The sequence below is a fragment of the Solibacillus sp. iso_87 genome (assembly GCF_056173085.1).
The window spans coordinates 3,552,501-3,667,843 of record NZ_CM149656.1; the positions used below are offsets into that span (position 1 = coordinate 3,552,501).

The 115,343-nt window shown below is 38.3% G+C and carries 109 protein-coding genes, 8 tRNA genes, 3 rRNA genes and 3 riboswitches (2 of these 123 cut by a window edge); of the genes, 29 read left to right on the plus strand and 91 right to left on the minus strand.

Features of this window, described 5'->3' with window-relative positions; translation table 11 throughout:
• Both AC0VXV_RS18145 and AC0VXV_RS18150 read right to left on the minus strand, forming a co-directional pair.
• On the minus strand, positions 1-26 hold the beginning of the coding sequence (locus AC0VXV_RS18145; protein ID WP_475529563.1) for an N-acetyltransferase family protein. 451 nt of this gene lie to the left of the window's left edge; the window shows 26 of its 477 coding nt (coding positions 1-26); the start codon lies at positions 24-26; its stop codon lies off the left edge, out of view.
• A gap of 98 nt (positions 27-124) precedes the next feature.
• Complete coding sequence (locus tag AC0VXV_RS18150; protein ID WP_475529564.1) at positions 125-1,459, minus strand: NCS2 family permease; 1,335 nt, start codon at positions 1,457-1,459, stop codon at positions 125-127.
• 140 nt (positions 1,460-1,599) lie between these two features.
• A riboswitch (purine riboswitch) is annotated at positions 1,600-1,701 on the minus strand.
• Positions 1,702-1,900: 199 nt separating this feature from the next.
• On the opposite strand from AC0VXV_RS18150, the gene AC0VXV_RS18155 reads away from it, so the two are divergent.
• Together AC0VXV_RS18155 and AC0VXV_RS18160 are read left to right on the plus strand one after the other, a co-directional pair.
• Complete coding sequence (locus tag AC0VXV_RS18155) at positions 1,901-2,308, plus strand: NUDIX hydrolase (protein WP_475529565.1); 408 nt, start codon at positions 1,901-1,903, stop codon at positions 2,306-2,308.
• An 80-nt stretch (positions 2,309-2,388) separates the two neighbouring features.
• On the plus strand, positions 2,389-2,790 hold the full coding sequence (locus AC0VXV_RS18160) for a hypothetical protein (RefSeq protein ID WP_475529566.1): 402 nt from the start codon (positions 2,389-2,391) through the stop codon (positions 2,788-2,790).
• 291 nt (positions 2,791-3,081) lie between these two features.
• Here AC0VXV_RS18160 and AC0VXV_RS18165 read toward each other — a convergent pair whose 3' ends face one another.
• From AC0VXV_RS18165 to AC0VXV_RS18175, 3 genes are all read right to left on the minus strand, one after another.
• The gene (locus AC0VXV_RS18165) at positions 3,082-3,969 is read right to left on the minus strand and encodes a DUF2382 domain-containing protein (RefSeq protein ID WP_475529567.1); all 888 of its coding nucleotides are present in this window, start codon (positions 3,967-3,969) and stop codon (positions 3,082-3,084) included.
• A gap of 249 nt (positions 3,970-4,218) precedes the next feature.
• Positions 4,219-4,368: a hypothetical protein gene (locus AC0VXV_RS18170; RefSeq protein ID WP_475529568.1), complete on the minus strand. Its 150-nt coding sequence runs from the start codon at positions 4,366-4,368 to the stop codon at positions 4,219-4,221.
• A gap of 316 nt (positions 4,369-4,684) precedes the next feature.
• Positions 4,685-5,482 (minus strand): helix-turn-helix domain-containing protein, encoded by a 798-nt coding sequence (locus AC0VXV_RS18175; RefSeq protein WP_475529569.1) that lies wholly within the window; start codon positions 5,480-5,482, stop codon positions 4,685-4,687.
• 206 nt (positions 5,483-5,688) lie between these two features.
• Here AC0VXV_RS18175 and AC0VXV_RS18180 point away from each other — a divergent pair, with 206 nt between their 5' ends.
• From AC0VXV_RS18180 to AC0VXV_RS18220, 9 genes are all read left to right on the plus strand, one after another.
• Positions 5,689-6,246, plus strand: coding sequence for a hypothetical protein (locus AC0VXV_RS18180; protein WP_475529570.1), 558 nt, complete (start codon positions 5,689-5,691; stop codon positions 6,244-6,246).
• 5 nt (positions 6,247-6,251) lie between these two features.
• Complete coding sequence (locus AC0VXV_RS18185; protein WP_475529571.1) at positions 6,252-7,037, plus strand: FtsK/SpoIIIE domain-containing protein; 786 nt, start codon at positions 6,252-6,254, stop codon at positions 7,035-7,037.
• 277 nt (positions 7,038-7,314) lie between these two features.
• Complete coding sequence (locus tag AC0VXV_RS18190) at positions 7,315-7,791, plus strand: hypothetical protein (RefSeq protein WP_475529572.1); 477 nt, start codon at positions 7,315-7,317, stop codon at positions 7,789-7,791.
• A gap of 2 nt (positions 7,792-7,793) precedes the next feature.
• Positions 7,794-8,930, plus strand: a complete 1,137-nt coding sequence (locus AC0VXV_RS18195) for a replication initiation factor domain-containing protein (RefSeq protein ID WP_475529573.1) — start codon at positions 7,794-7,796, stop codon at positions 8,928-8,930.
• A gap of 6 nt (positions 8,931-8,936) precedes the next feature.
• On the plus strand, positions 8,937-9,128 hold the full coding sequence (locus AC0VXV_RS18200; protein ID WP_475529574.1) for a DUF3173 domain-containing protein: 192 nt from the start codon (positions 8,937-8,939) through the stop codon (positions 9,126-9,128).
• Positions 9,129-9,153: 25 nt separating this feature from the next.
• Positions 9,154-10,332: a site-specific integrase gene (locus tag AC0VXV_RS18205; protein WP_475529575.1), complete on the plus strand. Its 1,179-nt coding sequence runs from the start codon at positions 9,154-9,156 to the stop codon at positions 10,330-10,332.
• 101 nt (positions 10,333-10,433) lie between these two features.
• Positions 10,434-11,375 carry a ribonuclease H1 domain-containing protein gene (locus tag AC0VXV_RS18210; protein WP_475529576.1) on the plus strand — a complete coding sequence of 314 codons (942 nt, stop codon included), beginning with the start codon at positions 10,434-10,436 and terminating at the stop codon, positions 11,373-11,375.
• Positions 11,362-12,471, plus strand: a complete 1,110-nt coding sequence (locus tag AC0VXV_RS18215) for an RNase LS family HEPN domain-containing protein (RefSeq protein WP_475529577.1) — start codon at positions 11,362-11,364, stop codon at positions 12,469-12,471. Before AC0VXV_RS18210 ends, AC0VXV_RS18215 begins: the two co-directional genes overlap by 14 nt.
• A gap of 68 nt (positions 12,472-12,539) precedes the next feature.
• Complete coding sequence (locus AC0VXV_RS18220; RefSeq protein ID WP_475529578.1) at positions 12,540-12,911, plus strand: type II toxin-antitoxin system RnlB family antitoxin; 372 nt, start codon at positions 12,540-12,542, stop codon at positions 12,909-12,911.
• A 241-nt stretch (positions 12,912-13,152) separates the two neighbouring features.
• Here AC0VXV_RS18220 and guaA read toward each other — a convergent pair whose 3' ends face one another.
• The 6 genes from guaA to AC0VXV_RS18250 form a co-directional block, all read right to left on the minus strand.
• Positions 13,153-14,691 (minus strand): glutamine-hydrolyzing GMP synthase, encoded by a 1,539-nt coding sequence (gene guaA / locus AC0VXV_RS18225; protein ID WP_176141986.1) that lies wholly within the window; start codon positions 14,689-14,691, stop codon positions 13,153-13,155.
• 132 nt (positions 14,692-14,823) lie between these two features.
• A riboswitch (purine riboswitch) is annotated at positions 14,824-14,925 on the minus strand.
• A gap of 31 nt (positions 14,926-14,956) precedes the next feature.
• A complete protein-coding gene (locus tag AC0VXV_RS18230) occupies positions 14,957-17,107 on the minus strand; it encodes a DUF4129 domain-containing transglutaminase family protein (protein WP_475529579.1) in 2,151 nt (716 codons plus the stop codon).
• On the minus strand, positions 17,104-18,291 hold the full coding sequence (locus AC0VXV_RS18235) for a DUF58 domain-containing protein (protein WP_475529580.1): 1,188 nt from the start codon (positions 18,289-18,291) through the stop codon (positions 17,104-17,106). The genes AC0VXV_RS18230 and AC0VXV_RS18235 overlap by 4 nt, the downstream gene beginning before the upstream one ends.
• Entirely contained in the window at positions 18,291-19,232 is a 942-nt protein-coding gene (locus AC0VXV_RS18240; protein WP_251691709.1) for an AAA family ATPase, read from the minus strand. The genes AC0VXV_RS18235 and AC0VXV_RS18240 overlap by 1 nt, the downstream gene beginning before the upstream one ends.
• Positions 19,233-19,384: 152 nt before the next feature.
• Positions 19,385-20,206 carry an ammonia-dependent NAD(+) synthetase gene (gene nadE / locus AC0VXV_RS18245; protein ID WP_475531494.1) on the minus strand — a complete coding sequence of 274 codons (822 nt, stop codon included), beginning with the start codon at positions 20,204-20,206 and terminating at the stop codon, positions 19,385-19,387.
• An 18-nt stretch (positions 20,207-20,224) separates the two neighbouring features.
• The gene (locus tag AC0VXV_RS18250) at positions 20,225-21,694 is read right to left on the minus strand and encodes a nicotinate phosphoribosyltransferase (protein ID WP_475529581.1); all 1,470 of its coding nucleotides are present in this window, start codon (positions 21,692-21,694) and stop codon (positions 20,225-20,227) included.
• Between the two features lie 362 nt (positions 21,695-22,056).
• Between AC0VXV_RS18250 and AC0VXV_RS18255 the strand changes: the two genes are divergently transcribed.
• The 5 genes from AC0VXV_RS18255 (at position 22,057) to AC0VXV_RS18275 (ending at position 26,484) form a co-directional block, all read left to right on the plus strand.
• Positions 22,057-22,398, plus strand: coding sequence for a P-II family nitrogen regulator (locus AC0VXV_RS18255; protein ID WP_079523171.1), 342 nt, complete (start codon positions 22,057-22,059; stop codon positions 22,396-22,398).
• 30 nt (positions 22,399-22,428) lie between these two features.
• Positions 22,429-23,781, plus strand: a complete 1,353-nt coding sequence (locus AC0VXV_RS18260; RefSeq protein ID WP_475529582.1) for an ammonium transporter — start codon at positions 22,429-22,431, stop codon at positions 23,779-23,781.
• 173 nt (positions 23,782-23,954) lie between these two features.
• On the plus strand, positions 23,955-24,680 hold the full coding sequence (locus tag AC0VXV_RS18265) for an ABC transporter ATP-binding protein (protein WP_475529583.1): 726 nt from the start codon (positions 23,955-23,957) through the stop codon (positions 24,678-24,680).
• The gene (locus AC0VXV_RS18270) at positions 24,677-25,435 is read left to right on the plus strand and encodes an ABC transporter permease (protein WP_475529584.1); all 759 of its coding nucleotides are present in this window, start codon (positions 24,677-24,679) and stop codon (positions 25,433-25,435) included. Before AC0VXV_RS18265 ends, AC0VXV_RS18270 begins: the two co-directional genes overlap by 4 nt.
• 77 nt (positions 25,436-25,512) lie before the next feature.
• The gene (locus tag AC0VXV_RS18275) at positions 25,513-26,484 is read left to right on the plus strand and encodes a proline dehydrogenase family protein (RefSeq protein WP_475529585.1); all 972 of its coding nucleotides are present in this window, start codon (positions 25,513-25,515) and stop codon (positions 26,482-26,484) included.
• A gap of 92 nt (positions 26,485-26,576) precedes the next feature.
• Here the strand turns inward: AC0VXV_RS18275 and AC0VXV_RS18280 are convergent, their stop codons facing one another.
• From AC0VXV_RS18280 to AC0VXV_RS18325, 10 genes are all read right to left on the minus strand, one after another.
• Positions 26,577-27,191 carry a response regulator gene (locus tag AC0VXV_RS18280; protein ID WP_475529586.1) on the minus strand — a complete coding sequence of 205 codons (615 nt, stop codon included), beginning with the start codon at positions 27,189-27,191 and terminating at the stop codon, positions 26,577-26,579.
• Positions 27,188-28,324: a sensor histidine kinase gene (locus tag AC0VXV_RS18285; protein ID WP_475529587.1), complete on the minus strand. Its 1,137-nt coding sequence runs from the start codon at positions 28,322-28,324 to the stop codon at positions 27,188-27,190. The genes AC0VXV_RS18280 and AC0VXV_RS18285 overlap by 4 nt, the downstream gene beginning before the upstream one ends.
• 88 nt (positions 28,325-28,412) lie before the next feature.
• The gene (gene desA / locus AC0VXV_RS18290; protein WP_475529588.1) at positions 28,413-29,444 is read right to left on the minus strand and encodes a Delta(5) desaturase DesA; all 1,032 of its coding nucleotides are present in this window, start codon (positions 29,442-29,444) and stop codon (positions 28,413-28,415) included.
• Between the two features lie 128 nt (positions 29,445-29,572).
• Positions 29,573-30,085 (minus strand): N-acetyltransferase family protein, encoded by a 513-nt coding sequence (locus tag AC0VXV_RS18295; protein ID WP_475529589.1) that lies wholly within the window; start codon positions 30,083-30,085, stop codon positions 29,573-29,575.
• 68 nt (positions 30,086-30,153) lie between these two features.
• Positions 30,154-33,585 (minus strand): methionine synthase, encoded by a 3,432-nt coding sequence (gene metH, locus AC0VXV_RS18300; protein WP_475529590.1) that lies wholly within the window; start codon positions 33,583-33,585, stop codon positions 30,154-30,156.
• Positions 33,578-35,422, minus strand: a complete 1,845-nt coding sequence (locus tag AC0VXV_RS18305; RefSeq protein ID WP_079523179.1) for a bifunctional homocysteine S-methyltransferase/methylenetetrahydrofolate reductase — start codon at positions 35,420-35,422, stop codon at positions 33,578-33,580. The genes metH and AC0VXV_RS18305 overlap by 8 nt, the downstream gene beginning before the upstream one ends.
• Before the next feature lie 102 nt (positions 35,423-35,524).
• Positions 35,525-35,622: riboswitch (SAM riboswitch) on the minus strand.
• An 87-nt stretch (positions 35,623-35,709) separates the two neighbouring features.
• Positions 35,710-37,095 carry a protoporphyrinogen oxidase gene (gene hemG / locus AC0VXV_RS18310; RefSeq protein WP_475529591.1) on the minus strand — a complete coding sequence of 462 codons (1,386 nt, stop codon included), beginning with the start codon at positions 37,093-37,095 and terminating at the stop codon, positions 35,710-35,712.
• 143 nt (positions 37,096-37,238) lie between these two features.
• On the minus strand, positions 37,239-37,730 hold the full coding sequence (locus AC0VXV_RS18315) for a chemotaxis protein (protein WP_475529592.1): 492 nt from the start codon (positions 37,728-37,730) through the stop codon (positions 37,239-37,241).
• A gap of 143 nt (positions 37,731-37,873) precedes the next feature.
• Positions 37,874-38,716 (minus strand): tetratricopeptide repeat protein, encoded by an 843-nt coding sequence (locus AC0VXV_RS18320; RefSeq protein WP_475529593.1) that lies wholly within the window; start codon positions 38,714-38,716, stop codon positions 37,874-37,876.
• Positions 38,717-38,721: 5 nt separating this feature from the next.
• Positions 38,722-39,609 carry a LysR family transcriptional regulator gene (locus tag AC0VXV_RS18325; RefSeq protein WP_475529594.1) on the minus strand — a complete coding sequence of 296 codons (888 nt, stop codon included), beginning with the start codon at positions 39,607-39,609 and terminating at the stop codon, positions 38,722-38,724.
• Between the two features lie 186 nt (positions 39,610-39,795).
• On the opposite strand from AC0VXV_RS18325, the gene AC0VXV_RS18330 reads away from it, so the two are divergent.
• The gene (locus tag AC0VXV_RS18330; protein ID WP_079523184.1) at positions 39,796-40,542 is read left to right on the plus strand and encodes an alpha/beta hydrolase; all 747 of its coding nucleotides are present in this window, start codon (positions 39,796-39,798) and stop codon (positions 40,540-40,542) included.
• Positions 40,543-40,689: 147 nt separating this feature from the next.
• Here the strand turns inward: AC0VXV_RS18330 and AC0VXV_RS18335 are convergent, their stop codons facing one another.
• The 3 genes from AC0VXV_RS18335 to groES all read right to left on the minus strand — a co-directional run bounded on the left by AC0VXV_RS18335 (position 40,690) and on the right by groES (position 44,239).
• Positions 40,690-42,060, minus strand: a complete 1,371-nt coding sequence (locus tag AC0VXV_RS18335) for an S-layer homology domain-containing protein (RefSeq protein ID WP_475529595.1) — start codon at positions 42,058-42,060, stop codon at positions 40,690-40,692.
• A 146-nt stretch (positions 42,061-42,206) separates the two neighbouring features.
• Positions 42,207-43,838: a chaperonin GroEL gene (groL, locus tag AC0VXV_RS18340; protein ID WP_079523186.1), complete on the minus strand. Its 1,632-nt coding sequence runs from the start codon at positions 43,836-43,838 to the stop codon at positions 42,207-42,209.
• A 116-nt stretch (positions 43,839-43,954) separates the two neighbouring features.
• Positions 43,955-44,239 carry a co-chaperone GroES gene (gene groES, locus AC0VXV_RS18345; protein WP_008408486.1) on the minus strand — a complete coding sequence of 95 codons (285 nt, stop codon included), beginning with the start codon at positions 44,237-44,239 and terminating at the stop codon, positions 43,955-43,957.
• Positions 44,240-44,732: 493 nt separating this feature from the next.
• On the opposite strand from groES, the gene AC0VXV_RS18350 reads away from it, so the two are divergent.
• Positions 44,733-45,245, plus strand: a complete 513-nt coding sequence (locus tag AC0VXV_RS18350) for a CPBP family intramembrane glutamic endopeptidase (RefSeq protein WP_254865206.1) — start codon at positions 44,733-44,735, stop codon at positions 45,243-45,245.
• Positions 45,246-45,328: 83 nt separating this feature from the next.
• Here AC0VXV_RS18350 and tatC read toward each other — a convergent pair whose 3' ends face one another.
• From tatC to AC0VXV_RS18365, 3 genes are all read right to left on the minus strand, one after another.
• Entirely contained in the window at positions 45,329-46,153 is an 825-nt protein-coding gene (gene tatC, locus AC0VXV_RS18355) for a twin-arginine translocase subunit TatC (protein ID WP_475529596.1), read from the minus strand.
• A 17-nt stretch (positions 46,154-46,170) separates the two neighbouring features.
• Positions 46,171-46,398: a twin-arginine translocase TatA/TatE family subunit gene (gene tatA, locus AC0VXV_RS18360; protein ID WP_008408483.1), complete on the minus strand. Its 228-nt coding sequence runs from the start codon at positions 46,396-46,398 to the stop codon at positions 46,171-46,173.
• Between the two features lie 78 nt (positions 46,399-46,476).
• Positions 46,477-47,112 (minus strand): redox-sensing transcriptional repressor Rex, encoded by a 636-nt coding sequence (locus tag AC0VXV_RS18365; RefSeq protein WP_079523189.1) that lies wholly within the window; start codon positions 47,110-47,112, stop codon positions 46,477-46,479.
• Positions 47,113-47,345: 233 nt separating this feature from the next.
• Here AC0VXV_RS18365 and AC0VXV_RS18370 point away from each other — a divergent pair, with 233 nt between their 5' ends.
• Positions 47,346-49,286: an ABC-F family ATP-binding cassette domain-containing protein gene (locus AC0VXV_RS18370; protein WP_475529597.1), complete on the plus strand. Its 1,941-nt coding sequence runs from the start codon at positions 47,346-47,348 to the stop codon at positions 49,284-49,286.
• A 575-nt stretch (positions 49,287-49,861) separates the two neighbouring features.
• On the opposite strand, the gene tsaD is transcribed toward AC0VXV_RS18370, so the two are convergent.
• The 30 genes from tsaD to acpS form a co-directional block, all read right to left on the minus strand.
• Complete coding sequence (gene tsaD / locus AC0VXV_RS18375) at positions 49,862-50,875, minus strand: tRNA (adenosine(37)-N6)-threonylcarbamoyltransferase complex transferase subunit TsaD (RefSeq protein WP_475529598.1); 1,014 nt, start codon at positions 50,873-50,875, stop codon at positions 49,862-49,864.
• Complete coding sequence (gene rimI, locus AC0VXV_RS18380; protein WP_475529599.1) at positions 50,875-51,318, minus strand: ribosomal protein S18-alanine N-acetyltransferase; 444 nt, start codon at positions 51,316-51,318, stop codon at positions 50,875-50,877. The genes tsaD and rimI overlap by 1 nt, the downstream gene beginning before the upstream one ends.
• Positions 51,318-52,022, minus strand: a complete 705-nt coding sequence (tsaB, locus tag AC0VXV_RS18385; protein WP_475529600.1) for a tRNA (adenosine(37)-N6)-threonylcarbamoyltransferase complex dimerization subunit type 1 TsaB — start codon at positions 52,020-52,022, stop codon at positions 51,318-51,320. The genes rimI and tsaB overlap by 1 nt, the downstream gene beginning before the upstream one ends.
• Positions 52,019-52,471 (minus strand): tRNA (adenosine(37)-N6)-threonylcarbamoyltransferase complex ATPase subunit type 1 TsaE, encoded by a 453-nt coding sequence (tsaE, locus tag AC0VXV_RS18390; protein ID WP_475529601.1) that lies wholly within the window; start codon positions 52,469-52,471, stop codon positions 52,019-52,021. The genes tsaB and tsaE overlap by 4 nt, the downstream gene beginning before the upstream one ends.
• A 267-nt stretch (positions 52,472-52,738) precedes the next feature.
• Positions 52,739-53,077, minus strand: a complete 339-nt coding sequence (locus AC0VXV_RS18395; RefSeq protein WP_475529602.1) for a hypothetical protein — start codon at positions 53,075-53,077, stop codon at positions 52,739-52,741.
• Between the two features lie 151 nt (positions 53,078-53,228).
• On the minus strand, positions 53,229-54,320 hold the full coding sequence (locus tag AC0VXV_RS18400; RefSeq protein ID WP_475529603.1) for an NADH-dependent flavin oxidoreductase: 1,092 nt from the start codon (positions 54,318-54,320) through the stop codon (positions 53,229-53,231).
• Positions 54,321-54,442: 122 nt separating this feature from the next.
• Positions 54,443-54,558, minus strand: a 5S ribosomal RNA gene (gene rrf / locus AC0VXV_RS18405).
• 62 nt (positions 54,559-54,620) lie between these two features.
• Positions 54,621-57,549: ribosomal RNA gene (locus AC0VXV_RS18410) — 23S ribosomal RNA — on the minus strand.
• 231 nt (positions 57,550-57,780) lie between these two features.
• Positions 57,781-59,335: ribosomal RNA gene (locus AC0VXV_RS18415) — 16S ribosomal RNA — on the minus strand.
• The 16S, 23S and 5S rRNA genes sit together here with 8 tRNA genes alongside, the layout of an rRNA operon.
• A 196-nt stretch (positions 59,336-59,531) precedes the next feature.
• Positions 59,532-59,605, minus strand: a tRNA-Gly gene (locus tag AC0VXV_RS18420).
• Positions 59,606-59,624: 19 nt separating this feature from the next.
• A tRNA-Arg gene (locus AC0VXV_RS18425) sits at positions 59,625-59,701 on the minus strand.
• A gap of 10 nt (positions 59,702-59,711) precedes the next feature.
• Positions 59,712-59,797: transfer RNA gene (locus AC0VXV_RS18430), tRNA-Leu, on the minus strand.
• A 54-nt stretch (positions 59,798-59,851) separates the two neighbouring features.
• A tRNA-Lys gene (locus tag AC0VXV_RS18435) sits at positions 59,852-59,927 on the minus strand.
• A 4-nt stretch (positions 59,928-59,931) separates the two neighbouring features.
• Positions 59,932-60,006: transfer RNA gene (locus tag AC0VXV_RS18440), tRNA-Gln, on the minus strand.
• A gap of 4 nt (positions 60,007-60,010) precedes the next feature.
• Positions 60,011-60,086 (minus strand) — tRNA-Asp (locus AC0VXV_RS18445).
• A gap of 30 nt (positions 60,087-60,116) precedes the next feature.
• Positions 60,117-60,191: transfer RNA gene (locus AC0VXV_RS18450), tRNA-Glu, on the minus strand.
• Between the two features lie 5 nt (positions 60,192-60,196).
• A tRNA-Asn gene (locus tag AC0VXV_RS18455) sits at positions 60,197-60,272 on the minus strand.
• Between the two features lie 195 nt (positions 60,273-60,467).
• Complete coding sequence (locus AC0VXV_RS18460) at positions 60,468-60,935, minus strand: SprT family protein (RefSeq protein WP_475529604.1); 468 nt, start codon at positions 60,933-60,935, stop codon at positions 60,468-60,470.
• 76 nt (positions 60,936-61,011) lie between these two features.
• Positions 61,012-63,183: a Tex family protein gene (locus AC0VXV_RS18465; protein WP_475531495.1), complete on the minus strand. Its 2,172-nt coding sequence runs from the start codon at positions 63,181-63,183 to the stop codon at positions 61,012-61,014.
• Between the two features lie 127 nt (positions 63,184-63,310).
• The gene (gene sigB / locus AC0VXV_RS18470; RefSeq protein WP_413079771.1) at positions 63,311-64,096 is read right to left on the minus strand and encodes an RNA polymerase sigma factor SigB; all 786 of its coding nucleotides are present in this window, start codon (positions 64,094-64,096) and stop codon (positions 63,311-63,313) included.
• Positions 64,074-64,544, minus strand: a complete 471-nt coding sequence (gene rsbW, locus AC0VXV_RS18475) for an anti-sigma B factor RsbW (RefSeq protein ID WP_014822539.1) — start codon at positions 64,542-64,544, stop codon at positions 64,074-64,076. Before rsbW ends, sigB begins: the two co-directional genes overlap by 23 nt.
• A complete protein-coding gene (locus AC0VXV_RS18480) occupies positions 64,544-64,876 on the minus strand; it encodes an STAS domain-containing protein (protein ID WP_079523293.1) in 333 nt (110 codons plus the stop codon). The genes rsbW and AC0VXV_RS18480 overlap by 1 nt, the downstream gene beginning before the upstream one ends.
• A gap of 67 nt (positions 64,877-64,943) precedes the next feature.
• Complete coding sequence (locus AC0VXV_RS18485) at positions 64,944-65,939, minus strand: SpoIIE family protein phosphatase (protein WP_475529605.1); 996 nt, start codon at positions 65,937-65,939, stop codon at positions 64,944-64,946.
• Positions 65,940-65,952: 13 nt separating this feature from the next.
• Positions 65,953-66,354 carry an anti-sigma regulatory factor gene (locus AC0VXV_RS18490; RefSeq protein ID WP_475531496.1) on the minus strand — a complete coding sequence of 134 codons (402 nt, stop codon included), beginning with the start codon at positions 66,352-66,354 and terminating at the stop codon, positions 65,953-65,955.
• A 357-nt stretch (positions 66,355-66,711) separates the two neighbouring features.
• Positions 66,712-67,185, minus strand: coding sequence for an IS200/IS605 family transposase (tnpA, locus tag AC0VXV_RS18495; protein ID WP_475529517.1), 474 nt, complete (start codon positions 67,183-67,185; stop codon positions 66,712-66,714).
• A 174-nt stretch (positions 67,186-67,359) separates the two neighbouring features.
• On the minus strand, positions 67,360-67,710 hold the full coding sequence (locus AC0VXV_RS18500) for a type II toxin-antitoxin system PemK/MazF family toxin (protein WP_008405778.1): 351 nt from the start codon (positions 67,708-67,710) through the stop codon (positions 67,360-67,362).
• 4 nt (positions 67,711-67,714) lie between these two features.
• The gene (locus AC0VXV_RS18505; RefSeq protein WP_008405780.1) at positions 67,715-68,002 is read right to left on the minus strand and encodes a hypothetical protein; all 288 of its coding nucleotides are present in this window, start codon (positions 68,000-68,002) and stop codon (positions 67,715-67,717) included.
• Positions 68,003-68,168: 166 nt separating this feature from the next.
• Positions 68,169-69,287 (minus strand): alanine racemase, encoded by a 1,119-nt coding sequence (alr, locus tag AC0VXV_RS18510; protein WP_475529606.1) that lies wholly within the window; start codon positions 69,285-69,287, stop codon positions 68,169-68,171.
• A 178-nt stretch (positions 69,288-69,465) separates the two neighbouring features.
• On the minus strand, positions 69,466-70,458 hold the full coding sequence (locus AC0VXV_RS18515; protein WP_475529607.1) for a LolA family protein: 993 nt from the start codon (positions 70,456-70,458) through the stop codon (positions 69,466-69,468).
• A 65-nt stretch (positions 70,459-70,523) separates the two neighbouring features.
• Positions 70,524-70,877 (minus strand): holo-ACP synthase, encoded by a 354-nt coding sequence (gene acpS, locus AC0VXV_RS18520; RefSeq protein ID WP_475529608.1) that lies wholly within the window; start codon positions 70,875-70,877, stop codon positions 70,524-70,526.
• A gap of 91 nt (positions 70,878-70,968) precedes the next feature.
• Here acpS and AC0VXV_RS18525 point away from each other — a divergent pair, with 91 nt between their 5' ends.
• Positions 70,969-71,592, plus strand: coding sequence for a rhomboid family intramembrane serine protease (locus tag AC0VXV_RS18525; RefSeq protein WP_475529609.1), 624 nt, complete (start codon positions 70,969-70,971; stop codon positions 71,590-71,592).
• A gap of 46 nt (positions 71,593-71,638) precedes the next feature.
• Here the strand turns inward: AC0VXV_RS18525 and AC0VXV_RS18530 are convergent, their stop codons facing one another.
• The 7 genes from AC0VXV_RS18530 to AC0VXV_RS18560 all read right to left on the minus strand — a co-directional run bounded on the left by AC0VXV_RS18530 (position 71,639) and on the right by AC0VXV_RS18560 (position 79,819).
• On the minus strand, positions 71,639-73,117 hold the full coding sequence (locus AC0VXV_RS18530; RefSeq protein WP_475531497.1) for a PH domain-containing protein: 1,479 nt from the start codon (positions 73,115-73,117) through the stop codon (positions 71,639-71,641).
• Positions 73,110-73,589 carry a PH domain-containing protein gene (locus tag AC0VXV_RS18535; RefSeq protein WP_475529610.1) on the minus strand — a complete coding sequence of 160 codons (480 nt, stop codon included), beginning with the start codon at positions 73,587-73,589 and terminating at the stop codon, positions 73,110-73,112. The genes AC0VXV_RS18530 and AC0VXV_RS18535 overlap by 8 nt, the downstream gene beginning before the upstream one ends.
• 228 nt (positions 73,590-73,817) lie before the next feature.
• Positions 73,818-75,362: a degradosome RNA helicase CshA gene (cshA, locus tag AC0VXV_RS18540; protein ID WP_475529611.1), complete on the minus strand. Its 1,545-nt coding sequence runs from the start codon at positions 75,360-75,362 to the stop codon at positions 73,818-73,820.
• A gap of 364 nt (positions 75,363-75,726) precedes the next feature.
• Positions 75,727-76,422, minus strand: a complete 696-nt coding sequence (locus AC0VXV_RS18545) for an alpha/beta hydrolase (RefSeq protein WP_475529612.1) — start codon at positions 76,420-76,422, stop codon at positions 75,727-75,729.
• Positions 76,423-76,515: 93 nt separating this feature from the next.
• Complete coding sequence (locus AC0VXV_RS18550) at positions 76,516-77,886, minus strand: UDP-N-acetylmuramoyl-tripeptide--D-alanyl-D-alanine ligase (RefSeq protein WP_475529613.1); 1,371 nt, start codon at positions 77,884-77,886, stop codon at positions 76,516-76,518.
• 12 nt (positions 77,887-77,898) lie between these two features.
• Entirely contained in the window at positions 77,899-78,972 is a 1,074-nt protein-coding gene (locus tag AC0VXV_RS18555; protein WP_475529614.1) for a D-alanine--D-alanine ligase, read from the minus strand.
• Between the two features lie 97 nt (positions 78,973-79,069).
• Entirely contained in the window at positions 79,070-79,819 is a 750-nt protein-coding gene (locus tag AC0VXV_RS18560; RefSeq protein WP_475529615.1) for a hypothetical protein, read from the minus strand.
• A 300-nt stretch (positions 79,820-80,119) separates the two neighbouring features.
• On the opposite strand from AC0VXV_RS18560, the gene AC0VXV_RS18565 reads away from it, so the two are divergent.
• Positions 80,120-81,310 carry an FtsW/RodA/SpoVE family cell cycle protein gene (locus tag AC0VXV_RS18565; protein WP_475529616.1) on the plus strand — a complete coding sequence of 397 codons (1,191 nt, stop codon included), beginning with the start codon at positions 80,120-80,122 and terminating at the stop codon, positions 81,308-81,310.
• 95 nt (positions 81,311-81,405) lie between these two features.
• Here AC0VXV_RS18565 and AC0VXV_RS18570 read toward each other — a convergent pair whose 3' ends face one another.
• Positions 81,406-81,543: an Lmo0850 family protein gene (locus AC0VXV_RS18570; RefSeq protein ID WP_176141992.1), complete on the minus strand. Its 138-nt coding sequence runs from the start codon at positions 81,541-81,543 to the stop codon at positions 81,406-81,408.
• A gap of 481 nt (positions 81,544-82,024) precedes the next feature.
• Here AC0VXV_RS18570 and AC0VXV_RS18575 point away from each other — a divergent pair, with 481 nt between their 5' ends.
• Positions 82,025-82,825 (plus strand): YwqG family protein, encoded by an 801-nt coding sequence (locus AC0VXV_RS18575; protein ID WP_475529617.1) that lies wholly within the window; start codon positions 82,025-82,027, stop codon positions 82,823-82,825.
• A gap of 81 nt (positions 82,826-82,906) precedes the next feature.
• Positions 82,907-84,373, plus strand: coding sequence for a cardiolipin synthase (gene cls / locus AC0VXV_RS18580; protein ID WP_475529618.1), 1,467 nt, complete (start codon positions 82,907-82,909; stop codon positions 84,371-84,373).
• Positions 84,374-84,469: 96 nt separating this feature from the next.
• On the opposite strand, the gene AC0VXV_RS18585 is transcribed toward cls, so the two are convergent.
• The 3 genes from AC0VXV_RS18585 to AC0VXV_RS18595 form a co-directional block, all read right to left on the minus strand.
• The gene (locus AC0VXV_RS18585; RefSeq protein ID WP_475529619.1) at positions 84,470-85,360 is read right to left on the minus strand and encodes a M15 family metallopeptidase; all 891 of its coding nucleotides are present in this window, start codon (positions 85,358-85,360) and stop codon (positions 84,470-84,472) included.
• A 25-nt stretch (positions 85,361-85,385) separates the two neighbouring features.
• Positions 85,386-85,640, minus strand: a complete 255-nt coding sequence (locus AC0VXV_RS18590) for a hypothetical protein (RefSeq protein WP_079523311.1) — start codon at positions 85,638-85,640, stop codon at positions 85,386-85,388.
• A gap of 288 nt (positions 85,641-85,928) precedes the next feature.
• Positions 85,929-86,723, minus strand: a complete 795-nt coding sequence (locus AC0VXV_RS18595; protein ID WP_475529620.1) for a helix-turn-helix transcriptional regulator — start codon at positions 86,721-86,723, stop codon at positions 85,929-85,931.
• A gap of 587 nt (positions 86,724-87,310) precedes the next feature.
• On the opposite strand from AC0VXV_RS18595, the gene AC0VXV_RS18600 reads away from it, so the two are divergent.
• Positions 87,311-87,961, plus strand: a complete 651-nt coding sequence (locus AC0VXV_RS18600; RefSeq protein WP_350479282.1) for a LytTR family DNA-binding domain-containing protein — start codon at positions 87,311-87,313, stop codon at positions 87,959-87,961.
• 333 nt (positions 87,962-88,294) lie between these two features.
• Positions 88,295-89,815, plus strand: coding sequence for a succinate CoA transferase (locus tag AC0VXV_RS18605; protein WP_475529621.1), 1,521 nt, complete (start codon positions 88,295-88,297; stop codon positions 89,813-89,815).
• A 171-nt stretch (positions 89,816-89,986) separates the two neighbouring features.
• Here the strand turns inward: AC0VXV_RS18605 and AC0VXV_RS18610 are convergent, their stop codons facing one another.
• The 12 genes from AC0VXV_RS18610 to AC0VXV_RS18665 form a co-directional block, all read right to left on the minus strand.
• Positions 89,987-90,394 carry a 3-oxoacyl-ACP reductase gene (locus tag AC0VXV_RS18610; RefSeq protein WP_475529622.1) on the minus strand — a complete coding sequence of 136 codons (408 nt, stop codon included), beginning with the start codon at positions 90,392-90,394 and terminating at the stop codon, positions 89,987-89,989.
• Between the two features lie 342 nt (positions 90,395-90,736).
• Entirely contained in the window at positions 90,737-91,018 is a 282-nt protein-coding gene (locus tag AC0VXV_RS18615; protein WP_079523315.1) for a GNAT family N-acetyltransferase, read from the minus strand.
• Between the two features lie 98 nt (positions 91,019-91,116).
• Positions 91,117-92,031 (minus strand): DUF1002 domain-containing protein, encoded by a 915-nt coding sequence (locus AC0VXV_RS18620; RefSeq protein ID WP_475529623.1) that lies wholly within the window; start codon positions 92,029-92,031, stop codon positions 91,117-91,119.
• Between the two features lie 120 nt (positions 92,032-92,151).
• The gene (locus AC0VXV_RS18625; RefSeq protein WP_475531498.1) at positions 92,152-93,009 is read right to left on the minus strand and encodes a CvfB family protein; all 858 of its coding nucleotides are present in this window, start codon (positions 93,007-93,009) and stop codon (positions 92,152-92,154) included.
• 26 nt (positions 93,010-93,035) lie between these two features.
• A complete protein-coding gene (mntR, locus tag AC0VXV_RS18630; protein ID WP_008405810.1) occupies positions 93,036-93,455 on the minus strand; it encodes a transcriptional regulator MntR in 420 nt (139 codons plus the stop codon).
• A gap of 314 nt (positions 93,456-93,769) precedes the next feature.
• Positions 93,770-94,057 carry a late competence development ComFB family protein gene (locus AC0VXV_RS18635; protein ID WP_475529624.1) on the minus strand — a complete coding sequence of 96 codons (288 nt, stop codon included), beginning with the start codon at positions 94,055-94,057 and terminating at the stop codon, positions 93,770-93,772.
• A 318-nt stretch (positions 94,058-94,375) separates the two neighbouring features.
• Positions 94,376-96,787, minus strand: coding sequence for a penicillin acylase family protein (locus AC0VXV_RS18640; protein ID WP_475529625.1), 2,412 nt, complete (start codon positions 96,785-96,787; stop codon positions 94,376-94,378).
• A 78-nt stretch (positions 96,788-96,865) separates the two neighbouring features.
• Positions 96,866-97,624, minus strand: a complete 759-nt coding sequence (locus AC0VXV_RS18645; RefSeq protein ID WP_475529626.1) for an exodeoxyribonuclease III — start codon at positions 97,622-97,624, stop codon at positions 96,866-96,868.
• A 99-nt stretch (positions 97,625-97,723) separates the two neighbouring features.
• Positions 97,724-98,635: a UDP-N-acetylmuramate dehydrogenase gene (gene murB, locus AC0VXV_RS18650; protein WP_475529627.1), complete on the minus strand. Its 912-nt coding sequence runs from the start codon at positions 98,633-98,635 to the stop codon at positions 97,724-97,726.
• An 85-nt stretch (positions 98,636-98,720) separates the two neighbouring features.
• Complete coding sequence (locus tag AC0VXV_RS18655) at positions 98,721-99,026, minus strand: winged helix-turn-helix transcriptional regulator (protein ID WP_079523324.1); 306 nt, start codon at positions 99,024-99,026, stop codon at positions 98,721-98,723.
• Between the two features lie 200 nt (positions 99,027-99,226).
• Positions 99,227-99,865, minus strand: coding sequence for an FMN-dependent NADH-azoreductase (locus AC0VXV_RS18660; RefSeq protein WP_350479292.1), 639 nt, complete (start codon positions 99,863-99,865; stop codon positions 99,227-99,229).
• A 195-nt stretch (positions 99,866-100,060) separates the two neighbouring features.
• Complete coding sequence (locus AC0VXV_RS18665; protein WP_475529628.1) at positions 100,061-100,765, minus strand: DsbA family oxidoreductase; 705 nt, start codon at positions 100,763-100,765, stop codon at positions 100,061-100,063.
• A gap of 164 nt (positions 100,766-100,929) precedes the next feature.
• On the opposite strand from AC0VXV_RS18665, the gene AC0VXV_RS18670 reads away from it, so the two are divergent.
• Positions 100,930-102,306, plus strand: a complete 1,377-nt coding sequence (locus AC0VXV_RS18670; RefSeq protein ID WP_475529629.1) for an FAD-dependent oxidoreductase — start codon at positions 100,930-100,932, stop codon at positions 102,304-102,306.
• Between the two features lie 21 nt (positions 102,307-102,327).
• Here AC0VXV_RS18670 and AC0VXV_RS18675 read toward each other — a convergent pair whose 3' ends face one another.
• From AC0VXV_RS18675 to AC0VXV_RS18685, 3 genes are all read right to left on the minus strand, one after another.
• Positions 102,328-103,254 (minus strand): manganese-dependent inorganic pyrophosphatase, encoded by a 927-nt coding sequence (locus AC0VXV_RS18675; RefSeq protein ID WP_475529630.1) that lies wholly within the window; start codon positions 103,252-103,254, stop codon positions 102,328-102,330.
• Positions 103,255-103,385: 131 nt separating this feature from the next.
• A complete protein-coding gene (locus tag AC0VXV_RS18680) occupies positions 103,386-104,234 on the minus strand; it encodes a MurR/RpiR family transcriptional regulator (protein WP_475529631.1) in 849 nt (282 codons plus the stop codon).
• A gap of 356 nt (positions 104,235-104,590) precedes the next feature.
• Positions 104,591-105,823 (minus strand): MFS transporter, encoded by a 1,233-nt coding sequence (locus tag AC0VXV_RS18685; RefSeq protein ID WP_475529632.1) that lies wholly within the window; start codon positions 105,821-105,823, stop codon positions 104,591-104,593.
• Positions 105,824-106,032: 209 nt separating this feature from the next.
• Here AC0VXV_RS18685 and thrC point away from each other — a divergent pair, with 209 nt between their 5' ends.
• The 3 genes from thrC (at position 106,033) to AC0VXV_RS18700 (ending at position 108,791) form a co-directional block, all read left to right on the plus strand.
• Positions 106,033-107,091, plus strand: coding sequence for a threonine synthase (thrC, locus tag AC0VXV_RS18690; RefSeq protein ID WP_475529633.1), 1,059 nt, complete (start codon positions 106,033-106,035; stop codon positions 107,089-107,091).
• Positions 107,088-107,987, plus strand: coding sequence for a homoserine kinase (thrB, locus tag AC0VXV_RS18695; RefSeq protein ID WP_475529634.1), 900 nt, complete (start codon positions 107,088-107,090; stop codon positions 107,985-107,987). The genes thrC and thrB overlap by 4 nt, the downstream gene beginning before the upstream one ends.
• Positions 107,988-108,143: 156 nt before the next feature.
• Positions 108,144-108,791: an NAD(P)-dependent oxidoreductase gene (locus tag AC0VXV_RS18700; protein ID WP_079523333.1), complete on the plus strand. Its 648-nt coding sequence runs from the start codon at positions 108,144-108,146 to the stop codon at positions 108,789-108,791.
• A 115-nt stretch (positions 108,792-108,906) separates the two neighbouring features.
• Here the strand turns inward: AC0VXV_RS18700 and zupT are convergent, their stop codons facing one another.
• The 8 genes from zupT to menC all read right to left on the minus strand — a co-directional run.
• Positions 108,907-109,728 carry a zinc transporter ZupT gene (zupT, locus tag AC0VXV_RS18705; RefSeq protein WP_475529635.1) on the minus strand — a complete coding sequence of 274 codons (822 nt, stop codon included), beginning with the start codon at positions 109,726-109,728 and terminating at the stop codon, positions 108,907-108,909.
• A 144-nt stretch (positions 109,729-109,872) separates the two neighbouring features.
• Entirely contained in the window at positions 109,873-110,466 is a 594-nt protein-coding gene (locus AC0VXV_RS18710) for a phosphatase PAP2 family protein (protein ID WP_475529636.1), read from the minus strand.
• A 125-nt stretch (positions 110,467-110,591) separates the two neighbouring features.
• Positions 110,592-110,924, minus strand: coding sequence for an antibiotic biosynthesis monooxygenase family protein (locus AC0VXV_RS18715; protein ID WP_475529637.1), 333 nt, complete (start codon positions 110,922-110,924; stop codon positions 110,592-110,594).
• A gap of 64 nt (positions 110,925-110,988) precedes the next feature.
• Complete coding sequence (locus tag AC0VXV_RS18720) at positions 110,989-112,026, minus strand: siderophore ABC transporter substrate-binding protein (protein WP_475529638.1); 1,038 nt, start codon at positions 112,024-112,026, stop codon at positions 110,989-110,991.
• A 183-nt stretch (positions 112,027-112,209) separates the two neighbouring features.
• Positions 112,210-112,977 carry an iron ABC transporter ATP-binding protein gene (locus tag AC0VXV_RS18725; RefSeq protein WP_008405841.1) on the minus strand — a complete coding sequence of 256 codons (768 nt, stop codon included), beginning with the start codon at positions 112,975-112,977 and terminating at the stop codon, positions 112,210-112,212.
• Positions 112,974-113,930 carry an iron chelate uptake ABC transporter family permease subunit gene (locus AC0VXV_RS18730; RefSeq protein ID WP_079523339.1) on the minus strand — a complete coding sequence of 319 codons (957 nt, stop codon included), beginning with the start codon at positions 113,928-113,930 and terminating at the stop codon, positions 112,974-112,976. Before AC0VXV_RS18730 ends, AC0VXV_RS18725 begins: the two co-directional genes overlap by 4 nt.
• Positions 113,917-114,873 (minus strand): ABC transporter permease, encoded by a 957-nt coding sequence (locus AC0VXV_RS18735; protein WP_475529639.1) that lies wholly within the window; start codon positions 114,871-114,873, stop codon positions 113,917-113,919. Before AC0VXV_RS18735 ends, AC0VXV_RS18730 begins: the two co-directional genes overlap by 14 nt.
• A 463-nt stretch (positions 114,874-115,336) precedes the next feature.
• Positions 115,337-115,343, minus strand: partial view of an o-succinylbenzoate synthase gene (menC, locus tag AC0VXV_RS18740; protein ID WP_475529640.1) — the 3' end only. Its footprint extends 1,103 nt past the window's final position; 7 of the gene's 1,110 nt are visible here — the last part of the coding sequence; the start codon falls outside the window, past its right edge; its stop codon occupies positions 115,337-115,339.

Sequence of the window (115,343 nt, forward strand, 5' to 3'; positions counted from 1 at the left end):
CTTGCTTCTTCTATTTTGATAACCATTCAACTCTCCCCCTTATAGTATTCAGTTCGCTTCCCCAATTATATTTTCCTGCAAAAACAAAAAAAACCAGCCAACAATAGTTGACTGGTGAATGATTTTACATTGAACCGACAGTACCTAAATAGATCAGGAAGAGTACTGCGAAAATATACATAATCGGGTTTACTTCTTTTGCCTTACCTTTTAACACCATTGTTAATGGGTAGAACACGAAACCTACTGCAAGACCTGTTGCGATTGATGATGTTAAAGGCATCATTAACATTGTGAAGAATGCTGGTACAGCCACTTCGAATTTATTCCACTCGATTTGTCCAAGTGAAGATACCATTAAAATACCTACAACGATTAATGCCGGTGCAGTAACTGCATTTGTTACAACACTTAATACTGGTGATAAGAATAACGCCAACAAGAAACAGATACCTGTAATGATTGAAGCGAAACCTGTACGTGCGCCTGCTCCAACTCCTGCTGAAGATTCTACATAAGATGTTACTGTTGATGTACCAAAGATCGAACCTGAAATAGAAGCGATTGAATCTGAGATTAATGCTTTACCTGCACGAGGTAATTTATTGTTTTTAACAAATCCTGCCTGGTTGGCAACAGCCATTAAAGTACCTGCGTTGTCAAAAAAGTCTACGAACAAGAATGATAGAATAACCGATACCATTGTGAGTGAATAGAACTCCGGATCAGTGAACGCTGAGAATAATTTACCGAAAGTTGGTTCTACACTTGGTGGTGCCGAAACAATTTGAGAAGGTAAATCAACTAAACCAAAGATCATACCTGCGATTGCAGTAATAGCCATCGCGATAAATACGCCAGCTTTCATTCCACGAACTAAGAAAATTACTGTAAGAAGAATACCAAAAATCGCCAACAATACTTCAGCATCGTGTAAGTTACCTAATCCGACAACTGTTGCCTCACTCGCAACGATAATGCCAGCATTTTTTAAACCGATGAACGAAACGAATAACCCGATACCAGCACCCACGGCAATTTTAAGTTCCATTGGGATGGCGTTGATTAATTTTTCACGTAATCCTGTAACCGTTAATAACAAGAAGAATACACCTGATACAAATACTGCAGCCAAAGCGTGTTGCCAAGGGCTTCCGTTTGTTAATACAACCGTGTAAGCAAAGAATGCATTTAAGCCAAGACCTGGCGCTAAAGCTAAAGGATATCTTGCAACAATCCCCATGATGAAACATCCAATTGCTGCTGAAACAGCTGTTGCCACAAATACTGCACCGTAATCCATGCGTAATGCATCTGGTAAACCTTCAATATCAGATAGCGTTAAAATGCTAGGGTTTACTACTAAAATGTAAGCCATTGCCAAGAATGTTGTGAAGCCACCTAAAATTTCTCGGCGATAATTAGTTCCAAGTTTATCGAACTCGAAATACTTTTTCATAATGAAACTTTCCTCCGTGTTGTCGTCTTCAACATCTAAAGAACACTTAACCTTAAAAACAAAAAAGACACGCAAAGCATATTGCCGCATGTCCACGATTTAAGGAAAATAAGTATATTACACTCCCATTATAGTAGTGTTATTACTTATTTATAAATCGTAGTCGAATCATTTACGGTGATTCGGTAGAAACTCACGGGCCATATTCCCGACATTATACGACGACGTATTTAATTTACGTTTGTAATATATCATTTCATTTTTTAAATTACAAGCTATTTCCGAACATTTTTTATAAATTTTAATTCATAGTTCGTAAAAACATCCACAAACAAGTCATTTACTACTGTTCCTGTATCTTTATTTGTTATTATTAAACTTGGAATATACAAAAATCAAATCTACATTTTACTATATTTATACTGAATTGGGGAGTTCAAATTGAGTGAAATTAAGGTAGTTGTAAAAGGAGTCCTTGTTAAAAACAATAAATTACTGATCGTGCAACGTTCACAAATCGAAGCAGTTGGCGCAGGCACATGGGAGACAGTCGGAGGAAATCTGCATTTTGGCGAGTCATTTGAAGGTGCACTTAAGAGGGAATTTTTAGAAGAAGTTGGATTGAATATTATTGTAAAAAATCAGTTGTTTTCGACAACATTCCACACGAGTAAAACGCGACAAATTGTCCTGCTCACCTTCTTATGTGATACAAAAGAGGAGCGAATTACTTTATCCGATGAACATCTACACTATTTATGGGCGTCAAAGGATGAACTGCTCACATTATTACCGAAAGAGATTATCGCAGATTTTCACCAGCATCACGTATTCGATTTGTTAGACTAATAATTATTTTACAGGAAGTTTATAGAAATGTTATATTGCTCCTCTATAGTGAAGTTTGAACAAATAGAGGGGGGATTTTTTTGCAACAACAACGAAAATGGGCAATGCATTTAATTCGCTTTGCGGCTGTTTCAGGTTTTATCGGTGTATTAATCGGATCAATTATGAGCGGTAACTTGAACTATGCTTTACGACCAGTCCACGCACACTTTGTATTGGTAGGTTGGTTATCGGTTTTTGCGTGGGGGATTTTCTATTATTCAGTACCCGTCCGCAGGCTGATCTTTGTTAAAATCCAGAGTATTTTAGGTATGATCGGCGCTTTTGGTTTATGTATAGGGATGTGGCTGCATTATTTAAACCCGCTGGACACAAATGAAACAATGAACATGGTGTTCTTCATTGTAGGGGGCACTCTTTTATTAATCGCATTTTTCTTATTTATAATTGTGACATTTTTTGTCACAAAGAAAGAGAATTAATTATATCTAGCTATATAAAAGTAAGTGCATTTCCCTTTAATATGTTAAAATAATAAAAGAAACACAGAACATTAAAGGAGCGGTTTGAATGCCATATTGGTTACATAACACATTATTTGTACTTTTAATAATCGTTACATTCGGATGTGTTACAAGTGGAATTGAGTGGAAAACTCGCGAAAAAGCCACTGTTGAAGAATAATTTAAGCCTAAAATAACTTATTAGAATATAACTAACATACAAAACAAGGAGGCCTGCGTAAAACAGGCTTCCTATTTTTTATGACTATTTTATAATCCGCGGTTTGTTCGTTTTAACGGATCATTATCCAAATCATCTAAATCATTTAAATGATTCGTAGTATTAGTCGTATCCTTAATGTCCGCTTCTTCACGGCGAACTGTGTCTGAAACAGTTTCCGTGTCCGTTACTTTTCGTTTGCCGACTACAATTTCTTCCGTAACGACATCTTTCTTCGTAACATCCACTTGTTCTTCAGTTACCGGGATATGGATTTTGCCCTCTTCTTCATAGGCATGAGTAATTCCGTCATGAAGTTTTCCATTTGCATTAAGTGTTGTGTCCTCATTAACAGGACGTCTTTCTACATAAACTTCTTCATGCTCTACTGGCACTTCAATCGTTTGCTGTTCTTCGACTACATGTTTGTCGACTTGCACCTCACCCGTTTGTACGCGTTTTTTATCTACTTGCAAGCGTTCTTCATGAAGTGCTATACGTTCTTCATCCGTTTTATCATAATCACGCTCATAATGATTATTCACACCATAATTTTTAGTACCTTCATCAAAATAAGTACCGTAGTCTCTATCTACATATAATAAATATTTCCCTGCCTGTAATTCATCATAATAACGGTTTCGTTCATCCTCAGAGATGCCCATTTGTGTAAAGTGTTGATCCCGTACTAAATCTTCACCCATCATGAATGCTTTAAAGCGGTCCCACCAAGAACCTTCTTTATGATCAGTTTCATAACCATCCGTGTTAGTGCTGTAACCTTTTGAGTTTCGGTACATAGATAGTTGATCATTGCGATTAGATACGATGTACATATCTTCCTCACCATATCCTTGTGCACGAAGGCGATCCATTTCTGCCTGTAATTCCGCTTCATTGTCATAAATACCATATAATTTGTTATCACGTGTTTCCATGTTTCATTCCTCCAGTTTCATTAAGTTAGTTTTTTTATACCGACTGTCTATATTTGATTTGGCATACTATACAATACCTTTTCTCCTAAATAATAAACGCGGGGATGATAAATTTAACATTCTGTAATAAAAATGAAAGAAAAAGAAACACAGCTATGACAATATTTTAATATTAAGGAATTAAGACGAAATTAGATGCCAAATAAAAAAACATAGAAAGATGTTACTCTTCCTACGTTTCCATACAACCTATTTATCGTTTTGTCGTTGTTTCTTTTCCAAATACTGCGCACGCAATTTTTCAAGTTGCTGCTTTTTATCGAATTGGGCCGGCTTGTTTTTTTCGTGATACTTCGCAACAGCTGCCTTACCTTTACTATCCAATTGATATTTCCCCATTTTGTTCACCTACTTTTCCTGTCTTCACAGAGAACCTATTCAATATATAATATACCTCATTTCACTGAAGTAAACCTTAAATTAATGTATCCCGAATCTCACCATTCCAACTTCCATAGAATAAAAAACTCCCCTTTAGTTATTTTTACAATAACTAAAAGAGAGTAAATAGTTAAAAGTTATTCAGTACTATTCCCACTCAATAAATCATTAAAAATTACTTCAACATAAATGTTGATTCTAAAAGGATTTGAACTTTTAAAACACTTTGAATTTTATTTAACCCACGATAGGTTGGTATCAATTTTGGTATCAATTAATTAATCTCTATTTTTTTAAGTCTTTTAATATCTGGCTTTAGACTTTTAAAAATCTCGACAAGTTCTTTTGAAGATAATCTTCTCCCTAAAATATTACTTGAAATACTATCAATCATTTCTCTTGTTTTATCATCATCCGATAAACATTCTATTAAATAACTTAAAAATTCTTCATACTGTTCATCATTGTTTTTATTAAAATGATTATATAATTCCATCCATTTTTTATACTCTGCTTCTGCTACTTCTAAAACCCGTTCATTATCACCAAACTGGAAATCATTATTTAAGTTCATCCATATATTTTTCACATATCTTTCTTCACCTAAAACTTTATCTCCATCATTTATCGGGAAATCCTTAACTTTTTTAATATATGGCGAAATTAAATCATTTACATAACGTTCTAATTTAGGATAATAAAATTTATTTTTAAAATGTGTAATCAGATATACAACATGAGGATATTTTTCGGAGTATTCAATCGATAACTCATCAGATAATTCCTCAACTATTTCCGGAAAATTTTTTATAAATTTTTCATAACCAGATGTAATAAGAACATTTTCAATATATTCATTTAGTTCTCCATAGTAAATCCAATCTTTCGAGTAATGTGACACCTCAGATATCTTATCTACAATTCTTTCTGGAGGTACTGCTAACCCTCTCGTATATGAATTGAATGTTCCTTTAGATACTTCTAGTATTTCTGCAAATTTAGCTAAAGATAACCCCAAAATTTCTTTTATATGATTAATTCTTCGTGCTACTTCATCTTTCTTAGGCTTCAAGCTTTCTCACCCTTTCTAAAAATCGATAGATATATTATTGACATTCAAGAATTTAAATGTATATAATTCCATTATAGTCGTTTAAATGTATTACGACTATTTTACGACCTCATTACGACCTTTTGTAGAGAGTACGTATAAAAATAAAGCAGCAGCGTTGGCAGACACTACCGCTTTGTTCATAAAACCCAAGAAAGGAGGACTCTATGAAATATTCACGTTATAAGCATACGGCAAAATTAAAAAGTAAACAACCAAGCAAATTACTCTTAATAGCAAGGTTCTTGGTTGGTGTAATGCCTTTTATCAGTTTACTAACAGTTGAAACAACACTAAGTAACATTTTATCAAAAAATATTTCTTTACCTTTGTCTTTTTATATTGGAACAATAGTTTTTCTAATATTCAACTCTTTGTTAAATATTCTATTTAGCAGCATGTCGCCATTCAAAATGCAAAGAATAAAAAATACTTTAAAAAAAGTAATCGAAGTAAATGGCTTTTTTTATGAAAATAAAGAAAGCGGAAAAATAACACATTCAATGATTATGAAATTTTACATGCTTGATAATGAACTATATATCGAAGTATATCCAGCTGGTGGAAAATACTCAGATAAAATGAATGAACTAACGGAGATTTTTCAAACAGCATTAAACTTAAATGTGATATCCGTTCAAAATGATTATGCGAATCATTCAACATATATTTTATCCGAGACTTCAAATAACTTTATTGACGTTACAAATGATTGGAATGTTTAAATTTTATGCAAAACGCAATTAAATTAGATAGAGATAAATACTTTGAATTTACCCATAAACAAGTAGGGGCTATTATCCAATCAGCTACAGGACAAGGAAAAACTCGATTTCTGACATATCTAATTTTATCCGTTGCCAAATTAGGAGCCGAAATATATTTTATCGATGGGAAACGTGCTGATCTTTATAGCTTACGTTTCTCATTTGATGTAAGCGTTAGAGATATTCATGTTGCTAGCACACCTAACCAAGCTTGCAGAATGCTTAGACAAATAGTTGAAGACATGAATAAACGATATGAAACACATTTTTCTAATGAAGGTTCTCAAACTGGATCAAATTACTCCACATATAATCTTAGACCTGTATTCCTATTTTTTGATGAATTAATAGCAACTATGGGCGAAGATAAAAAATTAGCGAAAGAAATAGAATCGTACCTGTTGCAAATCATGTTAAAAGGTCGTCAAAGTGGTTATTTTGCAATTCTATCGTCCCAACGCTTTTCAGCAGAAGTATTATCAACAACAATACGTGAAAATGCCGGTATGCGTGTTGCATTAGGACGTATGTCAAAAGATAGCTATCGAATGGTATTCGGAGATTTTTATGATGAATTACCAGCTGCTGAAAAAGGAATTGGGAAAGGTTATATCTATTTAGATGGACTAGGTTGGAGTACGCCACGTGCATTTCAAACACCTATTTTAGATACCTCGAAGATCGATGTAAAAAATGTGCTTAAGAAACTTTTAATCGAAGGTGCTAATCGCTTTAACGAAGAAAATTAGTACTTGAATTACACCACAATTCGAGTGCTCGGAGATTAAGAGATAGAATCCTTGCGATAGCAAAAGGATAGGCGGAGCCGGTCTATTTCTTAATTTCTGAGTGCAACCACGAAGCGACGCGGAGTGGAAGGTCTTTAAAAACTCGATTCCCCCCGTTAGTAACACGGGGGCATTAAACTCACTGTGGGATCTCCAATCCCTTGATATAACTAATTTTATATGGATATTAACATCCCGACAATCGGGATAATATAATTAAAATTAAAGGACGGTTTAAATGAAAAAACTAAAATTAAGCACCTCAAATAAAGTCTCTCTTACAGATGGAACCGAGCATGATTTAGCAACTTTAAAATTTGATTTAGCACAATTTAAAATTCCGAATCAATTTGTAACTCTATCTAATGAAGTTTCTACAAAAATTGAAAAAGAACGTAATCCCTTAGGCGAATACATAGAAACAGGGAAAATGACTACTTCATTCAAAGTTTATGATCGAGCATTAGTGGAATTAGCGATCACAAACCAACTAGCTGAATTTGGTGCTCCTATAACAATATTAGTTGAAAATCAGACCATGCCTCCTATACTTGATAAATTTGAAGAAGATGAATTTATTCCAATTACCTTTGAAAACCTAACTGTTTCTCCTAAAAAGGTACAAAAGAAAGCATACTCTAATAATACTATGGTTGATGTTTGGCAATTTGCGGAACTAAAAATCAGTTCTTCAAACTATAAAATAGGAGAATAGCATTGCGTAAAAATGAGTGTTTAATAGATTGGTTACGCTTTTCTATCCCTAATGCCGATCCATATTATTTTACTGAAAATATATTAGGCATTCCGTTTACTGCTTTTTTGAAACCTTTAGAAACAGATGATTTAGATTGTCAGATGGATTATGTAAAACGTACTCTAAGTATTCGAAAAGAACTTAATGATTTACATAATTATTCAGATGAAAGTAAACCTGAATACGTGGGAAAAAGAAGCCCTTTCCCTACATATGATTATTGTTTTAATTTCGCAAACATTGAAATACACACAAGTAAAAAACATTCAAATCTGTTAGTAAACTTCTCTGGTACAGCTTGCCGACAATACGAAGAATATATGTCGCAAGTCTCAGGATGGCATTGGCAAGCATTTATAAAAAGCATTTTATCCAATGGGGCAACCCCTACTAGAATTGATCTTGCTTTAGATATTTTTGACGATAGTTGCCCAGATGTTAAAAAACTACAAGATTATGTAAAACGTGGACAACTATCTACACGTGCCAATACATTTAAGGAAATTAATAGCGGACGTATTTTAGATGGAACTCTTACTGGCTTTACTCTATACATTGGAGCACATCCTCAATTACTTCGAATCTATGATAAAAAACAGGAAATTAGGGATAATACTGGTGAATTGCTTAACTTAAATAAATGGGTACGATGGGAACTTGAAATCGGGGATAAAAAGGCTCTTCAAGTATGTCAACATTTAGCTAAAGGTATACCTTTGAATCAAGTGATTCTAGGTATATTAAAAAGTCATTACTCTTTTAAAACTCAACAAAAGGGACAAAGAAAGGATTTTCATAATAAAGCCCGACAAAAAAATATGCGTTGGTGGGATAATTTCATTAATGGTATCCCCTCCATCCCCCTTCGAATTGTTAAAGAAAAGCCTACAATGAAAGAGAAGAAAAAGTGGGTGGAGAAATCTACAACTAAATCTAGAGCAATGATATACGAAGCGTACAAACAAGCTTTTGGTGTAGATTATGCAGATGCTTATTTAAGACAGGAATTAGAAATTGGAAGAGGGAAATTTACTGAATTTGATCTTTCCACAATTGAACAATCAGTAAATGAACTTCTCGGTAAAAAGGAGATTTAAGCAACTGTGATAAATGCAAATACAGTTATTAGCAAAGAAGAATTAATAGCACTTGGTTATACTAAGTGTACTGCACAAGGAATCATTCGTGAGGCTAAAGCATTAATGGTTCAACGTGGTTACAATTTTTATAGTAACAAGCGCTTAGGACGTGTTCCTACAAAAGCTGTTGAAGAAATAACAGGTATTAAATTTTAAGACACTCAGGAAAGGAATTGGTTTTATGGCTAAAATCACTGGTGTCTATAAAGATAAAAAAACTGGGAAATGGTATTATTCCGTTTCCCTCGGCTTTGATACAGTGACAGGAAAACGAATTAGGAAAGTTCGTCGTGGGTTTGCTAATCAAAAAGAAGCATACGAAGCTAAAACAGCAGAATTAAAAGAAGCCCAAGATATGGGGCAAATCGCAAACAGCGGAATGGATTATAAAACATTTATGGTTCAACTTTTCATTCCAGATTATAAAGCAAAAGTACAAATAACCACTTTTGAAGCTCGAATGCCTGTAATAAAAAAGATTATGCAGCATTTTGGAAAGAAGAAAATTGATAGTATTAATAATATCGATATTCAGTTTTGGAAAAATAGCTTAACAGAGAATTTTTCACAAAACTATGCTCGAATGGTTTATGGTATGTTCTCTCAAACCTTAGAGAAAGCTGTTAGTTTAGGAATGATAAAATCCAATCGTGCCAAGCAAGTTGGGTCAGTTCCGAAAGAAAAAGTTAAAGTTGAGTTTTGGACAAAAGAAGAATTTCAAAAGGTATTATCAACTTTTAATTTAGATGATTATTATGAACACTATTCTTTCGTAATAATATGGCTTTATTTTATGACAGGTTTAAGAGTAAATGAAGCAACTGCTTTGCGATGGAAAGAGGAAATTGATTTAGATAAAGGAACAATAACAGTTAATCACTCACTACGATTAAAGAATAAAAATGACTGGGTCCTAGGACCTACTAAAACTAAAGCAGCATTACGAACAATCGCGATTGATACTGATACTATTTCGATTTTACATAATTGGAAAACTAGGCAAGAACAGTTTGGCAATATTGATTTTGTATTATCTTATAACGGTGATCCAACCTGGAAATCAACTATTGCTCGGATTATTCAACGACATGCAAAATTAGCTTGCATTAAATCAATTCAAGCAAAAGGATTAAGACATTCTCATGCTTCATTTTTAATAAATGAATATAATGCTAACCCTCTTATTATCAAAGATCGTCTCGGACATGAAGATATAAAAACAACTTTAAGTACATATTCACATTTATATCCCAATGTAAATTTTGAAATTGCTAACAGTATTAGTGGCACAATTAAATATAACATCGCTAAAGAAAAACAGACTAATTTTCGAGGTAATCAGGCTTTTAAATATGATTAAATGTATAATATTAGTTTTTTTAGAATTTAAGAGTAAAATATATTATAATATGGAGGTTAAAATTTTCGAACTTCGAATATTAAAAGAAAGGATGTGACTCAATGAGTAAATATTATTCAGTTAGTGTAGGTAGAAAAACAGGTATTTTCAATAGCTGGTCTGAATGCGAGAAGCAAGTAAAAGGATTTAAAGGAGCAAAATATAAATCATTTACTAGTTACGAAGAAGCTAAGAATTTTTTAACCCCTTCAAATGAAATTTTATCTCAAACAATATCTGTTTCAGAGACAACCTCTGTTTCAGAAAATGATCTTTGTATATATGTAGATGGAAGTTATTCAAAAAATAATGTTGCTGGCGGTTATGGTTGCGTTATGGTAAAAGATAACGAAATTATTCATACTATCTCTAATAGCATAGTGGTTAATGAAAATGAAAATCTTTGGAACGTGGCAGGGGAAATCGAAGGAGCTTTAACAGCTATAGATTGGGCACTTAATAACAATTATAAAAAAGTTATTTTATACTACGACTATGAAGGAATTGAAAAATGGGCGAAAGGTATCTGGGATGCCAAGAAAAATCTTACTAAAAAGTATGTACAAAAAATCAAAGATTATTCAAAATCCATAGATATACACTTTATCAAAGTTAAAGCACATTCTGGTGATGAGTATAATGAGTTAGCGGATAAATTAGCGAAAGATGGAACATATAAACTTTTAAAAGATAATACCTATACGGATGTTTACGCTATTAAAAGTTTACAACTAACACTTGAACTTTATAAGAAAATAATTAATGATACGTCAAACGAAAAGTTTATTATAAAAGTAGAAAATTATATTTTCAATGAAAATATATTAAAGAAAATCGCTAAATATTATTGGAAAATCGAGGGCCAAAAATTAAAAGATTTAACTGATATACATGCAACTCTAGACATTCAACTCAAAACATTGCAAATTGAATATTTAACTGTAGATAACAAAAGTATTATCAAAACTTTACTATTGGAAGGTTATAAAAATGACAAAGATTAAAAATCCATATTTAAGATTAAACATTGATCGAGATAAATTAAATGATGCTATTTCAGACTATTTTATGTCTCAAGGTACTACCTGTTCATTTACAGAAAAATTGGAGGAAAAAGGTAGTGGTCGCAATAGGTTACATTACACTTACGAAAGTAATACAGAATTCTTAGATTTCAGATTTAACGATGACGGAACTACGTCTATCGACCTTTCTTCTGGAGAAAAAACCGAATTCAAAGAGAAACTAGCTGAAAGCATTAAAAACTCACCTATATGTACGGAACCTTCAATTGTAGGTTTCGATAAAAGTTACTTTGTATTTAAGGAGATTGAAATTAATGACTTCATGAGTGTCTTAGAAATGATCTCAAAGGAGCAAAACTTCGAAAAGCCAGAGCCTTTTGAAATTGATCTCGGTAAACGTTGGGTTATAAAAGGTAATTATGGGGAAATACTAACTATAACTTATTACAATAAAAGTAAAAAAGTAATGCTTCAAGGTAAGCCACTAAAATTATTTATGGAATTCCATACATATTTAATGACTTTATTTGAACCAAAAGAAATACCCAAAATTTTAGAATCTAATCGTATTATCTTTAATACCACAATTCAAAAATCTGACATTAAAGAAGAGCTAGATCTTTACATCCCAAATGCGATAAACAAACTGAATGAAAAAATAAAAAAGATGTTATGTCAGGCATTATATCATTTAAAAAGTACAAGTGATAACTTTGAATGTACCCATTTAGCTTTCCCAGCTTTAAAAGCCTTAGAAGGTCATTTAAAGCATGTAATGTATGATAAAAAAATCCCATTAGTGAACTCTAGTTTTACAATGTTCAAAAAAGATGGAAATAGTAAATATGCACTTTATGATCCTGATCATATTAAGTTATTTAGTGCTCTTGAGCTTGCCGCAATAAATGATGCATATCATTTTTATAAACTAAACAGACACTCTTTATTTCATTGGGATGAATTAGACCCAAGTATCCCTGTCGCTGTAGATACAACACGAGTTATCGAAAATCCTGCAGAAGCCTTTGCAATTATTAATAACACATTCCAAATTATTGATGCATATTATAAATAATAGCTATTGTGATTTGAATATGTTAAAATTCCATAAGCTGATAAAAAAACTTTAAAGGAGAGGTAGCTATGAAAAGGTATTATATATATATCAATAAAAGCATTAAGTTGGATTTTCAATATGTAATCATAGCTACCTCTTTTGAAAGTCCGTTGCTTGATTATAAAGAAATCGAAGAGCATTTATACATTCAAAAATTTGAAGGTTTTGTGTTATTTGACATGTTGGCTTATACAGGTGATAACTCTGAAAGATTTTTTAAATTAACTTTTACAGATGGACATTTTGATTTTACTACATTAGAATTTTTATGTTTTACTAAAGAGAATTTTTATCGGAAAAATACACAAGAAGTATTAAAATGTAAAGAATTCAATTTAGATAATACGGTATTAAATTATGTCCAAAAAAATATGATTTTACATGATTTAACCATTTAGAATATTAGTATATTAAACTCTCTTCCAATTAACTTTGAAAGAGAGTTTTTTTTATAAATCAAAGAGATATATCAATTTATTAGTACCGTTGCATTAGATAGCTCCACATAAATCCTCTATGTAATTTACTTCATTCCACTAACAATAAACAATGGTATCAAAACTGGTATCAATAAACAAAATAACTTGGTAGAAACCTTATTAAATAAGGCTCTACCAAGCTTTTTACGTTGTTATTTAACTATTCCCACTCAATCGTTGCTGGTGGCTTAGAAGTAATGTCATACAGCACGCGGTTTACGTGCTTTACTTCGTTTACGATACGTACAGAAATCTTCTCCAATACATCGTAAGGGATACGTGCCCAGTCAGATGTCATGCCGTCGATTGATGTTACACCGCGGATACCGACTGCGTAATCATACGTACGTCCATCGCCCATTACACCTACTGAACGGATGTCAGGTAATACAGCGAAGTATTGCCAAATGTCGCGTTCAAGACCAGCTTTTTTGATTTCTTCGCGCAGGATGTAGTCTGCTTCACGAACGATTTCCAGTTTTTCTTCTGTTACTTCACCAAGTACACGGATACCTAATCCAGGACCAGGGAAAGGCTGACGCCATACTACCTCTTCAGGTAGACCTAATTCAAGACCTAAAGCACGCACTTCGTCTTTGAAAAGTGTATTTAACGGTTCGATTAATTCAAACTTCATATCTTCCGGTAAACCACCAACATTGTGGTGAGATTTAATTGTTTGGGCAGTTGCTGTACCAGATTCAATAATATCTGTGTAAAGCGTACCTTGCGCTAAGAAATCCATATCTTTTAGCTTTGATGATTCTTCATCAAATACGTAGATGAACTCGTTACCGATAATTTTACGTTTTTGCTCAGGATCAGAAACACCAGCAAGCTTATTCATGAAACGTTCACGAGCATCGATTTTGATCAGTTTCATATCGAAGTCTTCTGTAAAAGTTTTCATAACTTGCTCAACTTCGCCTTTACGGTTTAAGTTGTGGTCCACGAACATACAAGTTAATTGGTCACCGATTGCTTTGTGGATCAATACTGCTACTACAGATGAATCAACACCGCCTGATAATGCACAAAGTACTTGCTTGTCACCAACTTGCTCACGGATTTTCGCAATTTCGATTTCAATGAAGTTCGCCATAGACCAGTCGCCTTTTGCTTCACAAACATTGAATACGAAGTTTTTCAGTAAATCATTTCCGTATACAGAGTGGCGTACTTCCGGATGGAATTGTACTGCATAAAATTTACGAGAAGCGTCAGCCATTGCCGCAATCGAACATGCCGGGCTTGTCGCAATTACTTCAAAACCTTCTGGTACCGCTGTTACATGGTCACCATGGCTCATCCATACAACTTGATCTTTTGGTAATTCCGCAAATAATTTATTATCCGAAGTAATGTTAATTTCAGCTTTCCCGTATTCACGAGTTGCCGCGCCTTCCACTTTACCGCCATGTGTGTGAGCCATTAACTGCATGCCATAACAAATACCTAAAATCGGTAAACCCAATTCAAAAATCGCTGGATCTACATGGAATGCCGATTCATCATATACAGAGTTTGGACCACCCGAGAATACGATACCTACAGCATTCATTTCTTTAATTTCTTCAGCAGTAATCGTATGTGGATGTAATTCCGAAAACACACCGAATTCACGAATACGACGAGTGATTAATTGATTGAACTGACTACCGAAATCAAGAACGACAATCTTTTCTTGCTCTTTTAACATAGGAGTTGACACTATTTCCACCTCTTCTAATTTTTTGCGGCCTATATTAAGAAAAAAACGCGTAAGAAAATAATTTCTACGCGTTCATATTTCATCTCTTCTTCAAGTGGGTATAACTATCCCTTATAAGGATATAGTTAGACCCACCGTCATAGATAAGTTATTTAGGGTAACTTAGTAGAAACATCTGGACCATATTACCAGACTTATATGAAGGCACAATACTATTTATTTTTCTAAATTTTACTCTTTCGACGAATTAAAATCAACCACCCGTACGATTGATTAAATATTCCCAAATTTCTTTCATTTCAATTGTGTTCATTTGATCGGTCCGTTTAGCGTAAATAAGACGCTCATAAAACGCCGTCAACTCACCCATTTTCGTCGTCTCCAACTGTCGATCGACACGCATTGCAAATTGTTGCAGCGTTTCATCCTGCCCTCGTTTTAAATGAATGCGCTCCAGTTGTTTCAACAATACAAAGTAAGCTTCTTCAAATGTTGCCGCTTTGTCTAATTTTGAACGGTTCATTTGGACAGCCAGTTTTGGTTGCCATTTTCCGCGTTTTTTCCAAGCAATAATTAACCCAATCACAACAAGTGCCAGTAATCCGTATAGCAACCATTTAAACTTCGACCAGTCGATACCACTTGTACCGTTAGTTGATTGCTTAGTCGTATCTTGCTCTTCCACCTCCGGCTGTGGTGCTTCCGGTTCTTCCATTTCAGGTAACTGTTCTTCTTCCGGAGCTTCGAAATCCACATCATAGTTAATATTCATCGGATTGCTAAACCCAATTGTCGGCTCAAACGGCATCCAGCCAATGCCGTCAATATATGCCTCAACCCATGAATGGGCATCATTATTCGTCACCTGATACGTAAACGTACCGTCTTGTGAACCGATTCGTTCTCCGCTTGAAAAACCCTTTACCCAACGCGCCTGAATCCCTATCGAACGAAGCAGGACAACCATTGAAGTAGAGAAGTTATCACAATAGCCAAGCTTTGTTTCAAATAAAAACTGATCTACATAATCTTGGTCCGCTGCTGGTACTTGTACATTTGTCGTTTCATATTGAAAACCACTACGCGCAAAATACCCTTCAATTGCCCGTGCCTTGTCATATACACTGTCATACGTATCCGTAATTTCGTGTGCTAAATCGGTTACACGCTGAGGCAAATTATCCGGAAGCTGTAAATAGCGCGGATTACTTCCCGTTGAGGATAATGTTTCTTTCAGAGCTACGTAACTATATTCCGGCTGCTGAAAGGTCATTTCGTATGATGCAGGAGCTACAACATCACTATTGATAAGCGGCAAAATTTTCTCATTGCCTGTATTATATCTTAAACCGGTATGCATCCCGTTTAAATCATAAGAAGCAACTCCATAGGCTTGTAACAGAAACAAATATTCTTCACTTATAGCCTGTACTTCCACCGACTGGGGTTTTTCGCTTCCAGGTGTGATTGAAAGCGGCAATGGATCTGATAACAGAAGCGTTTGCTGCTGGGACTCATCACTCGATTGCTCCCAACCTTTAGAAGTATAAACATCCTTCGTCTCCACACGCCAATATTGGCGGATCGGTGTTTTTATTTCATAGATAAGCGTATTGTCACCTGCAAACGGTCCGCCCAGTCGCTCATCATTTTCCCCATAACCAACTGTTGCAACCGACTGACTCCCATTACCTCCAATACCCGCAATGCTTTTTACATACGGCACCGGATCCGACCATTGCGGCTCTGCTTTCGGCATAAGTGTTGCAACAATACCTGCCATCATGACAAAAATAATAATCGGAGTTGCATACTTCAAGTAGTTCATCCAGTCTTTTTGCATTTCCGCTGCCTGCATAAGCCTTTTTATAAACAGCAAAGATGTAAGTACAAGACCTAGCAGCATTACTTTTATAATCGCCGCTGTGCCATCGTATTCAGTAAAAGTATCGAGTGTCCCGATGAAAAATACTGTAAGTAACAGGAAATAGTAAATGCTATAGCGCACACTTACCCAATGCTGAATTAAATAAATCAGCATCCAAATCAATATGAAAAACAGACTTGTCCGGAATGGGTCACTTACATAAATCCACTCCCCCGCGAGCAGTATATCCAAATTATATTTTAGTTCTTCCGATAAAAATTGCATCGTCGTCAATGCCTCATCTTTATACACACTGACTATGAACCACGTAATGTAAGTCAATTTAATGAGCCAGTTAATAATAAAAGGCAGTGAAAAGATACCTAGAATTAAACAAAGTCCTATGAATAATACAAACTGCGTAAAGTAGCCGGTGTTCGTCAATTCCATAACCGGCACTAGCCATTCTCTGAAAATTAGAAAAACAATAAAATAAAAAATGGCGAGCTCTATTTTTTCGGCTGTGCTACGTCTCATGCGTGCTTCACCTCCGAATATGTTCGCTGCAACTCGTCCATACCGATATAATGCACTTCATTATTTTGGCTTATATGCGGCACCGGATCTCTTTGGTCACTTACAACAAAGAATATAATTTTACGTGCATATTTCGTTCCGGCATTCAGTACTTCTTGCAGTTCCGGAGTCATTTCACCTGTCATGATGACAACAACGGAGCGGCTCATCATTTTCTGTTCTTCAAATAACAGACGTTCGACACCAAACTGCGCATCCGGTTCGACTGTCGCCAAATGCTGCAGCACCTTTTCATATTGTTTGCCCGTTTTAATTACGGGCGTAAAATAGCGGTCAACCCCAACACTTAAAAATGAAACATCGCCCTGTTTTTTTACAATTTTATTTATATAAGACGCAGTGTAATCGACAACATCATCGAAGTTCTTCTGTACCGCACGATCGATTAGCACAAATGTATTTTGTGATTTTTGATCTTCAAATTCCTTCGTGCGCAGTTCACCATTTTTCGCAAAGGATTTCCAGTGAATCCAGGAAAAGCGGTCACCCGGTACATATTCGCGCACCCCTGTCGCAACGGTTGTATCCTTGATCAAAGAATAGCGGGATTGGCTTGTCCCTTGATCATATTGCATTCCAATCGGCAATAATTTGACGTCGGATACTTTCGGATATACTAAAAATAACTGCGGGTGATTTATTACAACATTCCGTATTGTCCACCCAAAAAAGTCTGTACATGTAAACAGCAATCCTCTAAAATGATGCTCTCCGCGTTCTAACTCTTTCAATTCATAAGTCCACTTAAACTCGCGTTTCCACCCAACTAAAAATAGTTTCGTGACATTTCCGTTCGGTTTTTCAAAATGTTCTTCCCTCATTGGGAGTTCTCGGACCATCATGAAAACAAAAGGAAACCAGCTCGTATTCCGGAATGTTACGGTAACTTGTACATTGCTCCCACGTTCAATTCGGTCCTTCGATAAAGTACGGGATATCTCTTTAAAACGAATCGGTATAATCGCCAGTAAAATTGAATAGACCAAAAACGGTAGAATCGTGAAGAAAACAAACCAGCTTACAAAACCCCCTTGGAACATTGCATAGCAATACGTAATAATGAGCAACGAAACAACGGTAATTAAACGCCCGCCATGCTTCAGAAACTGCTTAATTCCCTTCATTACGGTATATACCTTTTCACAGGAACATGGACATAACGAAGAACACTTTCAATCACTCGTTCTTCCGTAATTCCTTCATAGCGTGTTTCTGGTTTTAAAATAATTCTGTGGCCGAAAACGAATTTCGCTAAATATTGAATATCATCCGGGATGACATAATCTCTCCCCTTCATAAAGGCGTAGCTTTGCGCGGCACGCATTAATGCGATGGAAGCACGGGGACTTACACCTAAATACACATTTTCGTGATGACGTGTATGCTGTGCGATTGACACGATATATTCTTTAATATTATTTTCTACATGTACTTGCTTTACTTGTTCTCTTAAATCGTTCAACTGCTCAATTGTTAATACCGGGAAAAGGTCATCAATCGGAACCGATCTTTCGGCACGATTTAACACTTCAATTTCCTCTTCCTTTGTCGGATAGCCCATTTTTATCTTCAGTAAAAAACGGTCCAGTTGTGCTTCCGGAAGCGGGTATGTCCCTTCATATTCAATCGGGTTTTGTGTTGCCATTACAAAAAACGGTTTCGGCAGTTGAATTGTTTCACCGTCTACTGTAATTGATCCCTCTTCCATACTTTCCAACAAAGCGGCCTGTGTTTTTGGTGAAGTACGGTTAATTTCATCCGCTAACACAATATTGCCGACAATCGGCCCCGGACGGAACTCAAACTGCAATGTTTTCGGATTATATATAGAAACGCCTATTACATCAGATGGTAATAAATCCGGTGTAAATTGAATACGTTTAAAGCTTGCTCCTAAAGACTTTGAAAGCGCACGTACCATCATCGTTTTCCCAACGCCCGGCACGTCTTCCAGTAATACATGCCCTCCTGCTAATAGTGAAACAATACTTAGCTCGGCAATCTCTCTTTTACCTATCATTACTTTTTCAATATTCCTGATTATTCCTTCGATCTGTTCATTCATAATAGTCCTCCCACTTGAATTCGTTGCATCTTTGGCATGTAGTTTAAGCATAACGAAAACAAAATGCGAGCACAACTAGTTTCCCTCTAAAATGGAAAATCACCCCACTTCATCAAAAAGAAGTAAGGTGATTTATCATGTTCTAACGTGTATTATTTCCAGAAATTATCGAAAATTGTAATCGGCATATGACGTTTATGCATCGAGCGCAAGTAATGCCCTTCAAGCTTTTCACGTGCCTGTTCCGGTATTTCCTTACCCTCCAAATAATCATCAATTTGCTCGTACGTAACACCAAGTGCTACTTCATCCGGCAGTGCAGGACGATTTTCCTCTAAATCTGCAGTCGGAATTTTTTCATATAAGTGTACAGGACAGTTTAAATGCTTTAAAATCGCACGACCTTGACGTTTATTTAAACGGAAAATCGGCATTAAATCCGTACCACCATCGCCATACTTCGTATAAAAACCAGTTACTGCTTCTGCACCATGATCTGTGCCAAGTACGACACCGTCATTGGATGCTGCAATTGAGTATTGCACTTTCATCCGTTCACGTGCTTTTTCATTTCCTTTCGCGAAATCACTCAACGTAATCCCTGCTTCCGAAAGTGCATTTACACTTGCATCTACAGCATTTTTAATATTAACTGTATACACTTTTGTAGGCTGAATGAAATCGAGTGCATCTTGGCAATCTTTTTCATCGAATTGCTTGCCATAAGGTAGTCTTACCGCCCAAAACGAGTAAACGGATGATCCCGCTTCTTCATTTAGTTCATCGACAGCCATTTGCGCAAGCTTCCCCGTTAACGTTGAGTCCTGCCCACCGCTAATACCGAGCACAAATCCTTTTAAGAAAGGATGGTGTTTTGCGTATTCCTTTAAAAAATCAATAGACTTACGGATTTCCTGTTCTACATCGATTGTCGGCTGTACTTTTAACTCCTCAATAATTTGTTTTTGCAACATAGACAATGTCCTCACTCCTTATCGTTCTTCGAGTTCTGTTACCATATCGCGCACTTCCTGGATATTGCGCATTTTATTATCCCAACACTTTTGGCTTAAATCGACCGGATATTCTTCGGGATTTAACGAACGTTTATATTCATCCCAAAGTAAATCCAAGTTGTCGAACGCATACTGACGGATTTCCATTAATGTTGGATTATTATAAACAATCTCACCTTTGTCAATCACTTTGCGGTGCAATTCCTTCGCCTCAAAGTTTGTTACGAATTTTGAGATAAATGTATGCACCGGATGGAACATTTTAATTCGTTCTTCAGCAGCAGGGTTTTCATCAGCCATTGCAATGTAGTCCCCTTCTGATTTCCCGCTTTTCTTATTAATAATTCGGTAAACTCTTTTTAAACCAGGTGTCGTTACTTTTTCAGCATTAGCTGAAATTTTGATCGTATCTTCCATTTCACCATGATCATTTTCAATGGAAACCATTTTATAGACAGCACCTAGAGCAGGCTGATCATATGCAGTAATGAGTTTTGTACCAATTCCCCACATGTCCACTCGGGCACCTTGCGCTTTTAAGTTTAAGATCGTATATTCATCCAAGTCATTTGAAACGATAATTTTCGCATCAGGGAACCCTGCTTCATCTAACATTCGGCGTGATTCCTTTGAAAGGAAGGCAATATCTCCGCTGTCTAATCGAATTCCGATAAAATTAATTTTATCGCCAAGTTCTTTCGCTACTTGGATTGCCGTCGGAACACCTGACTTTAATGTATTGTACGTATCAACTAAAAACACACAGTCTTTATGACGCTTTGCATAGGAATGGAATGCATCATAATCGTTTTTATATGCTTGAACCAATGCATGTGCATGTGTACCCGATACAGGAATATTAAACAGCTTCCCTGCTCTCACGTTTGAAGTAGATTCAAAACCGCCGATGACTGCGGCACGAGCTCCCCAAACAGCTGCATCCATTTCTTGCGCGCGGCGTGTACCGAATTCCATCGCAATTTCCTTCTGGACAACTTGTTTAATACGGCTCGCTTTTGTTGCAATCAGCGTTTGGTAGTTTACGATGTTCAATAGCGCTGTTTCAATCAGCTGTGCTTCCACTAGCGGCGCTTCAATCCTCACAATCGGTTCATTCGCGAAAACAAGTTCACCTTCCTCCATCGAATAAACGGAACCCGTAAAACGAATCGTTTTTAAGTATTCGATAAAATCCTCTTTATAATGAAGTTCATCTCGTAAAAACGCGATATCGGTTTCACTGAATCGAAAGTCTTTTAAATAATTCAGCATGCGCTCCAATCCAGCAAAAATTGCATAGCCGTTCCCGAACGGCAATTGTCTGAAATACAACTCAAATATAGCTTTCCGGTTATGCATTCCGTCTGCCCAATAGCTTTCCGCCATATTAATTTGATATAAATCGGTATGCAAAGCAAAACTATCATCTACATACTTTTCGTTCATCGTAAGTTCCCTTCTTCCAAAACATAATTTAGTCATAGTATACACCATCTTCAATTAATTCGAAGTATGAAGATTCTTTCTTCCATGTTACATACTTTTACATGGCAGTTAATTTTGCTCTGCTGGTAATATAGTTTTCCCCAATTGACTAAATAAAAAACGTTTTGAAACTTTTGTCTGGTCATCTACTTCCTAGATTCCACCTGTTCAATAAGACCTAATCACCCTCCTCTTTTTTACATTATCTAACAATTAGATTAAACCAATCGAAAATACATGTTAATTTTCCTAACATTAGTTATTGATTTATCCGAAAGTTCAATTTATCATGTTAGATAACATAACACAAGGAGTTGTTGAGCATGAAAAAAATTGAAGCAATTATTCGACCTGAGGTGTTTGCACAAGTTCGAGAGGGGTTAGCTCTTGAAGGAATTGATGGATTAAGTATTTCCGAGATTGCCGGAGCTGGGCGACAAGAAGGGAAAATCGGATTGTTTCGCGGAAACTCTTTCTCAATGGAATTTTCGCAAAAGCTCAAGCTCGAAATGGTTGTTGACAACGCAAAGGTACAACCGATCATTGATGTATTATTGCGTGAGGCTTCTACAGGTGAAGTTGGTGACGGTAAGATTTTTATTTACCCTGTAGAGCAGGCGATTCGTATACGCACAAAAGAGCTTGGCTCAATTGCAATTGACTAAAAAAAATATTCCTAAAAGGAGGAGTTTTCAATGACGAATGAAGCATTGGAATTATCGATTAACTTAGTTTGGGTAATGCTTGGGGCATTTTTCGTATTCTTCATGCATGCTGGATTCGCGATGGTAGAAGCAGGGTTTACACGCTCTAAAAACGCCGTCAATATTTTAATGAAAAACATTTTAACAATTTCAATCGGAGGCCTTGTCTACTTCGCTGTCGGATATGCCATTATGTTCGGTGAAAGTTCAGGCGGATTGATTGGTTCTTCCGGTTTTGCATTAAGCGGTGTAGATGATATCGCATTTTTCGTATTCCAGGCAATGTTTGCCGCAACATGTGCAACAATCATTTCAGGTGCTGTTGCTGAACGTACAAATATTATGGCCTATATGGCATTGGTCATTATCATGACAGCTATTATTTATCCGGTTGTCGGCCACTGGGTATGGCAAGGTGATGGCTGGTTAACTTCTTTAGGCTTCATCGATTTCGCCGGCTCAACTGTTGTACATTTAACTGGTGCTGTTGGAGCTCTAGTTGTCGCAGCAATCGTTGGTCCTCGTATCGGAAAATATGCTAAAGGTGTTGTAAACGTTATTCCTGGTCACTCCATTCCACTTGGGGCATTAGGTGTTTTCATCCTTTGGTTAGGTTGGTACGGCTTTAATGGTGCATCAACATTAGCAGCAGATCCGGCATTAGTTCCTGGCGTTATCGCAAATACTTTCTTATCTGCATCTGCCGGTGTAATTGCTACTGCATTTTATACACGTCTTCGTTATGGCTTTATCGATGGTTCTTTAACACTAAACGGTGCTTTAGCTGGTTTAGTAAGTATTACTGCCGGTGCTGCTAACTTAAGCATTGTTGGATCTATTATTGCAGGTGCTGTTGGTGGTGTTGTATTAGTAGAAGCGGTCCGCTTTATTGAACATAAACTAAAAGTGGATGATCCTGTTGGTGCTGTAGCTGTACACGGTGTAGCTGGTATTTGGGGTACGTTAGCAGTTGGATTATTCGATACTGCTGGTGGCGGTCTATTTTACGGCGGTGGTGCTGAATTACTAGGTGTGCAGGCATTAGGTATTGTCGCAGTAATTGCTTGGACTGCAAGTACTGTTGCCATTGCAACATATATTATTAAAGCATTTATCCCTCTACGTGTTACACATGAAGAAGAAGTCCAAGGTTTGGATATTGCAGAACATGGCGCATACGCTTATGAAATGCAGGAAACTTTTAAAGGTCTTACAAAATCAAATGACAGTTTTGCCCAACGTCTAACGAACTTAGGAAAAGTTCCTACTCCTTCTAACGTACAAGATAGCGGGTCTAAAACTAAAACCGGGTTCCCGAATTCTTTAAGCTCTACAAAGAGCTAAAAGCGAAATGTGTACCCCCTTTCCCCACACATTTTCGAACCATTCTTTCAATACATTATGAACTGAACAAGGAGCTGTTCTGAATAGTTTTTCAGACAGCTCCTTGTTATTTTGCTTTCTTTACTCAATAGGATTATCCTAATATATAGAAATTGATAGTGAAGGAGCAACATATGATAGAACAAGCTGTTTATTTTAATAATGTAGAGTTTGAAGTGAATCAATCAAAAATTATTCATCCTTTAACCTCCAGTTTTTTTAAAGGGAAAATTACAACTTTAATCGGTCCTTCCGGTGCCGGAAAGACAACACTGCTCAAACTCTGTAATGGGCTCATCTCTGCAACATCCGGAACGATTTTTATTAACGGACAACCAATGCAGTCATATGAACCAACTACTTTAAGAAGAATTGTCGGCATTGCACTTCAATCTGCTCCAATTTTAAAATCAACTGTATATGAAAATTTAGCATTACCAAGAAAGCTGCAACATCTGGAACTCTTCAAAGAAGAAGCTTGCCGGTATTTATACGATGTCGGATTAGATGAAGATTTCCTTATGCGTGAGGCCAATGATCTATCCGGTGGACAAAAACAAAAACTGTCCATTGCACGAACATTAGTCAACAAATCGGACATTTTGCTTCTTGATGAAATTACATCGGCACTTGATCCCAAATCAGTTCGGGAAATTGAGCAATTGATCGTTGAGCTAAACAGACGGTTTGGAACGACAATTATTTGGATTACACATAATATCGAACAAGCCAAAAAACTTGGGCACTATACTTGGCTCTTAAAAAATGGCGAGCTGATTGAAGCATCGGAAACAGAAAAGTTCTTTACCTCTGCAAACCCTGTAGTCCAACAGTTTTTGGCAAGGGGGAATGATGTGTGAGCTATACTTTGCTATCGTTGACATTAATATTTGTGCTGATTCCTCTTATTTTATCGAAAACATTGAAACTCGGCCTCGAGCGCGACACAATCATCGCAACTGTGCGTTCTGTAGTACAGCTGCTTGCCGTCGGGTATTTACTTCATTTTATATTCGAATCGGAAAGCATGCTCTATATGGTGTTGATGATTTCACTAATTATTTTAGCTGCTACGTTAAATGCGCGTAAAAAAGGGGAAAACATTCGAGGTATCACTTGGAAATTAATTATTACCTTTATGACGGTCGAAGTTGTCGTTATGGGAGTTTTGCTAGGCCTGCAAATTATGCCGGCTTCACCAAATTACATCATCCCGATCAGCGGAATGATGATTGGCAACTCTATGGTATTATCCATCTTATTTTTAAATCGCTTTAAATCGGAAGTCGAGGCAAACGAGCACTTAATAGAGCTTATTTTGTCACTTGGCGGTACACCAAAACAGGCCATTCATCAGCAACTAATGAATGCGATTAAAGCAAGCATGATACCTACAATCGAATCGCAAAAAACAATCGGACTTGTACAACTGCCCGGCATCATGAGCGGACAAATTATCGGCGGGTCCAGTCCCATTGAAGCCGTACAGTTTCAAATACTGATAATATTTGCCCTTTTGACATGCGCTACGCTTTCATCTACTATTTTAGGCTTTTTAGTGTATCCTACATTTTTTAATAATCGCATGCAGAAAATTAAAACGGGTGTAAATTAAGGCAGCTGTTCGTAATCTACGAAAATAGCGCTATGGTATAATTTTAAGAAAATGACGAATTTTAAGGAGATGTTTTTATGGCATTACGTGATTTTTTCATTTCATTATCTGAAAACCAAACTCTTAACAATGCAGCGCAGCAATACGGTTTAAAGTTGGGCGCACAAAGCGTTGTTGCAGGGACAACTATCGAAGAAGTAATCGAAAGTATTCGTAAATTAAATGAGCAAGGGATTTCTTGCACTGTTGATAATTTAGGCGAATACGTTACTGGTGAATCAGAAGCAACGCAAGCAAAAGAAGAAATTTTAGCTATGATCGAAGCCATTCAGGTTGAAGAACTGGATGCACACATTTCCTTGAAACCTTCACAGCTAGGGTTGGATATCGACATCGACTTCTGCTACGACAATTTATATGAAATTGTGGACCGCGCCCATGAATACGGAATTTTCGTCAATTTTGATATGGAAGATTATAAGCGACTTCAGCCGTCATTCGATATGCTGGAGGAACTTGCAAAATCATTCGATAATGTAGGAACAGTCATTCAAGCATACTTCCACCGCGCAAAGGACGATATTGAAAACTTCAAGGATTTTCGTCTGCGGGTTGTAAAGGGTGCCTATAAAGAATCGGAAGAAGTAGCTTACCAGGATAAACTTGATATTGATATCAACTTTATTGAGCTGATTGAATACCATTTGGCACACGGACATTTTACATCGATCGCCACACATGACCACAATATTATTAAGCATGTAAAGTATTACGTTGAACAATATGATATTCCGAAAGAAAAATTTGAGTTCCAAATGCTTTACGGGTTCCGTAAAGACTTGCAGCTGGAACTTGCACGCGAAGGCTATCAAGTATGCGTATATGTACCATACGGCAAAGACTGGTATGGCTATTTCATGCGTCGCTTAGCAGAACGTCCACAAAACATCAGTCTAGTCACTAAACAAGTGTTCAATAAAAAGACAAACACTTTACTGGCAGTAGCAGCAGGTGCATACCTTCTCGGGCGATTAACGAAAAAGAAATAAAGGTTTACCTCAATTAGAAACCCCCTCATTTTGTCTGTGAACAAAATGAGGGGGGTTATTTAGTACTTAAATTAATTCCAGGTCTTTTTCAATCACATCTTCTTTTTATTCCAGCCTTTTTCTTTGAAGCGTGCGATTGCTTCAATTCGGTTGCCGACACCCAGCTTATCAAGTATCACGGAAATGTAATTTCGTACTGTACCTGCGGATAGATAGAGCTCTGCGGCAATTTCCTTTGTCGTTTTCCCTTCCGCAACAAGTTCCAGCACTTGGCTTTCCCGTTCCGTGAGCGGATTTTCACTATCGTCTTCATACACAAAATCCACTAGCTCCGGTGCGTAAATGCGACGCCCATCCATAATGATCCGTATGGAATTGACAAGTTCCTCAATCGGACTGTCCTTCAATAAATAGCCGCGCACTCCCGCTTTTCTTGCACGTTCAAAATAACCTGGTCGCGCAAACGTCGTTAAAATAATGATTTTACATTCGCTTCCTCTTAACGCTTCGGCAGCATCCAGCCCAGTTTTGATCGGCATTTCTATATCCATAATACAAATGTCCGGATTTAGTTCTGTTACCATTTCAATTGCTTCTTCTCCGTTTTTGGCAAGGCCGACCACTTCCATATCGTCTTCCATGCTGAGCAATGATTTCATCGCCCCAAGCAGCATTCCTTGATCTTCAGCAATTACAATTCGAATCATTTCGCGTTCTCTCCCTTTTGATGCGTGATCGCCAACGGTATTTTCAGCCCGACCGTCGTCCCTTCATCGCTCTCTATTTCAAGTGAACCATTGATAAATTCAATACGCTCCTGCATCCCTTTTAAACCATTTCCACCGAGTAATGTATTGGAGCGTTCAAAGCCAACCCCATTATCCTGAATCGTCATTTTGAATTCATCATCACTTTGATAAAAGCTAATACGGCAAATCGTCGCTTTACTATGTTTGACGATATTTGTAACTGCTTCCTTCAAGCACATACTAATAACATTTTCCGCTAAAATCGGCATTTTGATTTCATTCTTATCTCCATTTAACCGCAGTTTAATTTGTGCAGCCTTTAATATTTGTTCTACACGGTAAAGCTCTTCTTCCACCCTCACCGCACGCATATCGGCTACAAGCTCACGTACTTCTTTTAGCGCGACACTCGCAGTTTGACGAATATCCTTTATTTCTAAAATGGCTTGTTCCGGACTTTTCTCAACCAGTCGTGCTGCCAAATCACTTTTTAAACCAATCATTGAAAGTTTTTGACCAAGTGTATCGTGTAAATCACGTGCAATACGCTGACGTTCTTCAAACACCGTCAATTCAGAAATACGTTCCCGCGCCGTTTCCAGCTCACCTTCCAAATTTTCGCGTCTCGTTCTTGAATAGAGCGTAAACGGCAATAGCACAACTCCCAGCACATTAATAATAATAAAAGGTGTTTGCGATAAAAATAGGTCAAGGAAGATGAAATATCCCCCGACAATCGAAAGCACAGTGAAGCCTATATGTAAGCCGTACATAATATAAAAGCCAACCGGCTGTTTAATATTACCGATGAAAAACGCCGTAAACAATGCCAAATATACGTAACCGAAAACAAGTGTCATCGCTATATTCAGCAGCATTTGAAAGCTGATCCACATGTATTTCAGCCCGGGTCTTGCACTGAAGGAAAAATAATGACATAAGAAGTAGCTTAAAATTAAAGAAATGCCTAAAATAATCTGCCATAATGTAAAAGATTGTATAATGAAGAAAAATGGCATAATACAAAAGATTATCCATATATATATACTCAACATCGGACTTTTCGGGATGATACTATACCATGTTTGCATAATTGCCTCGATTCTCTTTTTACCTATATTCTATAATAAAACAGGTACCTCAAGCTATAAATTGAGGTACCTTAATTTTTGTATGAAGTTAGTTCGCAACAGTTCGGTCACGCGTTGCCTCAAGTTCTGCCGCTTCTTTAAATGTAATAAAGCGGTAGTTGTCGGCATCATATAATTTGTAGCGAATCGATTCTAAGCTTGTCTTTAATGTAATCGTTGTTGCCTGTTGAAGAGGCTTAATCGATTCATGCGCATCTTCCAGCTTATAGTTCGGTACACGCGGTGACAAATGGTGGACGTGGTGGAAACCGATATTTCCTGTAATCCATTGCAGTACTTTCGGTAATTTGTAGTATGAGCTTCCTTCTACCGCAGCTTTTACATAATCCCACTCCGAATCAACTTCAAAGTATGAATCCTCGTAAGTATGCTGAATATAGAACAGCCAAATCCCTAATGAACCTGCAACAAACAATGTTAAACCATGTACTAATAAGAACGTAGACCAACCAAATATTAAAATAAGGGTTGTACAAATAACTAATAATGCGATGTTATTGAAATAAGTGTTTAAGCGCTCTTTACGCTTTGCATCTTTACGATTGAAACGATTCAGTATAAGAACCATAAATAGTGGCCCTAATCCAAACATGACAATCGGGTTGCGGTATAAACGATAACCTAAACGACCTAATTTTGATTTTTCCAAGTATTCATCAACTGTCAGCATATCGATATCACCTATTCCGCGCTTATCCAAGTTTGAACTTGTCGCGTGGTGAATCGTATGCTCGCGCTTCCACTTCTCATATGGGAACGATGTCACAATACCTGTTATATTTCCGATAATGGCATTCGCCTTTTTGCTTTTAAAGAATGAACCGTGTGTACAGTCATGGAAAATAATAAATGCACGAATAACAAATCCTGAAGCTAGGATACTACATAACGCCGTATACCAAGGAGAGTACTGGAGCAATACATAACCCGCCCCCCAAATTAATAAAAGTGGTACAAGCGTATTTAATATTTGTTGAATACTAAGTCGCGTTTCTGATTTTGCGAACGGTGCAACATCTTTTCTCAGCTGCTTTGTTTTATCTGCATGTGTGCTTACCATGTGTCGATCCCTCTTTCCACAAAAGTTGTTAATATTATCTTATAAAAAGAGTGAACATGATAAAACGCTCAAACATCACATATTTTTTATGACAGATGTCATATGACCTGGTAACAACTAGTATCTTCTCAATTCTCCTGTGGATTTTTCGGACCATCCAAATCTAATTGGTAAAACACTAAATCCAGCCATTTCCCGAATTTATAACCGGCATTGCGGATTGTTCCGCTATATAAAAACCCGAATTTCTCATGTATTTTAATACTGGCGATGTTTTCTTTATCGATACATCCTACCATCGTCTTTATACCTTTTGCATTTGCTTCCTCTATAATTGCGTGCATCAGTTTACTGGCAATCCCTTTTTTATAATGATTTTTATGCACGTATACCGAATGTTCTACTGTATAGAAGTTTGCTGGATAATCACGGAAACTTCCGTACGTTGCATAACCCCCTACTTCTCCGTCTTCAACAAATACGAATAGCGGATAACCTGAAGCCTGTTTCTGTTCAAACCATGTTAAGCGGTCTTCCAATGTTTGTTCCTTGTACATGTAAATCGCTGTGGAGTTTCGGATATTATCATTAAATATTTCCAAAATCGTCGGTATATCTTCTTTTGTTGCGCGTCGAATCATTTTTCTTCCTCCTAAAGGTCGCAAAACCGCCTTACCTTAAAAAAGGAAAAGCGGTATTTTTGAATCAATTATACATTAAAATAACGTGCATCCGGGTGAGCAAATACAATTGCCGATACACTTGCTTCAGGCTCCATCATAAAGCCTTCCGTTAAATGTACGCCAATTTTTTCTGGTTTCAATAGAGAGAATAGTTTCTCCTGGTCTTCCAGATTTGGACATGCCGGATAGCCAAAGCTAAATCGTTGTCCTTGGTATTTCGCTGCAAATCGGTCACGCATCGTAAAGTCCGTTGCATCCGGGAAGCCCCATTGGTCTCGGATTTCCTGATGGATACGCTCAGCAAATCCTTCCGCAAGTTCAAGTGCAGTCGCTTGTAATGCATGGCTCTCCAAGAATTTGCCTGCTTGTTTCAGTTCATTTGCTTTTTCGCTTACCCCCTTACCTGCCGTTACGACCATTAATGCAATAAAGTCCATTTCACCGCTATCAACCGGTTTTAAATAATCCGATAAACATAAATATGGTGCTACTTGCTGGCGCGGGAATGTAAAGCGTTTAATCTCCGTTTTTGCATCTTCCGGACTGTACACGACGACATCATCACCATCGGATTGTGCCGGAAAGAATTGATACATTCCTGAAGCACTCAATCCACCGCTTGTTAAATAACCATTCACTAAATCGTTTAATAAAATCGCGCGGTCATCCTGATCGGCAAGCAATTGCTCCAAGTTCCCTTTAAGCCCTAAATGATGCCCGATCAATGTACGCATATTCACATACGGATGTAAATGAGCTACCGAATAATCCGGCTTAATATGCGGTACTAAATCTTTTGGCTTCCAAACAGCGGCATCTCCAACTGTTCGAACCGGCTTTTCAAGTACTGCCACTGCCGGACGTGCTGCACGCTTCGCATCCGATTCCAGACGTTTTTCTCGTGCATCACGCAATTCTTCTATTAATACTTCACGCTCGTTTGTATTCATTAAGCGATTCGCCTGTTCCAAACCTTGCATTGCATCTTTTGAATAGATTACTGGTCCATCATACTGATCGGCAATTTTCGTCTCAGTAAAGCGACGTGACAATGCCGCGCCCCCTACTAATATCGGAATATCAATACCGGCTTCTTTAAAATCTTGTGCCGTAATGACCATTTGCTGAGCAGATTTTACAAGTAAACCTGACAAGCCGACAAAATCCGGTTTTTCTCTTCGAATTGTTTCAATCAGCTGTGCAGGTGTTACTTTAATTCCTAAATCTACAACACGATAGCCATTATTGCTTAAAATGATGTCGACCAGGTTTTTTCCGATATCATGAACATCGCCTTTTACTGTCGCCAATACCATTGTTCCTTTATTGGCACTCGTATCGCCTTTTTCCATAAACTGCTCTAAATGCGCGACAGCTGCTTTCATGACACCGGCACTTTGAAGCACTTCTGCTACAATCAGCTGATTTTCGTTAAACAGTTTCCCGACTTCCGCCATCCCTGCCATTAATGGTCCATTAATAATATCAAGCGGTGTATCGAACTTTTCGAGTGCTGCATTTAAATCTTCAATTAACCCTTCCTTCGTACCTTCCAATATGTAATACGCAAGGCGTTCTTCCACTGTCGCCGGTAATTCTTTCACAACTGCATCTTTCTTTTTATCGCGGTAAAAGTCAGTAAATACAGCGAGTGTTTCATCATTTGTATTAAAGATTAAATCGTTCGCCAGCTTGATTTCCTCTTCAGGAATCGATGCATAGCGCTCCAGTTTTTCAGTATTTACAATCGCATAGTCCAAGCCAGCTTGTGTACAGTGATATAAATACACCGCATTCAATACTTCACGTCCAACTGGCGGTAAACCGAACGAAACATTACTTACACCAAGCACTGTTAAGCAGCCAGGTAAGTGTTCTTTAATGAGGCGAATTCCTTCGATTGTTTCCTCAGCAGCACCGATATATTGCTCATCTCCTGTACCTACTGGGAACATTAATGGGTCAAAGATAATATCTTCTGCTGACATGCCCCATTTTTCTGTTAAGAGCTTATAGGAACGCTTCGCTACTTCAAGCTTTTGCTCACGTGTAATAGCCATTCCAGTTTCATCAATCGTACCGACAACAAGTGAAGCCCCATATTTTTTTACAAGTGGCATAACCGCATCGAAACGCTCTTCTCCATCTTCCAAGTTAATGGAGTTAATAATGGCCTTCCCTTGCGAAAACTTCAGTGCGACTTCCATAACTTTTTCATCTGTAGAGTCAATCACAAGCGGCACTTTAACTTTTTTCACAACTTCCTGCATGAAGTTTTTCATATCTTCCACTTCATCACGGTCAGGGTTTGCTAAACAAATATCGATGACATGTGCCCCGTTTTTAACTTGTGCACGTGCAATTTCTGCTGCTTCTTCAAATTTACCGTCAACGATCAGGTTTTTGAATTTACGAGAGCCGATAACATTCGTACGCTCCCCGATAAATAACGGGCGCATAGATTCGTCGTATTGCAATGGCTCGATACCTGACACGACATGTCCGTGTGTTACATCTTTCGGCTCACGCGGTTTATAGCCATCTACAGCTTCACGGATTGTGGCGATATGTGCCGGCGTTGTACCGCAGCAGCCGCCGACGATGTTCAGCCAGCCTTTTTCTGCGAAGCCTTGCAGTTTTTTCGATAATGAATCCGGCGTTTCATGATAGCAGCCTTCCTCGTCCGGTAAACCGGCATTCGGATAACAGCTAATATAACCATTCGAAAGCTCCGCTAATGAACGGATATGATCGGTCATAAATTCCGGACCTGTCGCACAGTTCAGTCCGACAGACAACGGTTTAATATGCTCAATTGAAATATAAAATGCTTCGATTGATTGCCCGGCAAGCGTTGTTCCCATTGGCTCAATTGTCCCTGAAATCATGACAGGCAGCTCTTTGCCAAGTTCTTCAAATGCACGGTGAATCGCAATCGTTCCTGCTTTAACATTCAGCATATCCTGGGAAGTTTCCATTAACAGAAGATCTGCCCCAGCTTCGATTAGCGCTTTTGCCTGGATATAAAAGTTTTCTTCCAGCTCTTCAAATGTAATACCGCCTGTTACCGACAATGTTTTCGTCGTAGGGCCGATTGCACCTGCGACAAAGCGAGGCCATTCCGGTGTTGAAAACTCTTTTGCCGCCTCCAGTGCAATTTCAACCGCCCGCTTATTAATTTCAACCGCCTTGTCGCCTAAGTCATATTCATCCAATACGATTGGTGTTCCGCCAAACGTATTTGTACAAATAATATCAGCACCAGCAGCTAAATATTCACGGTGGATTTTGCCCAATACATCAGGTCTTGTCAGCACCAGGTTTTCATTACATCCGTCTAAGTCTTCTCCGCCAAAATCTTCATATGTTAGGTTTTCTGCCTGAAGCATCGTCCCCATAGCACCATCGATGATAAGTATTCTTTTTTGTAATTGCTCATGAATTGGGTGATTATACATTCGACTGAACTCCTTTACTTTCCACATCATATTGTTTTACATAGTCCATTAATTCCAGCGTCATATCATAGCGCAAAAACGGCGTAATTAAATAAATACCGTTAAAGTATTTGCATGCTGTATCGAGTAGCTCTTTGGCAATCGCGATTCCTTCTGCTGTCGATGCTTCCTTGTCGTCCCCGCAGGCAGCCATACGCGCAAGTACTTCATCGGACAATTTGATGCCAGGTACTTCATGATGTAAAAATTCCGCGCTGCGTGAAGAAGTAAGTGGCATAATCCCGATATAGATTGGTGTTTCCAAATGCTTAGTCGCCTCATAGATTTCGATAATCTTCTCTTTCGTATAAACCGGCTGTGAAATAAAGTAATCTGCACCATGCTCAATTTTCTTCTCTAAACGAGCTACTGCACGGTCCAATACGCGGACATTCGGATTAAAGGCAGCGGCTACCGAGAAATTCGCCTGTTTGCGCAGCGATTTCCCTGTAAATGAACCGCCTTTATTTAACTGCTTAATTAAGGAAATAAGCTCCATTGACGAAACATCGTATACGCTCGTCGCCCCCGGGAAATCTCCCACTTTTGTCGGGTCCCCTGTGATGACTAGAATATCATGAAGTTCCAGTGCATCAAGTCCCATTAAATGTGACTGAAGCCCAATTAAATTGCGGTCACGGCACGTTAAATGCGGCAACGAACGAATTCCATGCTCTTTTAAAATAGCGGCCATCGCGATATTACTAATACGCGGCGAAGCAAGTGAGTTATCAGCCATCATAATGACATCGGCACCCGCTTTTGCCAGCTGTTTTGCCCCTTCGACAAAGCCGTCAATTTCCAGATGGCGCGGTGTATCTAGTTCAACAATAACAGAGCGTTCACGTTTTGCTTTTTCGTGGAGCGGCTCTTGCTTACGTGGCTCTGGAATACGGACAAATTGTGTTTGCCCATGTTTCGCTTCTTTCGTTTCGATTGGCTCCATATTCGCCAAACGTTTTTTTACAGCTGCAATATGCTTCGGTGTTGTTCCGCAGCAACCGCCAATTAAACGGACTCCTTGGTTTACGAGTTCAACAGCTGCACGTGCGAAATAATCGGTTTCGGACTCATATACAACACGGCCATCTTCAATATCTAATAAAGATGCATTTGGGTAAGCAGATAAAAAAGCCTTGTTCGGTAAATTGACTCCCTCAAACGCCTGAATTGTATGGAAAGGACCTAACCGGCAGTTGCTCCCAACAATGTCTGCACCTAATCTTTCTAAATCTTGAAATGCTTCATTTAAAGACATTAAATTTTGAAGGACACCGGGTTCCTGCATCGTCACTTGAGCAATGATCGGTAAATCAGTCATTGAACGTAAAAGATGGACACAATGCGATAATTCTTCAAAATCGTAATAGGTTTCCAGTAAAAAACCATCTGGTTCACCAGCCAGTAATACTTCGGCCTGCTCTTGGAATGCAGCTAAAATTTCGTCTAATGTCGCATCACTTTTTCGAATTCCCCGAATACCACCAATTGTCGCCAGAACGTATTGCCCATCCAGTGAGGCAGCACGCTTTGCGATTTTTAATGCGGCTTCATTAAATTCCATGACACGATTTTCATAGCCATAACGTGCAAGCTTAATCCGGTTTGCGCCGTATGTATTTGTTTGAATAATATCTGCACCCGCTGCTATATATTCGCTATGAATTTTCTCTATAATATCAGGACGTGCAATATTCATCTCTTCATGACAATAATCCAACCCATATGAATAAAGAAGTGTTCCGATTGCCCCGTCTGCTGTTAAAACGCGTGTTTGTAATTCTTCAAGTAAACCCATTGCCTTCACTCCATCATTTACAGTATTTTCAGTATATTAACGATACAAAAAAGCCTTCTTTCATTAAATAAAAGAAGGCATAGTAGTTATCAACTTAATCCCTTCTCATCTTCTGGCATTTGCCACTGGATTTAGCACCTGACTTAATGTTGGTTGCTGAAGTTTCATCGGGCCAGTCCCTCAACTTCTCTTGATAAGAAAATAATATGAATTTTAAAAATAATTAAATGAATCATAACGTTATCTAATACTTACGTCAATACCCTTTAGCTGAATGAAGTATTTCTTTACATAATTCGGCTAATAATCTGTTCAGCCGTTTTTTTGCCGTTTAAAATACATGCACCGATTCCTACTCCAAAATAGGCACATCCCGCTAATAGGACATTCGGGTAATCAGTTGCCAGTTGCTGTGTAACTTTCGATAATGCTTCATTATGCGCCAAATCATAGCGGGGCATTTGGTCAACCCACTTTGTTACATTGACGACTGTCGGTTCCGCTCCAACACCTAAGCTAAGACGTATATCTTCCAATGCAACTTTTGTCAGCTCTTCATCAGACATAGCAGCCAACTCTTCATAACGCGGATTAATATTTTTATAAAACAGACGAACGAGTAAATTTCCTTCTGCCGACGTATGTTTCCATTTACGGCTCGTCCATGTAGACGCATTGCAAACTAAATCACTATTATGTGAAACGATAAAGCCTGTACCATCTGCCGGTAAAATATCGTCCGGTACATCAAAGCCCACATACATCGTTAAAGCAGATGCCGTCGTGAACTTTTTCAGTTGTTCCTCCAATGAATCGTCCGGCATGACATGACGTACCGTTTCATTCGGAACAGCCAGTACTACAACATCCGCTAAAATCGTTTCATCTTCCAGCACAACTTCATATTGCTCTTCTTTTTTACGGATTTGCTTTGTCACTGTATTTTTCATGAATTCAACTTCCGGCAGCTGTTCTTCTAAACGATTGATTAATGCCGATAAACCTGAACGGAAAGAAATAAACTTCTTATTCGCCGCTTTTTCGAATTGCTCACGATGTGCTTCGAAACCTTTAATAATCGATCCGTAGGTGTTTTTATAGTCCACTAAATACGGCAAAGTGGACGCCATGCTTAATTGATATAAATCACCTGAATAAACACCCGCTAATACAGGGGCGATTTGCTTGCGGACTATTTCTTCACCCAAAAAGTACTCTAAAAATGTACCGATAGAGCTTTCTTTTGTAAATTTAGTATTCGGGATTTCTAAATCTTGAAGTGCTCTTTTCTTACCTTCTTCAGAAATTAACGTACTCGACAGGAGCGATTCTACACTCATTGGAATACCGAATGTCGATCCTGCGGGGATTGGATGCAGCTCATTATTCGTATGAATGTAAGAAATTCCCGTTTCGTTATAGACAAGCTCTGATTCAAAATCAAGCTCTTTTACAAGCTCCAAAACCCCTGGATGGCGAGCTACAATTGAGTCAGCCCCCGTTTCCATAATAAAACCTTTATCCTTTTCGGAATGAATTTTCCCGCCTAAATATGCGTTCTTTTCAATCAGTATTAACCGCGCCTCCACGTTTTGTTCATGCATTTTATTCTTCAAATAATGCATCGTACATAGCCCGGTAATCCCGCCACCTACAACTACTACTGTTTTCATATTCATTCTCTCCTATTTCGTTCGCTTCTCTTATAAGTATAAACTTTTTTATGCAAAACATGGTCAGACGGGTATTACAATTTTTAGATCTGCATAAGAAAAGCCATCCTACCTAAAAAACTATGGTAGAATGGCCTCTTATTTTATTTATAAGATAGTTGCTTTGTTAGGGAAATAATTTCTGCTTCCAAAGATGTAGAGCGTTTATCAAAATAGCGTATACGTTCAATACTGCGATTTTCTATATGTTTGTTTAGATCTAACATATTCACTGCATCGCTCGCAAACAGTTTTAAAGTACGAACACCAGATTCAATTTTCCGAACTTCTTTACCGTATATAAGTGCGGTATTATCTGCTGTTTTACCCTTCTTCAATTCCAGAATATTCGTATTGATAAGCTCATCAATTTGATTGTAACGTTTGATTTGTTTATCCGTCATCATTTGGATTTTTTGCTTGTATTTAACAACATCTTTATGATCTAATCCTGTTTGGACATAACTTTTTAAATATTCAACGATTGTACATAGCGTCGTCAGATTCTCTCGCTGTTCTAATAGCATTTGCTGTAGTTTTTGAATACTATCCTCATTGTGTTCAGAAGAGAATTGATGGACTGCAAACATAAACATGAAAATTCCCCCTTCTTAATACTTTCCCCTTATAATATATTTCCTATTTTCCACTAAAATTAAACCTATTTTTCTCCATGAAATGGGTCTAAATTATGACAGGGAAATTGGAAATGTAAACTTTTATTGTATCTATCACATTATTATTCATATATATCGTTATTTAGAACTATTAGCTTTTCCCGCCATTTGGATGCTTCTGCTGCGTCCGTCAACTCATAGTAACTTACAACTTTTTTTGTCGCTTCTAAATCTCCAAGTAAACTTGCCTTTTTATAGTAATGGATTGCTTTTTCGTTATCTCGGGCTACACCATAACCATGTTCATAGCAGTAGCCGATATTAAATGTTGCATCGACATGAAACTGTTCACTCGCTTTTAAAAACCACTCCAACGCTTTTTCATTATTTGGCTGTTGCCCTAGTTCTCCTGAAAAATAGATCATACCAATGCGATACATTGCCTCGACATCTTGCTGTTCTGCACTGCGAGAATAATAGGCAAAGGCCTGTGATTCATCACATTTGGTTCCTAACCCCTGTTCATACATCATTCCGAGGGTAAACATCGCTTCGGCGACACCTAAATGTGCAGCTTTCTTAAACCAGCTGAGCGCCTGTTGTTCGTCAACTGCTGTTCCCTCACCGTTCAAATACATATCTGCTAAATTATTCATTGCATCTCGTTGACCTAATTGTGCAGCACTTTTATAGAGTAAGAACGCCTGTTGCTCGCTTCCTTTTTCACCAAGCTCCTCAAAATAGCAGTTTCCCAGTTCATACATAGCTTCACTGTTTTGCCGCTCACTTGCCTTATCTAGCAAATCGTACATTTCGTCATATTGTCCAAATTCTTTATATAACAAGGCGATATTAACGATTGCCTGCTCGTCCCCTTTAAATGCCGATTCAAACTGCTCAAGCCACTTGTCCTCATGCTCTATTTCCTGTTGTTTCAGCCAGTTTCTAAATTGATTGTGCTCCATTTTTTTCACTCTTCTCTTTGCTGAAAATAATCCAGTAAATATTGTTTAAACTCGGATACTGCTGGAGGCAAATAACGGTTTTTCGCCCATGAAACGCAGACCGAACGATAGCAAGGCGGATCTAGCTTCAAACGTTTTACTTTATAATGATCAAGCCCTTTAATATTCGGTATTACGGATATACCCATTCCTGCACCGACAAATCCTGCAACTGTATGCATTTCTTCAGCAGCAAATGTTGTGTTTAACACAATTCCCCGCTCTAAAAAAAGCTCATCCACTAATTGACGGAGTGAATTCCCCTTTTTAATCGCAATAAATGGTTCATTCTTTACTTCCTCAAATTTAACAGCATCTTGCTGTGCTAAAGGATGTGTAGTCGGGACAATGACAAACAGCTCTTCCACAAATAATTCTTCTGTCTCAATTTCAATTACTCTTGATTCTATTTTTTGCGAGAGGCACAAATCGATGGCTCCTTCTTCAAGCCGCTTTAATAAGCTTAACGAAGTCGCCTGGGTTAAAGAAAATTGCATGTTCGGAAATGCCTCACTTGTAGAAGCGATCAGTTCCGGCACAATTTCCATACCGAGTGTATGAATAAAGCCAAATGACACTTCTCCAGAACCCGGTTTGATAATATCTTCAAATTCTTCTTTAATACGATCGTATTCATCCAAAATAACATTGACACTTTGCAAGAAAAGCTCGCCAAAACGGTTCAGATAGATAGATCTTCCTTCGCGGTTAAAAAGCGGTACTCCCAAATTCTGTTCAATGTTCGCAATGGACTTACTTAACGCCGGTTGGGAAATCGCTAAAACTTCTGCCGCACGTGTCATATGTTGCATTGTAGCAACGGTTTTGAAATATTGAAGCTGTTCAATCTCCATTTTATATACCTCACATCATTCATAACTTTTTTGCATCAAAACAATAAAAATAATAAATTGTACTTATATATTTATACCTTTATAATAGTCGATAACAACAGCTTTTCATAACAAAATTATTTTTAAATTTCAAGAGTTTTTTTGAAGTTTTATAAAATTGACATAAAAAAAGGGGTCTAATTGACAATGAAACTCATCGCGCCGAAACCTTTTACAATTGAATCCGGGAAACGTGCTGTTTTATTACTGCATGGCTTTACCGGCAATACAAATGATGTAAAACGTTTAGGAAAATATTTAGCGGATCGTAACTATACAGTACATGCACCATTATATAAAGGCCATGGTGGTGGCCCTGACTTATTAATTCAATCACAACCCGCTGAATGGTGGGACAGTGTTATAGAAGGCTACGATGAATTGCGTAATCGTGGCTACGATGAAATTGCGGTAGCAGGTGTTTCTCTTGGCGGCATCTTCTCTTTAAAGCTTGGTGAAGAACGTCCGACAAAAGCGATTGTTACAATGTCTGCTCCAGCAACGGCAAAATCAACAGATAGTTTACAAAATCGAATTATTGACTATGCTATTAACTATAAAAAGTTATCAGGCACTTATGACGAAACAGTTGATAGTCGTAATAAAATTGCTGAACTTGTGAAAATGCCTTCATTAAACTATTTACAGAATATGATTAATGAAACAAGCGAAAAACTAAATGTTATCAAAACACCGGTCCACATTTTACGTGGTTTGGAAGATGATGAATATTATTGTGAAAGTGCCGACCTAATTTATAGTTCAGTAAATTCACGAATTAAATCAGTTAAAACTTTCATTAATTCCGGACATATATTAACATTAGGTAAAGAACGTGAATTAGTGTTTGAAGAAATTTACCGTTTCTTTGAAGGGTTAAAGTGGAAAGAATAATCATTAGCCCACTTTAGCTTATACATGACTTTGTGTCCCCTTGCAAAAATCCCCGTTTTTGCAATGATATAGACGAGTTTGCTTTTGTTTACTCGTCAGCAAAAAACGAGCGTTAAATGGATCCCCGTCCATTTAACGCTTGTTTTTTTATTTTTCATTTATTGCAAGCACTAAAATTTTCGCCACTTGAGCACGTGTAACATTACCTTTAGGTGAAAATGTTGTAGCACTTGTTCCCTGCACTACGCCCGTATCATATAAAAAAGTAATTGCTAACTGCGCTTCACGGTCATAGTTCGCAATATCATGAAAAGGTGCCTGTTTTGCAGGAACATACTGTTGCCCAGCTTGAACAGTTGAAAGACGCATTAAAATCAATGCTAACTGTGAACGTGTAATTTTACCTTGCGGATTAAAATACCCGTTATTTTCTTTGATTAAGCCAGCTTCATATGCAGCGGCAATTCCATTTTGTGTTTGCTGTGCATAATGACTAATATCTTTAAAAGGGGCTTTGTTTGTTGCAGTTAATCCAAAGGCCCGTGAAATGACAGATATTACTTGAGCACGCGTCATGTTGGCATTCGGCTGGAATGTACCATCCTCATACCCATTCATAATACCTTTTGCATAGGCAACATCAATATAATCTTTGCCCCAATGGTTTTGAATATCAGTAAATGGCGCTTTAACGATCTCGCTTTCCGTAGTACCTTCTTCTGAGTTTTTAATCAATGCATTCAAATAATCTTTCATCATCGCATCCGCTACGACTTGATAACCCGCTTCACTTAAATGAATATTTTTAGGGTTCGGTAAATAAGTTTTTGCATCCGTAGCGATCTGTGCAGCTACTCCAGTAAAAATGCCACCATTATTTTCTACAATACTCTTCATTGAATTATTCAAAGTCGTTACTAGCATGCTTAGCTGTTTTTGAATTGCCGGATCTTCGATATAAGGAAACGGATTGTAAAGTCCCATCACAATCATCTCAACTTCGGGATTAATTTTATAAATGCTGTCAAAAATCTTTTTATAATTCACCGATACATCCTGAATGCTCTTAATAACACCTGCAGTATCAAAGCTAAATTCACCGGATTCAGATCGATTTACATTTTTCAAAATATCATTTGCTCCAACACTCAATGTAATTAAGTCTGCCTGTTGTATTGCATCTTTGATTGCTACTGTCTTTTGCGAAACCCCATTTAAATCGTAAATAGGTTTAGTGACGTTTTCTTCAATATCCTTTAACACATCGACTGTTGTAAATCCTGGATAAGAAAACCCTTTATTGAATATTACTTCACTTTTCTGCTCTTGATAACTTTTAGCAAGTAAGTCTGCATAACCAAAACCAATCTCACCGTTTTCATTCATTCCCGCTGCCAGCGAGTCACCAAGTGCTACATAATATAGCGACTTACTTTCTTCTGCCTGCACTATATTTGTTAATGGTAAAACGAGTTGTAAAACCAGTACGAATGTCAGTAAAACCGAAAACTTCTTCATCCAATTCCCCCTTATTTTGGAACCTTTCCATATTATAATTTATCGATTATTAAAATACAAAACAATATAAAAAATCGGCTGTTTTGCTCTAATAAACAAAACAACCGATTATATTATAAAAACAATCTATACGTTACTTAAAGGAATTACATCATCCCCGGCATACCCATGCCGCCCATGTCCGGCATACCGCTGCCTGCTGGTTCTGGGATGTCTGCAACTACTGCTTCTGTCGTTAAGAATAGTGAAGCTACTGACGCTGCATTTTGTAATGCTGAACGTGTTACTTTTGCTGGGTCAACTACGCCTGCATCAACCATGTTTACCCACTCGCCTGTTGCCGCGTTGAAGCCAATACCTACTTCTTCACGTTTTAAACGGTCAACGATAATTGAACCTTCTAAACCAGCGTTTTCAGCAATTTGACGAACTGGTTCTTCTAATGCACGTAAAATAATGCGTACACCAGTTGCTACATCGCCTTCTACTTGATCCAATACTTTTTCAACTGCCGCGTATACATTGAGAAGTGCTGTACCACCACCTGATACGATACCTTCTTCTACCGCTGCACGAGTTGAGTTCAAAGCGTCTTCAATACGTAATTTACGTTCTTTTAATTCTGTTTCTGTTGCAGCACCAACTTTAATAACTGCAACACCACCAGCTAATTTAGCTAAGCGTTCTTGTAATTTTTCTTTGTCAAATTCTGATGCTGTTTCAGCAAGTTGTGCACGGATTTGATTAACGCGACCAGCTACTGCATCTGTGTTACCAGCACCTTCAACAATTGTTGTGTTATCTTTTGATACGATAACTTTAGCAGCACGACCTAAAGATGATAAATCAGCTGATTTTAAATCTAAACCTAGATCTTGTGTAATTACTTGACCACCAGTTAATACGGCAATATCTTCTAACATCGCTTTACGACGGTCACCAAAGCCTGGAGCTTTAACTGCTACAGCGTTGAAAGTACCACGTAATTTATTTACTACTAATGTCGCAAGTGCTTCCCCTTCAACATCTTCAGCAATAATTAAAATTGGGCGACCTTGTTGAACAACTTGTTCTAATACCGGTAAAATCTCCTGAATATTTGAGATTTTTTTATCTGTAATTAAAATGAATGGGTTATCAAGTACCGCTTCCATTTTATCGGTATCAGTTACCATGTAGTGTGATGCATAACCACGGTCAAATTGCATACCTTCTACTACATCTAGTTCTGTTGTAAAGCCTTTTGATTCTTCAATTGTAATAACTCCATCGTTTCCTACGCGCTCCATCGCATCTGCAATGTATTGACCGATTTCATCATCTGCTGATGAGATTGCCGCTACTTGTGCGATTGATTCTTTGTTTTCAACTGGACGTGAAATAGCTTGAAGCTCTGTTAATGCAGCAGCAACCGCTTTGTCCATACCTTTACGAATACCTACCGGGTTAGCACCAGCTGTTACGTTTTTAAGTCCTTCACGAATCATCGCTTGCGCAAGTACTGTTGCTGTTGTTGTACCGTCCCCTGCGATTTCGTTCGTTTTAGAAGCTACTTCCGCTACTAATTTAGCGCCCATATTTTCATAAGCGTTTTCTAATTCAATTTCTTTTGCGATAGATACACCGTCATTTGTAATAAGTGGAGAACCGAATTTTTTCTCTAAAACAACGTTACGCCCTTTAGGTCCTAAAGTTACTTTTACAGCGTTAGCTAACTTATCTACACCAGCCGCCATTAATGAACGTGCTTCTTCTGAAAACTTAATATCTTTTGACATAATTCATTTTCCTCCTAAAATTTACGATCTATTTTTTTGATTTATTGTTTATGAAGATGTGCAGCTAGCAAAGGTTAGTATGTATAACTAGCTGCAGTTTTCTTTTGATTTTGTAATTATCCGACAATTGCAAGTACATCGCTCTCACGTAGGATTAAATATTCTACGCCGTCGTACTTAACTTCCGTACCAGAGAATTTAGAGAAGATAATTTCGTCGCCTTCCTTTACGTCAAGCTCAAGACGAGTGCCGTTGTCAAGAACACGACCTGTACCTACTGCCACAACTTTACCAGTTTGTGGTTTTTCTTTTGCTGAGTCGGGTAAAACAATACCAAATGCTGTTTTTTCCTCTACCTCAACAAGTTCGATAATGATGCGATCTCCTAATGGTCTTAACAATTGAAACAACCTCCTAAAAAATTTTCTATTTTTAGCACTCTCATTTGTCGAGTGCTAACACATTTATTAGTTTAAAGAATTCCATATTTTTTTGCAAGTATGTGCACCAAAAAATTTTGATTTATTGGCAAATTCCTCTACAATAATGTTAAATGTATAACAGTGGGGCATTCATAAGAGCCCATAGTAAATTCTATAATAGAAGATACAGCATTCCTCATGGATTTCGGGGGTGTGTAATTCTACTAGTCTGTAAGAGAAAGAAGGTTTTTCATTCGTGACTTCCCGTTCATCAGATAAGTTCAAAACACAGAAGACCGCATTTTATGTGTTAATAACTTATATCATCTGTCAGTTATCAGTCTTATTACTTATATTCATTCCCGGCTTAAAAGATTCCCTTTTACAACTATTTTCTGGTATATCTGAGCAGGATAAACTTATAAAATTATCTGCTTGGTGGTCAACTATATCATTTGCGGTTGCTTTTATAGTGAGTTTTATATTAATCTCCCGCAATAAGCAATTCTGGGAAGTGTTTAAAGGAGAAAAAGCTTCAATTGGGGCTTCTATCGGTTGGGGGATCATCGGTTTCTTCTTAGTCTTTTTAGGGCAGACAATCGGCGCCTACATCGAGCTTGCTTTAGGAATTGATATGGGCTCGGAAAATACCGAAGCAATTATGGATGTCACAAAGGTAGCACCGATTATGATTATTGCTACTGTCTTTTTAGGACCGATCTTGGAAGAGCTTGTATTCCGCCGTGTCATTTTCGGATCGATTATACAAAACTATAATTTCTGGATTGCGAGCATAATTAGTGCAATTGTATTTGCTGCGATCCATATGGATTTTACGCATATTTTATTGTATACGATTTGCGGTATGATCTTCGCATTTTTATATCATAAAACAAAGCGTCTTCTCACACCGATTATCGCGCATGTCCTATTGAACGGTTTCGTCACATTTATCCAAATGAATGCCGATAAGTTTCAAGTATAACTTTTGCCCGCTATGTAAAATAGCGGGTTTTTTATTTCCCCATATGAAAATAAAAAAACGCTACCTCGTTCGATAGCGTTACCTTAACTATTATTCATCTGTTCCATTTGCCTGCGCTGCATTTCAAGTAGTTCCTCCACTTGCAGTTCACGTTCACGTTCTTCTTCTGCTAATATGCGTTCTTTTTCAGCCACTTCATATTTTCGATAACCGAGACGTGCAATGACAATACTCAATTCATATAAAACAAATAGCGGAATCGCAATAATGATATTTGATACTAAATCAGGCGGTGCCAGCAATACCGAAATTACGATTAACACAAAATACGCATATTTCCGAAATTTCACCATAAGCTTCGGATTGATGATTCCGAGACGTGAAAGAAACAGTGTAACAACAGGCAATTGAAACAGCATCGCAAAGGGTACAATTAATTTAATTAGAAATGAGAAGAATTCATTAATACCGATTGTTTGCGTAATATTCAAATCATTGGATAAATCCGTCATAAAGCGCATTATAAATGGAAATAACACATAATAAGCAAAGGCTATTCCCCCTATACACAGTACAAAAGCATACGGAATATATTTCAATGTTGCCTTACGTTCAGCCTCATGCAAACCAGGTGTTATAAACGCCCATAGCTGGTAAAGCAATAATGGCGATACAATAACGGCTGCTACAATAAATGTAACTTGTAAATAAACGGTTAAAGGATCTGCCGGACTAAATGCGTTCATCGAAAAACTGGCAGCTAAATCACTGCGTTGAATGTATCGAATAAGTGGTTTCGCCGTATAGAAACCGATGAAAAGAGCCATCACGAAGAAAATTGCTACGAAAAATAGGCGTTTTCTAAGCTCTTCCATATGTTCAACTACGGTTAATTCTCTTGAATTCATAGCAAGACATCCTTATTTTACTTAACTTCGTTTTTTTCGTTCTCTTTATGTTCAATCACTTTTTTCTTTGTATCGAAATCGTCATCGTCATCCGTCAAGCCTTTCGTAGCGCTACGGAATTCACGTAAAGTTGTCCCCATCGCACGGCCTAATGATGGCAATTTTTTGGGACCGAATATTAACAAAGCAATCAGTCCAATGATAATCAGGCTCACAGGTGTAATCGCATTTAGATGTACAATCACTATAGCCACCTCCTCTATTATTATGTATATTTTACATTAATTAACTAGAATTTGCTATTTATAGTAATGAACATTTTGTTACTTACCTGAGTTTCGCACTAAATACGTAAGTGCCTGTAATTCTACCGATAGATCAATGTTCATCACTTTAATTGTGTCAGGAACAGATAATCGTACTGGTGTGAAATTTAATATACCTTTTGCATTTATTTTAACGAGTCGGTCTGTCATCATTTGTGCTGAGCGGGATGAAACTGTCAATATTGCTAACTCCGCGCCAAATTCCTCATACATTTCTTCCAAACGATCTGGATGGAATACTGGAATATCACTAATCGTTGTTCCTTCCATCGGTGCCTTCGTATCAAATGCAACAACGATACGCGTATTATGATTTTTTTGGAAGTTATATTTTAGTAAGCCATTCCCCAGATTCCCGACTCCTATTAATGCAACATTCATCGCCTCGTCCTGGTCCAGAGTCTGACGGAAAAATTCGAGTAAATACTGGACATCATATCCATATCCCTTTTTACCGAGTGCTCCAAAATAAGAAAAGTCACGTCGAATCGTAGCCGAATCTATTTTCATCGCATCACTTAATTCCTGTGAAGAAATACGCTTTTTACCTTCAGTTGCGAAGTTTTTCAAAAATCGATAATAAAGAGGAAGTCTTTTTGTTGTTGCTTGTGGAATTTTTACTTCTTGTTTCACACATTCTCCTCCTATGTACATTTGGAAATCTTTCTCAAATAATGCCTCCATAAATGACCTACATGATTTAATCACGTAGTTGTCGCCAAGCGATATGTCACGCTTAACATGAACCCCACTCTTTGTGCAGAAGCAAGTTAATCTTACTAAACAAGGAGCGACAAGTAAAGTATCCATCGTTGCGTACAATGTTCCCATCCATTAAACTAAATAGGAGAAACTGAGGTGTAAACATGATTGTCTTACAAGTAAATCAATTATATAAATCCTTTATTACAGATGAAATATTAAGCGGTGTAAAACTAGAAGTACAGCACCGTGATCGTGTGGCATTAGTAGGACGAAACGGTGCCGGCAAGTCCACGCTATTAAAAATAATTGCCGGACAAATGAGCTATGACTCTGGTGAAATTATTATTCCAAAAGATATTCAAGTCGGCTATTTAGAACAGCATGCAGGCATCGACTCTGAACTTTCGATTTGGGACGAAATGATGACAATTTTCGCAAACTTGCAAAACCAGGAACAAACGCTGCGTCAACTTGAACAGCAAATGGCCGATCCTGCAATATATGAAGATAGCGAACAATATACACGCATTATGGCGGAGTATGATCAGTTGCAGCATGATTTCAAAGATGCAGGCGGTTATCAGTATGAAGCCGATACCCGCTCTGTTTTACATGGGATGCAATTTTTCCCTGAAGATTATCAAAAGCCGATTCGCTCTCTATCCGGCGGACAACGGACTCGCCTAGCCCTCGCTAAGCTTCTTTTGTCAAAGCCCGATCTCCTTATTTTAGATGAGCCGACCAACCATCTGGATATTGAAACACTGTCATGGCTGGAAGGCTATTTAAAAGGTTATGATGGCGCGATTTTAATCGTTTCGCATGACCGTTATTTCTTAGATCAGGTCGTGTCGATTGTTTACGAAGTGTCCCGTACAAAAGTGTCGAAGTATGTAGGGAACTACAGTGCCTATTTAGATGAAAAGGCAAAAAACTATGAACGTGATTTAAAAATGTATGAGCGTCAAATGGATGAAAAGGCCAAGCTCGAAACATTTATCCAAAAAAACCTTGCCCGAGCTTCAACTACAAAAATGGCCCAGTCACGTCGCAAAGTGCTGGAGAAGACAAGTTGGATGGAATCTCCTGATGGCGATGAAAAGAGTGCCAACTTCGGCTTTACAATTGAGCGCCAAAGCGGAAATGACGTGCTGTCGGTGGATAATTTAACGATCGGTTTTACGGACAAGGCTATTTCCAAAAATATTGGGATGCGCGTCTTTAGAGAAGATCGTATTGCACTTGTTGGTCCAAACGGTGTTGGGAAATCTACCTTATTGAAAACAATCGTTAAAGATATCGAGGAACTGGCCGGGGATATCCGTTACGGTACGAATGTTCAAATCGGTTATTATGATCAGGAGCAGGCGAAACTTCATTCGAATAAATCTGTTCTTAGTGAGCTTTGGGATGAATGGCCATTACTGAATGAAAAGGATATCCGCAACATTTTAGGTCGCTTCCTATTTAGTGGAGATGACGTATCAAAAACAGTAAACTCCCTATCAGGTGGAGAAAAGGCGCGACTTGCACTTGCGAAGTTAATGATGCAAAAATCAAATTTCCTAGTACTTGATGAGCCGACAAACCATTTAGACTTGGACAGTAAAGAAATATTGGAAAATGCCTTAATCGATTATCCCGGTACACTACTATTCGTCTCGCATGACCGTTATTTCATCAACCGTATCGCTACTAAAGTCGTTGAACTCTCAGGCTCAGGTTCGTTTGAGTATTTAGGTGACTATGATTATTATGTGGAAAAGAAAGAGGAGCTTGAAGAATTAGCTGCAATGAAAGCCGCAGCAATTGAAAAAAATACGGCTGAAACGACTGTTCAAACAAAGACTACATCGATGATCGACAAGGACGCGAAAAAAAGAGAACGTCAAATTCGTCGTGCAATTGAAGATATCGAAAAGCAGATGGGCGCTTTAGATGAAAAAATCGCCATCTTCGAAGAACAACTATGTGATCCTGACGTTTATTCAGACCATGAAAAAACATTAACAATTCAGTCTGAACTGAATGATGTAAAAGAACAGCATGAAGTATTTGAAATGGAATGGCTTGAACTAAACGAAGAGCTTGAACTGCTATAATTAAAGGAGTGTCCATCAACATATGGACACTCCTTTTTTATATGTGCATGGAAAGTCTGTGTCTACAGAAACATATTTGTTGTATTGCTATTGTATAATATTAAATCTTTCTATCATCCTATCTACATAATAATCATATATATAGGTCAATACGCCAAATTTCTACAAATTTCTCCACAATTTTATTCACAATACAAATCTAGTAGTATCAACATATCAACATAGTTTTCCACATTATCCACATTTAAAATCAAAGTTATACACATTGTTGTGTGAAAAAGACACTACTATATATAGATAAGTCACATGTTTTCCACAAGTTATACACAGTTTGTGTATAAGTACGCATGTTCGCAAGTTTTTTTGTGGGTATTTAACTTTATCTGTGGATAATTTTCAGAAAAGTTGAACAGTCAATAAAAACTTGTTATAAATGAGATTTATCCATCATAAATTACTAGATTCGACTTTTTTATATTATTGAAAGAAAACAAATTAAGAAAAATTTATTTCCTTAACAAAAAAAGCATGAGAAAAGAATGTACTACTACATCTTTTCACCATGCTTATATACCCTATTTCCAGCTTAAGAGTTCCATCCCAGGGCGCCCATTCATTGCTAAATTACCTCGAACCCCTGCTTCATACATTTCATATGCAGCTGCACCGATCATTGCTGCATTATCTGTACATAATTTTAAAGGCGGTACATAAAATGGAATACCTTCTTCTTTAAACGCATGTTCCAATGCTGTGCGTAGTCCTTTGTTGGCTGATACACCGCCAGCTGCAATTACTTGTTTTACCTGAAATTCACGCGCTGCTCGTACTGTCTTACCAGTCAATACTTCCACTACACTATCTTGGAAGCCTTTTGCAACATGTTCGGCAATGATTTCTTCACCGCGCTGATCCATATTATGTTTATAATTAATCACTGCAGATTTCAAGCCGCTGAAGCTAAAGTCGTATGAATCTTCCTCCAACCAAACACGCGGGAAAGGAACGGCTTCAGTCGCATCATGTGCAAGACGGTCAATATGAGGACCACCCGGATATGGCATATTCAATACGCGGGCTACTTTGTCATATGCTTCACCTGCAGCATCATCACGTGTTTCACCGATAACTTCAAACGAACCATGTTCACGCATTAGGACAAGCTCTGTATGTCCACCTGAAACAACGAGTGCCAACAGCGGAAATTCCATTGGCTGTACTAGGTTATTCGCATAAATATGCCCGGCAATATGATGTGTCCCGATTAATGGCAAGCCGTGAACAAAAGCGAAAGCCTTAGCCGCATTAATACCAATTAACAAAGCACCTACTAGTCCCGGACCTTCAGTTACGGCAACAGCTGTTAATTCTTTCGGTTCCATATTTGCCTGTTTTAATGCTTCTTCTAAAACAATTGTCATTTGTTCAACATGGTGACGTGATGCGATTTCCGGGACAACCCCGCCGAAACGCTTATGACTGTCAATTTGCGATGATACAACATTCGAAATAATCTCTGTCCCATTTTTAATAATGGCTGCTGCTGTTTCATCACAACTAGTTTCAATTGCTAATATATAGTTATCCATTATAAATTCACCCACATTACTAACGCATCTTCCTGGTTGTCCGTATAGTAGCCTTTACGAAGACCTCCATCTTGGAAACCAAGTTTGCGATATAAATTTTGTGCAACAGTATTTGTTACACGTACTTCTAAGCTCATGACATCCATATTTGCTTCTTTCGCTACTCGCATCGCTTCACGCATAAGTGTCTCACCAATACCTTGACCACGTACAGATTGTACAACCGCTACGTTGGTAATCTGTGCTGCATCAATAACGAGCCAAATTCCACAGAATCCGATAATTTCACCTTTGTCGTCTTCCGCCACTAAATAATGGGCAAATTGGTTTTCGGTCATTTCGTAATAAAAGGAATCCAATGTCCATGGTGTAGGAAATGATGCAAGCTCAATTTTATGGACAGCCTGAACATCATCTATTGCCATTCTGCGATACTGTACCATTAAAGTTGCTCCTTTTTCTGTTCCTTTATCCAATTCGCTTCCGCTTCTGCAATACGGCGATATTGGGGAACAAAAGCATGGACAGCCTCAACTGTCGGTAATGGCATTTGTTGTGCTAAAGCAATTAGTTCGGATGCACGCGGTAAATTAATTGTAAATGATGCACGGATAGCAGAATCCCCTAACACTTGCTGAATTCTTTCCATGTACAAATCGACATCTGTCCCGACAAATAATATTGGTCGATCTAATTGCTGAAGCTTCTGTAATAATCCGTCGATATGATCATGATGATCTTCAACAAGCGGATGCATAGTACCTGCTTCATAAACACCGGCATATACATTTTGACGACGGGCATCGATTAATGAACAGATTGCATAGTTCGCAACTCGGGCATTTGCAGCCAGTGCTTTTAGGCTTGATACACCTACCAATGGCTTTTGCAATGACCAGGCCAAGGTTTTGGCAAGAGTGACACCAATTCGGACTCCTGTATAAGAGCCGGGACCTTCAGAAACGGCAATCGCATCGATTTGTGCCGGTGTTAAGCCTGCCTTATTTATAACTTCTTCAATTGCCGGCATTGCACCAACTGAATGTGTCAATTTTATATTTTGCACGACTTCTGCAATTACTTTATTATCTTGTACTATGGCGACAGAAAGCGGTGCATTTGCTGTCTCTATTCCTAACCAAATCATTTTAATAACTCCTCACAAAGACGAACATACTTTTCGCCTATCGGTTTCAATACAAATTTGCGTTTCGTTTCGTCGATGCGTGTAATTTCAATTGCTAAACGCTCTTCAGGCAAATCTTCCTGTATAAGATGTGCCCATTCCACAACTGTTACAGCATCCCCATAAAAAATTTCTTCCCAGCCTAAATCTTCATCGCTATCTTCCAGACGATATACATCCAGGTGATTAAGCGGAATACGTCCTATATATTGCTTCATAATCGTAAATGTTGGACTATTGACTGTTCGTTTTACGCCAAGCCCTTTTGCAAAGCTCTGTGTAAATGTCGTTTTGCCAGCACCTAAATCACCTTCAAGTGTAATCGTATACTGTGGCTCGACTAATTCTGCCAGTCTCATCGCAAGCGCTTGCGTTTCTTCCAGTGTATTTACATCTTTTTCAAATCTCATCTGATTGCTTCCTTCCACAAAAAAATCCATTATCTCTAGTTTACTTGAACTGAAGCAATTGTTCAAAATGTATCACTTTTAGATTGGTTCTTACTCAACTACGTTAATATAAAGTAGCTGTGAAAAAAAGAAAAACACTCATTTTTTCTGAGAAAAAGTGAATGTTTCAGGACTTCCCTTTATTTGATTTTCATTTCTCGAGATTGTTTAGGCTAATGGAGAAATACTGTGAGCATCCCCACGCTTAACCTCATTTTCCGCCGATCACTAACGCTTTGAGTTACCTTTGCGTTCCACTACTTCTTTTTTTACCAATACATCATCCTCAAATTTTAAGCGATATCCTTTCGTCAGCAGAATTTCGTCATTCCATTCATAAGTACCGTTATTAATTTCCTGACCGGCTCCTCCTGAAATGTGGACTACTTCTAAATAAGACATCCCTTCTTTTACTTTATCATACTCTTCTTCATTCATGTATTTTTGCCAAACATATGTATTACTTTCTTCTATCTCTAAAACTTCATCCTGACAAGCTGTTATTAGCATTGCCAGCAACATAACGAGACAAATAGACAGGAAGACATAAAAAGCCTTTTTATTCATTCGTATCCCCCCTCAATATCCTTATGAAACCATTCCCGAAATTAAGCGGTTCAAACATTACCAATAGGAAAAGGAGAATACGAACGTATTCGCATCCCCCTTATTTAAATAAACTAAAATTTTTTATATTCTTTAAATAATCTTTACTGATTTATATACCGGGAATCCAACCTGGTCTTGACAGGATTTTCTCCATTAAAGGACCAGGAATTACAGTATCAATTTTTTCATCATAAGCTGTTACAACGTTTTCCTCATTCTGTACCTTTTCCACCCAATGCGGCTCAATTAACAAGGCACGACCAAGTGCGACTAAATCTGCACCTAACTGTAATGCATGTTCTGCTTCTTCACGAGTATAAATTGATCCGACACCAATTAATGGTTTACGTCCATTTAACAAGCTGTGAATTACAGAAATACGGTTTTGTTGTCCGTTTTCATAACGATGTGTTTCAGATTTGAAATCTCCAAGTGAAATATGCAAATATGTTAACGCTGTTTCCGCTAATTTATCTACTAATTTAACTGTATCATCCATTGTAATACCATCTTCTTCAGGCTCTTCCGGGCTGAAACGGTAACCGACGATAAATTTTTCATCCGCATATGTGTTTTTAACTTTAATTACTTCATTTACCACTTCCAATGGGAAACGTAATCTATTTTCAAATGTTCCGCCGTATTCATCTGTTCTTTTATTAGTAAAGGCAGAGAAATACTGTTGAATTAAATACGTATTTGCACCATGGATTTCAACGCCGTCAAACCCTGCTTCAATTGCTCTTCTTGTCGCTTCCGCATAAGCTTTAACCATATCTTTAGTTTCTTCAAGAGTTAATGCGCGAGCTTCTTTTTCCTCAATTGTAACAGCTGTACTCGCACTTACAACATCTCCATTTGGTACTAAATGTTGATAAGATTGTCGACCGCCATGATGAATTTGTAAAACCGCTTTAGCACCGCCTTGTTGAATAGCCTGTGCAATTCTTCGCAAGCTTGGAATATAACGATCTTCATGAGCGGCAATTTGTCCTGGGAATGCTTTACCGTTTGCTGCAACGTATGCGCATGCTGTAATGATCATTCCAGCTCCTTCAGCACGTTCTTTATAATATGTGATTTCCTCATCGGAAACAGTATCATCTTCATTTGCAGAGTAGGTTGTCATAGGTGCCATAACTAAACGATTTCGTAGTTCAACCTCTTCATTCAATTTAAACTTTTCAAAAAGTGCTTTCATTACAATTCCTCCCTTTTGCTATGTATGTACTTTAACGAAACTGCATTTTATTTTCAAGTTAGAGGTCCTCATTAATTTAAATACAACAAAAAAACCACTGATTCCTCAGTGGTTTTGCGTGTGCGAAGCGACGTCCTACTCTCACAGGGGGAAGCCCCCAACTACCATCGGCGCTAAAGAGCTTAACTTCCGTGTTCGGTATGGGAACGGGTGTGACCTCTTTGCCATCATCACTTCACTATGAAAGAATTTCATTCTTTCAAAACTGGATAAACGTTCATTGAAATGGTGCAATAAAATGTGGTTAAGTCCTCGACCGATTAGTATTCGTCAGCTGCATGCGTCACCGCACTTCCACCTCGAACCTATCTACCTGATCGTCTTTCAGGGGTCTTACTTACTTGCGTAATGGGAAATCTCATCTTGAGGGGGGCTTCATGCTTAGATGCTTTCAGCACTTATCCCGTCCATACATAGCTACCCAGCGATGCCTTTGGCAAGACAACTGGTACACCAGCGGTATGTCCATCCCGGTCCTCTCGTACTAAGGACAGCTCCTCTCAAATTTCCTACGCCCACGACGGATAGGGACCGAACTGTCTCACGACGTTCTGAACCCAGCTCGCGTACCGCTTTAATGGGCGAACAGCCCAACCCTTGGGACCGACTACAGCCCCAGGATGCGATGAGCCGACATCGAGGTGCCAAACCTCCCCGTCGATGTGGACTCTTGGGGGAGATAAGCCTGTTATCCCCGGGGTAGCTTTTATCCGTTGAGCGATGGCCCTTCCATGCGGAACCACCGGATCACTAAGCCCGTCTTTCGACCCTGCTCGACTTGTAGGTCTCGCAGTCAAGCTCCCTTATGCCTTTACACTCTACGAATGATTTCCAACCATTCTGAGGGAACCTTTGGGCGCCTCCGTTACCTTTTAGGAGGCGACCGCCCCAGTCAAACTGTCCGCCTGACACTGTCTCCTACCCCGCTAAGGGGCATGGGTTAGAAGTTCAATACAACCAGGGTAGTATCCCACCGACGCCTCCTTCGAAGCTGGCGCTCCGAGATCTCTGGCTCCTACCTATCCTGTACAAGTTGTACCAAAATTCAATATCAGGCTACAGTAAAGCTCCACGGGGTCTTTCCGTCCTGTCGCGGGTAACCTGCATCTTCACAGGTACTATAATTTCACCGAGTCTCTCGTTGAGACAGTGCCCAGATCGTTACGCCTTTCGTGCGGGTCGGAACTTACCCGACAAGGAATTTCGCTACCTTAGGACCGTTATAGTTACGGCCGCCGTTTACTGGGGCTTCAATTCACAGCTTCGCTTGCGCTAACCGCTCCTCTTAACCTTCCAGCACCGGGCAGGCGTCAGCCCCTATACGTCACCTTACGGTTTTGCAGAGACCTGTGTTTTTGCTAAACAGTCGCCTGGGCCTATTCACTGCGGCTTCTCTAGGCTATGCACCCAAAGAAGCACCCCTTCTCCCGAAGTTACGGGGTCATTTTGCCGAGTTCCTTAACGAGAGTTCTCTCGCACACCTTAGGATTCTCTCCTCGACTACCTGTGTCGGTTTGCGGTACGGGCACCTCTCACCTCGATAGAGGCTTTTCTTGGCAGTGTGAAATCAGGAACTTCGCTCATACGAGCTCGTCATCACAGCTCAACGTTAAAGTATGCGGATTTGCCTACATACACGCCTTACTGCTTGAACACGCGCAACCAACGGCGTGCTTACCCTATCCTACTGCGTCCCCCCATTTCTCAAACGGTGAGGAGGTGGTACAGGAATATCAACCTGTTGTCCATCGCCTACGCCTATCGGCCTCGGCTTAGGTCCCGACTAACCCTGAGCGGACGAGCCTTCCTCAGGAAACCTTAGTCATACGGTGCATGGGATTCTCACCCATGTTTCGCTACTCATACCGGCATTCTCACTTCTAACCGCTCCACCAGTCCTTCCGGTCTGACTTCAACGCTGTTAGAACGCTCTCCTACCACGCATACTCAAAGTATGCATCCACAGCTTCGGTGAATCGTTTAGCCCCGATACATTTTCGGCGCAGCGTCACTCGACCAGTGAGCTATTACGCACTCTTTAAATGATGGCTGCTTCTAAGCCAACATCCTGGTTGTCTAAGCAACGCCACATCCTTTTCCACTTAACGATTACTTGGGGACCTTAGCTGGTGGTCTGGGCTGTTTCCCTCTTGACTACGGATCTTATCACTCGCAGTCTGACTCCCGTGTATAAATATCCGGCATTCGGAGTTTGTCTGAATTCGGTAAAGCGAGATGCCCCCCTAGTCCAAACAGTGCTCTACCTCCGGTATTCTCAATCACGAGGCTAGCCCTAAAGCTATTTCGGAGAGAACCAGCTATCTCCAGGTTCGATTGGAATTTCTCCGCTACCCACACCTCATCCCCGCACTTTTCAACGTGCGTGGGTTCGGGCCTCCAGTGAGTGTTACCTCACCTTCACCCTGGACATGGGTAGATCACCTGGTTTCGGGTCTACGACCACGTACTAATTCGCCCTATTCAGACTCGCTTTCGCTGCGGCTCCGTCTTCTCAACTTAACCTCGCACGTAATCGTAACTCGCCGGTTCATTCTACAAAAGGCACGCTATCACCCATTAACGGGCTCTAACTACTTGTAGGCACACGGTTTCAGGATCTATTTCACTCCCCTTCCGGGGTGCTTTTCACCTTTCCCTCACGGTACTGGTTCACTATCGGTCACTAGGTAGTATTTAGCCTTGGGAGATGGTCCTCCCGGATTCCGACGGAATTTCACGTGTTCCGCCGTACTCAGGATCCACTCTGGAGGGAATGAACTTTTGACTACAGGGCTTTTACCTCGTTTCGCGGACCTTTCCAAGTCGCTTCGTCTAGTTCATTCTTTTGTAACTCCGTATAGAGTGTCCTACAACCCCAAAGAGCAAGCTCTTTGGTTTGGGCTCTTCCCGTTTCGCTCGCCGCTACTCAGGGAATCGAATTTTCTTTCTGTTCCTGCAGGTACTTAGATGTTTCAGTTCCCTGCGTCTGTCTTCAACACGCTATGAATTCACGTGAAGATACTATCCGATTAAAGATAGTGGGTTCCCCCATTCGGAAATCCCCGGATCAAAGCTTACTTACAGCTCCCCGAGGCATATCGGTGTTAGTGCCGTCCTTCATCGACTCCTAGTGCCAAGGCATCCACCGTGCGCCCTTATTAACTTAACCAAAAGTTAACACTTGGATATAATCCAAGATTTAAGTTTACACGTCAATTGCTTGACTTGTTTAAAAATCTATAAAATAGAAATTTGATTTATTGCTTTCAATGTCGTTTTATCCAGTTTTCAAAGAACAAAGGTTTTGAAGTGTTCCATTCATTTAAGAATGAACCTTCAAAACTGAACAGCAACCGTTAATGTTTCATTCCCCAAGGGAATGATTCCGAAAAATCCTTAGAAAGGAGGTGATCCAGCCGCACCTTCCGATACGGCTACCTTGTTACGACTTCACCCCAATCATCTATCCCACCTTCGGCGGCTGGCTCCAAAAGGTTACCTCACCGACTTCGGGTGTTACAAACTCTCGTGGTGTGACGGGCGGTGTGTACAAGGCCCGGGAACGTATTCACCGCGGCATGCTGATCCGCGATTACTAGCGATTCCGGCTTCATGTAGGCGAGTTGCAGCCTACAATCCGAACTGAGAACGGTTTTATCGGATTAGCTCCCCCTCGCGGGTTGGCAACCGTTTGTACCGTCCATTGTAGCACGTGTGTAGCCCAGGTCATAAGGGGCATGATGATTTGACGTCATCCCCACCTTCCTCCGGTTTATCACCGGCAGTCTCCTTAGAGTGCCCAACTGAATGATGGCAACTAAGAATAAGGGTTGCGCTCGTTGCGGGACTTAACCCAACATCTCACGACACGAGCTGACGACAACCATGCACCACCTGTCACCGTTGCCCCCGAAGGGGAAACTATGTCTCCATAGTGGTCACCGGGATGTCAAGACCTGGTAAGGTTCTTCGCGTTGCTTCGAATTAAACCACATGCTCCACCGCTTGTGCGGGCCCCCGTCAATTCCTTTGAGTTTCAGTCTTGCGACCGTACTCCCCAGGCGGAGTGCTTAATGCGTTAGCTGCAGCACTGAGGGGCGGAAACCCCCCAACACTTAGCACTCATCGTTTACGGCGTGGACTACCAGGGTATCTAATCCTGTTTGCTCCCCACGCTTTCGCGCCTCAGTGTCAGTTACAGACCAGACAGTCGCCTTCGCCACTGGTGTTCCTCCAAATCTCTACGCATTTCACCGCTACACTTGGAATTCCACTATCCTCTTCTGCACTCAAGTTCCCCAGTTTCCAATGACCCTCCCCGGTTGAGCCGGGGGCTTTCACATCAGACTTAAGGAACCACCTGCGCGCGCTTTACGCCCAATAATTCCGGACAACGCTTGCCACCTACGTATTACCGCGGCTGCTGGCACGTAGTTAGCCGTGGCTTTCTAACAAGGTACCGTCAAGGTAGCGCCAGTTACTACGCTACTTGTTCTTCCCTTGCAACAGAGTTTTACGAACCGAAATCCTTCTTCACTCACGCGGCGTTGCTCCATCAGACTTTCGTCCATTGTGGAAGATTCCCTACTGCTGCCTCCCGTAGGAGTCTGGGCCGTGTCTCAGTCCCAGTGTGGCCGATCACCCTCTCAGGTCGGCTACGCATCGTTGCCTTGGTGAGCCGTTACCTCACCAACTAGCTAATGCGCCGCGGGTCCATCTTATAGTGACAGCAAGACCGTCTTTCAACTTTCAAACATGTGTTAAAAAGTGTTATTCGGTATTAGCCCCGGTTTCCCGGAGTTATCCCAATCTATAAGGTAGGTTACCCACGTGTTACTCACCCGTCCGCCGCTAACGAAAATTTGGTGCAAGCACCAAAAGTTCGTCCGCTCGACTTGCATGTATTAGGCACGCCGCCAGCGTTCGTCCTGAGCCAGGATCAAACTCTCCATAAAAGTAGTTTGAAAGCTCATTTGCTTTGCTAGCGATCCAACTTCGTTGGAAGTTGGAATCTATTGTTTGCTTCATTTAAGAAGCTTGTTTCATTAACGTTGCTTGTTCAGTTTTCAAGGTTCATTTTGTTGCCTCAAGTGACAACTTTTATATCTTATAACATCTTCTTTTAGATGTCAACAGTTTTTTAATAAAAACTGGAGCGGGTGATCGGAATCGAACCGACAACATCAGCTTGGAAGGCTGAGGTTTTACCACTAAACTACACCCGCATTATATTATAGTGAATTATGGCGCGCCCGACAGGAGTCGAACCCATAACCTTCTGATCCGTAGTCAGACGCTCTATCCAATTGAGCTACGGGCGCCGGGAATTTTTGGTGCGGCCGAGAGGATTTGAACCTCCACGGGGTTGCCCCCACTAGGCCCTCAACCTAGCGCGTCTGCCATTCCGCCACGACCGCTTCATCCGACAATAATTATTATACATCTCTGAAATAATTTGTCAACATGAAAACTGGTGAGCCATGAAGGACTCGAACCTTCGACCCTCTGATTAAAAGTCAGATGCTCTACCAACTGAGCTAATGGCTCTAAATGGCTGGGGTACCTGGATTCGAACCAGGGCATGACGGAATCAAAATCCGTTGCCTTACCGCTTGGCTATACCCCAAAAATGGCGGTCCCGACCGGGATCGAACCGGCGATCTCCTGCGTGACAGGCAGGCATGTTAACCGCTACACCACGGGACCATTAGTAAATCATCATTATTAAAATATACGTGGTGACCCGTACGGGATTCGAACCCGTGTTACCGCCGTGAAAGGGCGGTGTCTTAACCACTTGACCAACGGGCCGTTAATGGCTCCGAAGGCAGGACTCGAACCTGCGACCTGCCGGTTAACAGCCGGATGCTCTACCAACTGAGCTACTTCGGAATAATTACTTCGTTGCGACATCATCTTGTCGACTTTTACTATTATAGAGAGCGATTTCCGTTTCGTCAACACTTTTCCTAAAAAAAATTAAAGGAAAAATCTCTTCCTATATATAGAGCAAAAATCATATTCTCTAAAAAACAACATAAATACTGTATACCATTATTCACTTACTTTTAAACATCATTTCTAAAATTATTTTTCACTATGGAGAAATTTAATTTTCCCTTTGCACATACTGCAACAGTATTTTTTTACATTCATTTTTCTTTTTCTTTTATATATTTGTCCGCAGTTCGTACAGCTATATATATGTATTGTCTTTTGTTTCGGCTTTTCTTTAGCCTGTTCCAATGTAGAACAAAAACGTGGTGCGCCTACTTTTTTCAATAGATTTCGAAAATCTGCATCACCATGCCTATAACCCATCCCTAAAATATGAAGATGATAGTGGCAAAGTTCATGTAAAATAATACCCTTTAACTCTTCTATGCCAAAATGATCATATAGTTTTTTATTAAGTTCGATATTGTGGCTGCTCAACATATACCGACCGCCCGTCGTTTTCAAGCGACTATTAAAATAAGCTTTATGAATAAACGGTCGATTAAAAAAGTCATTTGATAACTGTTCCACTAATTTTTGTGCCTGTTCGTCCGTCATATGCCAACCCCCTTAAGTTAATAAAAAGCGCATATTCAGCTATGCGCTTTTTATTATAATTGAAAATCCTGCTCTTTTACACGCTATGTTGATTTTCAGGAGTTAACATCGTTAAAGAAATACGACCTTTATTTGCCTCTACTTTTTCTACCCAAACCGTCACGATATCCCCGAGGGAAACAACATCTAGTGGATGTTTAACACGACCTTTTTGCAATTTGGAAATATGGACAAGTCCATCCTGCTTAACCCCAATATCGACAAACGCTCCAAAATCAACGACATTTCGAACAGTCCCTTGCAGCTCCATTCCAACTTGCAAATCATCCATTTGAAGTACATCTGTTTTCAGTAACGGTTGCGGGAAAGCATCACGAGGATCACGGGTAGGTTTCATTAATGTATCGACAATGTCTTTCAACGTAACTTCCCCTACTTCTAATGACTCACCTAATGTTGTTAAATTTAACTTGCTGATCGCTTCTTCGGCTTTTGCCGTTCCGACATCCTTTTTCGTTAATCCTGCTGCCTCCAATACAGCTTCCGCTAATTTATAACTTTCCGGATGGATACCTGTAGCATCTAACGGATTTTTGGCATCTGCAATACGCAAGAAACCGACTGCCTGCTCATAAGTTTTAGCACCCAATCGCGGGATTTTTTTCATTTGTGCACGGGATGTAAATTGTCCGTTTTCGCTACGCATCGTTACAATATTTTCCGCTACCGTTTTCGAAAGTCCAGATACATATTGTAAAAGGGAGGCCGAAGCTGTATTTACATCTACCCCAACTTGGTTAACCGCTGTTTCCACAATAAACGTCAGTGATTCTGCGAGCTGCTTTTGCGAAACGTCATGCTGATACTGTCCTACACCGACTGCTTTCGGATCAATTTTTACAAGCTCTGATAATGGGTCTTGTAAACGACGGGCAATCGATACAGCACTTCGTTGTTCCACCTGTAAATCCGGAAACTCCGCTCGTGCCACTTCGGAGGCAGAATATACGGATGCCCCTGCCTCGTTGACAATAACATAAGCAATGTTTCCGTCTACTTCTTTCAGCAGTTCCGCAATAAACTGCTCTGTTTCACGGGAGGCTGTCCCGTTTCCAATCGCAATAATACTAATCGGATATTTCTTTAATAAAGCCTTCACTGTTGCTTTCGCTTTTGAAGGATCCGACGTAGTGTGAGGATATATAACGCCCACTTCAATCATCTTGCCCGTTTCATCGACTACCGCTAATTTGCAGCCTGTTCTGTATGCAGGGTCTACACCAAGAACCATTTTACCGCGCATTGGTGGCTGTAATAGTAAGTTGCGTAGATTTTCCGAGAAAATATGAATCGCTTGAGTTTCTGCTTTTGATGAAAGTTCTGCTCGAAGCTCATTTTCAATAGATGGTTTAATTAATCGTTTATAGCTATCCGCAATTGCCAGCTTTACTTCATTTACAGAAGGGCCTACAAAATTTCTAGGAATAAAATGATTTTCCATTTGTGTTGTGGCTTTATCGATTGGAACTTCAATTGCTGCACGTATCACTTCTTCTTTTTCACCGCGGTTTACAGCCAGTATTCTGTGGGGTGCAATTCGGTGAACAGGTTCCTCATATGCGTAATACATTTCAAATACTTGTTTTTCATCTTTTTCCGCGTTTTTTACCGTTGTTACAAGCTTGCCTTCCCGCCAGGAAAGGGTACGCAGCTTTTCGCGAACTGCAGCATCATCGGCAAATCGCTCTGCTAAAATATCTCGTGCCCCAGCCAATGCATCTTCAATTCCAGTAACACCTTGTTCTTCACTTATATAAGGCGCCGCCATTTCTTCCAACGTACGCTTTTTAAACTTTAACAGTTCTTCAGCTAACGGTTCCAAACCCCGTTCTTTGGCGATCGTTGCTTTTGTACGGCGCTTTTGTTTAAATGGTCGGTACAAATCTTCTACGCGTTGAAGAACCGTTGATGCTTGGATTGCTGTTTGTAGTTCTTCCGTTAATTTACCTTGCTCATCTATTAGGCGCAGCACTTCTTCCTTTCGTGTTTCGAGCTGTTGTATGTAATGGTAGCGGTCTTCCACTGCCTTAATTTGAACTTCATCAAGTGAACCTGTCATTTCTTTTCTGTAACGTGCGATAAAAGGTACTGTGTTACCTTCTTCCAGTAGTCCAATAACCGCTTTTGCTTGTTTTGGTTCCACTTTCGCATCTTTTGCAATTATTTGTAACATTTTTTGTTGATCCATCATGCCACTCCTTTAAATTTCGAACTTTCTTTTAGTGTACCATTCCATTTGTATTGTTTCCCAAAAAAGCGTTGAATTTATGCATGAAAAAAGAGCCTACTAATTTATGCTAGTAGACTCTTAAACTTTATAATGAGACGCCGCCACTTGCTGTAATGGCGTCTTGTAATTTTTTAATTGCTTTACGTTGAATTCGTGAAACGTGCATTTGGGATATACCGAGTCTTTCTCCGGCTTCCTTTTGACTAAGCTGTTCCAAATAAGTTAATTGGATAATTTGTCGCTCACGTTCATTTAATACATTCATCGCATCTGCTACAATCATGCGGCGGTTTGTCACTTCATAGCCTGTATCTTCTCGACCGACTACATCAAATAACGTTACCGTACTGCCATCAGAATCCGATTCGATCGAATGGTCCATCGAAAGCGCCTGATAGCTTCGACCCATTTCCATCGCTTCCAGTACGTCCTCATCCTGTACTTCTAAATACGTTGCAATTTCGGTAATGGATGGGGAACGTTGTAGCGATGTCGTTAATGCTTCGACAGCCGCCTTGATTCTTGGTCCTAATTCTTTAATACGTCTCGGAACATGCACGTCCCAAGTTTTATCACGTAAAAAGCGTTTTATTTCACCTACGATAGTCGGAACTGCAAACGCCTCAAAGCTTCTGCCAAAAGAAGGGTCAAATCGTCGGATCGCACCTAATAAGCCAAGCATCCCTACTTGTACAATATCATCATAATAAGATTTACCATGTGAATATTTGCGTGCAATCGACTCGACTAACTGCTGATAATGGAGTACAAGATTTGTTTGTGAATCTTCACAGCCGTTCGCCTGATATTCTGCAATCCAATTTAGTACTTCTTCTTTTGATGTATTTTTAGGTAGTGATTCTTTCGACATTTCCTTTCACCTGCTCTCTCGAGACATACTTTGTCATGAAAACAGTGACGCCACCTTCGTTATTTAATTTCACTTCATCCATTAAAGTCTCCATTAAATAAATTCCTAATCCACCTTCACGTAATAATGCTACGTTTTCATTTTCATGATATGGACCAACTTTTGATTTGATCTCTTCAAAGTTAAAGCTTACACCGTAATCTGCGACCATTATTTCAATCTTGTCCTCAAATAATGCACAGCCGATTACAACTTCGCCTTCCTCGTTTGCTTTATAAGCATGGTGAACAACATTTGTCACCGCTTCACTTGTAGCAATTTTTAAATCTTCTATTTCATCATAAGTAAACCCAACTCGCATCGCTAATCCTGAAATTGTTAGCCGTATTACACTTACATATTGCGATTTGGCAGGCACTCGAATTTCAATATAGTCAAATGCTCTCATCATTTCAACTCCAATTCCTCATCAATCTCGATACTCATTAATTCACTTAATCCTGTAATTTCAAACAATCTTACTAAACGATTTGATAAATTCACTAATTTTAATGATGCATTTTCCTTCGTAACTTTTTTATAAAATGCAACAAATATTCCTAATCCTGTACTATCCATATAATTCACTTTTGATAAATCCAATTCGATTTTTCGGCCTTCCACAATCTGAACTGTCTCCAGCTCTTCGCGTAATATCGGGGCTGTATACGTATCGATTTCACCCTCGATATAGCCTTTTAATACGTTTCCATCTTCTCTAAATTGAACATTAACATTCATTATTAGACACCTCCATTATAAACCTAATTACTTTTCCCGAATCCGCGGGAGTTCAAACATAATTTTTTTATTTTTTAAATATAACGACCGTAAAATCATCTTCTAGTTCAAAATCAGGCAAGTTTTTCAAATAGGTGTACATTTCTTCACACATTTCCTGTGCCGAAAGATGGCTACAACTTAATGCCAAATTTTTTATCACATCCCGAGGATCCAGCTCTCCTTGCTTGCGAAAATCCGTTACACCATCTGTGATCATAATGATAAAATCATTTTCTTCCAAACAAATGTCGTACTGCGGGTATGTCACTTCCGGCATGACACCTAGTAATAAACCTTTTGATTCCAAATCCAAGAAAGTTTTTTTACGAGCATTATAATATATAGCAGGCTCATGCCCAGCTGACCCATATGTAAATTTACTTTCTTTAATATTAAATGTCCCATAAAACATCGAGACAAACATACTATCATCAACACTTTTTTCGATAATACGATTTAACACTTCTAAAATATAAGAAGGATCTTTCGTTGCGTACTCAAGTGTATCAAGCCCATATTTGACCATTGACATACAAAGAGCTGCCGGTACACCTTTTCCAACAACATCTGTCACAGCTACACTGACAACTGAATCATTGTTGTTTAAGAAGTGAACATAGTCACCATTCATTTTGCGGATAGGTACAGATAGCATCCCAATATCAATCTGCTCGAGCCTAGGTACCGTTGTTCTAAGAATCATATTCTGGATCTTTGTAGCGACATTCATCTCCATTCGCATTTCTTCTTGCTGTTCCAGTAAACTTTGATGCTCCTTTAAAGTTAACCCAAAGTGCACCATAATCTCAATTAAAAAATCATAGCTATGCGAAATATCTTCTGGTAGATCTGGATAAATTTGTTCTATCGCATACTTGTGGATATTGATGACTTCTTCTGGAGCTACTTTTTTTTGAATTAACTGTCGAATGAAGTTTTGTCCTATATACAAATTTCGCTCAGTTTGATTTGCCAAAAAATCCGATAAGATTTTTTGATATTGCGTTTGCAGCTCTTTCAAATTTTATCACATCCTAATTTACCCATTTTTCGATAACTATCGTCGTCCCACTTCCTACAGTGGATTGGATGTCCATTGTATCCATCAGTCTTTTTACTCCAGGTAAACCCGCTCCAAGCCCGCCTGATGTTGAATAGCCGTCTTCCATCACTTTTTTCAAATTGCTTATTCCCGGTCCTTTATCTGCCGCTATTATGCGAAGGCCAACTTTCTCTTCATTACTAATACGCTCTATTGTCACTTCCCCGGCACGGGCATATAAATAAATATTTCGAGCCAGTTCACTTATCGACGTCGTAATTCGAGCTTGATCTACCGCGCCAAAGCCAATTGCTTTCGCCTCGTTACGTCCAAGTTGGCGTGCAGCTACAATATCCCATTCAGTTACAATCTCTACGGTAGATTTCGTATTCATCATAGTGCCCCCAATTTTCTACTTTTTCTTTCTATGGAGTTAACGTATAGTATCAGTTTTTTGAATTATTAATTTTTACATTATACCATATGTTATCCTTGTAGTTTAGTTGGATATAAGTTTTCAATCATACTATTGCTATAATTACAATTTTAAGTAAAATTTTACAATGTTACATGATTAGAGTTTACTATTTACCTAAAATTTATAGGGGACTTTTATTTATAAATAAAAACCACCAGTTGAACTGGTGGTTTTCTCTGCGCGTGAAACGCTGGGGTACTGGCCCACGTCTAAAGACGCTCTGAAAGGTCTGCCAACCGCACTACTTTTCCGACTACCGCTAAAGCGGTGTACTTATTTTTTTCTTCGATTTAATTCTTCCCCTGTGAATGGGTCAATGAATTCTTTCATCGTCATTTGATCCTCTAGGATATCTTCCTGCAATTGATTTTTTATATATTCCTGAATGACTTTTCGGTTTCGCCCTACTGTATCCACATAATATCCTCGACACCAAAATTTTCGGTTTCCATATTTATATTTCAAATTTGCATGTCGATCGAATATCATTAAACTGCTTTTCCCTTTGAGATACCCTACAAACGCAGATACACTAAGCTTCGGTGGAATACTCACTAACATATGTATATGATCAGGACAAGCTGTAGCTTCAATGATTTCTACGCCTTTTCTTTCACACAGTTGACGTAATATTTTACCGATGTCCGCTTTTATTTTTCCGTAGATTATTCTTCTTCTGTATTTTGGCGCAAACACAATGTGATACTTACAATTCCATGTTGTATGTGCTAAACTTTTATTATCCAATATTGGAGCTCCTTTCGTACGTAATCGGTTGACCAGACCTGATTTTATTGTACGACTGGAGTATTTTTTTTGTCCATAGCTAAAAGCTTTTTAGAACCCCCCGCATAGCAGGGGGTTTTCGTTTCCATAATAATAAAAAACACCGAAACGATTGTTTCGATGTTTTTTTATGTATTAAAATTTTACGAGTCCTAAACTAATATTAAGAGCGATATCTACTTCTTGCATTAGTTTTGCATCTAGCTGAGTAATACGATCTGTTAATCGTGATTTATCAATTGTACGCAATTGTTCAAGCAAAATTACCGAGTCACGCTCAAAACCATACTTTTTCGCATCGATTTCAACATGTGTAGGTAACTTTGCTTTTTGAATTTGCGCAGTAATTGCAGCTATTATGACAGTTGGACTAAAGCGATTTCCAATATCATTTTGAATAATAAGAACGGGTCTAGTCCCGCCCTGTTCCGACCCTACCACCGGTGATAGGTCAGCAAAAAAAACGTCTCCACGTTTTACAATCAAATTGTCATCCCCCGCTTACGAGACGCTCCACCATATGTTCCGCTTCATACTCTGCATGCAAGCACTCACTGCAAATTGTCAGATTAATTTGCGACATTTCCACATAGCCCTTTATTAAAGCTTCCCGTATTTGATTTGGTTGCATATGCTTTGTATAATTTTGAGTCGCCAAATACGCCATCATATAACCATTCTCAGTATTACGCCCAAACGTTCTTTCGAATTGCGTTACTAGCTCATTTGGTATGTCAATTACTACTTCTTCTACTTCTACTAATTCCTTCGCGTACAAAACAAGCACCTCCACCGAACATCCCATTTCCCATTCATTCTATCATTGATTGACTACAATGAAAAGACAGGAAAATTAAAAAACTGACAATTCTCGCAATAAAGGAATAAATATGGACATACTTGTTTTGTATATTTGAAGTTATTTACAGTAATATTACATCGATTTATTTATATACCCTAGGAACTCTAGCCGTTATTACACATGGCACTTCGTAATTAATTGTTTGGAGTTTATGAGCCCAATCATCTATCGTGATTTCCTCTTGCTGTTGGCAGCCTATCAGTACAACTTCTTCCCCAACATTATATGCTTCCGGAAGTAAAATCATACTTTGATCCATACAAATTCTGCCGACAATTTTCGCTCTTTTTCCTCCAACAAGTACTTCTTGGCCCGAAAGCTTACGAATCATACCGTCTGCGTAGCCAATCGGTATTGTACCGATATAGCAGTCCTCTTCTGCCGTATATGTTGCACCATAGCCTACCGATTGACCAGCCTTCATTTTTTTTATATGTACAAGTTCCGTCTGTAGAGAAAATGCCGGTTTAATCGGAAAAGGTAATTTTGTGCCTACATAACCCGAAGGCAGCAAACCGTACATGGAAATACCGAAACGTACCGCATCATGATGCAAAGAAGGATCTTTTACTAATGCGGTTGCTGTATTGGCAACATGAACAAGACGAGGCTTTTGTGGCAGTGCGCCTAAAAAGTCCTTGAATAGGGTAGCTTGATTGTCAAAGTACATTGAATCTTCTTCATCTGCAGTAGCAAAATGCGTAAAAATTCCATCCACTAAAAAGTCATCGGAAGAATTAATCATTGTATATAAATCCAATAATTCTTCTTTAGTAGATACACCGATACGTCCCATGCCTGAATCAACTTTAATATGAAGTCTTAACTGATTCAGCAGTGGTGTATACTGCTGTGCTTCTTGCAGCCATTCCGTAGAAAAGGCGGTAAGGATAATATTTTCTGCTGATGCATACGGAATAAAAGCGTGCGGTGAAGCACCTAACACTAAAATATCGATATCCTTAAAATTCTCTCTAATATGTACTGCTTCGTCTGGTGTTGCGACAGCAAGCATTGTTGCACCGGCCTCAATTGCCGTTTTTGCAACTTCCATATCTCCATGACCATATGCATTTGCTTTTACGACAGCAATAATTTGGATATTCGGTCCTATATAGTTTCGTAGTGAAGTAAGGTTATGTGTGATTGCTTGCAGATCAATTACTGCTTTTGTTGGTCTGTAATAAATTGGAGTATCCATTTCGATTTTTACCCTCTTTTTATAAGTTTAAACTTACTCTTATGTAATTTTCAGTCAACCGGACTTAAAATCTGTATACGAAAGAAATCATCTTGCGCTAGTTTGCGCAAGATGTCTCTTATTAAATATAACCATAAAATACAATTTAAAAACAAGTTTAGAAAGCCATAATTATAATTTATTTTATACTACTTTCCTGCACACTTGCAGCTACTTCCAATAATTCATCCTTCGTTAATTTTGTGGAAGCGATAAAGAAGGTCATGCCATCTTTGTCCCACTGAATTGAGTTATCAGTAATAGCCCCTATTGTATACCCTAAATCTGCCGGGTCCCCAGATACAGGTAATATTGTATCATCGGATTGGATCGGCTGCTGCATTAGTGTAAATGGCTTTTCCCCTTCAAATGTCAAAATTACACGTGTGTTTCCATCTTCCTGCACTTCAAACTCATCTGTCAGCTTTGTATGCGCCCAGTCAATCGTAGGGTAATACACGTTAAACTCTGTGTCTACCACTTCTGCTGATGCAGCTTTCTTTTCCTCTTTTTCAGAGAATTTTTCTACCGCATATTCTTCCGCAGTATGCTGCACACCTAATTTAATGTCTGCAAATGTAATCACAACTTGTTCTTGTAAAGATTCATCCATAACACTAACTTTTGTCGGAAGCATCGTTTTCTTATCGACTACAATTTGCTGAACCGGTAATGCTGTTTGGTCTACATTTCGTGTCGCAACTTCAAAAGTATAGCTCGCATCATCTTCAGTCATTACCGCTTTTGAATCTGATACCAAATCATCAGCCAATGCACCAATTATATACGCCTGACTGTTTTGCTTTGGCCATTCACTTTGGAATTTATGCGTTTTACGTAATGATGGCGTGACAACAAAGACACCTTCTTCATTTCGAACGATCAACTGCTGTTCTGACTCACCTTTTGGATTTACTGCCACTCGGTAAAAATCCGGTTTTGTGTGCCAAACTTTTACATCGTAAATACGTGGTTCTGCGCCTGTCCGAACTTCCATCGAAGCACTTAATTCATAACCTTTTGCGTCATTCCACTTCTTGTTAACATCCTCAATCACTTCATCCTTTGTAGCTTTTCCACACGCCGCCAAAAAGAGACAACAAACGACAACTACTAGCAGTCGTAGTTTCAAAGATTCACCCTTTCGATTATCTATTTCGATAAATTACTATATGAGCCAAGGTGTGCATGTATGTATTATTGCATTAAGATTACTTGGGCAGCTGCTGTCGTACGGGTATGAGTAATGGAAATATACCCGTTCACCAGTTCACCATCGAAGTATAATACAGGTTTTCCTTGCTCCGTTTTTAAAATTTCTATTTGATGGAGTTCACAGCCTTTACCGATTCCTGTGCCATTCGCTTTTGAATAGGCTTCCTTTGCAGCAAAGCGACCTGCCAAAAATTCCACTTTGCGCATATCCGATAATGTATCAAAAATAGCCAGTTCCCTATCTGTTAAAATTCTTTGAGCGAATTTTTCTGAACGTCCGATCATTTTTTCAATTCGGTCCAATTCTACTAAATCTAAACCAATCCCTTTTATCATTTAATAGCTCTCCCTTTCTTTTAATCATTACTCCAATGTATAATGAATAAAAATACGTTTTATTTTTTTATCGACTTAATTGAGGTGGAACATGTTTATTCGTAGAGAAAATTTTAAACAGTACATTACGTTATATCCGGTCGTATCGTCAATTATAGCAATTAATCTAATTGTTTTCGTCCTAACATTAATACCGGGCTTCGGCGAAGATTTGCTTTATGCCGGTATGAGCGTAAATGGACTCATTGCAGCAGGTGAATGGTGGCGTATTATTACATCAATGTTTTTACATGCAGGTTTTATGCACGTTCTTTTTAATATGTTCTCACTATTTTTATTTGGTCCGGAACTTGAGAAAATCGCTGGCAAAGTGCGCTTTTTAACCATTTACTTTTTAGCCGGAATTTTTGGTGTTGCTGCTACTTACGCAACACAAGATGCCTATTATGCAAGCGTAGGTGCAAGTGGGGCGCTATACGGAATTTTCGGGGCGTTCGGGGCCCTTGTTTATTACACAAGACATTTATTCCCGCAGTTAAGACAAATAATATTGCCATTAATAGTGATTAGTATTATTATGACATTTTTAACACCAAATATTAATATTGCTGCACATTTAGGCGGTTTAGTTACCGGCTTTATTTTAGGAGTCGTTTACTTTAATCCTAAAAATATGGGACGCTGGCGCAAACAGCCCATTAGACGGGTAAAATAAAAACAGGATTCGCGAAAAGTAAAACTTCTTCGCGAACCCTGTTTTTTTAATGTTCATACCAGGACAGTACTCTTTCCACTTCCTGTTGCTCCATATGACGCGCTGTCGCTGAAGCTCCGAGCATACCTGACATCACTACAATTTTTACAGACCCTATATCCCGTCGCTTCTGGAAATAGGTTTGACTACCTTGCGTAATTTGTACTCGTTTTTTTATAGCATAAAATGTTACACGGCTTAAAAGACGCGAGACAATCGTAATTTGCTGATCTTTCACCGTAAATCCAGTCGTCTTAAATTGCCATCTTCCGAGTAGAATGATTGGCACGATTAGCAAAAATGACAACAGTCCATATGGATAGAAGAAGTAAGAAATAGCACCGGTTAAAGGAACTAGCCATACAAAATCAATCCGATAGAAAAAAGGCTGTGCTTTTTTTGGCGGCTGAATAAGTTGGGTAACTTCAAAATCATATTCAGGAAACAGTTCTGCCAATGGTGTAAAAACTTCTTTTTTTGCAATTAACGGAAATAAAATAATTTTTTTATCATTCTCCCCGCTAAATCCTCCACCAGCACTTTCTACCGCAACAGATGCTAAACCGAGCATTTGCTGGAAAGGGTTTTCCGCCAGTTTAATTGCCTGCACCCGGTTTAACGGAATTGTCACACGTTTTTTTTCGATTAATCCCCGCGTAATAATTAGACGGTCATATTGCTTGCTGACCGTAAAGTTATAATAATTTAAAAACGTCAAGCCTACAGAAATTCCCCATGCCAGTATTAGCGCAAGCGCAATTAAAATCATGACAACAATAAAGCCGTATTCCACTAAAAATGCCAATTCATCATAAATCAGATCAAATGGAATAAACTCCGCAAATTGCGAAAGGACAGCAAAAACTCCGGCAAGTACTACCCCCACACCGCTGGAAGTCGTCGCTAACAGTAACAGCTCCGGTATTTTCATTTTGTGTAAAACTACTGATGCCGGCTCTGGCTCTTCAACTTCAACTATTTGTCCTATGTCACTTTCGATCGGCAGTTTCTGTTTCGCCTTTTTCATTTGAATTTCCACTTCGTCTGCCGCAGCTTTCGTTACCGCTGTCAGTTCCGCTTCCGGTTTTCCATCTTTACTTCCCGCCGTTTCCACTTGTACTTGCACAAGCTTGAACAACCGGTGAAAAATACCTTCTTTATAATTCAAGTTTTGAATGCGATCAAATGGAATATAGCGCTTTTTCTTTATAAACAGACCATATTCCACTCGGAGTTCACTATCTTCAAACCAATATACAAATGTCCACCACTTAATCAAACCGCTCACTACCGTTACCGATAAGACAATAACTAAAATTAAGAGCGGAATCATTTCACTGAAAAATGTTTCACTTCGATAATCCAAATTAAAATTAAAGCCGTTCGCCGCAACAATGATAATGATCGGGATAAGGAGATCTTTCAATGCCTTTACAACATTGATGATTGCCGTTACAGGATGAAGTTTATATTTGTCTTTAGACATCATCTTCCGCCACCCTTGCAAGTTCAGAGATTTTTGTCCTCAATTCATCAGCATCTTCAACTTTCAACATAGGAATCGTATGTACTGTTGCCGCCGAAGAAATCGATATACTCGCTAACATGTATTTTTTTAAAATCGGTCCCTGCTCTGTATCAACATGTTGAACACGCACCATCGGTATTAATGTCCGTTTTACGACAAACAGACCACTTTGAATTTCAATTTCCTGTTCTCGTACTTCATAACGCCAAATTTTCCACCGGATGCTCGGGAATACAATAACTGAAAACGCAATTGATAACAATACGAGCGCGATGGCAATCCACATAATCCATTGCGGCCAATCAAATCGAACTGTTAAAAATACGATGCCGCCTGTTAAAAGAGCGATAATAAAAGTTTGAATAATTCCATATAGTCGCCACACTATTTGCGCTTTTTTAGGTAACTGAAACTTTGGTTGTTCTCTCACTAGCCCTACACCTCTTTCTCTATATTATGCTATACGTATCAACTGCTTAAATGTTTCAATATGTTCAACTAGGATGATAAAAACAAATCCCCTCCCCTTCATAGTATAGTTAATTGGTAAATTTGTTAAATAATTTATGAAAATTTTATTTCCCGGAAAATATACTTGTATAAAATTTTCAACAAAAAAACACACCAACGATTTTCTCGTTGGTGTGTTGAAATAGTATTAGTCTTCGCGACGTTGACGTGGACGACGGTCACGAGAGCCTTCGCGACGAGCACCGCCTTCACGACGACCTCCATCACGGCTTCCGCTACCAGCACGGCTTCCGCCACCTTCACGACGGCGATCTCCTCCGCGACGGTCACCACCGCCACGGTTGCCACCACGGTTTCGGTCATTACCGCCACGGCCGCGGCCTCCGCCACCTTGTGAACGGTCACGACGCATTGGTAATGGACGCTCTTCCGATAATGATACTGGTGTAGCATCCGGTTCTTTAGTAATTGATTTAAGTGCTGCTGCTACCAAGTCAAGTGCATCGTTATTTTCCAATAACTTAGCTGCTAACTCACGGTAAGTACCTAAATCATTATTTTGAACTAATTCCACCAATGATTGCATTGCATCCTCTTGTAAGCCTACTAATGCTTCTTCAGATGTTGGTGGACGTAAAGGTGTCATACGTTTTTTCGTAGTTTCTTCTACGATGCGTAAATAACCCATTTCACGAGGTGTTACAAATGTTACTGCAACACCAGATTTACCAGCACGGCCTGTACGACCGATACGGTGAACGTAAGACTCAGGATCTTGTGGAATGTCAAAGTTGTAAACATGCGTTACACCTGAAATATCCAATCCACGAGCTGCTACATCTGTTGCGATTAAAATGTCAATTTTACCTTCTTTGAACTGGCGTAAAACTGAAATACGTTTCGCTTGAGATAAGTCACCGTGAATACCTTCAGCTAAGAAGCCACGTAAACCTAAAGCTTGGCTTAATTCATCAACACGGCGTTTCGTACGACCGAAAATGATTGCAAGTTCTGGTTTTTGAACGTCAAGTAAACGAGATAAAGCATCGAATTTTTCACGCTCTGTTGCTTTTACGAAGAATTGTTCAATGTTTTCCATTGTTAATTCTTTCGCTTTAATTTTTACGATTTCAGGATCTTTCATGAATGTCTCTGCAATTTTGCGGATTGCTGGAGGCATTGTCGCTGAGAATAGTAATGTTTGGCGATCTGATGGTACATTTTCTAAAATCGCATTAATATCATCGATGAAGCCCATGTTTAACATTTCGTCCGCTTCGTCTAAAACTAAAGTTTGCACTTCGTCTAAACGTAATGTACGACGGTTAATATGGTCTTGAATACGACCTGGTGTACCTACAATAATTTGTGGTTTATTTTTTAATGCGCGGATTTGACGGCCGATTTCTTGACCACCGTAAACTGATAATAATTTTACGCGCTTGTCATAACCTAATTTATAAAGTTCTTCTGAAACTTGGATTGCTAATTCGCGAGTCGGAGCAATTACCAAAGCTTGGATATTCGGGTTTTTTGGATCGATTTTCTCGATTAAAGGAATACCAAACGCAGCTGTTTTACCAGTACCTGTTTGTGCTTGACCTAAAACGTCACGGCCGTCCATTGCAAACGTAATTGTACCTTCTTGGATTGGTGTTGCTTCTTCAAACCCCATACGCTTAATAGAACGTAATGTCGATTCACTAATGTTTAATTCTGAAAAATTTGTCAAACTCTTCATTCTCCTTTTTCCTGTATAAGTTGACAAATGGTTACATTTTCAGATGAAATGGCGGCAAATTTCGAGCCATTGTATGTGGAACGTTTCCGTTACTTAAAAATTCTCTCTGCTTCAGTGCAGAGTCTCTTATATGAAAAGGAAAGCCCGGTCATTGCCGAGCGGTTCAATTCTACCGTTTCTAATTGGTTGTTGCATTTGTAAAAAATAGAATAAAACCGTTTATCAAAAAAAAGCACTCTTCACCCATAAGTCTGAAGAGTCTTCGCACAAAATGTATCCATTGCTTTTATTAGTCTAACATGGGTTGTAACGGTATGCAATGATATTGCTTTGTATCATAATAGTCAGATATTTATTACTCCAATAAAAATTGATACACTTGTTTAAACCATTGCTCACAATCATCACTGTAACAAATATGATGTTTTCCACAATCTGAAATATACATTTGCTTTTGTTGCGACTGAATTTGTTCAAATAATATTTGGGCGGTTGCACTTGGCACAATTCCATCCAGCTCCCCTTGTACAATGAAGGTAGGACACTGAATGTTTTTTATATAAGGCTCCGTTTTTTTCACGACCTTCATAAATTCAATGGTTGCTGTTAACGGGACATTTTTAAATTTAAATTTGTACCGCGCAAACAATTCGTTTTCTTCTAACTTTTTATGCACCATATCTTGGGCAATTGCTCGAACATCTTTTACTAACTGCGTAGGACTCACATATTTTGCTGCAGCACTTAGGAGTACCAACTTTTTTACTGGGTAACGTATAGATAAGTACATCGCAATGACACCCCCCATTGAAAAACCGACGACTATGACTTCATCGACTTGCTTTTTCAACAACCGATATGCGATTTCCGCTTCCATCATCCAATGTTCTGCTTTATAGCCTTTCATTGCCAAATGCTCTGCATCACCGTGACCGGAGAACGTCGGAATACTTACGACCCAATCTATTCGTTGCTCTATATAATGCGCAAAAGGCTGTACTTCATACGGTCCACCTGAAAATCCATGTAAAAATAGGACGCCGATTTTCATCCAATCACCTGCTTCCATTAAGCTGTTAGTATCTATAATAAGCGACTTTTAAAGTCGAAAAAACTTTTTTGCGCTAAAAAAAACGAGCTAGCACTAGGCTAACTCGATTGAATGGATAACTTTCTCCAACTGCATTCCACGAGAACCTTTTACTAAGAGGATTGACTCGTTTGTTGCATGAGATTGAATTTTTTCGATAATCGGTGCGTACTCATTCTCGGAATACACTAAATGCTCAGCATCAAATGTTTCTTGCAGTTTATTATAGAGCCACTTCATGCGCGGGCCATACAAGCAAACATAGCGTATTTCTTCAGGATGAATATGTGCGGCAATACCTTCATGCATCTGCTTTTCATCGTTTCCAAGCTCAAGCATATCACCAAGTACAAGCCATTTTTCGTTGCGGATTGTCGTTTGTTCGACAAATTGGATCGCAGCATGCATCGATGTTGGCGCAGCATTGTACGCATCGTTAATAAATAATAAATCACCGACCGGAACAAGTTGCATCCGCATATCTGTTAAAACTACTTTCTTTAATGCTTCGCGGATTTGCTCGTCAGTCAAACCTAATGCCTTGCTTACCAGCATTGCACTTAATGTATTCTTCACTTGGTGCTCGCCTAAAACCGAAATGAAGAAATCACCCTGGATTACTCCATCTACATGGAAACTGCTTCCTTGTGCTGTCGCTTCTATTTGGGAAGCTGCCAAACTTTGCGCTTGGCTAAAGCCGAATGCCTGTGTTTTTAACTGCGGTGTTTTTGCAACTAAGTTTTGAAGTAACGGTTCATCACCATCATAGAAAAGAATCCCTTCTTCAGACAATCCTTTTACAATTTCAAACTTCGCCTTTGCAATCCCTTCGCGTGATCCTAAATCTTGCATATGGGCTTCACCGATATTTGTAATAATGGCATAATGCGGACGTGCAAGTTTCGTTAGAAATTCAATTTCACCGAAACCGCTCATCCCCATTTCCAATACGGAAACTTCTGTATCCTCATCAAGCTGTAAAATCGTAATCGGCAAACCGAGCTGATTATTAAAGTTCCCGATCGTTTTTTGTACTTTAAAGTATGGAGAAAGTGCTCCCGCCAAAATATCTTTTGAAGACGTTTTCCCGTTTGAGCCGGTAATTCCGATAAATGTCGCTCGATGCTCATTACGGTAACACTCTGCCATTTTCTGAAGTGCAAGCTCTGGGTCTTCCACGAAAATTAATGGCAAATGTTTCGGGGGATTTGGCTCATCGCTCATCCATAAAGAAGCTGCCGCGCCTTTTTCAAATGCCTGCTCAACAAAACGGTGCCCATTTACGGCTTCTCCACGGAAAGGAATAAATAAATCCCCTTTTGCAATTGTCCGTGTATCAATGGAAATACCTGTGACAATCGTTTCAGGAAATGACTGATTTTCTATCGTTAACCATGCTGCAATTTGCTGTAAACTTTTTTTCACTTTTTATCCCACTCAATCTCTGTTGTATTGAAGCTGTTGTTTTTCTGTATAACGTTCCAGCGCGAAACCAATCAGCTCTTTAATTAGCTCTGGATATGTTACATCCGTATGCTGCCACAATAAAGGATACATGCTTACCGGTGTAAATCCTGGCATTGTATTTACTTCATTGATGAAAATTTCGTTGTTTTCAGTTACAAAGAAATCTGCGCGCACTAACCCTGCTCCGTCAATCGCTTTAAACGCTCTTTTCGCCATATCTACTAAGTCTGTATAAACATCGTCTTGTAATGGTGCAGGTATAATTAATGCTGTCGAGCCATCTTTATATTTTGAATCATAATCATAAAACTCAGTCATTGGCTTAATTTCTCCTGCTACTGAAACATTAGGTGCGTCATTCCCTAACACAGCAAGTTCAATTTCTCGAGCCGTTACGCCTTGTTCAATCACAATTTTACGGTCATATTGCAGTGCAAATTGAACAGCTTTTTCTAGTTCCGCTGCATTCGTCGCTTTGCTAATTCCTACACTTGATCCTAAGTTAGCCGGTTTAACAAACATCGGATAGCCTAAAGACTGTTCGCATCTTTTGATCCAAGATTCTTTCTCCCGCTCCCATTCACTTCGAATGAAATATTCATAAGGTAATTGCGGCAATTTTGCTATTTCAAACAACTGCTTCATAACTACCTTATCCATACCTGCTGCTGAACCAAGAACACCGTTACCTACATAAGGAATGTTCAGCACTTCCAAAAAGCCTTGTACTGTTCCATCTTCACCGTTCGTGCCATGCAGTAAAGGGAAGATTACATCGAATGGACTTTCCATATGTTTTGCAATAAATTGCGTAATATTATTTTCAGAATGGTCTGATGCCGTTGTAAATTGCAATTGTTCAATTGTTTGAGCGGGTTCTGTTAATTGAGGTCCAACACGCCATTCACCCTTCAATGTTATAAAAATCGGGAAAACGTCAAACTCATTAAAATCCATTGCTTGAGTTACTGCCTTTGCAGTTGAGAGTGATACTTCATGCTCGGCTGACTTACCACCATATAATAAACCAATTCTTTTTTTCATTTTTTTGACCTCCAGTTTTCACTAACCTTATTTTATCAGAATACACTAAACGCTGAAATCGGATAAAAAACACCCACTGCCCTGTTCGCTGTGAGTGTCAACTAATTTGTATTAATTCATCATAGCCTTGTTTTAATATTTCATCTAAATCATCCCAAACTTCATCCGGATAATCATAATCACTCAGCACTCGGATTTCGATTGCATAATGGGAATTTGGTTTATCTAGTTTATATAATGACAGCAATGCGCCTTCCTTAGCAAAAGGCCGATATTGTCTTAATGTAGAAGGATCGATTGTCGGTGAGTTGTTTTTATTCTTTCTTCTCCAAAAGCTCCCCACACCTTCTTTATCTCTTATCATTCGATTAAATAGATTCGAAACGAGTATTTCAGAATCGCCTATAAAACGATAATATACTTTTGTCATTTTGTCAGTTACAGATGAGTAATAAGCATAGCGATTTTGCAATTTGTTGAAAAATGGTGATGCAAGCGGTTCACGCTTATGACTTAAATACAGAAGTTCTGCCTGTTCAAGGGGAGTTAACGTATTAATGTTTTTCTCTGTCGTAAAATCTACCCAGCATAAATCTTTCTTTAAGTCGCTTTCCTTTTTTAGAAAATCGCGCATATCTTCATTTGTCACAAAATCAAATTGTGTATGCATATTAAAAGAGCCGTTGTCGTAGGCGTGCTTTAATAACAGAACATTTTTTACGGGCTCGACCGAAACCATAAATTCCTTCAGTGTAAGACCACTATAAATAACAAAATGTTCGACATCGTTCATATGAATATATAAATGATGCATAAAATCTTCAGCAGATTTCATTTTCTTTGCCACGATTTGCACGCCCCTTTAATATGAATAATATGATTATTATATGACTTCTCATTCAAATTTGAAACATTTTCTCACCTGTTTCGTCCAACTTTTAAATTAGTCTTACTAAAGTAATTTTTATAAGAATATGATAAAGTAAATAAAGCTTAAAACATTACAGCAATTTCCGTGAAAACTTTCCTATATCTGCAATTCTTTTACCGGGAAATGTTGTGCTCACATAAAGAACCTTCAATTTGTTGGTATCTTGTATCTTCTGGCCCTTTAACGGGTTAAATTTAATAATTTAAGGTGAAACGAATGGATACAAACAATTATAATTTTAATAAACGGTTCGACTGGACACTTACAATAATCTTAATCTTATTTTTAGGTGTCAGTTTACTGGCGATCGCTTCTGCACAAACATCCGGGCAATACGGAACAAACTTTGTCCCGAGACAAATGCTTAACTATGCGATTTTTGCCTTCATTGTTGCAGTTGTCATGTACTTTGATCCCGACCAGTACAAAAAACTGGCCTGGCCCTTATATGGTATGGGGCTGATACTGCTTGTTGCCGTTGTGGCGATTCCGGCATCAACAGGCATCACAATTGAGCGGAACGGTGCGCACAGTTGGTTTAATACACCGATCGGAAGCATCCAGCCTGCCGAATTCATGAAGACGTTTTTCATTTTGTCCGCCGCTTATTTGATAAGCAGGCATAACGAAAAATACCAGATTAAAACAATAAAGTCCGATATGATCTTACTAGGTAAAATCGGTGTAACTTTAATTGTGCCGCTCGGTTTAATTATGCTGCAGCCGGATTTAGGTTCAGGCCTCGTATTCATAGCCATTACCGTTGCACTTGTGATTGTTGCCGGTGTCACCTGGAAAATCATTCTGCCTCTTCTCGGCGGGGCAGCTGTTGTCGGCGGATCATTATTATGGATGGCCCTGTATATGCAGGATTTCCTTGAAAAGACATTCGGATTCCAGCCATACCAATTCGCCCGGATCTACTCATGGCTCGACCCATACTCATATGCAACTTCGGACGGCTACCATTTAATTACGTCGCTAAATGCTATTGGCTCCGGTGAGGTTTTCGGTAAAGGATTCATGGCACGTGAAGTATATGTTGCGGAAAACCATACAGACTTTATCTTTGCTGTAATCGGCGAAGAGTGGGGCTTTATCGGCGCAAGCGCTGTTATATGTCTATACTTCCTGTTAATCTATCACTTAACGAAGATGACTTTATTATTAAAAGATCCGTTCTGTACTTATGTATGTGCAGGGATTATCGCTATGATTACGTTCCATGTATTTGAAAACATCGGTATGACAATACAACTTCTGCCGATTACAGGTATTCCATTACCTTTCATTAGCTATGGAGGCAGTTCAATGATGGGGAATGCCTTAGCGATCGGTCTAGTCTATAGTATGAAGTATCATTACCGTACGTATATGTTTACAACAAATGATCCTGACGATGAATAAAACAAAAAGGACCCGCGTATACCGCGGGTCCTTTTCCTATTGCTTCATATGAAAATAACGTATGACAAACGGGGTTTCATCACACATAATTTTCATTAATTTTGCGTTTGTGGAGTTTGTGTTGGTGGTGTTAAAACTTTTAAAAGCTCAAGACGAGATTTCGTAACTGTCGCCGTAACACCTAATTTTGATAAGTTTGTAACAATACGCTTTAAATCAATCTCTTTCGCCATTTGATTACACCTCAAACTTTCCTTTGTTAATATATATAACGATATTTCATGTTAAAAGTTTCAAATTAATAAGGTCAGACCTTGTACTACTTCATATGTTACCACGTATAATCTTATTTTTCTTTCCTGTTTTGTGACAAAACTAAAACATAATTAAACTTAACCGTTTATTAACAATAATAAACCTATATAAATTTATTTCAGAGAAAATTTTTTCTAGTAAATTTTATAATTACTTTTGAAATAATTTACATAATCTTCACGAATACATGTTATTTAATAACTTTATTTTTCACGTGTAGTTAATATTAATTGCTTTATATTTCCAACTATGTTTAACAAAAATTACAAGTGGAAATATTGAAAATATCATGATCATTTTTGTGAAGTAATTCCGTTTAGGAATAAACAAATTTCCGTCCGTACGGGCCTTTTAATTCATCATTTCACATAGATGTTACTTCAGTAGGAGGAACTTCAAATGTCACATATTGAAAAAAATATTTATATTCCAAAAGAATTGATCCATTATCATACAAGTTTAAGTCATTCAGCCGAACAAGTAGCAATTTTAAAACCGGTGAAACAACCTGCGTATTTACATGAAAGTAAATTTGCTGGTCTTCCTTTTCTAACAAATAAAATGGAACATCCTAAAGACAATCAAAATCGCTATATGCTGTTTTTGGCACAGCTTAACTTTGCGGAGATTCAGCTTGACCATCCATTTCCACAAGATGGTATATTGCAATTTTATATCCCACAGCAATGTTATGAAAGGGAAAAGTTACATTCGGAATGTCGTTATTTTAAAGTCCAATATATACCTTATCAAGGTCACTATAATAAATTTATTCATGATTTCACGTATTTAGAAGACGTAAACATCAGCAGTTTCCCGATTCAACAGGAAATGAAGCTCATTCCAAAAACACAATTCGAACCGGTGTCTGCAATGGATTACCGTTTAAATAATTATTTTAAACCTGAAATAATGGATGCACCCATTACATTGGATGACCGTTCATTTCAGGATGTATATTTGGAGAGCTATTTAGCAGCGGAACATAAAATTGGCGGCTATCCATATTTTATACATCAGGATTTCAGAAAAACGTCGCCCTATTTACAGCACTATGACACATTATTACTGCAAATCGTTTCAAACGATGAGCAAAATATTATGTGGGGAGATAGTGGAATTATCAGCTTCTTCATTAACCACCAAAAATTAGCACAATGTGATTTCTCGGATATTTACTTCCATGTTGAGGAATATTAAAAAAGTAAGAAGCACTCGCTTGAAGTGTTTCTTTTTTTGTTTTGCTTCCATAGGCTATAATGAAAGTAAGAAGGAAAGTAGGTGAATCTTTTGAGCGCAATTATTCAAAGTTCCATTTGGGTACCGCTTATTATGTTTATAAATATTCTATTTGCCCTGACTGTCATTTTCTTAGAGCGCAAAAAGCCATCATCGACTTGGGCATGGTTGCTCGTTCTTTTTTTCTTACCGTTTGTTGGATTTTTCCTCTATTTATTATTAGGAAGACAATTAAGAAAAAAACACTTATTCCGGTGGGATGGCAGAAAAGATATCGGGATTGAACAACTGATTAATTATCAGATTGAAGCAATTGAAAATAATGAGCTGGAACTGCGTGCAGAACATATTAAAAGTTATAATCATCTCATATATATGAATTTAAAAACAAATAACGCTGTCCTGACACAAGATAACGATGTGAAGATTTTCGATGACGGCAGTGACAAGTTCGAAGCACTGATAAATGATATTCTACATGCTAAAAACCACATTCATATTCAATACTATATTTTCAAACTGGATAACTTGGGGCAACGCATTGTAAATGCCTTAATAAAAAAGGCGAAACAAGGTGTAAAAGTAAGAGTACTATTTGATGAAATGGGCTCACGCGGAGTTCGGAAGCGGCATTTTAAAGAACTGATCGAAGCTGGCGGTGAAGTAGAAGTATTTTTCCCTTCGATTTTGCCACTCATTAATCCACGCTTAAACTTTAGAAATCACAGAAAAATCTCCATAATAGACGGGCGTATCGGCTATATCGGAGGATTTAACGTTGGGGACGAATATTTAAGTTTATCGGATCGATTCGGCTACTGGCGCGATACACACTTACGGATTGAAGGGAGTGCTGTCCACCCATTACAGACTCGCTTCATTTTAGACTGGAACCAGGCAAGTGCCAAGAATGATATTTGTTATGCAGAGCGTTATTTTCCGATTATTCCTCAAAAAGGAACGGTTGCTCTCCAAATTATTTCAAGCGGTCCTGACACAGAATGGGAAGTAATTAAAAACAACTATTTGCATTTAATCTCGAATGCAAAAAAATACGTGTACATACAGTCCCCGTATTTCATTCCAGATGAATCGTTTTTTGACGCTATTAAAATCGCAGCGCTATCCGGCCTCGATGTACGGATTATGATTCCAAATAAACCTGACCATATGTTTGTCTATTGGGCGACTTATTCATACGTAGGACCACTCGTTGAAGCAGGTGCAAAAGTGTATCATTATGAAAAAGGCTTTATTCACGCCAAAATGATTGTCGTGGATGATGAAATTGCTTCAGTCGGTACTGCAAACATTGATGTGCGGAGTTTTAGTTTAAACTTTGAAGTGAACGCCCTTCTTTATGACCGATTATTGGCACACCGTCTTGCCGAAATATTCGAAAGTGATATATTAGACTGCTCAGAGCTCACATTTGAACTGTACAAAAATCGCTCCAGCTTTATTAAATTCAAAGAATCCATTTCCCGTTTATTATCACCGATACTGTAGGGAAATTGAATTGAGTTTAAAGTTCTGTGCATAGTAAAAAACCAATTTCCTCCTTAGAGAAAATTGGTTTTTTTATTTATAATTCAGTTTTAAGTATTATTGTATCCCTAAGTATTCTTCCAGCGTTACACCAGCTTCAAATACCTTTGTCGCAAGTTCGCCTTCCAAATAGCGGAAATGCCATGATTCATGCATAAAACCTGTAATCTCTTCTTTTCCTTTTGGATATCTTAAAATGAACCCGTACTTATGGGCATTTTGTGCCAACCACTGTCCTGCTTCAGTGTCGCCGAACTCATTTGTCAGCCACAAATCTTCACGACCCTTTTCCCCAATATCAAAAGCGAGTCCAGTTTGATGCTCGGAATACCCTGGTCTGGCACTATAGCGATCTGCCGCTTCCTTCCCGTCTCGCTTCACATACCGATCGTATAGTGTTTTTTGATAATCGTAAGAACGGAAACCACTAAAAGCAACGAGCTCTATTCCATTTTCCATAGCAGCTTTTGCCATCTTTTCAAAAGCGGCACGCGCCTTAGGATCTTCCCCTTTATTGTAGGTAGAGGGAAGAGGATTTTTCTTATTCGCAATTAAAACCCCTTTTACGAAAGTAGGCTCTGTTGCAGACTTTTGGCCAACAATATATCCATTTTCCAGTTCCACTTCTTCCGTAGCAGTTGGAGTTTCTTGAGCAGGTTGTTTAATTGGCTGCTCCCCAGAATTTGCCGAAGAATTTTCACCGTTTTTTTCTGAAGAAGCTACATCATCAGCATTTTCATCTTTTGGCTCCAACGGTTCTTCCGTTTCGTTTGTTTTATTTTGTGTCTCTTCATTTTCCAGTTTATTTGGTTCAACAGATTTTTCTTCTGTAGCAGATTGTGCTACTTCAAATTTATAATAAATAGACCCTAAGATCGCAATTAAAATAACAATTGAAATGGATACAATCATTGCGATCGGACTTTTTCTGTTTGCTTTTCTGTTCATTCCATTTCGCCTTCTTTTTCTATTTTTATCCTGTGACAATAATAAATAAAACAATAATTGATAAAACCGCAAAAATCATCGACATCTTCTGCATCCATTTTGCTTCCTTTTCATGACCCTTTTCTTTAAATGTACGTGAACGGAAAAAATTCGTAAATGTAAACATAATCGTCATAGCTAAAATGGCCGCTTCCATATTTTGTTTCACAATGAAAAATAGTGCGGTTAAACTAGCTCCTGCAACTAAAACGAGTGAGATCGCTCTTTCATATTTTTTCATTTTTCTCTCCTTACATGATGATTGCATGTCCTTATTAAAAGCAATCTATTTTTCAACCTTTGTTTAGTATAAAACTAGCTTTATTAATAATGCAATTTTGAAAATCTTAAAGCCACAACTAGTTTTAAAATAAAAAAACTCTACATGTAATAATATATACCATGCAGAGTTTTCATATATTATTCTTTTTTTTCTGAAACTTTCAGCTAAACGAAGAATATAGAAATAAAATTAACTAATCTGCCCTACATTTAAGGGTGTACTACACGCTCAGTAGGATTTTAAGTATTAAACACTTTCGTACTCTACTTCAGGAATTTCAAATCGGAAAAATTCATGATGCAGTTCATCACGGAAATGTTTAGGTGTTACACCTGTGTATTTCTTGAAAATTCTAGTGAAATAACTCTGATTACAGAAATGGAATTGATCTGAGATTGAGGTAATGCTTTTATTCGTATGGCGTAAATAATATTGGGATTCCTCTACACGGCGAACATTTAAGTATTCAACTAAAGTGATCCCTACATGCTCACGGAAAATACGCGATAAATGACTCGTACTAATATGGAAGTTCGCTGCAATACTTTCAACTGTTAGATCATTTTCCAGCTCATCATTTATGTACATAATTACTTTGTTTACTGTTTGGTGACGGAACGTAGGCTGCTTTCGATCCGCAATAAAATACACATAAAAATCGATTAAGTCATCTGCAAATTGCAGAAACTCGGCATCCTTCATCTTGTTTTCAATCATATCTGCACATGCTAAATTGAAGGCAAATGCTTTTTTAGAAGGGACTTGATTATCTAAAAGCTTACGCGCAACAATTGAGGATAACGTAACAAAATACGAGCGCACTACTTTAATGACCTGTTTTCCGAAGCGTGCGGATAATATGTCTATTATTTCGTGTAATGTCTTCTTTGCTTTTGCTACTTCTAAATGATAAACTTCAAAAATCAATCGAGATTCCAGAACAAAAAAATCTTCGATCCCAGTATATTGATTGATATTGTCAATCTCTTGAAAATACCGTTTTGAAATTGTTTCCGAGATTGAATATTGATGTAGTTGCATAAGTTACCCCATCTTTCTTCAGAATGACCTTCTATTACTTATTAGAAAGACAAGCCTAATACAAATGTACAAGAAATTGTCATAATTCTGCATATTGTTGATATTCCTTACATCTGCCAGTCTGTATTTCATAATAAGTGATAACATTATATTAATCATAAGAAATTTCCATAAAAGAATTTCTTTTATTAAGCAAAGTAATTATTTATTCATTTTTATATTTATACTATTATAGTATGCATTGTTTTCCGCATAATAGTACATTTTATTAGTAACTATAGTGAATATTACCATATTACAAGTTTTGCTTTCAACCTAATTTTAACAATTAACCTAGGACAAAATTATTAGTTTACTTCCAATTATAGAAATAAAGGAATTTAAAAAATGCATATTTCACCTAATCATACTCTTTTACCATAGTAATTTTCACGCTATCTTTTCATTATATTTTCTATAAAAAAATTCTCTTTTTCCATCCCCCCAAAATATTTTTCATTTTAAAAAATCTTCCCAACCCAATTTCTTTAAATATGTAGTAAAATAGTTCATAATTGTATAAAATGCTTATAAAGAGGTGTTATAAAGTGGATCCAAGACAAATAGAAGAAATTATGGAAGTCATTAAAGAATTTTTCCCTGAGAATACATCAATTGCTATTTCAGATACAAATGAGTATTTATATTATCAGCCAAGCAAAAAAGTAGACTTAAAAATCAAACCAGGTGACCCGATTAAAGAAGGTTCAGCTGCATACAAAGCATTAGCATATGGTCAAAAAATCAATTCATACATTGAATCTGACGTATTCGGAGTTCCTTATTACGGAATGAGTATTCCTCTCATTGAAGAAGGTGAAACAAAAGGTGCTATTACAGCAATCTTCCCTCAAAAACCTTCTCCATTTTTAACTAATTATATTACAGTAAAAATTGATGACTGCTGGTACCCAATTAAACACAACCAAGTAATTTATCTTGAGACACAATTGCGTAAAACATTTGTAAAAACAATGCACCGTGAAGGATATCACCGCTTGAACTTAAGCGACTTAGAGTTATTTTTAGCTCCTGATTCGTTCATCCGTTGCCACCGTTCTTATATTGTTAATATCGATTACATTGATGAAATTCAGCCAGATTCACACTCGACTTTCCTTTTAATTATGAAAGACGGCACACGTATTCCTGTAAGCCAACGCTACGCTAGCTACTTCCGCCGTTCTTTAGGATTCTAAAATTAATTTAAAGCGACTCGTACATACGAGTCGCTTTTTTACTTTCCACCCCTCATCTTGGTCTTTTGACCTATCTTCCCAATCTTAATTGTGCATATTTGCTAAACGAGTAACCAGTCAACTTTATGGCTAATCAATTTTTATCTCTTTTTTACGTTAAATTTCTCTAATAATCACCTTTTAAGCGCTTTTATGTTGGGCGTGAAGTAAATGTGACAATTTGATGATAATATTAGCATAAATGCCGGTTTACTACCTGGTGAAAAACACAGAAAATTACAAAATTTCCTGTTTATCAAACGATTAAATAACTTATTAGGGGAGGATTTATTAATGGATCCACGAGTTGAGAAACGTTTAGGTTTAAAACAATTAGTAGATAAAGTTGTATCTGCTGAAGAAGCTGCTGCTTTAATCCAAGATGGCACAGTGGTAGGGATGTCAGGATTTACTCGCGCAGGTGATGCTAAAGTTGTACCTATGGCATTAGTAGAGCGCGCTAAAAACGAAAAAATTAAAATTGATGTATATACAGGGGCTTCTTTAGGTCCTGAAGTTGATAACTACTTAGCTGCTGCTGGTGTTATTAACAAACGCGGTCCTTTCCAAGGGGATGCGGTAATGCGCGGTTTAGTAAATAAAGGCGAAATTTCTTATGTAGACGCTCACCTTTCTCACAATGCTGAGTTAGTACGTCAAGGAATTATCGGTCCTATTAAACACTTAATTTTAGAAGCTGTTGCAATTACAGAAGACGGTTTAATTATTCCATCAAACTCTGTAGGTAACTCACCAATCTTCGCTGAATATGCAGAAAACATTATTATCGAATTAAATATCTCTCATCCAGAAGCATTGATCGGTATTCACGATATCTATGTTCCAGGTGAACAAGGTAAGCGTGACGCGATTCCAATGACAAATGCTGAGCAACGTATCGGTGAAATCGGTATTAAAGTAGATCCAGCTAAAATTAAAGCAATCGTTATTTCTGAAGAGCCAGACGCTCCTTCATTAATCGTTCCTCCAGATGAGGAAACGCAGGACATGGCAAACATTTTATTAGACTTCTTCCGTTCAGAAATCAAAGCGGGCCGTTTAACAAATGAATTAATGCCATTACAATCAGGTGTAGGTTCTGTAGCAAACGCAGTATTAGACGGCTTTGCTGATGCAGAATTCGAAAACTTGGTAGTTGCTTCTGAAGTATTACAAGATGCAGTATTCAACTTAATTGATGCTGGTAAAGTACGCTTTGCTGCTGCAACTTCTATTACACTTACAGAAGAATTACAGAAAAAAGTTTACGGCAACTTAGAAAAGTATGCTGATAAAATTTGCTTACGTCCACAAGAAATCTCTAACCACCCAGAGCTTATCCGTCGTTTGGGCTTAATCTCAATCAACACTGCTCTTGAGTTAGATATTTATGGTAACGTAAACTCTACACACGTTTCAGGAACAAAAATGATGAACGGTATCGGCGGTTCTGGTGACTTCGCACGTAACGCTCGTCTTGGTATCTTCGTAACGAAATCATACGCAAAAGGCGGCGCGATTTCTTCAATCGTACCAATGGTTTCTCACGTAGACCATACTGAGCACGATGTAGACGTGATCGTAACTGAACAAGGTATCGCTGATTTACGCGGACTTGCTCCAAAAGAACGCGTAAAATTAATCATCGAAAACTGTGCTCACCCAGATTTCAAAGAGCAGTTATGGGATTACTATAACCGCGCTTACGAAGCAACTGGCGGCGCGCACACTCCTCATATTTTAGAGGAAGCTCTATCTTGGCACGTAAACCTTGCTAAAAACAAAACAATGAAAAAAGAAACAGCTAACGCTTAATCTTTATACATGTTAAAGGGTTTGTCTGAAACGATTTAAAAACGTTTCAGACAAACCCTTTTTTATCGTTTTGAAATTAACAGCGTTACTAAGTGCTCCGACATTATATATCATAAAAAAAGGGAGGCTAATTTCCCGCCTACCTTGTTTTTATAAAGTTCATCGATTTGCTTACGCTCGTTTGTCCTGTTCATGATTGTAATAATCTGTTGTTGTTTGAGCGCCTTCTTCGACCATTTGGTTACCTTCTAACGTATGGTCTGCAATCTCTCCTGCTGTCACTGCAACCTCTTCCAGTGATTCTTTTTTGTAATCTTCTTTTCCGACTGATGCCGATTTTGCCATATTTGTATCCAGATCTCCTGTAGATGATGGATGTGCATCTTCGTTACTGTAACCAGCCGATTTGCCTTGGACTTTCTCCATCAAACCCTGTACTCCACCGCTTTCATTTACTTTCCCTTTTGCTTTGTTCAAATAATCCATTGCTTTATCACGGTTTTCCTTTTTACTTAAAAATGAAGCAGCACCTGCTAATAATCCGGCAACTACAACGCCTTTACCTTTTAATTTAGCCATAATAATATTACCTCCTAATTCGGAATTTAATTTCACTTTTCATATAAATTAATATACCCTGCGAAATTCTTTTAAAACATTTGCTGTTATAGGATTAAAAACTACCTTAATTGGATAAATATATATAAATATAAAAAGGAGTGTTCAATATGTTCCAAAACAAAGAAATTACATATAAAGGTACAGAAATTCTTACGCTTCTCGGTGTTTCAGGACTTATTACTGCTCTAATTTCATTATTTGTAGGATTTTAAAAAGCATGATAATATATCGAAAAAAATTATAATTCCATAACAAAACACGATTTTCTAAAAAATGAAAATCGTGTTTTTTTGTATATTGCTATACTTTTACATCGTCATACGCGTCGCTTTTTTGGAATGAAGAAACGACATATGAACAAATGGCATTCATTTTGTAATTGTTTTCTCGTGCGTAATCCGCAGCGGCATCTAAAAGCTTTTTGGCTACCCCTTGACCACGCAGCACATCAGATACATAGGTATGATCCATATTCATGACACCTTCACGTAAAACCCAAGTAATCTCAGCAACACGCTGACCGTTCAATTCGTATTCCAGAGCTCCATAGTTGTTCCCTTTGTCTTTATAAATAAATTCCATATTTCTCCCTCCTTCTGTACTTCACAATATACCATAATTTGAATTTTCAATAAAAATAAAAGCACCCGATTTATGAGTGCTTCCATTGAATGACTATTTTATTTGAACCAAGATGAAATTGTATCGATTAGATTATTGAAAAAGTTTTTGACGCTTTGCCAAAATCCTTCATCCTCTAGTATAGCACCGAACTTCTCATCGAACTTTGCTGTTAAATCCGAAAGCTGTGATGATAATTTACTGAAGTCGATATTCAGATTACTGATTCGGTCCATTAAATCAACTAAAATCTGACGGTCCGCTTCACTTAAATTGATTTGCAGTTTGTTCAGCTGTTCTTCAACAATTTGCTGAACTTCTTCTTTAGTTGCCGGTTTATTTTCAGCAATTGCTTTCTTAATTTCCGTTAATAATTCCGCAACTTGTGCATCTGAAACTCCTGCCGATTCAGCAATTGATGTAGCAACAGATAGTTCGTCATTTGCGACATCTGTTCGCTCAATATCTAAAGTCTCACCTGTTTTTGCTTCATATGCTTTATATATCCCGACTAATGCAGAGTGACCTGTTACCGGTTTTGGTGCTGCAATTTCCACAATCGCATCTTCAATACCTGCCGTTAACATGGCATTTGCATACATTTCCGATGTTACTTGTGTAATATTATCTGGTGTTACGATGCTAATTGTAAGTCCCTTGCCTGCATCTTGACGTGTAATTTTAGCAGATGAGAACATGCGTGAACTTGGGTTACTATCTTTTATATATTTTGCTAAATCCTGTCCTGAAATTGTAATTTCATCTACTTCTGTTTCCTGATCTACACGCAAAGCAGTTTTCACTGTTTCTTTTTCATCAGCAGATAAATTAACTCCATAAACAACGATTGGTACACCGAGTTTTTCATTGATTGGATTTTTTTGTTCTGTAGTCGCCGCAGAAGCGCCCATTGGTAAAACAAAAGAAATCAATAACGCGAATGCTGCAATGACAGCCATCCATTTTTGTCTCATTTTATAAATCCCCCTTTGCGAATGTATATGTTGTCCAATTTTACTATACATTCTCTAATTAATACGAATAAAAAAAGTAAAAGGTTTCATATACATTTCCCCTTTTACTTATAGTTGTATCTAAACGATTTTTGTCCAGCCGTCTTTTTGTGTAATTTTGCGTGCTTTCATTAAAGTACCTAGTGCACGCTTAAACGAGCCTTTACTCATATTGAACATTTCAGAAATTTCCTCTGGTGTTGACTTATCACCAAACGGCATTTTCCCGCCGACACTTTCTAAATATGCAAAGATTTTTTCAGCATCATCACCTAAACGCTCATGTTTTCGAGGTAAAAATGAGCCGTTTAACGAGCCATCTTCCTTTACATCAATAATGCGCACTTGCACTTCTTGTCCTAAACGCGGCTCAGCTTTCATTTCTGATTCGTGTACGAAAATACGATAAGGGTTTTCAACGCCTAATAAAAACGATCCTACCGGTAACAGACGGTATGGTCGAGCTGTAATGTTTTTATTAAACATGTCTTCCGCTGCGCCTTCATACATGTCATTAACTTTTTCTTCTGTAATTAAACGACCGAATAAATCTCCGTTGCGATCAGTACGTAATGTAATATACAAATGATCTCCTGCTTCCGGCCATACTTCTTCAATTGCCGGTAAGTCTTCAGCACGGACTAATACTTCGCGGGAAGTACCAATATCACAGAAAGCACCTTCTTTTGTTACTTTCAATACACGCGCCCAACCGTAATCTGCTTCTGTAATATGCGGAATGGCTGTCGTTGCCTGAAGGTCTCCACGACGATCCGTATAAAGGAATACTTTTAAAACATCGCCGATCGCAATTGTTTCTGCTACATCTGATGCATTTAAAGGAATTTCCAATTCACCATTTGTTAAAATATAACGTGACCCTTGCTCTTCCAATACCGTTAATTCAACTACTTGTCCTGATTTTATTAATTGATTCATCATATTCTCCTTTTTCTTGTCAATCATTACATACTATGATTTGATTTCATTTCTTCCAGCTTCTTCGTAATTTGAGGCTCTTCTTCTAAAAGCTGTACAAGATCCGCTATACGATCAATGGAATTCCAGCTCAAGTGATGTTCAATACCTTCAACGTCTTCATATATACGTTCTTCATCAACCCCTATTAAACGCAAAAATTGTTCCAGCAAATCATGTCGCTGAACAAGTCTCTTTCCTAACTTTTGCCCTTTTGGCGTTAATGTTAAGCCTCTATATTTTTCATATATTAAATAGCCGTCTTTATCCAATTTCTGCACCATTTTTGTAACGGAGGAAGGTAGAACAGATAAAGCTTCCGCAATATCGGACACACGTGCATACCCTTTATGTTCAATTAGTAGATAAATTTGTTCAATGTGGTCCTCCATGCTAGGTGTTGGCATAGCTGTTCCCTCTCTTTCCAATTGCTTCTTTCAGTTTACTACAATTTCACGCAAAAAGTTAACTGAAAACAGTAAACGCTTAAATTACACTGACTCAGTTCCCTAACAATTCGGCTATGGTTACACAGGAAGCGGGTTAGTCATCCATTGCCGTAATTGTGGCAATTTTAAACAGTCTCCCTACGCTAAAAGGCATTAAAAGAAAAAGGCTATTGCAATTAGTATGCCCCTAATTGAATAACCTCTTCATTTTATCTTTTATAAAACTTGATCATTACTGCTTATATACATAAAGAATGCATTGAATTCATTTCTTATGGATGCTTAGGATATTGTTTTACAATGTGAAGTGCACGGATAATTTGTTTATTGATTTCATCAAGATTTTCCGGTGTGCTCATTTGTTTAAATACAGCATCTCTCGTCTCGTTTGATGTAACATAACGAGCTGGCAATACATTTAAAACAATAGCATTCACATCCATCTCACATTGTTCACAATGACAAAATGTTTGATATTCAACGCCATGCAGCAGAAAACTAACAAGCCCTTTTACAATTTCTTCTGTTACATTTATTAATTTAATACCTGACATTGTCATCTTTCGCCTCATTTATAAAACTAGATTCTCTTCTACAATCATATAACGCAAAGTAATTTAACTCAATCATTTTGATTAAAACATGTGACTTTTTACTTTCAATTAAAAACTAGATTTCTATAATTTAGCTCACTTTATAAATACCAGTATACTACTTTTCTACCTTTAATAAACGCAATGAATTTAAAATAACTATTAATGTTGCGCTCATGTCCGCAAAAATTGCAATCCATAACGTTAGCCAGCCTGTGATGATGAGTAAAATCGCGACTAAAACACCCTTTTTCTCGTTGAGAAAAAGGGTGTTTTATTTTAATTCTATTCAGCTTTTAATTTTAATTCGTAACCATGGTCAATTTCGCCATTGATTTTTGTTTTATGATAGCGCCCGTAAACCCAGTTTGAAGTCTGGTTGTCATACCATTTTGATTTCACATGTCCGCTCTGTCCTGGACCAACTATATGATAGGCTGACGATAAATCATCCAAGTCCGCAACAAATCGCCATGATGCACCATGGTTTACATTTCCGCTGCCATCTTCAGAAGCTGCCTGTACGGTAACACTAGACCCGCCAACCGGTAGTTTTTCAGGGTTGACATAGTCCGCTAAAAAGTCCGATGCGCTTGCTAATGGATGATTAAATGTCAGCTGATTATAGCTGCCCCATTTCCATTTTGAAACAGACGTCCCAAATTTACCTTTGATCTTCGTTACAGCATCCTCAAATGCAGTATAAACGAATTTATCCAGTCCGCCTTCTTCTGTAATCCAGACACCCGGATTACCTGCATATGCATCACGCAGCATTTGGTCGGTAATTTGTGATTTACCAGGCATTAATTTATAAACATCTTCCGGCATTGCATCTTGGAATAATGCTTTTTCCATATTTTCGATTAAGAAATGGTACACAAGTGGTGCACCTTGATCTTTGTCATCGTAATACTCCCATTCTTCCAGAAGGGTAATGACACTCTTGTACTTGCCGTCTTTGTCTTGAGCTTTAATCGTTTCAAGCAAGCTTGGTAAAAATTCTTCGGCATGCAAATTCTTTTTATCCATTTGCATACCTTTCATTTCCGCAACAGTTAGCTTTAATAATTCACCTGTTTCCTCATCATACATCGGTGTTTTAATCATCTCTACAATCCGCTCATATCGATAAGGCTGTGCCCAAAGATTTGAAATATGGTAAGGGTATTCCTCGCCTACAACTTGATTGTTCGCTGTTGCAATATAGCCTTCTTCCGGATTAATAACAGTTGGCAGTTCATCAAATGGGATATAGCTTTCCCAGCCGTATTCAGACGAGTTACCCGGCACTGGTAATGAACCTGTACCTTGTTTACGGATCGGTACCAGACCATTTGCTTTATATGCAATTGTTCCATCAGTTGAAGCAAACACAAAGTTTTGTGCCGGTGCTTTAAAGTCCTCTAGCGCGAATTCAAACTCTTCCCAGTTTGTCGCTTTATTGAAACCTAATACTGCTTTTAATTCTTGTGTTGATTGTAGTGCTGTCCACTGCATAGAGAACTGCTCTTTCATCTTTGTATCTTTTAGCATAATGTTAGAAATGATTGGACCATGTCGTGTTTCCACAACTTCAAAGTCCACCGTTTCACCGTCTTTTACTTTGATCGGCTCTTGTCGTACAGTTGCCTCTTCCCATTCCCCGTCATATTCAAATTCATAAGGGTTTTCCGGGTTTGGTTTTTCAATATATAAATCTTGCACATCCGGGTTCACATTCGTTACGCCCCATGCAATTTGTTCGTTATGCCCAAGAATAATTCCAGGGATCCCTGCAAAAATTACACCACTTACATTTTGTTCAGGTGATTCCAGATGCATTTGATACCATACAGATGGCGTGCTTAATCCTAGATGCGGATCATCTGCAAGTAAAGGCTTACCTGACTTTGTCAGTTCACCACTTACAACCCAGTTATTACTCCCGTTATGTTCTGACGGTAAGTAATCTGTTGGAATGGCACTTGCAATATCCGTTTCCAGATTTAAATTCGCTTCAATAATTGATTGAGCGTTTTCCGGGTACTCTACAAATAATTCTTCAGCTTGTTCTTTTGTATAGTTTTGCATTGCCCAAGATCGGAAAGCTTGCTGATTCCAGTTTCCGCCCAGGTCGTATGCCATATATTTCCCGATTGTCAATGAATCGATCGGTGTCCAAGCTTCAGGCGTATACCCAAGTAGTTTGAATTCATATGAAAGTTTGCTTGTATCTTTTACTTCATCGATAAAAGCATTTACACCTTCCGCATACCATTCAAGAATCTGTTTTGACTGTGCATCATAGTCATCCCATGATAACTCTGCAGCATGTCGTAAACTGAAGGTACGAAAAAACTTATCTGTATTTACTGCAGATTCCCCTACCACTTCAGCTAACGTACCACTCGCTTGGCGGCGCGCTAAATCCATTTGGAATAAACGATCCTGTGCCTGCACGTAGCCTTGTGCACGATAAAGGTCCGCATCGGACTTGGCCACAATGTGCGGAACTCCTACACCATCTCTCGTAACTTCCACATCATTATCTAAAATCGATACCGCGAGCTCACCTTCAATGACAGGTTTAGAATTTGCTACGTATAAGTGCAATCCTGCTACCGCTGCACCACCTACAATAATTAAAATCCCAACTGCCCAAATGACGATGTTTATAAATTTGCGCCCTTTTGACTTTTTCGCCTGTTGTGCCATAAACTCCACCTCTTTTTTTCTGTTTTTTACAAAGCTTTATTATGCTGTAAAAGTTCTATTTCTATTAGTCTATTCATCTTACACCGTTTTTAATTTTAATACGATAGGGCAATGATCGCTACCTAAAATTTCTGAATGTATAGATGCTTCCTCTACTTTTTCAACAAGTCGGTCAGAGATAATAAAATAGTCGATGCGCCATCCGATATTTCGCTCACGTACTTTCGCCATATAACTCCACCATGTAAAGTGGTCGGTTAATTCCGGATGGAAATGACGAAACGTATCCGTAAATCCACTTGAAAGTAAATCTGTCATCATCCCGCGCTCTTCATATGTAAATCCGGAGTTTCCAATATTGGATTTTACATTTTTAATATCTAGTTCACTATGTGCAACATTTAAATCTCCACAATAAATGACGGGCTTTTTTGCATCAAGTTCCTTCAAATATAGCGCCATCCGGTCTTCCCATTGCAGCCGCTCTTTCAAACGAGTTAAATCTCTCTTTGCATTCGGTGTGTATGTATTCACTAAATAAAAGTTTTCATACTCCAATGTAAGGATGCGGCCTTCCTCTGCCGCAATTTCATTTTCGATGCCGTAGTACACTGCTAACGGTTCATGTTTCGTAAATACAGCTGTACCGGAATAACCTTTTTTTACGGCTGAATGCCAATATTGATAATATCCTTCAAGTTGAAGATCAATCTGTCCTACCTGACATTTCGTTTCCTGGATACAGAAAAAATCCGCATCCATTTCACGGAAATAATCCAAAAACCCTTTATTTACACATGCACGAATCCCATTCACATTCCACGAAATAAATTTCATCTTTCTCACTCCTTTATGTACCTCATATTAATTATCCATTAAAAAAAGAGAACCCGCGCTAAATTAGCACGAGTTGAAGTCATTTTATATCATCCAAGATTAGTCTTCACCGACGATTTTTACTTCCATTTCCAAGTCGATATCGTACTTCTCTTTTACAACACGCTGTACCATTTGAATTGTATCGATATAGTCCTTTGCCGTAGCATTGTTTTTATTGACGATAAATCCTGCATGCTTTGTAGAAACTTCTGCCCCTCCAACACCTTTACCTTGCAATTCACTATCCTGAATAAGCTTACCTGCAAAATAACCTGGTGGACGTTTGAATACACTGCCCGCCGAAGGGTATTCGAGCGGCTGCTTCGATTCACGCTGGAACGTTAAATCGGCAATCTTCTCCTCGATTTGCTTTTGGTCACCGTGTGCTAATTGGAAAGTAGCAGACAGTACTAAGTAGCCTTTTTTTGCAATGATACTTTTCCGGTAAGAAAGCTCAAGTTGTTCGTTGTTCAGCTCAAGAAGCTCGCCTTCTGGTGTTAGTACTTTGCAAGATGTGACGATATCTTTAACCTCACCACCGTAAGCGCCGGCATTCATTGCCATTGCTCCACCGATTGAACCTGGAATACCGCATGCAAACTCAAAACCGGTTAAGCTTTGAGCTGCGACTTGTTTTGATACTTCTTTAATCAAAGCACCACTTTGCGCATAAACCGTATCACCTTCAATGCGAATTTCGTCCAATAAAGCAAAATGCAGGACGATTCCACGTACACCGCCATCACGGACGACCATATTGGAGCCGTTCCCCAGCATCAGTAGCGGTACATTATTATCATATGCATACTTAACGACAGCTGCTGCTTGCTCTTCAGTTTTCGGCAGCACTAAAATATCTGCCTTACCGCCAAGTTTTGTCATTGTATATTTTTTTAATGTTTCATTTTTCTTTATATTAGTTGAAGGGATCCATTGTAATAAATCATTTTCCCACTGTTGAATTGTCATAAAAAACATTTTCCTTTCCCGTAAAGCTGACGTACTTTTTAAGTATCTGTTTTTATAACGCTTTTTACAAGTAAAACAGCATGATTTATAACCAAGTTTTCGCCCATATTTCAATTTCTCTCACAGTTTGTTCAAGGGAACGCCCTTTATCCGTTAAATTATACTCAACACGAACCGGTACTTCTGAATACACTTTACGTTCAACTATACCTTCTTTTTCGAGTTCCTTTAAGCGCTCTGACAGTAAGCGTCCACTAATTGGCAATGCTGCCTCAATCGCATTGAATCGTTGAGGTCCTTCCAACAATTGATAAATAATTAAAGCTGTCCAGCGTTTCCCGACTAGCTCCATTGCTTTTGAAAGACGCGGACATAGTGCTGATTCTTTCATTTTCTTCACCTCATATTCACTACTCTAAAACTAAATTTATTTAACTGCTACTTATATATTACCACTTCTCATTAATTACGAAAAGTAAGTAGCTTACTGCCAAGTGAATATTTGTCTTAATAAATACCTTTTCCCGACTAAAAAAAGAAGGGAGCTCACTACTTTGTGAGCAACCCTTCTCTACTATATGAATAATTAAATTAAGCTGTTACTTTTGCCAAATTTTGTGCTGCAGCTTTTACTCTTTCTAAGCCTTCAGCAATAATTTGTTCAGCTCCAGCTGGATTTGAAGCATGACCTTCGATAATAACTTCATCGATTTTTTCCATACCATATACGCCACCGATTACTGCATTAATATAGTTTACTGACATTTCTGATGCAGATGCTTGTGGTGTTGAGTAAATACCGCCACGTGCGTTTAATACGATATATTTTTTGTCTGTCATTAAGCTTACTAATTGACCTTGTTCATTATATTTGAATGAATAGCCTGCACCATAAGTGTAATCGATGAATGATTGTAATGCTGCCGGAATTGTTAAGTTCCATAATGGGAATGCAAATACTACTACATCTGCAGCTGTTAAAGCTTCACGAGATTTGTTAAAAGCAGCTAAAGAACCTGCTTCGATAGCTGATAATTCTTCGCCTGCTTGTGCTTTACCGAAAGCGTTGAATAATTCTTGTCCGAAATATGGCATATTTTCCTCAAATACGTCAAAAGTTGTTACATTCAAACCTTCATAGTTCGCTACTTCAGCCATAAATGTTTCATACATTTTTGTTGATACGCCATCCGGGCGGTTATTTGCTTTTACTACTAATACGTTTGTCATCTTTCATTTCTCCCTACTATTTTCAATATTATTTATTTTTAAAATCTTTTATCTTGTTTTAAAGTATCTCAAATTCGAGGTACTTTAATATAATAAAAGAACAACCTAAAAAAATCAATTAGATTATTCTCATACTTTAGTCTGAATTCCTATTTCGCATTTATATAAATATGCGAATCCAGGTAAAATTCCCTGTCAAATATCACAAGAATCATCGGTACACGCAGCGCCGTCTACGCCTTGCATTTTCAAAGGCTTACGTAAACCGATTTCCTGTGCTGCTTTTTCAATCGTTTGTTCAAATATTTCCTGTGGTTGTGCACCAGAAATGCCATACTTATTATCAATGACAAAGAAAGGTACGCCGCGTACACCAAGATTTTGAGCAACCGCAATATCTTGCTCAACCTGCTCCATATACTCGTTGCTCTCGATAACTTGACGGCCTTTTTCTGCAGATAGTCCGACTTCTTTTGCTAATGTCAGTAATACCTCAGTTTGTCCGATTGCTTCACCTTCTAAAAAGTAAGCTTTTAAAACGCGCTCGGTAAATTCTTTTTCTTTCCCTTCTGTTTCAGCCCATTTTGCTAAACGGTGCGCTTTTACAGTGTTTGCACTTTTCATTTCATCAAAATTGTACTCAAGCCCTACTTCTTTGGCACGTGCTGTAACATTTGCTGTCATTTTCTTAACTTCATCTAATGAAATTTGGTATTTTCGTGACAGTTCTTCATATACAGAGCTTGTCGTATCAACTGGTGTTGTAGGATCCAATAAATAGCTTTTATATGCTACTTCAATCACATCCCCATACCCAAGTTCATCTAATGCGATTTCTAATTGTTTCTTGCCGATATAGCAAAAAGGACATACATAGTCAGACCATACTTCGATTTTCATGCTAATCACTCTCCTTTTCTTGTATTGTAGCTAGCAACTATTCAAAAGTACAATGTTTGAAACTAGCCTCCCCCCACATAATGGCTGAGGAATTTTTATTATGTGACAACATCTGAATAAATATTGTTCAAATACCCTATGCTAAAAAATAAAAAGGTGATATTTTGAAACAATCTCTCTGGCTTCCAACACATTCAGATTTTGCTGCCCCTACTTTGCAAGAATCGATTAACTGCGATATATGTATAATCGGAGGGGGTATTAGCGGTATTTATACAGCATATTCTCTGGCTAAAGAGGGGCTTAGTGTCGTGCTAATCGAAGCAATGCCCCAGTTTGCACAAGGAACAACTGGCTATTCTACAGGAAAATTGACAGTCCAGCATAACCTCATTTACTCAAAACTTAGTGAAGAAGACGGGAAAATTTACTACGAGGCGAATAAACAGGCTATTGAAAAAGCTGTTTCCGAAAGTAGAACCAGCTTTACCCGAGCTACTTCGTATGTTTATACAGCTACTCCTCAAGGAAAGGAGCAGCTTTTAAACGAGGCGGAAAGCTATAAAAAAATTGGTATTCCCTTTGTTGCAACAAAGGACATCGAACTTTCGGTTCCTGTAGAACTTGCGCTCGGTATCAAAAATGAAGGTCAGATCAATCCTGTCGAGTTCACAGATACGTATGTTCAATTAGCAAGAAAACATGGCGCACAACTTTATTTAAATACGCGAGTCACTAAATTAGAAATGTCCAAAAATTGCCTTCATACAAGCAATGACAGTACCGTTCATTATAAAAAGCTGATTTTATGTACCCATTATCCAATAGAATCAATTCGTCAGCTTTATTCGATGAAGCTGCAAATCAAACGGTCTTATTTAACAGCAACAAAATATTCACAGCTGTTAGAAGGCCAATATTTAAGCGTCGATGCTCAAAGTCGTACAATCCGAACGGCGCTTATCGATAATCAGCCCTACTTCATCTATGGCGGACAATCGCATACAGCTGGATCGACAAGCGATACAGACCCGTTTTATGAAACATTGCAGCATGAACTAACAACAGATTTTGAGCTTCCGCCATATGAATACGGCTGGAGTGCCCAGGATGTTATGACTGCAGACCAAGTTCCTTATATCGGCCAGCTATCTCCGAGTGATGACAGTTTGTACATTGCAACTGGCTTCAATAAATGGGGGCTTTCTTCTTCACTTGTTGCAGGAACTTTGCTTACAGATCTTATTAAAAGAATCGCAAACCCGGCAGCCGCTTTATTCTCACCGAATCGTTCGAATTTCGGGAAGACATTTTACTTCATGCTGCAAACGGGCGGGATGATCGGAAAAGAGCTTGTAAAAGGCTATATCGACAGACCGGATGCGCCTAAATGTACACATCTTGGCTGTAAAACTAGATGGAATGTTGCAGATGATACATGGGATTGTCCATGTCACGGATCACGCTATAATGCAAAAGGCGAAGTTATTGAAGGCCCTGCCGTCTATCCGTTAAAAATGAAAAAATCCGGTAACTCTTAAATGCGTTACCGGATTTATTTTTTATTTTAAGTTTTCAGTTAAAACTGGAACGATTTGTTTTTTACGTGATACAACGCCTGGTAAGCTGATGCGACCATTAACAATTGTTGCACCGAACGCTTTCGCTGCTTCTTCGGCAACTTGTCCAGCTGCTACTGCTGTTGAATCATTGTTTAAAATATCTGTTACGACAAAGAAGAATAAATCTAGGCCGTTATCTGCAATATTTTTGTTCAATAAGTTTTCAAGCTCTTCTTGGCGACCAAGAACATCTTCAATATCCACTGCATTTACTTGGGCAACTGTCGCTTTATATTCACCGAATTCAAAGCCTTTAGCATCCAATGACAATAAATCTTCCAATGACTTATCTGAAAGGTCCGCACCTGCTTTTAGCATAGCTAAACCATACTGTGCAGTATCAACATTTGCAATTGCTGCCAATTCTTCGCCAGCTTTCACATCTTGTTCTGTGCATGTTGGCGATTTGAATAATAATGTATCCGAAATAATAGCAGAAAGCATTAAACCAGCAATATTAGCTGGAATTTCCACATTATTTTCTTTATATAATTTAGTTAAAATTGTTGCTGTACAACCTACAGGCTCCGCACGGAAATATACTGGATCAGCTGTTACAAAGTTCGCAATACGGTGATGATCGATTACTTCTGTAATTTGTACTTCTTCGATCCCATCTGCGGATTGTTGAAACTCATTATGGTCTACTAAAATTACTTGTGCTCCTTCATCTTTAACGTTAGCAATTAGACGTGGTGCTTCAAAGTTGAATTTTTCAAGTGCATACTTTGTTTCGTTATTTAATTCTCCAAGACGAACTGCTTCTGCATCTACACCTAATTGTTGTTTTAAGTATGCATAAACAATCGCTGAAGTAATTGTATCTGTATCTGGATTTTTATGTCCGAAAACTAATGTTTTACTCATAGTGAGCCTCCTATTAAATGCTTTTCGCTCTTCATTTTAACATAACGTAAAGAAAGTGAAAAACAGAAGATTTACCAACATTGCTTAGCAAAAAGGAAAACTGTAATGGCTATGAGGTAGCCTTTACAGTTTTAGCTGATTGCTATTAAATTCGACGTACTGAGTGAGCTTTTTGGTTTTTTATTATACTGCTCATATTGTTGCGGGTTTTGGCTTACCATTGATTCCACTAATATATGTAATAAAGAGAAAATGGCAATTGTACAAGTGATACCGTCTTCTTTTGTATTCGGAACGATAAGTACGGGGTTAGCCGGATCCGCATGAGATGTAAGCTCTTTATTACGGATTGCGGCAATTTTTACATTTTTCCTTTTTGCAATTTCTACTGTTGTCGCCATATCTTCATATTCTTCATCAAGTGATATAATGAAAAGCAGTGAATCTTCATCCATATATGCAAGTTGTTGGGCGATTTTGTCTGCCTCATGAGGAATAAAATGAACATGGTCTCGTAACCTGTTGACATTGCTGTACATCCAAAATGCAACTGGTGTCGATTCTCTGAAACCTAAAAAGTGGATTTTCTTTGATGTATGTAACAATTGCACAACTTCTTCAACATCCTGCTCTTTTAGCTGGTTGAATGTTTTTGAAATGTTGGCGATATCTTTTTTGACAATGTCCGCTCCAATATGATTTCGGATTTTTTTAGCAGGCATCGCTTGTTTAACTTCGGTTGCTTCGCCTTTTTCCATTAAGTATTCCTTCAGTTTATCTTGGAGCTCACTAAAACCTGCTAAATCCATTGAATAACAAAATCTGATTACAGTTGATTCACTTACATCTGCTAATCTTCCTACTTCGGAGGCCGTATGTGTTCCCACTATATTCGGATTATCCATAACAAACTGAGCAACTTTTCGTTGCCCCTTAGAAAGACGAATATACTTCTTTTTAATATTTTCGCAAATAGTCAAATTCTCCATCTCCCTTTCTTATATTTTTTAAAATAATATCTCACTCATTCATGTAACTTTACGTGTGCTAAATTCTTAATAATAAAAAATACATTATCATGAATAATAATAGAATTCAACGAGTTTTCTGAAAAAACTTTAGCATACTAAAGAATATAAAAATTTGAATAGGAAATTGACTTACTTTTGTAAAATTTATAATTTATAAATAAACTATTATTAAAAACCTGTTCTGTAAATTTATCTATTATATATTTTTTTACATTTATGGAATTTAATAAAGGACCTGCGCTATTTTATTAGCACAGGTCCCTATTCATTATTATAAAAAGCACTTTAATACTAATAATTTATAACTATAGTAATTCTGTCTGCTTTGTTTCTTTCCCTAAAAAAATAACCGCTAACACTCCAATGACGATTGCCACACAGAAAATCGCAAAAATATAGCTAATATCAAAGCCTTTTGTCAGCAATGTCCCAACTAATAAAGGACCGAAAATACCTCCAACACGACCTATTGCTGCCGCCATACCCGCTCCCGTTCCTCGTACAATTGCCGGATATTGCTCAGGTGTATATGCATATAAGGCACCCCATGCTCCTAAGTTAAAGAACGAAAGCAACATACCGGAAATCAACAATGTTTCGATTGATTCTGCACCGCCGAATACAAAGGCACTTGCTGCAGTACCTAATAAATATGTAACTAATACAAACTTACGCCCAAACTTCTCGATGAACCAAGCAGCTGTAAAATAACCTGGTAATTGGGCTAACGTCATGATTAATACATACTTAAAACTTGATATTAAATCAAATCCTTTGCCTACCATTACACTTGGTAACCATAAAAACATTCCGTAGTAAGAAAATACAACTGCAAACCATAAAATCCAAAGCATCAGTGTAGAACGTGCATATTTTTTCTCCCATAATGTTGCGATGTTTTGAAAAACCGAACGTTTTTTCGATTCTTCTTTTACCCTGAACTGTGGAGAGTCCGGTAATTTCATTCTTATATAAATTGCATAAAGTGCAGGGATTGCCGTAATTAATAATGCAACTCGCCATCCTTCAATTGGCCAAAATTCAGCCGGTATAACGAAATAGGCAATAAGCGCTGCGATTAGCCAGCCTCCAGCCCAAAAACTTTCAAGTAAAACGACAACTCTCCCGCGTTCTTCAGCTTTTACACTTTCAGATACAAGTGTTGAAGCGACAGGTAATTCCCCGCCAAGCCCCATGCCAACAAAGAAACGCAAAATTAAAAAGAGGGTCAATGTTGTTGTAAATGCGGATAAACCACTCGCAACTGAGAATATTATTAGTGTCCACATAAAAATTTGCTTACGTCCTACTTTATCTGCAAGTACACCAAAAAACAGCGCACCAACTGCCATACCGATCGAGTTTACACTTGCAATCCAACCCATTTGACTACTATTTAATCCCCAGTCAACCGCAAGTGCTGCAATGATAAAAGATAAAATTCCAACATCCATTGCATCGAACATCCATCCAACCCCAGCTATACGTAGAAGTTTATTACGTGATAAGGGCTTTTGTTCATTTGTTTCCACCGACATTACTTTTCCACCTTCCATGTGTCTTTACACTTGACTTAACAACATTATTATCATACATTTCTTTCTTAAAAGTGACAACATTTTTTTAACTTAACGAATTGTTCCGACAATTTAACAATTCCTATTGAAATAAGGGACACATAGGTATAAAATGTCTTGTATACAAAAACAAATGTTCACCTAGCGAGAACAGAAGGAGTTTATTATCTATGTGGAAAGGTCTTATCGAAGAATATAAACAGTACCTACCTGTTACTGAAAATACACCTGCTTTATCACTAAATGAAGGAAATACACCACTAATCCCATTAGTAAATTTATCTAAAGAGCTCGGAATTGAGTTATACGGAAAAATTGAAGGCGCTAATCCAACAGGTTCTTTTAAAGACCGTGGTATGGTATTTGCTGTTGCAAAAGCAATTGAAGAGGGCTCTAAAGTTGTCATTTGTGCTTCTACAGGCAATACATCTGCAGCAGCCGCAGCATATGCGGCACGTGCCGGCATTCAGTCAATCGTAGTCATTCCTAAAGGCAAAGTGGCACTCGGTAAATTGGCACAAGCTTGCATGTATGGTGCGAAAATTATCGAAATTGACGGCAACTTTGATGATGCATTAAACATTGTGCGCAAAATCGGGGAAAATACTCCAATCGCACTTGTTAACTCTGTAAATCCATATCGTATTGAAGGTCAAAAAACAGCTGCGTTTGAAATTGTTGATCAACTTGGCCAAGCCCCAGACTACTTATGTATTCCTGTAGGAAACGCAGGGAATATTACAGCTTACTGGAAAGGCTTTAAAGAATATAATGAAGCAAAAAAAAGCGGTCTTCCTAAAATGTACGGTTTTGAAGCAGAAGGTGCCGCTGCAATCGTGCAAGGAGCACCAATTGCAAATCCGGAAACAGTAGCAACAGCAATTCGTATCGGGAATCCAGCAAGCTGGGAGTTCGCTGAAACAGCTCGTGATGAGTCAGGCGGTCTAATTGATTCAGTAACTGATGATGAAATTTTAGATGCTTATAAACTAATCGCCAACAAAGAAGGGATCTTTGTGGAACCTGGTTCGGCTGCTTCATTAGCTGGTGTCATCAAGTCAGTGAAAGCCGGCAAAATCGCTGCAGGCAGTAGTGTTGTTACAGTCTTTACTGGAAATGGCTTAAAAGATCCTGATACAGCGATGAATGTTTCGACTGTAGACCTTATCTCACTTCAAAATGATGAGCAGGAAATCCGTAATTATATCGAGGGCGTATTTAGTCTATGAGTAAAAAGTGGCAAATCAAAGTTCCTGGCAGTACAGCAAATTTAGGTCCTGGATTTGACTCCATTGGTCTTGGATTATCGCTCTATCTAACATTGGATGTCACATTACAAGACGAGTGGGAATTTGTGCATATTGGTGACAATGTGCCGTCTGATACGTCAGTTGAAACCCATTTAATTTATAAAATTGCACAGCAGGTAGCAAAGCAATATAATGCAACGCTGCCTCCATGTAAAATTGAGATGACTAGTGAGCTACCCCTTGCGCGCGGTATCGGAAGCAGTGCTGCAGCAATTGTTGGTGCTATTGAATTAGCCGATATTTTAGGGGGTTTGAAATTATCGCAGCAGGATAAGCTGAACATTTCATCTCAAATTGAAGGCCATCCTGATAATGCGACTGCTTCGGTATTAGGGGGATTGACGATTTCTTCAATGGATGAAGCAGGAATTGTCGACACACTGCATATTCAGCAGATGGATGCGGCATTCGTTTTATTTATTCCGAATATCGAACTTAAAACAGCAGCATCACGCGGTGTTTTACCTGAGCAGTTGAAACGAAGCTATGCAGTGCGTGCAAGTGCCAATGCGAATATGCTTGCCGCTTCCCTTATTGCAAAGGATTATGAACGAATTGGACGTTATATGGAAGCAGATCTTTTCCATGAGCCTTTCCGCGCAAACCTTATTCCCGAATATAATGAAATTCGCAAAGCTGCAAAAAATGCTGGTGCATATGGAACTGCTTTAAGTGGTGCCGGTCCAACATTAATCTCGATGATTCCGCTCTCTTTCTCCGAACAATTTATCGAAGCAATGCAGCAACAATTTCCGGACCATCAAGTCGTAGTGACAACCGCTTCACCATCCGGATCAACTGTTACAACTTATTAAATTTATAGATAAAACTTTAGGGTGCTTAATGTACGTTATTCTCACATTTGAATAACGTACATTTTTTGCTTTTTTCTATTCTTTTTGTCTTTTATGCATATTTCCCCTTAAATTTGGGTATATTAATAAATCTACTGTTAGAAAGGGGTAATGTTTATGAAGATTGCAGTTATTGGGGCTGCAGGTAAGGCAGGAACTCATATTTTAAGAGAAGCCATTATGAGAAACTTTGATGTAACAGCGATTGTAAAAAATAAGGCAACCGTACAAGAAGAAAATATTAATATTATTGAAAGCGACCTGTTTAAATTAACAAAGGAACAAATTGCTCCTTTCGATATTTTAATTAATGCTTTTGCACCGTTACCAGGGGAAGAACATTTACATGTTGATGCCGGTGAACATTTAATTTCCTTACTGGAAGGAACAGAGAAAAAATTGTTCGTGATCGGTAGTTCAGGCTGCCTTTTTGTTGATCGTGAAAAAACGGTTCGTCTTATGGATCTTGAAGATTATCCTGAGGACCTTGCTGTCGCAGCAAAGGCTCAATTGCAAAACCTACGTGATTTGGAAAGCTCTTCAATTCAATGGTCCTTTGCCATCCCATCGGCTATGTTCGATTCGGATGGACCACGTACCGGCCATTACATTAAAGGCGAAGAGAAAATTCTAGTAAACTCGCAATTTAACAGTTATATCAGTTATGCTGATTTTGCTGTCGCATTGCTTGATGAAATCGAAAAAAATGAATACCCAAATACAACATTTACTGTTGCATCTGAAAATGTAACAGCCGCATCTTAATAGAAAAGCTAAAGCTTCTATTCAACCGATAGGCTCCAAAGCTTTAGTCTCAATACTTTAAAAAGCCAGCATGCTCCTTATAGGAGATGCTGGCTTTTTCGTGAAGTAATTACAATTAAGTTAACATTACTAAACTGATGGCCATAACTGCCATACCTGCTATTAATCCGTAAATAGACGAATGAGCTTCATCATATTTTTTAGCAGCCGGCAACAGCTCATCAATCGATATAAATACCATAATACCTGCAACACCAGCAAAAACAATACCGAACAATGTATCTGTCATAAATTGCATTAGTACTAAGTAGGCAATAAACGCACCTAACGGCTCTGACAAACCAGAGGCGAACGACCATTTAAATGCCTTCATACGCTTCCCTGTTGCATAAAAAATAGGAATGGCTACTGCAATACCTTCCGGGATATTATGAATGGCTACCGCAATTGCTATCGCGATTCCGACATTCGGATCTTGAAGTACCGCCATAAATGTTGCAATACCTTCCGGGAAGTTATGAATCGCAATTGCGAGCGCTGTAAATAATCCCATTTTCATGAGGCGGTCTGCTTCTACATCTTCATTCCCGATTAATTGAGCTTTTTGAACATCTTCTACAGACTTTACTTCATGCGGATTTTTCCCTTTCGGAATAAAGCGGTCGATTAAGGCAATTACAAGCATCCCTCCGAAAAAGCCGATGATGGTGTACCAATACCCTATTGTTTCCCCATGAACGTTTACTAATGCGTCTTTCGCTTTTACAAAAATCTCTACAAGCGATACATAAATCATAACCCCCGCCGAAAAGCCTAATGCAACCGAAAGAAACTTCTTATTTGTGCGTGTTGTAAAAAAGGCAATCAAACTGCCAATACCAGTAGCAAGCCCTGCAAATAATGTTAAGCCTAACGCTAATAATACATTCTCATCCATACTATTCTCCTTCTTTATAATTCTTTTCTCACATTATACGCACAATGTTTCCTTTGTGCAACTTTTTTTAATACGGAAAATCTTATGCAGCAAACCAAATCAAGTTCTAAAAAAGGGATTCCTACATTAGGAATCCCATTGGTTCTATTTATGCTTTTTTGACTCATACCATAATACGCTTATGATAAACCAAGTATACCCGATACTCCACCCTGCTAAAACATCCGTTGCATAGTGACGACCTTCCGCTATACGTGATAAACCTATTAAAAAAATAAGGGCTAGTATTATACCGTATGTAGTAAATTTCCACTTCTTGTTTTTCAACCACTTCGAAATCAAATATGCCAGCGTTAAAAAGAATAATACACTAATTTGCGCATGACCGGAAGGAAAACTAAACGACGAAAGCTGATCTTCAATTTCCGGACGTGGTCGTGCAAAAATACGCTTTAAAAGTTGGTTTAGACCATTTCCAACACCAACTGTAAGCAGCACAAAGAGCACACCGCGAAAATCTTTCTTAAAGATTGCTAAATACAGCAGCAAAATAACGGTTGCCACTATGATAAACTTTAATTCTCCTAAATTGTGAAATACAATAATAAAACTATTCCCAAATAATAATGAGCGGATTTTTAAATCGAACGCCTCGAAGGTTGGTGTATCAAAATTTAGTGCAATAATGATAAACATTACCAATGTAACTAGCGCAAAAAATGAAACTCTCTTTTTCAAACAAACACCCACTTTCTTCAGTCAAACTGTTACTTTACTTACCCTATTATTATATGTAATATACAAAAAATAAAAATCCACTTTGCCAAAAAACTCTGCAAAGTGGATTTCCTCTTAAACACCCATTATTCCACAACTGTGTAATTTCCATGCTCCATCGAAATAACGAAGTCCGGTTTTGGTGGTTTTCCTGCATGCTCTTTGATTTTCGCTTTATGGCCTGCAATATGCTCCGGACTCTTCTCCCATGCTTTCCATGCATCCTCCGATTCCCAACGAATAATCATTACAACTTCCTCTTCACCACGTCGCACATTTTTTACAAGCAGTTCACGGCCAATAAATCCTTCACGTAGTTCAAGCATCGATGGACCTTGACCAGGTTTTTTGCTAAAGCGCTCGATAATTTTAAGCGAGTTGCCTTCTGTTACGATCCATTTGCGAATTTGTACGAACATTTTAAATCCCCTCTCTTTTAAAAAGGCATGCCTCTACTTGAGAGACATGCCATCTTTAATTATATTATTTTAATTCGTTTAAGATTTCATCTAATTTTTCTGCTTCAGTTGTTACACCGTTAGAAGAGAAGTACCAGTTTACGCCATCAAGGTAAACGATTTTGCCTTCTTTGTAAGCACGCGTTTGTTTGATGATATCGTTTTCGATGTCAGCTTTGATTGTTTCTACATCAGACGCTGTACGGTCGATGATTAATAATACTTCTGGGTCTACAGAAAGAATTGACTCATACGAGAAGTCAGAACCGTGTGATGAAGCTTTGATCTCAGTTGTTGATGGTTTAAAACCAAAGTCATTGTATACGTACGCGAAACGAGAATCTTCACCGTTGTCGAAACCAGAGATTTTTTTGTCGTTGTACATTGCTACTAATGCATTTTCATAACCAGCTGCTTTTTCTTTAACAGCATCAACTTTTTCTTGTAATGCAGCTTTTAACTCTTCAGCTTTTTCTTGTTTTCCGAAGATTTCAGCAGCTAAGTCAACTGATTCGTATACACCTTCAACATAGTTTGAGTTATCAGAACCGATGAATACTACGTTCGGTGTAATTTCTTTTAATTCTTCATAGAAAGAACCTTGACGACCTGAGATGAAGATTGCATCCGGGTTAGCAGCTGCTACTTTTTCGAAGTCGATTTGTTTTAAAGAACCAACATCAGTAATTGAATCATTTAAATATTTTTCTTTTAAATGCTCTGGGAAGTTACCTTTACCGCCGTTAGCAGCAATACCAACGATACCTTCAACACCTAATGCATCAAGTGTATCTAAGAAACCGTAGTCAAATACTACGATGTTTTTTGGCATTTCTTCAAATGTTACATCTTCAAAAGTAAGGGATTTACCGTCTTCTGTTTCACTACCCGCTGATAATGGAGATACTGTCATTGGGAAAGCTGGAGCTTCCGTAGATGAAGTTGTTTCTTCTGTTTTAGCTGGTTCGTTCGCTTCATCTTTTGTAGATGATTCTTCGTCTGAACCACAAGCTGCTAACATTAATGTTAATGCTGCTGCCGTTAAAAATTTCCACTTTTTCATTGTTACTTTTCCTCCTAATGTTCTCTCAAGCGAGAGTGATAATCGTTTTCAATTAACTAACGTTAGTGTAAATCAACTGTACATACTTGTCAATGAATATTCTGAAACTAATATTCATTCTCATTTAAATTCATAAAATAAATGCATAAGCGAGCAAACCTATGCATTTATTTCCAATATTATTTAACTATGTGAATTAAAGTATACGCAAATACGACATCCATCTTGTTCTTGCACCGGGATATGCATATCATATACTTCTCGTAATGCTTCTGAGTTAATAATCTCATTTGTTGGACCATCTTTTACAAGGCGTCCATCTTTTAACGCGACAATCCGATCTGAATACACGGAAGCAAAGTTAATATCATGTAAAACAATTACTACAGTTTTGCCCAATTCATCAACAAGCTTGCGTAAAATTTTCATAATCTGAACAGAGTGCTTCATATCCAAGTTGTTTAATGGCTCATCCAATAAAATATATTCCGTATCCTGAGCAATTACCATTGAGATAAAGGCACGCTGCTTTTGACCACCAGATAGTTCATCTAAAAACTTATGCTCCATCTCGCCCAATGTCATATATTCAATCGCACGGTCAATATGCTGTTCATCTTCTGGAGTCAGACGACCTTTCGAATATGGATAACGACCAAATGATACCAGCTCACGAACAGTTAAACGCACATTTAAATGGTTTGACTGGCGTAAAATTGCTACACGCTTCGCAAAATCATTGGATTTCATTTTTTTAACATCACTTTGATCTAAAAATACTTCTCCTGTATCTGCATCAAGCAATCGGCTTACCATTGATAATAATGTTGATTTACCTGCTCCATTCGGTCCGATAAATGAAGTGATTGCTTTTGGCTGTATAGTTAATGAGACATCCTCAACGACCGGTTTTTTTCCAAAGCTTTTAGAAAGCCCTTTAATTTCAATCATCCTGCTTTCCTACTTTCCTTTAGTATTAGGTAAATAAAGTAAAGTCCACCGACAAAGTTAATAATAACGCTGATCGTTGTACTTAACTGGAATACATGCAGTACTAAGAACTGCCCACCGACAAGTGCAATAATACTAATTAAACTCGCACCTACTATTAAAACGGAATGCTTGTACGTAGCAAAAAACTGATATGCCAAGTTTGAAACGATTAACCCTAAAAATGTAATCGGACCAACTAGCGCAGTAGATGTTGCAATTAAAACTGAAGATAAAATTAATACTTTTAATACTATTCTATCATAATTTACACCTAAGTTTATTGCATTCTCTCGACCTAGTGACATGACATCTAAATCACGCAATAAACGGTAACCGTATATAAATGCAGCCCCTAAAATAATGACAGCAATGAGCAGCAGCTCTGTTTTCACATTCATGAAACTAGCAAACAAGCGTGTCTGTAAGCTTTCATATTCTACCGGGTCAATTATTACCTGTAAAAATGTTACAAAACTGCCGAGCAATGTTCCGATAATCATTCCGGCAAGTAAAAGCAGGAAAATCGGATGTTTATCTGCCCGGAACAAGAAACGATATAAAATCAAGGCGAAAATTACCATCGCCAAAATTGATAAACCAAAGTTTAAATAACGACTTACTACAAAGATTGACGCAGAGCCTGCAAAGAAGAATATAATCGTTTGCACTACTTCATACATCGAATCGACACCCATCATAGAAGGTGTCAGTAAACGGTTATGTGTAACCGTCTGGAATGTAACGGTTGCATAAGCAATCGCCGTACCAGTTATAACCATTGCCGCAATTCGCTCTAACCGCTTTGGAAAGGCATAACTGAATCCGCCTTGAATATTGTAAAAAGCAAATAACGCAATACACACTAGTGCGATAATTGCTAAGAAGATTAGCTTCGTACTATTTTTTCGCATATGCTTTCCCCCTAAACAACATTACTAAGAAGATCGCACTGCCGATTACCGCAACAGTTGTGTTTACAGGAATTTCAAACGGGTATACTATTAAACGACTTAAAATGTCACACATTAATAGGAATGCTGCACCTAAGAAAATAGTATGTGGAATTGTTTTACGTAAATTGTCCCCCATATATAATGAAACCAAGTTCGGTACGATTAATCCCAGGAAAGGAATAATCCCTACCGTCAAGACAACTGTAGTAGATATAATCGCTACCAGCACTAAACCAAGATTTAATACGGTACGATAGCTTAAGCCAAGATTTTTGGCGAAATCTTCACCCATACCAGCCACTGTAAACTTATTGGCATATAAGTACGCAAGGAAAATTGCAGGTACTGCTATATAAAGTAATTCATAGCGACCTGATACAACAAGCGTAAAGCTACCTAGAAAGAATGTATCTACACTTTGTAACACATCTGCCTCATACGCAAGAAATGTTGAAATGGCACCAATAATATTTCCATACATAATCCCGATCAGGGGTACAAAAATAACGTCCTTGAATTTAATGCTTTCAAGAAGACGCATGAAAACCATCATACCGATCAGTGCAAATGTAAAGCTGAAGATAATCTTCTCCATATATCCTACACTTGTAAAAAATATCATTGATACAACGATACCTAGCTTTGCCGCATCGAGTGTACCAGACGTTGTCGGCGATACGAATTTGTTACGGCTTAAGCTTTGCATAATTAATCCAGAAATACCCATCCCTGCCCCGGCAAGTATAATTGCCATTAATCGTGGTACTCGACTCATTAAGAAAATCTGCATTTTATCTGATTCCCAATCTAATAAATCAGATGGCTTAATATCGATCGCACCAATAAATAATGATAAAAAGGACAGAACGATGGTCGCTACTACGAGCATCCAAAGTCTCATTACATTCTCCCACTATTCTATATATATTTTAGATTTTTATATAATACGTAAATTCTAAATGAAAATGAGAATCATCTCTTTCCCTACATCATTATATAATTGCTAATAATGAAAATCAAACAGACAATTTATATTAACTTGTATTAAAAGAGGAATAGACTGAAAAATGTATTTTTAGAGCGATTCGCCGTTTTATTTACAACATCCTGTATGTATTCTAGTAGGAAGTAAAAATGAATAGAAAAAGACTGGGACATAACTCAAAAATGCTATTTTTCTCTAGGAGAAAAATAGCATTTTTGCTGTGCGTTAAAAATTGATTTCCATTGCGGAACGCTTTCCGCGGGCGTGGCCTGAGCCTATAGTCTCAGCCGTCACGCTATTCCCGCAGGAGTCGCCCTTCATTTCAATCAATTTTACAAAATATCCATTACTTATTAAGGTTTTTTCTTATCCCTTACAATTACATG

Excerpts from the sequence above, each read along its gene's own strand:
- AC0VXV_RS18465 (WP_475531495.1), bottom strand. The coding sequence starts at position 63,183 with ATGGATCAACAAAAAATGTTACAAATAATTGCAAAAGATGCGAAAGTG.
- AC0VXV_RS18610 (WP_475529622.1), bottom strand. The coding sequence starts at position 90,394 with ATGGCTAAATTAAAAGGTAAAGGCGTTGTAGTTGCCGGATTATTAGCA.
- AC0VXV_RS18460 (WP_475529604.1), bottom strand. The coding sequence starts at position 60,935 with ATGACGGACGAACAGGCACAAAAATTAGTGGAACAGTTATCAAATGAC.
- AC0VXV_RS18480 (WP_079523293.1), bottom strand. The coding sequence starts at position 64,876 with ATGAATGTTAATGTTCAATTTAGAGAAGATGGAAACGTATTAAAAGGC.
- AC0VXV_RS18170 (WP_475529568.1), bottom strand. The coding sequence starts at position 4,368 with ATGGGGAAATATCAATTGGATAGTAAAGGTAAGGCAGCTGTTGCGAAG.
- AC0VXV_RS18575 (WP_475529617.1), top strand. The coding sequence starts at position 82,025 with ATGTCACATATTGAAAAAAATATTTATATTCCAAAAGAATTGATCCAT.
- rimI (WP_475529599.1), bottom strand. The coding sequence starts at position 51,318 with ATGGTACAGTATCGCAGAATGGCAATAGATGATGTTCAGGCTGTCCAT.
- AC0VXV_RS18665 (WP_475529628.1), bottom strand. The coding sequence starts at position 100,765 with ATGAAAATCGAAGTATGGTCTGACTATGTATGTCCTTTTTGCTATATC.
- AC0VXV_RS18165 (WP_475529567.1), bottom strand. The coding sequence starts at position 3,969 with ATGGAAACACGTGATAACAAATTATATGGTATTTATGACAATGAAGCG.
- groL (WP_079523186.1), bottom strand. The coding sequence starts at position 43,838 with ATGTCAAAAGATATTAAGTTTTCAGAAGAAGCACGTTCATTAATGGCG.
- AC0VXV_RS18565 (WP_475529616.1), top strand. The coding sequence starts at position 80,120 with ATGGATACAAACAATTATAATTTTAATAAACGGTTCGACTGGACACTT.
- AC0VXV_RS18595 (WP_475529620.1), bottom strand. The coding sequence starts at position 86,723 with ATGCAACTACATCAATATTCAATCTCGGAAACAATTTCAAAACGGTAT.
- AC0VXV_RS18210 (WP_475529576.1), top strand. The coding sequence starts at position 10,434 with ATGAGTAAATATTATTCAGTTAGTGTAGGTAGAAAAACAGGTATTTTC.
- AC0VXV_RS18730 (WP_079523339.1), bottom strand. The coding sequence starts at position 113,930 with ATGCGAAAAAATAGTACGAAGCTAATCTTCTTAGCAATTATCGCACTA.
- AC0VXV_RS18370 (WP_475529597.1), top strand. The coding sequence starts at position 47,346 with ATGATTGTCTTACAAGTAAATCAATTATATAAATCCTTTATTACAGAT.
- AC0VXV_RS18585 (WP_475529619.1), bottom strand. The coding sequence starts at position 85,360 with ATGAACAGAAAAGCAAACAGAAAAAGTCCGATCGCAATGATTGTATCC.
- tsaB (WP_475529600.1), bottom strand. The coding sequence starts at position 52,022 with ATGATTTGGTTAGGAATAGAGACAGCAAATGCACCGCTTTCTGTCGCC.
- AC0VXV_RS18230 (WP_475529579.1), bottom strand. The coding sequence starts at position 17,107 with ATGAGACGTAGCACAGCCGAAAAAATAGAGCTCGCCATTTTTTATTTT.
- sigB (WP_413079771.1), bottom strand. The coding sequence starts at position 64,096 with ATGTCGAAAGAATCACTACCTAAAAATACATCAAAAGAAGAAGTACTA.
- AC0VXV_RS18605 (WP_475529621.1), top strand. The coding sequence starts at position 88,295 with ATGGATCCACGAGTTGAGAAACGTTTAGGTTTAAAACAATTAGTAGAT.
- acpS (WP_475529608.1), bottom strand. The coding sequence starts at position 70,877 with ATGATAAAAGGGATTGGTTTAGATTTAGTAGAATTGGACCGAATTGAA.
- tsaD (WP_475529598.1), bottom strand. The coding sequence starts at position 50,875 with ATGGATAACTATATATTAGCAATTGAAACTAGTTGTGATGAAACAGCA.
- desA (WP_475529588.1), bottom strand. The coding sequence starts at position 29,444 with ATGGTAAGCACACATGCAGATAAAACAAAGCAGCTGAGAAAAGATGTT.
- AC0VXV_RS18280 (WP_475529586.1), bottom strand. The coding sequence starts at position 27,191 with ATGATTCGAATTGTAATTGCTGAAGATCAAGGAATGCTGCTTGGGGCG.
- AC0VXV_RS18285 (WP_475529587.1), bottom strand. The coding sequence starts at position 28,324 with ATGCAAACATGGTATAGTATCATCCCGAAAAGTCCGATGTTGAGTATA.
- murB (WP_475529627.1), bottom strand. The coding sequence starts at position 98,635 with ATGACAATTCAACAGTGGGAAAATGATTTATTACAATGGATCCCTTCA.
- mntR (WP_008405810.1), bottom strand. The coding sequence starts at position 93,455 with ATGCCAACACCTAGCATGGAGGACCACATTGAACAAATTTATCTACTA.
- AC0VXV_RS18180 (WP_475529570.1), top strand. The coding sequence starts at position 5,689 with ATGAAATATTCACGTTATAAGCATACGGCAAAATTAAAAAGTAAACAA.
- thrB (WP_475529634.1), top strand. The coding sequence starts at position 107,088 with ATGAGTAAAAAGTGGCAAATCAAAGTTCCTGGCAGTACAGCAAATTTA.
- AC0VXV_RS18255 (WP_079523171.1), top strand. The coding sequence starts at position 22,057 with ATGAAAAAAATTGAAGCAATTATTCGACCTGAGGTGTTTGCACAAGTT.
- thrC (WP_475529633.1), top strand. The coding sequence starts at position 106,033 with ATGTGGAAAGGTCTTATCGAAGAATATAAACAGTACCTACCTGTTACT.
- AC0VXV_RS18215 (WP_475529577.1), top strand. The coding sequence starts at position 11,362 with ATGACAAAGATTAAAAATCCATATTTAAGATTAAACATTGATCGAGAT.
- AC0VXV_RS18625 (WP_475531498.1), bottom strand. The coding sequence starts at position 93,009 with ATGAATCAATTAATAAAATCAGGACAAGTAGTTGAATTAACGGTATTG.
- AC0VXV_RS18655 (WP_079523324.1), bottom strand. The coding sequence starts at position 99,026 with ATGAAAGAATCAGCACTATGTCCGCGTCTTTCAAAAGCAATGGAGCTA.
- AC0VXV_RS18590 (WP_079523311.1), bottom strand. The coding sequence starts at position 85,640 with ATGAAAAAATATGAAAGAGCGATCTCACTCGTTTTAGTTGCAGGAGCT.
- AC0VXV_RS18545 (WP_475529612.1), bottom strand. The coding sequence starts at position 76,422 with ATGAAAATCGGCGTCCTATTTTTACATGGATTTTCAGGTGGACCGTAT.
- guaA (WP_176141986.1), bottom strand. The coding sequence starts at position 14,691 with ATGTTAAAAGAGCAAGAAAAGATTGTCGTTCTTGATTTCGGTAGTCAG.
- AC0VXV_RS18715 (WP_475529637.1), bottom strand. The coding sequence starts at position 110,924 with ATGTTCGTACAAATTCGCAAATGGATCGTAACAGAAGGCAACTCGCTT.
- AC0VXV_RS18620 (WP_475529623.1), bottom strand. The coding sequence starts at position 92,031 with ATGAGACAAAAATGGATGGCTGTCATTGCAGCATTCGCGTTATTGATT.
- tsaE (WP_475529601.1), bottom strand. The coding sequence starts at position 52,471 with ATGAGATTTGAAAAAGATGTAAATACACTGGAAGAAACGCAAGCGCTT.
- AC0VXV_RS18660 (WP_350479292.1), bottom strand. The coding sequence starts at position 99,865 with ATGACAAACGTATTAGTAGTAAAAGCAAATAACCGCCCGGATGGCGTA.
- AC0VXV_RS18295 (WP_475529589.1), bottom strand. The coding sequence starts at position 30,085 with ATGATTCGACGCGCAACAAAAGAAGATATACCGACGATTTTGGAAATA.
- AC0VXV_RS18315 (WP_475529592.1), bottom strand. The coding sequence starts at position 37,730 with ATGTTTATGTTTGCAGTCCATCAATTCTCTTCTGAACACAATGAGGAT.
- AC0VXV_RS18635 (WP_475529624.1), bottom strand. The coding sequence starts at position 94,057 with ATGACAATGTCAGGTATTAAATTAATAAATGTAACAGAAGAAATTGTA.
- AC0VXV_RS18250 (WP_475529581.1), bottom strand. The coding sequence starts at position 21,694 with ATGAACGAAAAGTATGTAGATGATAGTTTTGCTTTGCATACCGATTTA.
- AC0VXV_RS18675 (WP_475529630.1), bottom strand. The coding sequence starts at position 103,254 with ATGAGTAAAACATTAGTTTTCGGACATAAAAATCCAGATACAGATACA.
- AC0VXV_RS18265 (WP_475529583.1), top strand. The coding sequence starts at position 23,955 with ATGATAGAACAAGCTGTTTATTTTAATAATGTAGAGTTTGAAGTGAAT.
- AC0VXV_RS18555 (WP_475529614.1), bottom strand. The coding sequence starts at position 78,972 with ATGAAAAAAAGAATTGGTTTATTATATGGTGGTAAGTCAGCCGAGCAT.
- AC0VXV_RS18305 (WP_079523179.1), bottom strand. The coding sequence starts at position 35,422 with ATGGGTTTACTTGAAGAATTACAAACACGCGTTTTAACAGCAGACGGG.
- AC0VXV_RS18490 (WP_475531496.1), bottom strand. The coding sequence starts at position 66,354 with ATGAATACGAAATCTACCGTAGAGATTGTAACTGAATGGGATATTGTA.
- AC0VXV_RS18615 (WP_079523315.1), bottom strand. The coding sequence starts at position 91,018 with ATGGAATTTATTTATAAAGACAAAGGGAACAACTATGGAGCTCTGGAA.
- AC0VXV_RS18330 (WP_079523184.1), top strand. The coding sequence starts at position 39,796 with ATGAAACTCATCGCGCCGAAACCTTTTACAATTGAATCCGGGAAACGT.
- AC0VXV_RS18150 (WP_475529564.1), bottom strand. The coding sequence starts at position 1,459 with ATGAAAAAGTATTTCGAGTTCGATAAACTTGGAACTAATTATCGCCGA.
- nadE (WP_475531494.1), bottom strand. The coding sequence starts at position 20,206 with ATGTTGCAAAAACAAATTATTGAGGAGTTAAAAGTACAGCCGACAATC.
- AC0VXV_RS18640 (WP_475529625.1), bottom strand. The coding sequence starts at position 96,787 with ATGGCACAACAGGCGAAAAAGTCAAAAGGGCGCAAATTTATAAACATC.
- AC0VXV_RS18275 (WP_475529585.1), top strand. The coding sequence starts at position 25,513 with ATGGCATTACGTGATTTTTTCATTTCATTATCTGAAAACCAAACTCTT.
- AC0VXV_RS18685 (WP_475529632.1), bottom strand. The coding sequence starts at position 105,823 with ATGTCGGTGGAAACAAATGAACAAAAGCCCTTATCACGTAATAAACTT.
- AC0VXV_RS18735 (WP_475529639.1), bottom strand. The coding sequence starts at position 114,873 with ATGAGACTTTGGATGCTCGTAGTAGCGACCATCGTTCTGTCCTTTTTA.
- alr (WP_475529606.1), bottom strand. The coding sequence starts at position 69,287 with ATGGATACTCCAATTTATTACAGACCAACAAAAGCAGTAATTGATCTG.
- AC0VXV_RS18185 (WP_475529571.1), top strand. The coding sequence starts at position 6,252 with ATGCAAAACGCAATTAAATTAGATAGAGATAAATACTTTGAATTTACC.
- AC0VXV_RS18395 (WP_475529602.1), bottom strand. The coding sequence starts at position 53,077 with ATGAATAAAAAGGCTTTTTATGTCTTCCTGTCTATTTGTCTCGTTATG.
- AC0VXV_RS18530 (WP_475531497.1), bottom strand. The coding sequence starts at position 73,117 with ATGTCTAAAGACAAATATAAACTTCATCCTGTAACGGCAATCATCAAT.
- zupT (WP_475529635.1), bottom strand. The coding sequence starts at position 109,728 with ATGGATGAGAATGTATTATTAGCGTTAGGCTTAACATTATTTGCAGGG.
- rsbW (WP_014822539.1), bottom strand. The coding sequence starts at position 64,544 with ATGAGAGCATTTGACTATATTGAAATTCGAGTGCCTGCCAAATCGCAA.
- AC0VXV_RS18700 (WP_079523333.1), top strand. The coding sequence starts at position 108,144 with ATGAAGATTGCAGTTATTGGGGCTGCAGGTAAGGCAGGAACTCATATT.
- metH (WP_475529590.1), bottom strand. The coding sequence starts at position 33,585 with ATGTATAATCACCCAATTCATGAGCAATTACAAAAAAGAATACTTATC.
- AC0VXV_RS18525 (WP_475529609.1), top strand. The coding sequence starts at position 70,969 with ATGTTTATTCGTAGAGAAAATTTTAAACAGTACATTACGTTATATCCG.
- AC0VXV_RS18570 (WP_176141992.1), bottom strand. The coding sequence starts at position 81,543 with ATGGCGAAAGAGATTGATTTAAAGCGTATTGTTACAAACTTATCAAAA.
- AC0VXV_RS18725 (WP_008405841.1), bottom strand. The coding sequence starts at position 112,977 with ATGATTGAAATTAAAGGGCTTTCTAAAAGCTTTGGAAAAAAACCGGTC.
- AC0VXV_RS18205 (WP_475529575.1), top strand. The coding sequence starts at position 9,154 with ATGGCTAAAATCACTGGTGTCTATAAAGATAAAAAAACTGGGAAATGG.
- AC0VXV_RS18235 (WP_475529580.1), bottom strand. The coding sequence starts at position 18,291 with ATGAAGGGAATTAAGCAGTTTCTGAAGCATGGCGGGCGTTTAATTACC.
- hemG (WP_475529591.1), bottom strand. The coding sequence starts at position 37,095 with ATGAAAACAGTAGTAGTTGTAGGTGGCGGGATTACCGGGCTATGTACG.
- AC0VXV_RS18220 (WP_475529578.1), top strand. The coding sequence starts at position 12,540 with ATGAAAAGGTATTATATATATATCAATAAAAGCATTAAGTTGGATTTT.
- AC0VXV_RS18240 (WP_251691709.1), bottom strand. The coding sequence starts at position 19,232 with ATGAATGAACAGATCGAAGGAATAATCAGGAATATTGAAAAAGTAATG.
- tatC (WP_475529596.1), bottom strand. The coding sequence starts at position 46,153 with ATGAATTCAAGAGAATTAACCGTAGTTGAACATATGGAAGAGCTTAGA.
- AC0VXV_RS18400 (WP_475529603.1), bottom strand. The coding sequence starts at position 54,320 with ATGAAAGCACTTTTTGAAAAGTTTAAATTGAATGAAGAGGTTGAACTA.
- AC0VXV_RS18720 (WP_475529638.1), bottom strand. The coding sequence starts at position 112,026 with ATGAAAAAGTGGAAATTTTTAACGGCAGCAGCATTAACATTAATGTTA.
- AC0VXV_RS18190 (WP_475529572.1), top strand. The coding sequence starts at position 7,315 with ATGAAAAAACTAAAATTAAGCACCTCAAATAAAGTCTCTCTTACAGAT.
- AC0VXV_RS18325 (WP_475529594.1), bottom strand. The coding sequence starts at position 39,609 with ATGGAGATTGAACAGCTTCAATATTTCAAAACCGTTGCTACAATGCAA.
- AC0VXV_RS18320 (WP_475529593.1), bottom strand. The coding sequence starts at position 38,716 with ATGGAGCACAATCAATTTAGAAACTGGCTGAAACAACAGGAAATAGAG.
- AC0VXV_RS18260 (WP_475529582.1), top strand. The coding sequence starts at position 22,429 with ATGACGAATGAAGCATTGGAATTATCGATTAACTTAGTTTGGGTAATG.
- AC0VXV_RS18645 (WP_475529626.1), bottom strand. The coding sequence starts at position 97,624 with ATGAAATTTATTTCGTGGAATGTGAATGGGATTCGTGCATGTGTAAAT.
- AC0VXV_RS18335 (WP_475529595.1), bottom strand. The coding sequence starts at position 42,060 with ATGAAGAAGTTTTCGGTTTTACTGACATTCGTACTGGTTTTACAACTC.